The organism is Mesorhizobium sp. B1-1-5 (genome assembly GCF_006443065.1).
Taxonomy (GTDB): Bacteria; Pseudomonadota; Alphaproteobacteria; order Rhizobiales; family Rhizobiaceae; genus Mesorhizobium.
In genome coordinates this window covers 1-93,218 of record NZ_VFWS01000010.1, presented here as the reverse complement: position 1 = coordinate 93,218, position 93,218 = coordinate 1, and the positions used below count along the sequence as shown (strand labels likewise).

82 protein-coding genes, 1 tRNA gene, 1 pseudogene and 1 riboswitch are annotated in these 93,218 nt (G+C 64.1%); of the genes and pseudogenes, 38 read left to right on the top strand and 46 right to left on the bottom strand.

Annotated elements, in window-relative coordinates; genetic code table 11:
- Positions 1 to 134: 134 nt before the first annotated feature.
- Both FJ980_RS06405 and mscL read right to left on the bottom strand, forming a co-directional pair.
- Positions 135 to 1,301: a pyridoxal phosphate-dependent aminotransferase gene (locus tag FJ980_RS06405; RefSeq protein ID WP_140542081.1), complete on the bottom strand. Its 1,167-nt coding sequence runs from the start codon at positions 1,299 to 1,301 to the stop codon at positions 135 to 137.
- Positions 1,302 to 1,410: 109 nt separating this feature from the next.
- Entirely contained in the window at positions 1,411 to 1,833 is a 423-nt protein-coding gene (gene mscL / locus FJ980_RS06400) for a large conductance mechanosensitive channel protein MscL (protein ID WP_140542080.1), read from the bottom strand.
- 236 nt (positions 1,834 to 2,069) lie between these two features.
- On the opposite strand from mscL, the gene FJ980_RS06395 reads away from it, so the two are divergent.
- Positions 2,070 to 5,552, top strand: coding sequence for a PAS-domain containing protein (locus FJ980_RS06395; protein WP_181181120.1), 3,483 nt, complete (start codon positions 2,070 to 2,072; stop codon positions 5,550 to 5,552).
- Between the two features lie 16 nt (positions 5,553 to 5,568).
- Here the strand turns inward: FJ980_RS06395 and FJ980_RS06390 are convergent, their stop codons facing one another.
- Entirely contained in the window at positions 5,569 to 6,204 is a 636-nt protein-coding gene (locus tag FJ980_RS06390) for a TetR family transcriptional regulator (protein WP_140542078.1), read from the bottom strand.
- A gap of 83 nt (positions 6,205 to 6,287) precedes the next feature.
- Here FJ980_RS06390 and FJ980_RS06385 point away from each other — a divergent pair, with 83 nt between their 5' ends.
- Entirely contained in the window at positions 6,288 to 6,944 is a 657-nt protein-coding gene (locus FJ980_RS06385; protein ID WP_140542077.1) for an O-methyltransferase, read from the top strand.
- A 117-nt stretch (positions 6,945 to 7,061) separates the two neighbouring features.
- On the top strand, positions 7,062 to 8,315 hold the full coding sequence (locus tag FJ980_RS06380) for an MFS transporter (protein WP_246676325.1): 1,254 nt from the start codon (positions 7,062 to 7,064) through the stop codon (positions 8,313 to 8,315).
- Between the two features lie 40 nt (positions 8,316 to 8,355).
- Here the strand turns inward: FJ980_RS06380 and FJ980_RS06375 are convergent, their stop codons facing one another.
- Positions 8,356 to 9,258 (bottom strand): LysR substrate-binding domain-containing protein, encoded by a 903-nt coding sequence (locus FJ980_RS06375; protein ID WP_140542076.1) that lies wholly within the window; start codon positions 9,256 to 9,258, stop codon positions 8,356 to 8,358.
- Positions 9,259 to 9,400: 142 nt separating this feature from the next.
- Here FJ980_RS06375 and FJ980_RS06370 point away from each other — a divergent pair, with 142 nt between their 5' ends.
- Entirely contained in the window at positions 9,401 to 10,912 is a 1,512-nt protein-coding gene (locus tag FJ980_RS06370) for an MFS transporter (RefSeq protein ID WP_140542075.1), read from the top strand.
- A gap of 12 nt (positions 10,913 to 10,924) precedes the next feature.
- Here the strand turns inward: FJ980_RS06370 and FJ980_RS06365 are convergent, their stop codons facing one another.
- On the bottom strand, positions 10,925 to 11,584 hold the full coding sequence (locus FJ980_RS06365) for a response regulator transcription factor (RefSeq protein WP_095766186.1): 660 nt from the start codon (positions 11,582 to 11,584) through the stop codon (positions 10,925 to 10,927).
- A 127-nt stretch (positions 11,585 to 11,711) separates the two neighbouring features.
- Complete coding sequence (locus tag FJ980_RS06360; protein ID WP_095765880.1) at positions 11,712 to 12,143, bottom strand: hypothetical protein; 432 nt, start codon at positions 12,141 to 12,143, stop codon at positions 11,712 to 11,714.
- Positions 12,144 to 12,255: 112 nt separating this feature from the next.
- On the opposite strand from FJ980_RS06360, the gene FJ980_RS06355 reads away from it, so the two are divergent.
- Entirely contained in the window at positions 12,256 to 12,603 is a 348-nt protein-coding gene (locus tag FJ980_RS06355; RefSeq protein ID WP_181181119.1) for a DUF952 domain-containing protein, read from the top strand.
- Positions 12,600 to 13,691: a quinone-dependent dihydroorotate dehydrogenase gene (locus tag FJ980_RS06350; protein WP_140542073.1), complete on the top strand. Its 1,092-nt coding sequence runs from the start codon at positions 12,600 to 12,602 to the stop codon at positions 13,689 to 13,691. The genes FJ980_RS06355 and FJ980_RS06350 overlap by 4 nt, the downstream gene beginning before the upstream one ends.
- On the opposite strand, the gene FJ980_RS06345 is transcribed toward FJ980_RS06350, so the two are convergent.
- Entirely contained in the window at positions 13,684 to 15,024 is a 1,341-nt protein-coding gene (locus tag FJ980_RS06345; protein WP_181181121.1) for an MATE family efflux transporter, read from the bottom strand. The two genes, FJ980_RS06350 and FJ980_RS06345, sit on opposite strands and share 8 nt — an antisense overlap.
- A 118-nt stretch (positions 15,025 to 15,142) precedes the next feature.
- Here FJ980_RS06345 and FJ980_RS06340 point away from each other — a divergent pair, with 118 nt between their 5' ends.
- Positions 15,143 to 16,045: a histone deacetylase gene (locus tag FJ980_RS06340; protein WP_140542072.1), complete on the top strand. Its 903-nt coding sequence runs from the start codon at positions 15,143 to 15,145 to the stop codon at positions 16,043 to 16,045.
- A 12-nt stretch (positions 16,046 to 16,057) separates the two neighbouring features.
- On the opposite strand, the gene FJ980_RS06335 is transcribed toward FJ980_RS06340, so the two are convergent.
- Positions 16,058 to 16,327: a DUF6460 domain-containing protein gene (locus tag FJ980_RS06335; RefSeq protein WP_181181118.1), complete on the bottom strand. Its 270-nt coding sequence runs from the start codon at positions 16,325 to 16,327 to the stop codon at positions 16,058 to 16,060.
- Between the two features lie 385 nt (positions 16,328 to 16,712).
- Between FJ980_RS06335 and FJ980_RS06330 the strand changes: the two genes are divergently transcribed.
- From FJ980_RS06330 to FJ980_RS06300, 7 genes are all read left to right on the top strand, one after another.
- The gene (locus FJ980_RS06330; protein ID WP_140542070.1) at positions 16,713 to 17,327 is read left to right on the top strand and encodes an outer membrane protein; all 615 of its coding nucleotides are present in this window, start codon (positions 16,713 to 16,715) and stop codon (positions 17,325 to 17,327) included.
- A 262-nt stretch (positions 17,328 to 17,589) separates the two neighbouring features.
- Positions 17,590 to 17,973, top strand: coding sequence for a hypothetical protein (locus FJ980_RS06325; RefSeq protein WP_181181117.1), 384 nt, complete (start codon positions 17,590 to 17,592; stop codon positions 17,971 to 17,973).
- 100 nt (positions 17,974 to 18,073) lie between these two features.
- Complete coding sequence (locus FJ980_RS06320; RefSeq protein WP_140542068.1) at positions 18,074 to 18,748, top strand: response regulator transcription factor; 675 nt, start codon at positions 18,074 to 18,076, stop codon at positions 18,746 to 18,748.
- Positions 18,745 to 20,178: a HAMP domain-containing sensor histidine kinase gene (locus FJ980_RS06315; protein ID WP_140542067.1), complete on the top strand. Its 1,434-nt coding sequence runs from the start codon at positions 18,745 to 18,747 to the stop codon at positions 20,176 to 20,178. The genes FJ980_RS06320 and FJ980_RS06315 overlap by 4 nt, the downstream gene beginning before the upstream one ends.
- Positions 20,179 to 20,256: 78 nt before the next feature.
- Positions 20,257 to 20,330 (top strand) — tRNA-Gly (locus tag FJ980_RS06310).
- Between the two features lie 70 nt (positions 20,331 to 20,400).
- Positions 20,401 to 21,285, top strand: a complete 885-nt coding sequence (locus FJ980_RS06305; protein WP_140542066.1) for a hypothetical protein — start codon at positions 20,401 to 20,403, stop codon at positions 21,283 to 21,285.
- An 81-nt stretch (positions 21,286 to 21,366) separates the two neighbouring features.
- On the top strand, positions 21,367 to 22,110 hold the full coding sequence (locus FJ980_RS06300; protein ID WP_140542065.1) for a methyltransferase domain-containing protein: 744 nt from the start codon (positions 21,367 to 21,369) through the stop codon (positions 22,108 to 22,110).
- 149 nt (positions 22,111 to 22,259) lie between these two features.
- Here FJ980_RS06300 and FJ980_RS06295 read toward each other — a convergent pair whose 3' ends face one another.
- Positions 22,260 to 22,595, bottom strand: coding sequence for a protamine-2 (modular protein) (locus tag FJ980_RS06295; RefSeq protein ID WP_140542064.1), 336 nt, complete (start codon positions 22,593 to 22,595; stop codon positions 22,260 to 22,262).
- 102 nt (positions 22,596 to 22,697) lie between these two features.
- Positions 22,698 to 23,687: a LysR family transcriptional regulator gene (locus tag FJ980_RS06290; RefSeq protein WP_140542063.1), complete on the bottom strand. Its 990-nt coding sequence runs from the start codon at positions 23,685 to 23,687 to the stop codon at positions 22,698 to 22,700.
- Between the two features lie 293 nt (positions 23,688 to 23,980).
- Here FJ980_RS06290 and chvE point away from each other — a divergent pair, with 293 nt between their 5' ends.
- From chvE to araD1, 4 genes are all read left to right on the top strand, one after another.
- Complete coding sequence (chvE, locus tag FJ980_RS06285; RefSeq protein ID WP_095765887.1) at positions 23,981 to 25,051, top strand: multiple monosaccharide ABC transporter substrate-binding protein; 1,071 nt, start codon at positions 23,981 to 23,983, stop codon at positions 25,049 to 25,051.
- A gap of 186 nt (positions 25,052 to 25,237) precedes the next feature.
- Positions 25,238 to 26,770, top strand: a complete 1,533-nt coding sequence (gene mmsA, locus FJ980_RS06280) for a multiple monosaccharide ABC transporter ATP-binding protein (RefSeq protein ID WP_140542088.1) — start codon at positions 25,238 to 25,240, stop codon at positions 26,768 to 26,770.
- The gene (gene mmsB / locus FJ980_RS06275; protein WP_140542062.1) at positions 26,767 to 28,062 is read left to right on the top strand and encodes a multiple monosaccharide ABC transporter permease; all 1,296 of its coding nucleotides are present in this window, start codon (positions 26,767 to 26,769) and stop codon (positions 28,060 to 28,062) included. Before mmsA ends, mmsB begins: the two co-directional genes overlap by 4 nt.
- A gap of 203 nt (positions 28,063 to 28,265) precedes the next feature.
- On the top strand, positions 28,266 to 29,258 hold the full coding sequence (gene araD1 / locus FJ980_RS06270) for an AraD1 family protein (RefSeq protein ID WP_140542061.1): 993 nt from the start codon (positions 28,266 to 28,268) through the stop codon (positions 29,256 to 29,258).
- A gap of 38 nt (positions 29,259 to 29,296) precedes the next feature.
- Here the strand turns inward: araD1 and FJ980_RS06265 are convergent, their stop codons facing one another.
- A complete protein-coding gene (locus FJ980_RS06265; protein WP_140542060.1) occupies positions 29,297 to 30,391 on the bottom strand; it encodes a 2'-deoxycytidine 5'-triphosphate deaminase in 1,095 nt (364 codons plus the stop codon).
- A gap of 116 nt (positions 30,392 to 30,507) precedes the next feature.
- Positions 30,508 to 30,585: riboswitch (SAM riboswitch) on the top strand.
- Between the two features lie 56 nt (positions 30,586 to 30,641).
- Between FJ980_RS06265 and FJ980_RS06260 the strand changes: the two genes are divergently transcribed.
- A complete protein-coding gene (locus FJ980_RS06260) occupies positions 30,642 to 31,832 on the top strand; it encodes an O-succinylhomoserine sulfhydrylase (protein WP_140542059.1) in 1,191 nt (396 codons plus the stop codon).
- 81 nt (positions 31,833 to 31,913) lie between these two features.
- Here FJ980_RS06260 and FJ980_RS06255 read toward each other — a convergent pair whose 3' ends face one another.
- Positions 31,914 to 33,059 (bottom strand): ceramide glucosyltransferase, encoded by a 1,146-nt coding sequence (locus tag FJ980_RS06255; RefSeq protein ID WP_140542058.1) that lies wholly within the window; start codon positions 33,057 to 33,059, stop codon positions 31,914 to 31,916.
- Between the two features lie 341 nt (positions 33,060 to 33,400).
- Between FJ980_RS06255 and apaG the strand changes: the two genes are divergently transcribed.
- On the top strand, positions 33,401 to 33,793 hold the full coding sequence (gene apaG, locus FJ980_RS06250; protein ID WP_095765893.1) for a Co2+/Mg2+ efflux protein ApaG: 393 nt from the start codon (positions 33,401 to 33,403) through the stop codon (positions 33,791 to 33,793).
- Between the two features lie 192 nt (positions 33,794 to 33,985).
- On the opposite strand, the gene FJ980_RS06245 is transcribed toward apaG, so the two are convergent.
- The 3 genes from FJ980_RS06245 to FJ980_RS06235 all read right to left on the bottom strand — a co-directional run bounded on the left by FJ980_RS06245 (position 33,986) and on the right by FJ980_RS06235 (position 37,266).
- Positions 33,986 to 35,014 (bottom strand): Hsp33 family molecular chaperone, encoded by a 1,029-nt coding sequence (locus FJ980_RS06245; RefSeq protein ID WP_140542057.1) that lies wholly within the window; start codon positions 35,012 to 35,014, stop codon positions 33,986 to 33,988.
- Positions 35,015 to 35,138: 124 nt separating this feature from the next.
- Positions 35,139 to 36,050, bottom strand: a complete 912-nt coding sequence (gene argF, locus FJ980_RS06240; RefSeq protein WP_140542056.1) for an ornithine carbamoyltransferase — start codon at positions 36,048 to 36,050, stop codon at positions 35,139 to 35,141.
- 16 nt (positions 36,051 to 36,066) lie between these two features.
- Entirely contained in the window at positions 36,067 to 37,266 is a 1,200-nt protein-coding gene (locus FJ980_RS06235; RefSeq protein WP_140542055.1) for an aspartate aminotransferase family protein, read from the bottom strand.
- A 357-nt stretch (positions 37,267 to 37,623) separates the two neighbouring features.
- Here FJ980_RS06235 and FJ980_RS06230 point away from each other — a divergent pair, with 357 nt between their 5' ends.
- The gene (locus FJ980_RS06230) at positions 37,624 to 38,142 is read left to right on the top strand and encodes a GcrA family cell cycle regulator (protein WP_095765897.1); all 519 of its coding nucleotides are present in this window, start codon (positions 37,624 to 37,626) and stop codon (positions 38,140 to 38,142) included.
- A gap of 135 nt (positions 38,143 to 38,277) precedes the next feature.
- On the opposite strand, the gene FJ980_RS06225 is transcribed toward FJ980_RS06230, so the two are convergent.
- From FJ980_RS06225 to FJ980_RS06215, 3 genes are all read right to left on the bottom strand, one after another.
- Positions 38,278 to 39,282, bottom strand: coding sequence for a magnesium and cobalt transport protein CorA (locus FJ980_RS06225; RefSeq protein ID WP_140542054.1), 1,005 nt, complete (start codon positions 39,280 to 39,282; stop codon positions 38,278 to 38,280).
- An 86-nt stretch (positions 39,283 to 39,368) separates the two neighbouring features.
- Entirely contained in the window at positions 39,369 to 40,091 is a 723-nt protein-coding gene (phoU, locus tag FJ980_RS06220) for a phosphate signaling complex protein PhoU (protein ID WP_140542053.1), read from the bottom strand.
- Between the two features lie 108 nt (positions 40,092 to 40,199).
- On the bottom strand, positions 40,200 to 41,465 hold the full coding sequence (locus FJ980_RS06215) for an ATP-binding protein (RefSeq protein WP_140542052.1): 1,266 nt from the start codon (positions 41,463 to 41,465) through the stop codon (positions 40,200 to 40,202).
- 202 nt (positions 41,466 to 41,667) lie between these two features.
- Here FJ980_RS06215 and ppk2 point away from each other — a divergent pair, with 202 nt between their 5' ends.
- Positions 41,668 to 42,573 (top strand): polyphosphate kinase 2, encoded by a 906-nt coding sequence (gene ppk2, locus FJ980_RS06210; RefSeq protein WP_140542051.1) that lies wholly within the window; start codon positions 41,668 to 41,670, stop codon positions 42,571 to 42,573.
- Positions 42,574 to 42,692: 119 nt separating this feature from the next.
- Here the strand turns inward: ppk2 and FJ980_RS06205 are convergent, their stop codons facing one another.
- The 3 genes from FJ980_RS06205 to FJ980_RS06195 all read right to left on the bottom strand — a co-directional run bounded on the left by FJ980_RS06205 (position 42,693) and on the right by FJ980_RS06195 (position 44,922).
- The gene (locus tag FJ980_RS06205) at positions 42,693 to 43,442 is read right to left on the bottom strand and encodes an enoyl-CoA hydratase-related protein (protein ID WP_140542050.1); all 750 of its coding nucleotides are present in this window, start codon (positions 43,440 to 43,442) and stop codon (positions 42,693 to 42,695) included.
- An 11-nt stretch (positions 43,443 to 43,453) separates the two neighbouring features.
- A complete protein-coding gene (locus FJ980_RS06200; protein WP_140542049.1) occupies positions 43,454 to 44,092 on the bottom strand; it encodes a GNAT family N-acetyltransferase in 639 nt (212 codons plus the stop codon).
- 98 nt (positions 44,093 to 44,190) lie between these two features.
- The gene (locus tag FJ980_RS06195; RefSeq protein WP_140542048.1) at positions 44,191 to 44,922 is read right to left on the bottom strand and encodes a LuxR family transcriptional regulator; all 732 of its coding nucleotides are present in this window, start codon (positions 44,920 to 44,922) and stop codon (positions 44,191 to 44,193) included.
- Between the two features lie 281 nt (positions 44,923 to 45,203).
- On the opposite strand from FJ980_RS06195, the gene FJ980_RS06190 reads away from it, so the two are divergent.
- Entirely contained in the window at positions 45,204 to 46,025 is an 822-nt protein-coding gene (locus FJ980_RS06190; protein WP_140542087.1) for a transporter substrate-binding domain-containing protein, read from the top strand.
- 78 nt (positions 46,026 to 46,103) lie between these two features.
- On the opposite strand, the gene FJ980_RS06185 is transcribed toward FJ980_RS06190, so the two are convergent.
- A complete protein-coding gene (locus FJ980_RS06185) occupies positions 46,104 to 46,517 on the bottom strand; it encodes a tellurite resistance TerB family protein (protein WP_140542047.1) in 414 nt (137 codons plus the stop codon).
- A gap of 213 nt (positions 46,518 to 46,730) precedes the next feature.
- On the opposite strand from FJ980_RS06185, the gene FJ980_RS06180 reads away from it, so the two are divergent.
- On the top strand, positions 46,731 to 48,380 hold the full coding sequence (locus FJ980_RS06180; protein WP_140542046.1) for a lysine--tRNA ligase: 1,650 nt from the start codon (positions 46,731 to 46,733) through the stop codon (positions 48,378 to 48,380).
- Here FJ980_RS06180 and FJ980_RS06175 read toward each other — a convergent pair.
- The gene (locus tag FJ980_RS06175; RefSeq protein WP_140542086.1) at positions 48,343 to 49,200 is read right to left on the bottom strand and encodes a thermonuclease family protein; all 858 of its coding nucleotides are present in this window, start codon (positions 49,198 to 49,200) and stop codon (positions 48,343 to 48,345) included. The two genes, FJ980_RS06180 and FJ980_RS06175, sit on opposite strands and share 38 nt — an antisense overlap.
- A gap of 8 nt (positions 49,201 to 49,208) precedes the next feature.
- Complete coding sequence (locus FJ980_RS06170) at positions 49,209 to 49,850, bottom strand: helix-turn-helix transcriptional regulator (RefSeq protein WP_140542045.1); 642 nt, start codon at positions 49,848 to 49,850, stop codon at positions 49,209 to 49,211.
- 298 nt (positions 49,851 to 50,148) lie between these two features.
- Here FJ980_RS06170 and FJ980_RS06165 point away from each other — a divergent pair, with 298 nt between their 5' ends.
- Positions 50,149 to 51,798 (top strand): ankyrin repeat domain-containing protein, encoded by a 1,650-nt coding sequence (locus FJ980_RS06165; RefSeq protein ID WP_140542044.1) that lies wholly within the window; start codon positions 50,149 to 50,151, stop codon positions 51,796 to 51,798.
- A 65-nt stretch (positions 51,799 to 51,863) separates the two neighbouring features.
- Here the strand turns inward: FJ980_RS06165 and FJ980_RS06160 are convergent.
- The 5 genes and pseudogenes from FJ980_RS06160 to FJ980_RS06140 all read right to left on the bottom strand — a co-directional run.
- Positions 51,864 to 52,022, bottom strand: a pseudogene (locus tag FJ980_RS06160) (thioesterase); the annotation flags it as partial.
- A 10-nt stretch (positions 52,023 to 52,032) separates the two neighbouring features.
- Complete coding sequence (locus tag FJ980_RS06155; protein WP_140542043.1) at positions 52,033 to 54,252, bottom strand: 3-hydroxyacyl-CoA dehydrogenase NAD-binding domain-containing protein; 2,220 nt, start codon at positions 54,250 to 54,252, stop codon at positions 52,033 to 52,035.
- Between the two features lie 14 nt (positions 54,253 to 54,266).
- Positions 54,267 to 55,475, bottom strand: coding sequence for an acetyl-CoA C-acetyltransferase (locus FJ980_RS06150; RefSeq protein ID WP_140542042.1), 1,209 nt, complete (start codon positions 55,473 to 55,475; stop codon positions 54,267 to 54,269).
- 33 nt (positions 55,476 to 55,508) lie between these two features.
- Complete coding sequence (locus tag FJ980_RS06145) at positions 55,509 to 56,681, bottom strand: acyl-CoA dehydrogenase family protein (protein ID WP_140542041.1); 1,173 nt, start codon at positions 56,679 to 56,681, stop codon at positions 55,509 to 55,511.
- Positions 56,682 to 56,733: 52 nt separating this feature from the next.
- Positions 56,734 to 58,530: an acyl-CoA dehydrogenase gene (locus FJ980_RS06140; protein WP_140542040.1), complete on the bottom strand. Its 1,797-nt coding sequence runs from the start codon at positions 58,528 to 58,530 to the stop codon at positions 56,734 to 56,736.
- Positions 58,531 to 58,544: 14 nt separating this feature from the next.
- Between FJ980_RS06140 and FJ980_RS06135 the strand changes: the two genes are divergently transcribed.
- Positions 58,545 to 59,291 (top strand): hypothetical protein, encoded by a 747-nt coding sequence (locus FJ980_RS06135; protein WP_140542039.1) that lies wholly within the window; start codon positions 58,545 to 58,547, stop codon positions 59,289 to 59,291.
- Between the two features lie 69 nt (positions 59,292 to 59,360).
- On the opposite strand, the gene FJ980_RS06130 is transcribed toward FJ980_RS06135, so the two are convergent.
- The gene (locus FJ980_RS06130; protein WP_140542085.1) at positions 59,361 to 59,822 is read right to left on the bottom strand and encodes a MerR family DNA-binding transcriptional regulator; all 462 of its coding nucleotides are present in this window, start codon (positions 59,820 to 59,822) and stop codon (positions 59,361 to 59,363) included.
- A gap of 450 nt (positions 59,823 to 60,272) precedes the next feature.
- Between FJ980_RS06130 and FJ980_RS06125 the strand changes: the two genes are divergently transcribed.
- From FJ980_RS06125 to FJ980_RS06110, 4 genes are all read left to right on the top strand, one after another.
- Positions 60,273 to 64,352 (top strand): SEL1-like repeat protein, encoded by a 4,080-nt coding sequence (locus tag FJ980_RS06125; RefSeq protein ID WP_140542038.1) that lies wholly within the window; start codon positions 60,273 to 60,275, stop codon positions 64,350 to 64,352.
- A gap of 192 nt (positions 64,353 to 64,544) precedes the next feature.
- Positions 64,545 to 65,468 carry a sulfite exporter TauE/SafE family protein gene (locus tag FJ980_RS06120; RefSeq protein WP_140542037.1) on the top strand — a complete coding sequence of 308 codons (924 nt, stop codon included), beginning with the start codon at positions 64,545 to 64,547 and terminating at the stop codon, positions 65,466 to 65,468.
- Positions 65,468 to 66,256 carry a TIGR02186 family protein gene (locus FJ980_RS06115; RefSeq protein WP_140542036.1) on the top strand — a complete coding sequence of 263 codons (789 nt, stop codon included), beginning with the start codon at positions 65,468 to 65,470 and terminating at the stop codon, positions 66,254 to 66,256. Before FJ980_RS06120 ends, FJ980_RS06115 begins: the two co-directional genes overlap by 1 nt.
- 200 nt (positions 66,257 to 66,456) lie before the next feature.
- A complete protein-coding gene (locus tag FJ980_RS06110) occupies positions 66,457 to 67,713 on the top strand; it encodes an Hsp70 family protein (protein ID WP_140542035.1) in 1,257 nt (418 codons plus the stop codon).
- 330 nt (positions 67,714 to 68,043) lie between these two features.
- On the opposite strand, the gene FJ980_RS06105 is transcribed toward FJ980_RS06110, so the two are convergent.
- Entirely contained in the window at positions 68,044 to 68,931 is an 888-nt protein-coding gene (locus FJ980_RS06105; protein WP_140542034.1) for a LysR substrate-binding domain-containing protein, read from the bottom strand.
- Between the two features lie 123 nt (positions 68,932 to 69,054).
- On the opposite strand from FJ980_RS06105, the gene FJ980_RS34600 reads away from it, so the two are divergent.
- Genes FJ980_RS34600 through FJ980_RS06090 form a run of 4 tightly spaced genes read left to right on the top strand, consistent with a single transcriptional unit; the run spans position 69,055 to position 73,812 of the window.
- Positions 69,055 to 69,213, top strand: coding sequence for a hypothetical protein (locus FJ980_RS34600; protein WP_181164860.1), 159 nt, complete (start codon positions 69,055 to 69,057; stop codon positions 69,211 to 69,213).
- A complete protein-coding gene (locus FJ980_RS06100) occupies positions 69,210 to 72,140 on the top strand; it encodes a molybdopterin oxidoreductase family protein (RefSeq protein ID WP_140542033.1) in 2,931 nt (976 codons plus the stop codon). Before FJ980_RS34600 ends, FJ980_RS06100 begins: the two co-directional genes overlap by 4 nt.
- Positions 72,137 to 72,871, top strand: coding sequence for a 4Fe-4S dicluster domain-containing protein (locus FJ980_RS06095; protein ID WP_140542032.1), 735 nt, complete (start codon positions 72,137 to 72,139; stop codon positions 72,869 to 72,871). Before FJ980_RS06100 ends, FJ980_RS06095 begins: the two co-directional genes overlap by 4 nt.
- A 2-nt stretch (positions 72,872 to 72,873) precedes the next feature.
- Entirely contained in the window at positions 72,874 to 73,812 is a 939-nt protein-coding gene (locus tag FJ980_RS06090; RefSeq protein ID WP_140542031.1) for a DmsC/YnfH family molybdoenzyme membrane anchor subunit, read from the top strand.
- A 3-nt stretch (positions 73,813 to 73,815) separates the two neighbouring features.
- Here FJ980_RS06090 and pdeM read toward each other — a convergent pair whose 3' ends face one another.
- The 5 genes from pdeM to FJ980_RS06065 form a co-directional block, all read right to left on the bottom strand.
- On the bottom strand, positions 73,816 to 74,532 hold the full coding sequence (pdeM, locus tag FJ980_RS06085) for a ligase-associated DNA damage response endonuclease PdeM (protein WP_140542030.1): 717 nt from the start codon (positions 74,530 to 74,532) through the stop codon (positions 73,816 to 73,818).
- A gap of 18 nt (positions 74,533 to 74,550) precedes the next feature.
- Entirely contained in the window at positions 74,551 to 77,082 is a 2,532-nt protein-coding gene (locus FJ980_RS06080) for a ligase-associated DNA damage response DEXH box helicase (protein ID WP_140542084.1), read from the bottom strand.
- 270 nt (positions 77,083 to 77,352) lie between these two features.
- Positions 77,353 to 78,213, bottom strand: coding sequence for an NlpC/P60 family protein (locus FJ980_RS06075; protein WP_181181116.1), 861 nt, complete (start codon positions 78,211 to 78,213; stop codon positions 77,353 to 77,355).
- 49 nt (positions 78,214 to 78,262) lie between these two features.
- A complete protein-coding gene (locus FJ980_RS06070) occupies positions 78,263 to 78,613 on the bottom strand; it encodes a MarR family winged helix-turn-helix transcriptional regulator (protein ID WP_040985896.1) in 351 nt (116 codons plus the stop codon).
- Positions 78,614 to 78,680: 67 nt separating this feature from the next.
- Positions 78,681 to 80,045 (bottom strand): leucyl aminopeptidase family protein, encoded by a 1,365-nt coding sequence (locus tag FJ980_RS06065; protein WP_140542029.1) that lies wholly within the window; start codon positions 80,043 to 80,045, stop codon positions 78,681 to 78,683.
- Positions 80,046 to 80,170: 125 nt separating this feature from the next.
- Between FJ980_RS06065 and FJ980_RS06060 the strand changes: the two genes are divergently transcribed.
- Positions 80,171 to 80,998, top strand: coding sequence for a tetratricopeptide repeat protein (locus tag FJ980_RS06060; protein ID WP_140542028.1), 828 nt, complete (start codon positions 80,171 to 80,173; stop codon positions 80,996 to 80,998).
- A 151-nt stretch (positions 80,999 to 81,149) separates the two neighbouring features.
- Here FJ980_RS06060 and FJ980_RS06055 read toward each other — a convergent pair whose 3' ends face one another.
- The 9 genes from FJ980_RS06055 to FJ980_RS06015 all read right to left on the bottom strand — a co-directional run bounded on the left by FJ980_RS06055 (position 81,150) and on the right by FJ980_RS06015 (position 90,349).
- A complete protein-coding gene (locus FJ980_RS06055) occupies positions 81,150 to 82,166 on the bottom strand; it encodes a type II secretion system F family protein (protein WP_140542027.1) in 1,017 nt (338 codons plus the stop codon).
- Between the two features lie 13 nt (positions 82,167 to 82,179).
- Positions 82,180 to 83,193, bottom strand: coding sequence for a type II secretion system F family protein (locus FJ980_RS06050; RefSeq protein WP_140542026.1), 1,014 nt, complete (start codon positions 83,191 to 83,193; stop codon positions 82,180 to 82,182).
- Between the two features lie 155 nt (positions 83,194 to 83,348).
- The gene (locus FJ980_RS06045; protein ID WP_140542025.1) at positions 83,349 to 84,845 is read right to left on the bottom strand and encodes a CpaF family protein; all 1,497 of its coding nucleotides are present in this window, start codon (positions 84,843 to 84,845) and stop codon (positions 83,349 to 83,351) included.
- Between the two features lie 30 nt (positions 84,846 to 84,875).
- Positions 84,876 to 86,165 (bottom strand): CpaE family protein, encoded by a 1,290-nt coding sequence (locus tag FJ980_RS06040; protein WP_140542024.1) that lies wholly within the window; start codon positions 86,163 to 86,165, stop codon positions 84,876 to 84,878.
- Positions 86,166 to 86,204: 39 nt separating this feature from the next.
- Positions 86,205 to 86,936 carry a CpaD family pilus assembly protein gene (locus tag FJ980_RS06035; RefSeq protein ID WP_140542023.1) on the bottom strand — a complete coding sequence of 244 codons (732 nt, stop codon included), beginning with the start codon at positions 86,934 to 86,936 and terminating at the stop codon, positions 86,205 to 86,207.
- Between the two features lie 14 nt (positions 86,937 to 86,950).
- On the bottom strand, positions 86,951 to 88,459 hold the full coding sequence (locus FJ980_RS06030) for a type II and III secretion system protein family protein (RefSeq protein ID WP_140542022.1): 1,509 nt from the start codon (positions 88,457 to 88,459) through the stop codon (positions 86,951 to 86,953).
- On the bottom strand, positions 88,456 to 89,268 hold the full coding sequence (cpaB, locus tag FJ980_RS06025; RefSeq protein WP_140542021.1) for a Flp pilus assembly protein CpaB: 813 nt from the start codon (positions 89,266 to 89,268) through the stop codon (positions 88,456 to 88,458). Before cpaB ends, FJ980_RS06030 begins: the two co-directional genes overlap by 4 nt.
- 223 nt (positions 89,269 to 89,491) lie before the next feature.
- Positions 89,492 to 90,010 carry a prepilin peptidase gene (locus tag FJ980_RS06020; protein ID WP_140542020.1) on the bottom strand — a complete coding sequence of 173 codons (519 nt, stop codon included), beginning with the start codon at positions 90,008 to 90,010 and terminating at the stop codon, positions 89,492 to 89,494.
- A 159-nt stretch (positions 90,011 to 90,169) separates the two neighbouring features.
- Complete coding sequence (locus FJ980_RS06015; RefSeq protein WP_095765933.1) at positions 90,170 to 90,349, bottom strand: Flp family type IVb pilin; 180 nt, start codon at positions 90,347 to 90,349, stop codon at positions 90,170 to 90,172.
- Positions 90,350 to 90,694: 345 nt separating this feature from the next.
- On the opposite strand from FJ980_RS06015, the gene FJ980_RS06010 reads away from it, so the two are divergent.
- The 3 genes from FJ980_RS06010 (at position 90,695) to FJ980_RS06000 (ending at position 92,506) form a co-directional block, all read left to right on the top strand.
- Positions 90,695 to 91,117, top strand: a complete 423-nt coding sequence (locus FJ980_RS06010) for a pilus assembly protein N-terminal domain-containing protein (RefSeq protein WP_140542019.1) — start codon at positions 90,695 to 90,697, stop codon at positions 91,115 to 91,117.
- Positions 91,118 to 91,287: 170 nt separating this feature from the next.
- Positions 91,288 to 91,851, top strand: a complete 564-nt coding sequence (locus tag FJ980_RS06005; RefSeq protein WP_140542082.1) for a TadE/TadG family type IV pilus assembly protein — start codon at positions 91,288 to 91,290, stop codon at positions 91,849 to 91,851.
- A gap of 37 nt (positions 91,852 to 91,888) precedes the next feature.
- On the top strand, positions 91,889 to 92,506 hold the full coding sequence (locus FJ980_RS06000) for a TadE/TadG family type IV pilus assembly protein (RefSeq protein WP_140542018.1): 618 nt from the start codon (positions 91,889 to 91,891) through the stop codon (positions 92,504 to 92,506).
- Positions 92,507 to 92,509: 3 nt separating this feature from the next.
- On the opposite strand, the gene FJ980_RS05995 is transcribed toward FJ980_RS06000, so the two are convergent.
- A partial coding sequence (locus tag FJ980_RS05995) for a PhnD/SsuA/transferrin family substrate-binding protein (protein WP_140542017.1) occupies positions 92,510 to 93,218 on the bottom strand: 709 nt, incomplete at its 5' end.

Here is a 93,218-nt window from a genome sequence, read left to right as displayed (position 1 = left end):
TTGCAGGATGCGCTGGTCGAGACCTGGGATGCGCTGGGCATTCCCTATGCCGGCTCCGGCCGTCCCGCCGTCGCCAAGAGCGACCGGATCATTCCGCTGCTGGTGCCGAAGTCAGGCGGCTGAAGCCGCCTTTCTCACACCGTCTTCATCCACCTCGCCAGGCGATGCGCCGCTTCCTCGAGCTGATCGAGGCGGCGGTGGAAGCATAGCCTGAGAAAAGCCTCGCCGCCGGGGCCGAAGGCGGTGCCAGGCGCCAGGCCGACATTGGCATTGTCGACGATATCGAAGGCGGCGGCTCGGGAATCGGTGATGCCGTCGACCCTGAAGAACAGATAGAACGCGCCCTGCGGCACGGTGAAACGCGCCTTGCCGGTCGCGCCGAGTATGGCGCAGACGAGGTCGCGAGCGGCGCGTGCACGCTCCACTTGTTCGGTGATGAAGCCGTCGCCCTCGTCGAGGGCAGCAACCGCGCCGCGCTGCATGAACTGGGCGACGCCGGAGGTCGAGTACTGGATCAGGTTTTCGAACACCTGCTGCAAGGCTGGATGGGTCTTGATCCAGCCGACACGCCAACCGGTCATCGCCCAGTTCTTGGAGAAACTGTTGACGAACAGGATACGGTCGTCGGCCGTGGCGACGTCGAGGAAGGACGGCGCGCGGCCATGGCCGTAGTGGAACAGCGAATAGATCTCGTCGGCGATGATCCACAGGCCTTCTTGGCGGGCGAGATCGAGGATTGCCTGCAGCGTCTGCCTGTCGGCGGTCCAGCCGGTCGGGTTGGACGGCGTGTTGATGAACAACAGCTTCGTGCGCGGCGTGATCGCGGAGGCGATCTTGTCGACATCGCAGGACCAGCCATTGCCGGACTGGTCGAGGGTGACCGGCACCGGAACGGCGCCCGCCACGCCGGCGGCCGCGGCGAAATTCGGCCAGGCCGGCGAGAGATAGATCACCTCGTCACCGCTGCCGGCCATAGCATCGATGGCCAGTTGGATGGCGTGCATGCCGGATCCGGTGACGATGAACTCCTCCTCGGCGAAGGTCTTGCCAAAATGCCTGGCGTAGTAGCGGGCGAGCGCCTGCCTGAGCTCGGGAATGCCTTTCTGCCAGGTGTAGAACGTCTCGCCATCGGCCAGCCCCTTGGCGGCGGCATCGCTGATGAAGGAAGGCGTCGGCAGATCGCCCTCGCCGGCCCAGAGCGGGATCAGCCCTTCGCGCAGGCGGCCATGATTGACGACGGCGACAATGCCGCTTTCGGGCGCGGCGCGGGCTTCCGCGCGCAAGGTCTGGATCAGGGTCATAAGAATCCGTCCGGTTTTTCGCGACTGCTAGCCTCTTTTACGACGGCCGCAAACAGAAAACCCCGGCCGAAAGCGGCCGGGGTTTTGGTCCAGGGCGCCCGTTGAGGAGTTATCTTTTCGCCAGCAGGTCGCGGATTTCGGTCAGCAACTGTACGTCGGCGGGCGGCGGTGCCGCGGCAGCAGCCGGCTTCTCGCGCTCCAGCCGTCTGCGCAGATTGTTCACCGCCTTGACCATCAGGAAGATGATGAAGGCAAGAATCAGGAAGTTCAGCACGACGGTGATGAAGCTGCCATAGGCGAAGACGGCGCCTTCTTTCTTGGCATCGGCCAGCGTGGCCGAATGGACGTTCGATGACAACCCGAAGAAGTAGTTGTTGAAGTCCAGCCCGCCGAAAATCGCGCCGACGATCGGCATGATGATGTCGTTGACGAGCGAGTCGACGATCTTGCCGAAAGCGGCGCCGATGATGACGCCGACGGCCAAGTCCATCACATTGCCCTTGGAAATGAATTCCTGGAATTCTTTCAGCATTCGGCCCTCCTTGCCATGACCGGCCGTGCTGCCGCCCCGGCTCTCCGGCACCGATCCGAAGCCACAATAACAAAAACCCCCGGTTGAAAAACCGGAAAAAGCGCGAAGACACCGGTTTGTGCTTACCTGCCTCGCCAGCCGCATATGCGCCAAAAGCCGCGATGGACTTGGGCTCCAAGCTGTGGTTGCGTCTTAACGACCGGATGAGGAAACCGGCCAGGGAGGAAGTGCGGACCGTGCAAGGCTGGTTCGTCGTCATCATCGCGATCGCCTATGTGACGCTGCTTTTCGCCATCGCCAGCGTCGGCGACCGGCGCTCGGTGGCAGCCGGGCTCGGCCGGGCGCGGCCTTTCATCTACGCGCTCAGCCTCGCCATCTACTGCACTTCCTGGACTTTCTTCGGCTCGGTCGGCCTTTCCTCCGAGCGCGGCCTCGAATTCCTCGGCATCTATACCGGTCCGGTGCTGGTCTTCGTGTTCGGCTTCCCGCTGCTCAATCGCATGATCAGGCTGGCCAAAAGCGAGAAGATCACCTCGATCGCGGACTTCCTCGGCGCCCGCTACGGCAAGAGCTTCACCGTCGCGGCGATCGCGACGTTGATCGCAACCATCGGCGCGGTGCCCTATATCGCGCTGCAGCTCAAGGCGATCTCGGGTTCCGTCAGCCTGATGGTCGAGCACTATACGGGCTCGCCGCCCTCTTTCGATCCGTTCGTCAGCGATATCTCGCTGGTGGTGGCGATGTTGCTGGCGCTGTTCGCGGTGCTGTTCGGCACACGCCATGCCGACGCCACGGAACATCAGGACGGGTTGGTTCTGGCTGTCGCGGTCGAGACCGTGGTCAAGCTCGCCGCCTTTCTCGCCATCGGCCTGATGGTGATGTTCCTGATCTTCGGCGGGCCCGGCGACATGTTCGCCAGGCTTGCCGGAAACAGCCAGGTGCGCCAGGCGATGAGCTACAGCACCTCTTTGGCCACCTGGCTGGTGCTGACCGGCTTGAGCGGATTTGCCGTGCTGATGCTGCCGCGGCAGTTTTACGTCACCATCGTCGAGAACCGCAGCGAGGCGGAGCTGCGCACCGCGACCTGGGTGTTCCCGCTCTATCTCGTGGCCATCAACCTCTTCGTGCTGCCGATCGCCTTTGCCGGCCTGTCGCTGGTCGGCGACAAGACCAGCAGCGACCTCTATGTCTTGTCGCTGCCGCTGCTCAGCGGGCATGATCTGCTGGCCATGGCCGCCTTCATCGGCGGCCTGTCGGCGGCGACCGCGATGGTGATCGTCGAGAGCGTCGCGCTGTCGATCATGATCTCCAACGATCTCGTCATCCCGCTGTTCGTGCGCCGCGTGCTCAAGACGAGTTCTTCGGAGAACGAGGACTGGTCGACGCTGATCCTCAATGTGCGCCGCGCCTCGATCTTCATCATGCTGTTCATAGCCTTCCTCTATTATCGCGAGAGCACCAATAGCGCGCGGCTGTCATCGATCGGCCTGATGTCGTTTGCCGCGATTGCCCAATTCGCGCCGGCGCTGGTCGGCGGGCTGATCTGGCGCCGCGCCAACGGCCGGGGCGCAGCCCTCGGCATGGTCGCCGGCATCGCCGTCTGGGGTTACACGCTGCTCCTGCCTTCACTCGGCCCCGAATCCGATATCGTCGTCCACGGCCTGTTCGGTTTCGAGGCGCTGAGGCCGCAGGCGCTGTTCGGCACCGTCGGCGAGCCGCTGAACCATGGCGTGCTGTGGAGCCTCTCGGTCAACACGCTGTTTTTCGTCCTCGGCTCCCTCTCCCGCGCGTCCGTGCCGCTGGAGCGCATCCAGGCGGCAATCTTCGTGCCGCGCGAGGCCGGCCCGATGCCTAGCCTGCGCCGCTTCCGCACCGCCGTCACCGTCAACGACCTGAAGGATACGATTTCACGCTATCTCGGCGTCGAGCGCACGGAGCGCTCGTTCCAATCCTTCGAGAGGGACGCGAAAGTCTCCCTGCACGGCACCGAACAGGCCAGCATGGATGTCATCCGCTTCTCTGAGCAATTGCTGGCGAGCGCCGTCGGCTCGTCCTCGGCGCGGCTGATCCTGTCGCTGCTCTTTCGCCGCAACGATCGCGATTCCAAGGATGCCTTCAAGCTGCTGGACGACGCCACCGAGGCGCTGCAGCACAATCGCGACCTGCTGCAGATCGCGCTCGACCAGATGGAGCAAGGCATCACCGTCTTCGATCGCGATTTCCGGCTGATCTGCTGGAACCGGCAATACCGGTTGCTGTTCGACCTGCCGGACGAGATGGGCCAGGTCGGCGTCTCGCTCGACCGGATCCTTCGCCATCTCGCCGAGCGCGGCGATATTCCGTCCGACCAACGCGTGACGATGCTCAACCGGCTGACCAGTTTCGCCGGCCCGTGGCAGATGGAGCTGAAGACCAGCGGCCGCATCCTGGAGCTGCGCTCCAACCCGATGCCCGACGGCGGCATCGTCGCCACCTATGCCGACATTTCCGGCCGCGTCGAGCAGGACCTGGCGCTGAAGCGGGCCAATGAATCGCTGGAGCAACGGGTCAAGACCCGCACCGTCGAACTCACCCGCGTCAACGAGGAACTGGCGCAGGCGCAGATGCTGGCCGAGGAAGCCAACCTCGGCAAGACGCGCTTCCTCGCCGCCGCCGGCCACGACATCCTGCAGCCGCTCAACGCCGCCCGCCTCTATTGCTCGTCGCTGATCGAGAAGGCAGGCAAGGGACCGGCCGGGAAGGCCGCCGTCAACATCGAATCCTCGCTGGAATCGGTCGAGACCATCCTCGGCGCGGTGCTCGACATCTCGCGGCTCGATGCCGGCGCGATGAAGCCGGACGATACCGCTTTCAACCTGGGCGGACTGCTCGGTCAGATCGGCAACGATTTTCGTCCGCTTGCCGCTGAAAAGAAGCTCGAACTCACGATTATTCCATCCTCGCTCGGCGTCATGACCGACCGGAACCTGTTGCGCCGGCTGATCCAGAACCTCGTTTCCAACGCCATCAAATACACGCGCCAGGGCCGCATCCTGGTTGGGGTTCGGCGACGCGGCGAGCTGGCCGAGATCCAGGTGATCGACACCGGCATCGGCATTGCCGGCGACAAGCTCAGCACGGTCTTCCACGAGTTCACGCGCCTCGACGAGGGCGTACGCGAGGCCGAGGGGCTCGGCCTTGGCCTTTCGATCGTCGACCGCATCGCCAGGGTGCTGAGGCTCGAGATCCGCATCTACTCCAACCCCGGCAAGGGCACGCGCTTTTCCGTGATCCTGCCGGTCGCGGAGGTCGCCGCGCCGCCGCGCGAGGCCGGCAAGGCGCCGACCCGCTCCGCCTCGACGCTTGCCGGGCTCAATGTGCTGTGCATCGACAATGACGCGCGCATCCTCGACGGCATGCGGCTGCTGCTCGAAGGCTGGGGATGCCGCGTCGAGACGGCTTCGGGATCAGGCGTTCTCCTGGAGCCCGGCGCGCCGAAGCCGGACCTCGTGCTGGCAGACTATCATCTCGACGGCGGCACCGGGCTTGATGCGGTCGCCACGCTGCGCGCCGCCTACGGACAGGACCTGCCCTGCGTGCTGGTCACCGCCGACCGCTCCAGCGAGGTGCGCGCGGCCGCCGGCCGGCTCGACATTCCGGTCGTCAACAAGCCGCTGAAGCCGGCAGTGCTGCGCTCGATGATGGCGCGCGTCAGGCCACTGGCGCCGGCCGCCGAATAGAGACAAAGCGCTGCTATCAGCCGCGATGCCCGAGGCTTCGGAGGTAGGCGCAGAACATGTCGGCGAGCGCATCGGAATAGGCTTCGATCTCATCGGCCGTTCGCTCCCGTTCCGAGAAATCCGCTCCCACGGCGCTCAGCGTCTTGATGATCAGGTCGCCGGCCAGAGCGCGGCCGGTATCCGGCGCGTCAGGAAGCGTCTCGCGCATGAAGGTCTCGACAGTCCGGCTCGCCGCCGCCCTCGCCTCCTCAGCCTCCGGCGCATCCCGATAGAGCGGCGCGGCGTCGTTCAGGGCGCCGCGCACCGCCGCCTCCTCGCATTCGGAGCGGATGAAGGCATGAACCAGCGTCCTTATCCGTTCGATGGGCGATAATTCGGCGTTTTCGAGAACGCCACACAAAAGCTCTGTCGTCTGGCGCCACTCGTCGCTCTGCAGCCTGAACAGCAGCGCCGCCTTGTTCGGGAAATATTGGTAGAGCGAGCCGACGCTGACGCCCGCCCTTTCGGCGACGCGCGTGGTGGTAAAACGCTGGGCGCCTTCAACAGCCAAAACCTGAGTAGCCGCCTGCAGAATCGCCGCGACCAGTTCCGTGGCGCGCGCCTGTTTTGGCTGTTTTCGGGTGGAAATTGAAGGGCTTGAGCGTTGGATCATGGTCGCGCGCCGAAATGCGAATTGGAAACCTGAAGGATTATTCGTATTTTTGAAGCGACACAAGAACCCCGCCGGAGACAGCCATGACCACCTTGACCGCAACCCCTTTGGCACCGCTCCTCGCCCGCCTGTTCAAGGAAGCCGACGCGGCGACCAGCCCGGCGATCGCACGGTACTCGCGCGAGGAACGGACGCGCCTGCTCCACAGCAAGATCGAGTATCGAGAATTCTACGGCAGCCTGAAGGATCTTTGGCTCGCGGTCTCGCCGGAGACCGGCACGCTGCTCTACATGTTAGCGCGCAGCACCGGCGCACGCATCATCGTCGAATTCGGCACCTCGTTCGGCATCTCGACGCTCTATCTCGCCGCGGCGCTGCGCGACAATGGCGGCGGCCGGCTGATCACGACGGAATTCGAGCCGTCGAAGGTAACCCGGGCCAAGGCCAATCTGACGGAAGGCGGCCTCATCGACTTAATCGAGATCCGCGAGGGCGACGCGCTGGAAACGCTCGCCACCGACCTGCCCGACCGGATAGACCTCCTGCTGCTCGACGGCGCCAAGGCGCTCTATCCGGAGATATTGAGTCTGGTCGAAAGCCGGCTCAGGCCGGGCGCGCTGGTCATCGCCGACAATGCCGACTTCTCGCCCGAATATCTGGAGCGGGTGCGCGCGCCGGCCGGCGGCTATATGTCGACGCCATTCGGCGACGACGTGGAGCTGTCGATGCGGCTCAGCTAAGGCCTGCTCGAAACTACCTCATGCTGCTTCTGAGGCAGCCGTAGGCGTTTACGTCAACCAACGCGCAATCCCGGCCTCCGGCCCCGGCCTTCGGGCCTTTGACGCGTAGGTGACATCATGACCTTCCTCCCATCGTCCTGGCGCGGGATGCCGCGCCCGGCCCTGCTCGGCCTCTTCCTGTTCTTCTGTGCCGGTTTCGCCGACGGCGCGCTGGTGCCCTTCTTTCCACTCTGGGCGAGCGGCGAGGCGGACATCCCGATCGGCGCGATCGGCCTTTTGTTTGCCTGCTATGCCGGCGGCGAATTGATCGCCGCGCCGATGATCGGCGGCATCGCCGACCGGATCGGCCGGCGGCCGGTGCTGATCCTGTCTTCGCTCGGCGTCGGTTGCGGCTTCATCGCGCTGTTCTTCGCCCATGGCGTCGCCGCCACTGCGGCCGTGCTGCTTTTGACCGGCATATGCGAGTCGGTGCTTCACCCGACCATCCTCACGGCAATCGCCGATGTGACGGAGCCGTCGGCGCATCCGCGCTGGTTCGGCATGGCCCGAGTCAGCTCAGGCGCCGGACAGATCCTCGGCCCGGCCTGCGGCGCGCTGCTGGCGCTCGTTTCGCTTGGCAGCGTGTTCCTGGCCGGCGGCGGTATGCTGCTCTTCGGCGGCATCGTCATGCTTGCCGCATTCGCCGAGACGCGCGGCCATGTCGCAGCCGACCATGGGGAAACGGAGGAAGAGGAAGGCCTGTCGGCGCTGCTGCCGGCCTTCCGCGACGGCCGCCTGGCAAAGCTGCTTGCCTGGGTCATGCTGTTCGAGATTTCCGGCAACTGGATCGAAGCGGTCATCCCGCTCTATGCGCAGGATGCCGGCACGCTCACCCCGTCCGGTGTCGGCGCGCTGTTTGCCTATGCGGCCGCCCTGACGGTCGGTTTGCAGATGCTGGTCAGCCGCTTTGCCGAGACGCGATCGGCACTTTGGCTGGCAGCCGGCGCCGGCATCTCGACCATCGCCGCCTTTGCCCTGCTGGCGACCTCGCCGGCGATACTTTCGCTGGTCGCGGCGGTCAGCCTCTGCTCGGTGGGACAGATGCTGGTCGGGCCGCTCGTGCCGACCGCCGTCAACGCGCTCGCACCATCGCCGCGACGCGCTTCCTATATGGCCGCCTCGTCTGTGGCGGTCGACCTCAAGGACTCGCTCGGACCGTCGATCGGCACGGCGCTCTATGCGCTCGCGCCGCGCCTGCCCTGGATCGCCGGCATTCCGCTGGTGGCGATCGCCTCGCTGGGCCTCGGCGCCGCGATCGGGCGGGCGCGAAACTCCGCGGACACCGCCGACGACGATGCGATGCCGGGCTCGGCCGTCGAAAACTATCGCTGAGCCTTCAGCACTGCGGCCAAGACCGCACCGGCCGGCAGCTTCAGATGGAGCTGTCGGCCATTTGCGAATTGCGGAACCGAGGCCTCGCGCCATTGGCCGCTGGACGGTGCTCGCGAAATGCCATGGCAAGGGTGCGCAGCGCCTCGCGCGATTGCGGATCGGAGAGCGTGGAAAGCAGCAGGATTTCGGTCGCCGGCAGCGGCGGCAAGCCGAATTTGCGGCTGACCTCGATCGTGCCCGGCGGGGCGAGCCGACAGGAGAAGACCGCCGTGGCAAGGCCGGCCGAGACGGCTTCCGCAACCGCAAAGGAACCGCAGCCCAGGAAAACCTGCGTCCACGGGATGCCGACCGCGTCGAGCGCACCGGTGACGATGTCGCGGATGCTGCAGGACGGCGAGGAGGCGGCAAGCCGCAGCGGCTCGCCGGCGCGGTAGACGAAATCCGGTGTCGCGTACCAGCCGAATTGCTCCGGCGCCAGCACCTCGCCGTCGCGGCGGTCATCCTCGCGACGCACGATCGCAGCGTCGAGCTCGCCGCGATCGAAGGCGGCCAGCAGGTCGCGCGTATCGTCGAGCCGCACCTCGATGGTCAAAGCCGGATCATGTGCATTGAGTCGCGCCAGCAGGGTCGGCACTTCGGCGCCGCCGACATGGGTGGCGATCCCTAGCCGGAAATGGCGGCGGACGGCGGTGAGGCTGGCGACGGCGCGGTCATGCGCGGCAAGCAGCTCGCGCGCGGGCTCCAGGAACACAGTGCCGCGCGCCGACAGCCGCACCAGCCTCGGCGTTCGCTCGATCAGTTTTTCGCCGATCCGATCCTCCAGCCGCTTCAGCTTGACGCTGATCGCGCCTTGCGTGCTGCCGAGGGCCTCGGCCGCGCGCGTGAAGCTGCGCAAGTCGGCGACGGTGACGAAGGCTTTCACCGCATCTACGTCCAGCGTCATGTCAGCTATCCCATTTTGTTGTCACTGAAATATCCAACCATGTAATTTTAAAATGATCAAGCCTGCGCTAACTTGGGTTGAGCGCGCAGCGGCGAACGGCCATCCGGTTGCGCCCTGCCCAAGAAACTCAAGAGGTTTGACCATGGCACCTGTCCTCACCCGCCGGGGCATCGTCGTTTTGTTTGCCGCATGTCTTGCCTGCCTGATGTTCGGGCTGGAGATATCGAGCGTCCCAACCGTCCTGCCGACGCTGGAACAGGTGCTCGACGCGGACTTCAAGCAACTGCAATGGGTGATGAACGCCTATACCATCGCCGTCACCACGGTGCTGATGGCGGTCGGCACTATGGCCGACCGCTATGGACGCAAGCGCGTCTTCCTGGTCTCGATCGCCGCCTTCGGTCTCACCTCGCTGATCTGCGGTCTGGCCGGCAATGTCTCGACGCTGATCGTCGCGCGCTTCCTGCAGGGATTGAGCGGCGGCGCGATGCTGATCTGCCAGCTTGCTGTGCTGTCGCATGAATTCCAGGAAGGCCGAGAGCGCGCCGTGGCCTGGGGCTGGTGGGGCGTCATCTTCGGCATCGGCCTCGGCTTCGGCCCGATCGTCGGTGGCGGCATCGTCGCCGTGTCGAGCTGGCAGTGGGTGTTCCTCATCCACGTGGCGGTCGCGATCGTCGCATTCGCGCTTGCGCTCACCGGCGTCCATGAATCGAAGGACCCGCAAGCAGGCAGGTTGGATCTCGCCGGCATCCTGACCTTGTCGCCTGCCGTCTTCTGCCTCGTCTTCTACATCACGCAAGGACCGGAGCTTGGCTTCGCCAGCCTGGCCGCCCTGGCGATCCTTGGCCTGTCGATCGCAAGCTTCGCGGCGTTCTTTATCGCCGAAAGGATCAGCAAGCGGCCGATGTTCGACTTTTCGGTCTTTCGTATCCGCCCGTTTTCCGGCGCGATCGTCGGCTCGGCGGCAATGAACATCAGCTACTGGCCGTTCATGATCTATCTGCCGATCTGGTTCCATGCCGGATTGGGCCTCGACAGCTTCGCCACCGGCCTTGCCTTGCTCGCCTACACGCTGCCGACGCTGGTGATGCCGCCTTTGGCAGAGCGGCTGTCGCTGCGCTACCGGCCCGGCGTCATCATTCCGGCAGGGCTCGCGATCATCGGCATTGGCTTCCTCCTGATGAGGTGGGGCAGCGCCGCGGCTCACGCCAACTGGCTGACCATGCTGCCCGGCTGCCTGATCGCGGGCACTGGCCTCGGCATCACCAACACGCCGGTGACCAACACCACCACCGGCTCGGTTTCGCGTGATCGCGTCGGGATGGCATCCGGCATAGACATGAGCGCGCGCATGATCTCGCTTGCCGTGAACATCGCGGTGATGGGCTTTATCCTGGCGAGCGGCGCGCTCGCGCATCTCATGGCAGCGCTGCCCGATCTCGATAGCGCAAGGCTCTATTTATTCGCCGAGGCGATCGCGGCCGGCAATCCGGTGCCGGGGTTGCCGGACAAGGTCGCGCATGACGCGCTGGCACACGGCTTTGGCTGGGTGATGCTCTATGGCGGTGTCGGCGTCTGGGTCATGGCGGCAATCGGCTTTGCCATCTTCAAGGCACGACCGGCGCAGCAGGAGGCGGTTCAGCGCCCGGACTGAACCGGATGCTGGTCAGCCGACCGGCTGCAGCGGGTCGCCGCCGATCTTCGACAGCTGGATGACCGCCTGGGTGCGGCTGTCGACGCCGAGCTTCTGCAGGATGGCCGAGACATGCGCCTTGATGGTGGCCTCGGAGACGCCGAGCTCATAGGCGATCTGCTTGTTGAGCAGGCCCTCCGCCAGCATGCCGAGCACCCGCGTCTGCTGCGGCGTCAGCGCCTGCAGGCGCTTGATCAGGTCGGAGATTTCCGGGTCGCGCTCGACGCCCAGCTCGATCCCGGCCGGCGCGGCAATATCGCCGGCAAGCACCGCCTGCACGGCGCCGCGGATCTCGTCCATGCTGGCCGATTTGGAAATAAAGCCGGAAGCGCCGAGATCGAGCGCACGGCGGATGGTGACGGGATCGTCATGCGCCGATACCACCACCAGCGGCACCGCCGGATGGATACCGCGCAGCGAGATCAGGCCGGAGAGGCCGCTGGCGCCCGGCATCGACAGGTCGAGCAGCACCATATCGATGTCTTCATTGGCAAGCACCAGCGCCTTGGCGCTTTCGAAATCGCCGGCTTCGTGGATGGCGGCAACGTCGCCGATGCCGGCAAGCGCCTCCTTCAGCGCGCCGCGAAAAAGCGGATGGTCGTCGGCAATGACGAAAGTGTGGCCCGACGGCAAATATTCCTCCCCCGATCCCATCATCATTGTGTGCTTCTTGCGGGGACCGGAATGATTATGCGGCGGCGCGGCGCGTTTTCAAGCGGCAAAGGCCGCGCGCGGGGTTTTCCCCAGGGCGGCTTTGCAATCAGGTCTTCTGCTGGTTCAGCTTGCCGTCGCCGTCTTCCTTGTCCAGGTCCTTGACGATGTCCTTGAAGGTCCGGAAGAAGCGCTCCATGTAGCCCATCGTCTTGTTGAAATCCTCTTCGCTGGGCAGTTGCGATTCCAGCCGGGCGGACAACGAATTCTCGAGCTTGGCGACACGCGCGTCGAGCGCCTTGACCGAATTGTCCAGCCGGTCGATCTCGTCCTGGTAGGCGGCCCGCTCGTCGGCGGCCATCTTGCAGACGAGCTGGCCCGAGCGCTCCTCGCAGACAGACATGGCGCCGGTTCTTGTGTCCATGCGGACATAGCCGTTGGCCGATTTCTCCAAACGGTAGTGGTCGGTTTCTTCGGAATAGGCGGATGCGGCAACCAGCGAGCAAAGCGCCGCGGGGATCACGATGTGCTGCAGACGCATGTTGTTCCTCCATGAGCCAGTGAAGGCGGGCTATCACAGGTTTGCGCCGGAAATGGGGAAGAGTCGAGCTTCGAGCCTTCCCCGCACCTTCGGTTCGGACTATAGCGCGACAATGTCTCAGATTATCTACAAGATCGCGCCCGAGGTGCTTTGGCGCAAAACCGAGAGGAACGGGCGCTTCACCGGTGCGCCGATCGACATCGCCGACGGCTTCATCCATCTCTCCACCGCCGGCCAGGTTCGCGAGACGGCGGCCAAGCATTTCGCCGGGCAGACGGACCTGCTGCTGATCGCGATAGACGCGGCAAGGCTGGGTGATGCGCTGAAATACGAGGTCTCGCGCGGTGGCGCCCTGTTCCCGCATCTCTATGCCGAGCTCGACCTCGATGCCGTTCTCTGGGTAAAGCCGTTGCCGCTCGGCGCGGGCGGCCACGAGTTCCCGGCGCTGGAGGGCGAATGAGCGTGCTCGACCGGATCGGCCAGAAGCTGCTTTTCTCCTTTGATCCGGAAACCGCGCATGGCCTGTCGATCGCGGCGCTGCGCTGCGGGCTGCCGGTCGGCGCGACGGCGCCGCGGCGCCCGACGCATGACGCACGGCTCAAGGTCAGCCTTTGCGGCCTCGACTTCCCCAATCCGCTCGGCATGGCCGCCGGCTACGACAAGAACGCCGAAGTGCCGGACGCGCTGCTTGGGCTTGGCTTCGGCTTTGCCGAGGTCGGCACCATCACGCCGCTGCCGCAACCGGGCAATCCGAAGCCCCGCATCTTCCGGCTGACCGCGGACGAGGCGGTGATCAACCGGCTGGGCTTCAACAATGAAGGCCATGCCGCCGCAGAGAAGCGTCTTGCCGCGCGCAAGGGCCGGCCGGGTATCGTCGGCGTCAACATCGGTGCCAACAAGGACAGCGCCGATCGCATCGCCGACTATGAGCGCGGCGTCGCCCGCTTCGCGCCCTATGCGAGTTATCTGACGGTCAACATCTCCTCGCCCAACACGCCGGGCCTGCGCAACATGCAGGCGCGCGAGCAGCTCGGCGAGCTGTTGTCACGGGTGATGGAAGCGCGTGCCGCGGCCCCCGCGCAGCCGCCGGTCTTCCTCAAGATCGCGCCGGACCTCGTCGATGCGGAACTCGAAGACATCGCCGCCGAAGTCGCTGAGAAGAAGATCGACGGCGTCATCGTCTCCAACACGACGCTGGCGCGGCCAGGATTGCGAAGCGGCGGCGTGGCGAATGAAACCGGCGGTCTTTCAGGGAAACCGCTGTTCGAGCGTTCGACCGCGGTTCTGGCCCGGATGCGCAAGTTGCTCGGGCCCAACATGGCCATCATCGGCGTGGGCGGCGTCGACTCCACCGAAACGGCGCTGGAGAAAATCCGCGCCGGCGCGGATCTCGTCCAGCTCTACACCGGCATGATCTATGCCGGACCGGCGCTGCCCGGGCGCATCATTGCCGGCATGGCGCGGTTCGTGGAACGCGAGCGGCTTGGCTCGATCAGGGATCTGCGCGACTCGGCTTGCGATCGCTGGGCTTCAAAACCGATCAGCTGAACGCCGTTCGCATTCTCAGCCGCAGGACCGTCAGCAAGCTCAGCCCCCTCACCAGCAGGAAAACGTGCAGCGATGCCCACAGGCCGCTGTTGCCGAATGCCGGCGCCAGAGTGATGAGCGCAGCGCTGAAGATGAGGAACGACAACAGCATCATGTTGCGCATGTCGCGCGACCAGGTGGCGCCGATGAAGACGCCGTCCATCTGGAAGGCGAGAACGCCGCTCAGCGCCGTGAAGGCCGCCCAGGGCAGATAGGTGTCGGCGACCGCGCGAACATCCATCGAGGTCGTCACCAGCGCCACCAGACTGGCGCCGGCGGTCAGCAGGGTGAGCGTGGCGATACCGGCCAGGCCAAAGCCCCAGATCAGCGCCAGCCGTACCGCCTGCCGGAACGGGGCAGGCGCATGCGCGCCGATGGCGCGGCCGGCGAGCTGCTCGGCGGCGGTGGCGAAGCCGTCGAGGAAATAGCCGGCGATGAGGAAGAAGTTCATCAGCACGGCGTTGGCGGCGAGCGCCACCGTGCCGAACTGCGCGCCCTGCCTGGTGAACAGCGCGAAGGCGGCAAGCAGCGAGAAGGAGCGGATCATGATGTCGCGGTTGAGCGACAGCATGCGCCGGTAGGCCGGCAGGTCGAGGATGCGGCGGCACGACGGCCGTTCCAGCTTGCGAAAGCGGGCGAGCACGATCGCAAGGCCGAGCAGCATGGCCAGGAACTCGCCGGTGACCGTCGCCCAGGCGACGGCGGCAACGCCCCAGCCGAGCTCGAGGCCGAGCAGGAAGCAGAGCGCGATGTTGATGCCGTTGAGCACCGCCTGCAGCATCAGCCCGAGACCGCCTTCGCCGCGCCCCAGCACGTAGCCCAGTATGGCGTAGTTGATCAGCGAGAAGGGCGCTGCCAGCAGCCTGATGCGGATATAGACCGACATCGCTTCGCTGACACGCGGCTCGGCGCCCATGAACCATTGGCCGGCGACGGCAAAGAGCGGCGCAAGGGCGGCAAGGATGACGCCCGCGACGACCGCGATCAGCACGGCGCGCCACAGCACCGCCTGCTCCTCCAGCGCATCGCCGCGCCCGAAGGCCTGGGCGACGAGGCCGGTGGTGCCCGAACGCAGGAAGTTGAAGGTGGTGAAGACGACGTCGAACACCAGCGAGCCCGCCGCAAGGCCGCCGAGCAGGGCAGCATCGCCGAACTGGCCGACCACCGCGGTATCGACGATGCCGAGCAGCGGCGTCGTCAGATAGGCAAGCGTCATCGGCACCGCGATCGCCAGCACTGAGCGGTTGGTGACGACGAAAGACCTGGCGTTGGCTTGAGTCGCGTCCAAGGGAATTGCTGCCTGTCCGATTGCGGCTTGATCGAGGACCCGATGTGCCCCAGTTTGCCGGCATCACGCAACCATATCCGCCGGACTGCCAACCGAATTGCAAACCTGGCGCAGCCCCCAATTCATGCCGCTGCAGATCGTCCATCACCCCGACTATGACGCAGGCTTCGCCGTCAACCATCGCTTTCCGATGAGCAAATATCCGCTGCTGATGGAGGCCTTGCGCTTACGCGGTCTAGCCGTGCCCGGCGCGCTTTCGCTGCCGGAACCGCCACCGGCTGCACTGCTGAAGCTGGCGCACGCCGCCGACTATGTCGACCAGGCGATCGCCTGCCAGGTGCCGGCGAAAATAGAGCGCGAGATCGGCTTTCCGATCGGCCCGCGCGTGTCATTGCGGGCGCAGCTCGCCACCGCGGGTACGGTGCTGGCCGCCAGGCTGGCGCTGAAATACGGCATTGCCTGCAACGCCGCCGGCGGCAGCCATCATGCCAGGCGCGCGCACGGCGCCGGCTTCTGCACCTTCAACGATGTCGCCGTCGCCTCGCTGGCGCTGCTGGCGGAAGGCGTCGTCGAAAACGTCCTGGTCGTCGATCTCGACGTGCATCAGGGCGACGGCACGGCCGACATTCTCAAGGATGAGCCTCGCGCCTTCACCTTTTCCATGCATGGCGAGCGCAACTACCCGGCGCGCAAGATCGCGTCCGACCTCGACGTGGCCTTGCCGGACGGCACCGGCGACGGCGCCTATCTTGAACGACTCGCCGCCATCCTGCCGGTCCTATCCGGGCAGAGGCATTGGGACATCGTCTTCTACAATGCGGGCGTGGATGTCCATGCGCAGGACAGGCTCGGCCGGCTGGCGCTGACCGACGACGGTCTCGGCGCCCGCGAGGACATGGTCATCGGCCATTTCCGCAGACAGGGCGTGCCGCTGTGCGGCGTCATCGGCGGCGGCTACTCGACCGACGTGCCGGTGCTGGCCGCGCGCCACGCCATCCTGTTCGAGGTGGCGTCGCGATATGCGTGAGGCCGCGCTGAGCTATTTCCTGTAGCTGGCGATCCTGAGCAGGATGAACACCGGCACGACGATCGCGGCGCCGAGCAGGATATAGCCCAGGAAGCGGTCGATGGCGTGGAAGCCAAGATTCCACAAATCGACGAAGAACTGGCGGATGCCGTAAAAGACGTCCATCGGTGACCAGCCGAAGGCATGCATGACGAGGCCGACGAGGAAGGAGACCACGAGCAGTTTCAGGAACACCCTGAGCGGCGTGTCGCCAAGAAAGCGCGTCAGTGTGGACAAGGCCATTCTCCGGTTCGAGTCGCCCGATTCGGCGGCGTGGCCCAGAAATACGCATTCGCTTGTCCGCCATCAAGCGGCCCGGCTGCCGACCTGCACCGCCTCGAAACCCTAATTTTGCGTAAACAGAAACGCTGCAAATTGCTGAAAACAAATAGAAAAATCTTCATCTTGCCGGTCCGCGCAATGTGCCTGCAATTTTCGCCTGACAGATAGGGCCGGTCTTTCGAGCAATGTGTCGCAACGGAAGTTCGGACCGCAAGGCGCCTGCCTTGCGGCACGGCTTTATTTTGCCCGCGAGAGACAAGCGAACCGGAGCGGCCATCCCAGGAGCCGGCTTCACAGGTCAATCCGCGCATGGTGTTGCCCTGCGCATATGCGTTTGGAGTGGAACGTGTCTTATCGAACCAAAATCGCCCTTACCGCGGCTTTTGCCGCCTGTCTCAGCGCGACGGCAATGGCCGCCGACCTCTCGCCCGCCTACAACGATCCGCCCGCCTTTCAATGGAGCGGCGCCTATGTCGGTGTCCATGGCGGAACGGCCTTCACCAAGATGCCAAATCCGTTCGCCGGCCGGAATGGCTGGAGCGGCGGCGTGCAGGCCGGCTATAATATCCAGTCAGGCCCGGCCGTTTTCGGCGCCGAGCTCGAAGGTTCGTATCTCGGCGGCGCCGAACACACGGTCCAAGGCGGCAAGATCAAGGAGAAATGGCGCGCCGCCGCGAAGGCCAAGGCCGGTCTCGCCTTCGACCAGACGCTGGTTTTCGGCACCGCCGGTGTCGCCATGACCACATTCGACAAGGCAGGCGGCGTGCGCGACACCGACAGCCGCAAGCTCGGCTATCTTGTGGGTGCAGGCGTCGAGCAAGCCTTTGTCGGCGGCCTCTCCGCCAAGGTCGAATATGACTATATCCGCACGCCCGATGTGGAAACGAGATCGGCGATCGGTAAAGCGAAGACAAGTATAGGCAGCCAGGAACTGAAGGCCGGCATCAACTACCGCTTCTAGAGCAATTCCAGGAAAAGTGTGTGCGGTTTTCCGTTCGGAATTGCGCAAAAACAAAGAGCTAGAGCGGTTCGCCGTTTCCATGAAACGGTGAAACGCTCTAGCGCCTGGAATGCCGGAGAGCAGTTTTCCGTGGCGGCCCGACCCCGCCGATCTCCACCGCGGGAAACTGCCTTTCTCCGCCTTGATGACTGTCCGCGTAATGTCGATGCAATTTTCAAGGCCTAGCTGGCAAATGCCTATCCCAGGGAATCGGACCATGTTCATGTCAACCAGAGGCCACAGCCTGGCCCTGAAAAGCTTGTTTGCGGCGGCGCTTGTCTGCCTGTCCGCCTGCGCTTCCGACGTCATGAAGAACTATGTCGGGCAGCCTCTCGAATCCGTCGTCCTCGACTACGGCCCGCCGACCGCGGTCGTCGAACTCGGCCAGGGCGAGCGCGCCTATCAGTGGCGCAAGATCTCCACCAATGTGGTCTCCGGCTCATCGAGCGGCGAGGTGCGCCGCACCAAGCACGGCAGCGAATATGAGGTGACCGAAACGCCCGGCTATGTCGAGCGCCAGGAGTGTTTCTACACATTCTACGCCCGCTCGTCCGGCGGTCGCTGGTTCATCACCAACTTCCGCAAGCCGAAGCTGGAATGCGAATGAGACCATCACAAGCGGCGGACTGGCTCTTGCCGCGTAGCGGTCGAAGCTTTACCGGGCCGACCAGGACGGCTGCACGCTGTTCCACCGGCGGAGATGAAGAATGCGTATCCTGCTGATCGAGGACGAGCCGGAAATGGCGTCGGTGCTGAAGACCGCGCTGGAGCGGCAGGATTTCGTCGTCGACCGGACCGCGACGCTGGCCGATGCCGAGATCATGGCGAAGATCGGGACGCACGACGCGATCGTGCTCGACCGCCGCCTGCCCGATGGCGAGGGCCTCGACCTCATCCCGCGCCTGCGCGCCATGAATGTCGACACCCCGGTGATCGCGCTGACCGCCATGGCCGGCATCGACGACCGCGTCGCCGGGCTGAATGCCGGCGCCGACGACTATATGGTGAAGCCCTTCGCCACCGAGGAACTGGTGGCGCGGCTGCGTGCGCTGCACCGGCGGCAATTCACCTTGCGCGCCGAGCGTATCGAGGTCGGCCGCCTCGCCTACGACTTCCGCGATCGCGAGGCGCTGGTAGACGACAAGGCGCTCGAACTGCCCCGGCGCGAACGCCTGGTGCTGGAAACGCTGATCAGGCGACCGGGCCGGGCGATCATGCGCCGGGCTTTGGAGGAGGCGGTCTACGCGCTGGATGACGAGATCGGTTCAAATGCCCTCGACGCGCATATCTCCAGGCTGCGCCGCAAGCTGGAAGACGTCGCCGCCGGCGTGGAGATCCGCGCCATCCGCAATATCGGCTACCTGCTCAGGGCCTTGCCGTGAGGCAGCGGCGGCCACGTTCGCTGCAATGGGTGCTGGTGCGGCGGCTGATCCTGCTGCAGGCGGCCATGCTGGCCATCTTCATCGCGCTCTGCGCCGCAGCGCTCTGGATCGCCAACCCGACGCCGCTGGTCGACAACGAGGCCGCCGTCGCGGCGCTGAAGGGTGCCGTCGACCGCGACGCCAACGGTCGGCTGGTGGTGCGCGAGACGGCAGAACTCGAGCAATTCCGCGAGAGCTTTCCGCATGTCTGGTATGTCATCCGCGACAAGACCGGGCAGAGCCTTCGCTCCGGCGCCGTGCCGGATATTTATGCCGGCACACCTGGCCTTCTGCTGGACTCGGTCGAGCGTGCCACCCTCAACCTCAATCGCGATGATCTGCGGCCCGAAGCCTATGTCGAGAACATTACGACCAAGGCGGGGCCGGTGCAGATCATCACCGCGACGCGCTCGTCGCGGGAACAGACCGACGGGCTGGAAGTGAACATCTCGGCGAACGTGGACGTCGCGCGCAATCCCGACGGCAGCCGCAACTGGCAGCGCGCTTTGCCGGCGCTGTCGCTGATCGTCCTGATCCTGGTCCTGCCGATCATCCTGGTCATGGGGCTGACCACGCTGGTGACGACGCCCGCCGTGGTGCGCAGATCCTTCGCCGGCCTGGTCGACACGGCAGATCAGGCCGCCCGCATCGACATCAACACGCGCGGCACGCAGTTGTCTGTGCAGCGCGTGCCGCAGGAGATCGCGCCGCTGGTCCAGGCCTTCAACCAGACGCTGGCGCGCCTGGCCCACGGCTACGACCAGCACAACCGCTTCCTGACCGATGCCGCACATGAATTGCGCACGCCGATCGCTATCCTGCGTACGCGAGCCGAGCTCCTGACCAAGGAACCGCAGAGCGAACGCCTGCTGCAGGATATCGAGAGGCTGTCGCATCTTGCCCAGCAATTGCTCGACCATCAGATGCTGGAGCGCCCTGGCGACGAGCGCCGGATTGTCAACCTGACCGAGCTCGGCCGCCGGGTCGCCGCCGACCTCGCGCCGCTGGCGATAGAGGCCGGTTACGACCTTGCCTTCGAGCCGCCGGCCGGCGTAATCCATGTCGAGGTGAACGGCTCGCAGATAGAGCGCGCCCTGGCGAACCTGGTGCGCAACGCCATCGACCATGGCGGCGGCTCCGGCGTCATCACTGTCGCGATCGACGAAAGCGGCGGCATCGAGGTGCGCGACGAAGGTCCGGGCATTCCCGCGGCAGAGCGGGAGAATGTGTTCCAGCCCTTCTACCGCCTGCAGCCGCGGTCGCGCGGGGCGGGCCTCGGGCTCAACCTCGCCCGCCAGATCGCCGAGCTGCATGGCGGCACGGTCAGGATCCTGGACGGTTCAGGGCGGGGTGCGCGGGTGCGTGTCGAACTGCCGGCATCAGGGTGTTGATCGCCCGTCGCGCAGAGGCATCAGGACTGCTTTGCCGATTGCTTGCAGCCCGGGCCTCATGTTAACGAGGTGCCCGACGCGGGTATGATGTAATGGTAGCTTGTCAGCTTCCCAAGCTGAACGCGCGGGTTCGATTCCCGCTACCCGCTCCATCTTGCGGCGATAATTCTGAGCCGCTTGGGAGCAGCTTGCGGTTGTTGCGCGGAAGTATAAAAGCGAAGCATGCCGCGCGCCCTGTCGAAATATAATGTCCGCGAATGGTTCAGATGTCGACCGTTGGTCGACCGCAAGAATCATGCCCGCTACCAAATTCGAGAGCGCATGGCGCTGGCCAGGCACGCGGGCCCAGTGCCGCTTCCTCGCATCCATGGCCGAAAAGTCCTGATTACGATCAGCTTCAACGACCACCAGGTGATCGAGTGGCAGACCAAGTTGATCGCGCGAAATGTGCCCGAGGCACTCCAGGTTGTTGCCGACAACTCAACCAACCCGGCCGCAAGGGACGCCATTCGCGACATCTGTGCAGCGGCCGGTGTTGCTTTTGTGGCAGCGCCGGCCAACCCCTGGACAAGTCGAGAGCAGGACGGGGGCAAATCGCACGGCTATGCCCTGAATTGGGCCTGGAGGAACATCGTTCTCGCGAACCGGCCTTCCATGGTCGGTTTTCTGGATCACGATATTTTCCCCACGGCAATGACAAACCCTTTCCGCATGCTGGATCGAGCCGCCGTCGCGGGATTGGTTCGAAAAACGCCAGATGAGCGCTGGTACCTGTGGCCAGGCTTTGCTTTTTTCAACTTAGGTCGATTGCCGACAGATCGGCTCAACTTCGGCAGGGATTGGCTCGACGGGTTCGATACCGGGGGGCTGAATTGGCACTGTCTGTACCGGGCACTCAGCAATGAAGATCTGTGTGCCGCCGACTATGAACGGATCGCGGTCGCTGCCAGCGTAGCGATGGACGAGGCGCTTTTCGAGCGAATTGACAGCTGGCTTCATGAAAGCCGCTTCACGACCGACATTGACATGGCGCCAGCGCGCCGTCAGCAGTTGCTTGAGCTCAAGCGACGCAGCATCCTGGATACCTTGATGGCACTCCCCGCATAATTCGGCTGCTCCAGGTGGTCAGGGGAACTGTACTGGTCGATCAGGTCACGTTATCGACCAATCAGCGCGGGTCAGATTTCAATGCACGAGACGTCATTCGTAAAAGCCGAGATATTTTTGCAAACCTATGGAGACGAGTTCGCTCAAACTGGCGTGCGCGTGCTGGAAATCGGCTCAAAATCCTACGATGCCCAAAATACTTATCGGCCGCTATTCCCCCATCCCAGGTTTGCTTACACTGGCCTCGATATCGAGCCGGGCAACAACGTGGACATCGTTCCGGCGAACACCTTCGTCTGGTCCGAAATCGCAGATTGCTCTTTCGATCTTTGCCTGTCGGCATCTACCTTTGAGCACAACCCGTTCTTTTGGGTCACATTCGCAGAAATCGCGCGCGTGACGAAGCCAGGCGGTCTGGCGCTCATCATCGCGCCGGGGGCAGGCCACGTGCACCGATACCCGTATGACTGCTGGCGGTTCTATCCGGATTCGTGGGGCGCTCTTTGCTCCATGACCGGCATGGAACTAGTGGAAAGCTACTTTGAGACCGACAAGATTGCAGCCGCAAACCCTGAAAACTTTTGGCGTGACAGCGCCGTAGTGGCTCGCAAGCCAAAGCTTTCAGGGGTAGATCTGCACGCGTTTCATTCCCGCCTCCAGAAGATCGCGTCACTTTTCGTTGACGAGAGGCCACCGTCGCAGATTGCTCCCGAGCGGCATGGCAAATGGGTGGAGGCCTATGAGCACTTCATGCAGCGGAAATACCCCATGACGCTCAGCCGAATGATCAACAAGGCTATCAGACGACCGAGCAAGATTTACTAACGCGTCTGTTTGTACCCCCTGCTGATCGGGCAAAGCCGAGACCCGTCGCAAAGCGGAGCCGGCAGCATCTGAGGCCCTGGGCTAACTCCCAGCGATGGGTCTTGCGCTGCAGCGCAAGACCCATCCGGAGGAGCGTTGGATTGGCGACGCTAGAGCCGGAAGCCGATCCAGACGCGGCGGCGCCAGCAGCGGACATGGCGCCGGCCATGGCGCCAGTAGCGCCGGCAGACCCTTCTCCAAACGTGGCGCCGGCGGCGGCGGTAGTACCGATCACGGTAATACCGACGGCGGTAGTACTGGGCTGGCTGCAGCAGATCGGCCTGGTCATCCTCCTCGTAGATGGCCGGATCCGGCTTGTCCAATTCATCCAGAATTCCGTTGCCTTTGGGGATGCCGGCAACGGCCTTGCTGGGTCCGGCCAGGCTTGCAAGCGCTGCCGCCCCCGCAACGCCAAGCATTCCGGTGAGAAACAACCGACGTTCCATAAAAACCTCCCGAGCTGTTGGGCACGGCAGCCCTTCCTCACCCGTAACGGGCTTCAGGGAGCGGCCGATCGGTTTGAACGTGCAAGTAGCATTCTCGTTCCATTAGCCCACCTCGCGCAAAATGAAGTCGTGCAGCATCTTGGCGGCGGGCGAGAGCGCGCGGTTCCTGACCGTGATCAGGCTGTAAGGCCGGACCTCGATGTCGAACTCGGTCTGCACGACATCGATGGCGCCGGCCAGCCCATCGCCGCCCTGGATGAACTTGGCGACCTGGATCGAGACCGGCGCGATGGCGTCGGACTGCGCCACCATCACCAAGGTGAGCAGCAGCGAAGAGGTGTTGAGGATGCGGTCGGGCAGCGGAATGTCGCGGTTCAAGAAGTTGCTTTCCATCGCCTGGCGCAGCGGCGAGCCGCCGGACTGGAACACCCAGTCATAGGCCGCGGTGTCTTCCAGCCGCACCATCCTGCCGCTCGCCAGCGGGTGGCCGCGGCGCACGATGAGGCAGGCCTTCTCGACGCCGATGACACGCGATTCGAAAAGCCGCGGATTGAGATCGTCCGGGATGCGGGCGATGATGAAGTCGTGGCGCGAGGCGATCAGCTCGCGGGCGAGCACGTTCGAGGTCTCGACCTGCATGGTGATCTCGATACGCGGATAGATGCGGCGGATCTCGCGGATCGCCGGCACGGCCAGCTCGATCGCGGGCGCCGTCACGGCGCCGAGAAATACGGAGCCGCCCTTGCCGGACTTGAGCTCGGAAATCTCACGATCGACCTCCCGCATCTCGAGCAGGATTGAGCGGGCGCGCCGGGCGAGCGCCTGGCCGTAAGGGGTCAGCGTCACGCCGCGCGGCAGCCGCTCGCACAACTTCACGTCGAGCACCGCTTCCATCTCGGCGATCATGCGCGAAGCGGCCGGCTGGGAGATGTTCATGACCTGGGCGGCGGCGCTCACCCGCCCGTGATCGTCCAAGGCGGCAATCATGCGCATGTGGCGGAGACTGAGGCCGCTGCGCAGCAACGTCTCGCCATCCCCCGGCAATTTCTCGTAACCACCTGAAATCGCATCGGGATCGCGCAACGCCGCCATGGTTTTCGGTCTCCTATGCGGGTTTCTATCGATCGCTTAAGCCATACCAGTCATGATATAGCAACCAACAAAGATCGCATTTGACAGTTATGTCAAAGCGACCCACCCTCCGCGCGTTCCGATGCGCAGGGATCGGCGACGAGCGAAATCGTATCGATTGAAACTGCGCCGCGGGGCCGATTGGGAGGATACCGGAGATCGATAAAGCCGACAGTGGCGCGCCAGCGCACCTGCTCGACTGCGCGGCCCGCGAAGCCCCGAGGTGTCGCGTCCATCAACCAGGGAGAGTAATCGTGAAGATCATCAAGACGCTGGCCGCCATCGCGGCCCTTGGCATTGCCGCCACGACCTATTCGGCGCACGCCGCCGACAAGGGTCTCGTCGGCGTGCTGATGCCGACCAAGACCTCGCAGCGCTGGATCAACGACGGCGACGCCGTCAAGTCCCAGCTCGAAGCGCTCGGCTACACCGTCGACCTGCAATATGCGCAGGACGACATCCCGAACCAGCTCAGCCAGCTGGAAAACGAAATCACCAAAGGCCCGAAGGCGCTGATCATCGCTTCGATCGACGGCACCACCATGGCCGACGCGCTGCAGAAGGCCAATGATGCCGGCGTCGTCACCATCGCCTATGACCGCCTGATCAAAAAGACCCCGAATGTCGACTACTACACCACCTTCGACAATTTCGGCGTCGGCGTGATCCAGGCGAACTCGCTGGTCAAGGGCCTCAAGGAGCGCTTCCCGAACACCAAGCCGTGGAACGTGGAGCTGTTCGGCGGCTCGCCGGACGACAACAACGCCTTCTTCTTCTACAACGGCGCCATGTCGGTCCTGCAGCCGCTGATCGATGACGGCTCGATCAAGATCAAGTCCGGCCAGATGGGCATGGACAAGGTCGGCACCCTGCGCTGGCTCGCCGCCACCGCCCAGGCGCGCATGGACAACCTGCTCTCGGCCAACTACTCGGACGGCAGCCGCGTCGACGGCGTTCTGTCTCCCTATGACGGCCTGTCGCGCGGCATCACCGCCTCGCTGCGCGCCGTCGGCTACGGCACGGAAGCCCAGCCTTGGCCGATCGTGACCGGCCAGGACGCCGAGACCGCCTCGGTCAAGCTGATCATCTCGGGCGAGCAGTACTCGACCGTGTTCAAGGATACCCGCGAGCTGGCCAAGGCCACCGTGCAGCTGGTCGACAAGGTGCTCTCCGGCGGCAAGCCGGACGGCCTCGACACCAAGACCTACAACAACGACGTCAAGGTCGTTCCCTCGATCCTGTTGACGCCGCATGAGGTCGACAAGTCGAACTACAAGGAACTGGTCGTCGACTCCGGCTATATCAAGGCTGAAGAGCTGAAGTAATCCGATCTCAAAAGAAGGGGTCCTGCGCGACCGCAGGGCCCCTTTTCGTTCGCAAGCGACCCCGGTATTGTTTTTGCCGGCTACCGCAGCGCCATATGCCGCCACGGCATGAGCGAACTGCGGCATGTTGATTTCGCGCAAGACGCTTTCCGCGAGTGGAAGGCCTGCGCCAGGGAGCAGATCCTGATGGCCTCGACGATTTTGGAGATGCGCGACATCACCAAGACGTTCCCCGGCGTGAAGGCGTTGTCGAACGTCAATCTCAGCGTCGAGGAAGGTGAGATCCACGCCGTCGTCGGCGAGAACGGCGCCGGCAAGTCGACACTGATGAAGGTGCTGTCGGGCGTCTATCCGTCCGGCACCTATGAGGGCCAGATCATCTTCCGCGGCCAGGAATGCAATTTCAAAGGCATTCACGACAGCGAGCATATCGGTATCGTCATCATCCACCAGGAGCTTGCCCTGGTGCCGATGCTGTCGATCGCGGAAAACATCTTCTTGGGCAACGAGCACGCCACCTACGGCGTCATCGACTGGGACGCCAACGAGACGCGTACCGGCGCCCTGCTGAAGAAGGTCGGGCTCAAGGAAGACCCCAAGACGCTCATCACCAATATCGGCGTCGGCAAGCAGCAGCTGGTCGAGATCGCCAAGGCGCTGAGCAAGGAAGTAAAGCTCCTGATCCTCGACGAGCCGACGGCCTCGCTCAGCGAGAAGGACAGCCAGGCGCTGCTCGACCTTCTGCTCGAGTTCAAGCGCCAGGGCATGACCTCGATCCTGATCTCGCACAAGCTCAACGAGGTGAACCGCGTCGCCGACAAGGTGACGGTGATCCGCGACGGACGCACCATCGAGACCTTGCCGAGGAAGGACATCTCGGAAGACCGCATCATCACCTCGATGGTCGGCCGCTCGCTCGACGACCGCTACCCGCCGCGCGAGCCGAAGATCGGCGACGTCATCTTCGAGGTGAAGGACTGGTCGGTCTACCACCCGATCCATGCCGACCGGCAGGTGATCAAGAACATCAACCTCAATGTGCGCAGGGGCGAAGTTGTCGGCATCGCCGGGCTGATGGGCGCCGGCCGGACCGAATTCGCGATGAGCCTTTTCGGGCGCTCCTACGGCCGGCACATCACCGGAGAGGTGTCGCTGCGTGGCAAGCCTATCGACCTCTCATCAGTGAGCAAGGCGGTGGCAAGCGGCATCGCCTATGTCACCGAGGACCGCAAGACCTACGGCCTCAATCTGATCGACCACATCAAGCACAACGTGACCTTGGCCAACCTGTCCGGCGTTTCCAGCCGCGGCGTCATCGACGACATGCGCGAGATGAGCGTCGCCAACGACTACCGCAAGAAGACCAACATCCGCGCCTCCAGCGTCTACCAGCTGACCGGCAACCTCTCGGGCGGCAACCAGCAGAAGGTCGTGCTGTCGAAATGGCTGTTCGCCGATCCGGAGGTTTTGATCCTCGACGAGCCGACCCGCGGCATTGACGTCGGCGCGAAGTACGAAATCTATACGATCATCGCGCGCCTTGCCGCCGAGGGCAAAGCGATCATCGTCATCTCGTCGGAAATGCCCGAGCTGCTCGGTATCTCCGACCGTATCTATGTGATGAACGAAGGGCGTATAGTCGGCGAAATGGCTGCAAGCGACGCAAGCCAGGAAAAAATCATGCGCGCCATCGTTCGCGGAGAAGGAAAAGCATCATGAGCACAGAAAGCGCTCCCGCGCCGCAAAGCGGCCTCGCCGAGGACGTCAAGCAGCAGGGCCCGCGCGTCGCCGTCTCGGCGCTGACGACGAACCTGCGCGAATACGGCCTGATCATCGCGCTGATCGTCATCATGCTGTTCTTCCAGTACACGACGTCGGGAACGCTGTTCAAACCGGTGAATCTCAGCAACCTGGTGCAGCAGAACTCGTTCATCATCGTGATGGCGCTCGGCATGCTCCTGGTGATCGTCTCCGGCTATATCGACCTCAGCGTCGGCTCGGTCGCCGGCTTCATCGGCGCGCTGGCGGCGATGATGATGGTGATCTGGCCGCTCGGGATATTCTCGAATCCGCTGGTGGTCTCGATCGTCTGCCTGTTCGTCGGCGCCCTGATCGGCGCGGCGCAAGGCTACTGGATCGCCTATCACAAGATACCGAGCTTCATCGTGACATTGGCGGGCATGCTGATCTTCCGCGGCATCTGCCAGGCGCTGCTCGGGGGCGGCTCCTCGGTCGGCCCGTTGCCCGACAGCTTCAAGGCGCTGAGCTCCGGCTTCATCCCGGATGTGATCGGCCCGCTGACGCTGGTCCCGCCGACGGTCAATGCCGCCGGCAAGACGATCGTCGGCAGCGGACTGACGCTGCATATGACGACGGTCGTGCTCGGCCTCGTCGCGGTGCTCGCCTACGCCTATTTCGGCTTCAGGACGCGGCGCAAGCGCGAGCGGCATGGCTATGAGGCGGAGCCCTTCCCGCTGTTCGTCGTCAAGACGCTGGTTGGCGGCGCGCTGGCGCTGTTCCTGGTCTTCCAGTTCGCCAGCTACAGGGGCCTGCCGGTCGTGCTGCTGGTGATGGGCGTGCTGATCTCACTGTTCGTCTTCGTCACCAAGCGCATGACCATCGGCCGCCGCATCTACGCCATGGGCGGCAACGCCAAGGCCGCACAGCTTTCGGGCATCAACACCGAAAGGCTGACCCTGATGGTCTTCATCAATATGGGCGTGCTGTCGGCACTGGGCGGCCTGATCATCGCGGCGCGCCTCGGCCAGGCCGTGCCGGCGGCGGGTCTCGGCAGCGAGCTCGACGTCATTGCGGCCGTCTTCATCGGCGGCGCCTCGGCAATGGGCGGCGTCGGACAGGTGATCGGCGCCGTCGTCGGCGGCTTCATCATGGGCGTGATGAACAACGGCATGTCGATCATGGGCGTCAATGTCGACTGGCAGCAGGTGGTGAAAGGCCTGGTGCTGCTCGGCGCCGTCATCTTCGACGTCTACAACAAGAACAAGGCCTGAAGACCTGAAGCGGACTTAAGAAGGCATACGGGTTTCAGATCGCGAAGCTGCCGGCAACCCGTCGGCGCCAAGAAGTCCAGGCAAGGACCGGGCTCGCGAGCGCAATCCGGACGAAGAATTTCAACCGTGGCGCGGATTTCTCCGCGCCGCGCCGGTCAAGGTTTGCCCGCGGGCAGCCAGGCAAGATGAGAGAGGGTTCAAACATGCTGATCTCCCAGATTCTCGACGACGCCGAGACGATCCGCGTCGTCGCCCGCAATGGCGGCGGCAAGACCAGGGTCATCAACGGCGCGCGCAGCGTCTATTCGCTGGCGATGGAGGCCGCGCGGACGGGCACGGGCCTCGAAGCATTGATCGAGCGCAAGGGCTATGGCGAGACGGTCGATCTCGACGCCGCCTACAAGAGGGGCAGGCTGGTCTCGCCGATCAACCATCCGGATCCCGCGCATCTGCATCTCACCGGCACGGGGCTGACGCATCTCGGTTCCGCGGCGACGCGCGATTCCATGCACAAGAAGCTCAGTGACGGCGAAGAACAGCTCACCGATTCTATGAAGATGTTCCGCATGGGGCTCGAAGGCGGCAAGCCCGCCAAGGGACAGGTCGGCGTGCAGCCGGAATGGTTCTACAAGGGCAACGGCACGATGGCGGTGGCCCCCGGCGCTCCCCTGATGTCGCCTGCCTTCGCGCAGGACGGCGGCGAGGAGCCGGAGATCGCGGGCATCTATGTCATCGGCGATGACGGCGCGCCGTTCCGCGTCGGCTTCACGCTGTCGAACGAGTTTTCCGATCACGTGACCGAGCGGGTGAACTATCTGTTCCTCGCCCATTCCAAGCTGCGCAACGCCTCGTTTGGCCCCGAAATCCTGATCGGCGACCTGCCGGCCGACATCCGCGGCGCATCGCGCATCTGGCGCGACGGCAAGCTGCTCTGGGAAAAGCCGTTCCTGTCGGGCGAAGCGAACATGTCGCACACCATCGCCAATCTCGAGCACCACCATTTCAAATATTCGGCCTTCCGCCAGCCGGGCGATGTGCATGTGCATATGTTCGGCACCGCGACATTGTCCTTCGCCGATGGTATCAGGACCGAGGCTGGCGATACTTTCGAAATCGAGGCGCAGGATTTCGGCCTGCCGCTGCGCAATCCGCTGGAGATCGAAAAGCCGGTCAAGGTGGCGGTGAAGGCGCTGTGAGGTAGGGTGATCTCCCCACGAGGGGGAGATCAGCAGCTTCAGCGCGCTGCGCGAAAATGCTTGGAGAGCTTCAGGCCCTGCGCCTGATAGTTCGAGCCGAGTTCGGTGCCGTAAAGCGCCTGCGGGCGCTTCAGCATATGCTCGTAGACGAGACGGCCGACGATCTGGCCGTGGTCGAGGATAAAAGGCACCTCGTGGCTGCGCACTTCGAGCACGGCGCGGCTGCCGCTGCCGCCGGCGGCGGAGTGGCCGAAGCCCGGATCGAAGAAGCCGGCATAATGGACGCGGAACTCGCCGACCAGCGGATCGAAGGGTGTCATCTCGGCGGCATAGAGCGGCGGCACATGCACAGCTTCTCGGCTGACCAGGATATAGAATTCGTCCGGATCGAGCACCAGTTCGCCGGCGCCGCTCTTGTAGATCGGCTCCCAGAAATCGACGACATCCTGCGCGGCACGCTTGTCGACGTCGACCAGGCCGGTGTGGTGCTTGCCGCGGTAGCCGACGAGGCCGTCCTTGTCGCCGTCAAGATCGATGGAGAGCGCGATGCCGCCGCCTGAAATATTGGGCGGCTCGGTGGCGACCAGCATCTCGGCGCGGTGAAGGTCGCGCAGCTCGCTTTCCGAGAGCACCGCGTTGCCGGTGCGGAAGCGGATCTGCGACAGCCGCGAGCCGGCGCGCACGACGATCGGGAAGGTGCGCGGGCTGACTTCGAGATAGAGCGGCCCGCGATAGCCGGCGGCGATCTTGTCGAACTCGTGGCCACGATCGGTCATGACGCGTGTGAAGATGTCGAGGCGGCCGGTCGAGCTCTTCGGATTGGCCGAGGCGGATACGTTCGCCGGCAGCGCCAGGCTCTCGAGCAGCGGCACGATATAGACGCAGCCGGTTTCCAGCACCGCGCCCTCGGCAAGGCTGATCTCGTGCAGCTTCAGCCGCTCGAGCTTGTCGACGACCCGATGATCCGGACCCGGCAGGAACGAGGCACGCACGCGAAACGCTTTGTCGCCGAGCCTGAGATCGAGGCTGGCCGGCTGGATCTGGTCGGCGTCCAGCGCGCGCGGCGACTTCAGCGCCTTCGCCTCGAACAGCGCTGCGATGTCCTGATCCGGAAGAATGCCTGTTTGCCGCAAAGGCTGGCTCCGTTCACAAGGCCGGGCTAGGATCTAAGCAGGCTCTTGCCGCCCGGCTGGTACAAACCTCTTAATGAAGCCGGCAATTGACGCAAGCGCGGCGCGGGTCTAAAGGGTCGTTATCCCGTGGTGATTTGGCCGGTCGGCTTGCAGCCACGTTAAACAAGTCGCTAAAGGACCGTCGAGCCGCAAGGCTATATGGACCGGTTGCGACTTCGCGGCCGGTTTTTTTGTGTCTGAAAGCAGGGCTATGAGCACCAAGAAGCGCAACTGGAAACCTCAGACGGCACTCGTGCATGGCGGAACGTTGCGTTCCGGCTTCGGCGAGACATCGGAGGCGATGTATCTCACCCAAGGCTATGTCTACGAGACCGCGCAAGCGGCGGAAGCCCGCTTCAAGGGTGAGGAGCCGGGCTTCATCTATTCGCGCTACGCCAACCCGACCGTCGACATGTTCGAAAAGCGCATGTGCGCGCTGGAAGGCGCCGAGGATGCCCGCGCCACCGCTTCCGGCATGGCCGCGGTAACCGCCGCGCTGCTCTGCAGCGCCAAGGCCGGAGATCATATCGTCGCGGCGCGCGCCCTGTTCGGCTCCTGTCGCTGGGTGGTCGAGACGCTGGCGCCGCGCTACAGCATCGAGGCGACGCTGGTCGACGGCACCGACATCGCCAATTGGGAAAAGGCGATAAGGCCGAACACCAAGCTATTCTTCCTGGAAAGCCCGACCAACCCGACGCTGGAGGTGGTCGATATCGCCGCGGTCGCCAAGCTCGCCAATTCGATCGGCGCCAGGCTGATCGTCGACAATGTCTTCGCCACGCCGCTGCAGCAGAAGCCCTTGCTGCTCGGCGCCCATATCGTCGTCTATTCGGCGACCAAGCACATAGACGGCCAGGGCCGCTGCCTCGGCGGCGTCATCCTGTCGGACAAGAAGTGGATCGACGAGAACCTGCACGACTATTTCCGCCACACCGGTCCCAGCCTGTCGCCCTTCAACGCCTGGACGCTGCTCAAAGGCCTGGAGACGCTGCCGCTGCGCGTGCGCCAGCAGACCGAGAGCGCCGGCAAGATCGCCGACTTCCTTGCCGGCCGACCGGAGATCGCCCGTGTCATCTATCCGGGTCGCGCCGATCATCCGCAAGCGGATATCGTCAAGAAGCAGATGTCGGGAGGCTCGACGCTGATCTGCCTCGACGTCAAGGGCGGCAAGCAGGCGGCCTTTGCCTTCCAGAACGCGCTCGACATCGTGCTGATCTCGAACAATCTCGGTGACGCCAAGAGCCTGATCACCCATCCGGCGACGACGACACACAAGAACCTGAGCGACGAGGCCCGCGCCGAGCTCGGCATCGGTCCAGGCACGCTGAGGCTCTCCGTCGGCCTGGAGGACACCGATGATCTGCTGGAAGACGTCGAACAGGCGCTGAAGGCAGCAAAATAGAAGGCTGAGAACGCCGCGGCCGGAACCTTCAGAGCCGCAATTCCGGACGGAAAACCGTTTCACACTTTTCCTGGAATTGCTCTAGGCGAGCTCCTCCAGCTCGGTCATCGCCTTGGTGCGGATGGTCATGGCGTTGCCGCGCCATTCGACGGCGCCGCCGAACCAGGCGCGCGCCCAGATGGCCGGCAGCAGGGCATCGCGCACGATCATCGCGGTGACGCTGCGCGGCGACAGGTACCAGCCCTTCGCAAAGGCTAGCAGCCATTCCGGCAGGTAGGCGATCGCCAGCACGCCCAAGGCCGTCGTGGGCAGGCTGACGCCGGCGCTTGCCGCCGCAATCAGCGCCAGCAGCAGCGGCACCGCAGCACCAGTCAGGATCTCCGGTGCGAAGAACAGCGGAAAGGTCACCCGGCGCAGCCGCGCCCAGCGCGCTTGGCGCGACCAGATCTCGGCGAAGCTGCGCAGTCCAAGCGGCTGCTCGAATGGCGAGGCGACGAGGTTGACGTTGAGCCCCAGGCCGTTGACCAGCTTGGTGGCCGCTGCGTCCTCGGCGATCTCGGCGGCCAAGGCCTGGATGCCGCCATTGGCGTCGAGCATCGGCTTGTTCCACAGCATGCTCTTGCCCTGGGCGAAGCCAAGGCCAAGCGCCTCCCCGGCATATTGCCAGCGCGCCTGCAGCGTGTTGAGGAAGGCACATTCGACCTCGGCCCAAAACCCGTCCGGCCGCGAGCCGATCGGCGTCGAACAGACGAGGCCGGTATCCGGCCGCCATGCCGCCATCAGGTGCTGGACATAGTCTCTCGGCATCAGCACGTTGGAATCGGCGAGGATCACCCAATCGTGTCCCGCCGCCTGCCAGCCCTTGACGCAGTTGTTGAGCTTGGGATTGGCGCTGACGCGATCGTCGCCGATCAGCAGCCGCGCAGGAATTTTGGGGTGGCGCGCGATCGCCGCGTCGATCAGCTTGACCACCGGGTCTTCGGCATGCGCGACGCAGAAGATCAGCTCGTAGCGCGGCCAATCGAGCGAAAAGGCGCGCTGCAAGGTCTCCGGCGTGAACGGCTCGACGCCACGCGACGGCACGATGATGGAGACCGGTGGCCGCGCACTGGAGGGCGGCGCCATGACATGCCGCCGCTTCAGCCGCGACGAGGCGAGCAGGATGCTGGCGAGATTGAAGGAAAGAAGCGCTGACGAAGCCAGGCCGGCTGCGATAGTCAGTTCCATCGAGATCTGGTCACTCCCGATGGAGAGTTTCACCGTTTCACGCAAACGGCGACCCACTCCATCTCCTTGTTTTCACGCGATTCCGGACGGAAGGCTACGGCGAAGGCGCCGAGCCTAACCGCTCGCGCTTTTCCTGGAATTGCTTTAGGCCGCACGCGACCGTTTCAACTGTTACAGAGCGTCCGAGTCGCCCGGCATGTTTGTGCACACCAACATTGTCATGTGTCACTTAAATGACATTGTTTTTCGGCACCTGCGCTTACAAGGCTGACAGGATGGTCGGCGCTGCGTATCAAGAGCGGAGCGTGACATATGTTCCGCGGCGGCAACCGGAGTGGCCCATGTATCGCGCAGTGACGCGCAACATCGAAGTGCTGGTCAGGCCCTTCTATCTGGAGGACCGCTCCGATCCGTCCGAGAACCGCTATGTCTGGGGTTATCAGGTGACGATCGACAACCGCTCCGACGAGTTCGTGCAGCTTGTGTCGCGCTACTGGCACATCACCGACGGCCAGGGCCGGGTCGAGGAGGTGCGCGGCGCCGGCGTCGTCGGCGACCAGCCGGAACTCAATCCCGGCGACAGCTACCAGTACACCTCGGGCTGCCCGCTCTCGACGCCATCAGGCATCATGGTCGGCCATTACACGATGCGCAACGGCCGCGGCGAGACGTTCGATATCGCCATTCCGGCTTTCTCGCTCGATATGCCGGGGACAAGGCGCACGGTGAATTAGCGTTTTTCTGCCGTCTCTATACGGGGAGAAATGCCCGGCAGGGCAATGAGGGGCGGCGCCGGGCTTCCGAGATTTTCCTTGAGGCGGACAACAGCTTCGCTACGGCGGACGCTATCACGGCCAACGTTGGCGCCGCCCCTCATCCGCCCTTTGGGCACCTTCTCCCCGTGGAACGGGGAGAAGGAAGAGCGCTTACTTCGCGAATTCAGCCGGGTCGAAGTCGTATTGGGTCGAGCAGAACTCGCAGGCGACATGGATGCCGCCCTCTTCGGTCGAGTCCTTGATCTCCTCAGCCGAAAAGCCTTCGAGAATGCCGCGGATCTTGTCGCGCGAGCAGGAGCACTGGTCGGCGACAGGGACGCCGCGGAAAACGCGCACGCCGTGTTCGTGGAACAGCCGGTAGAGCAATCGCTCGGCGCCCACCGTCGGGTCGATCAACTCGGTCGGCTCGATCGTGCCGAGCAGCGCCAGCAACTCCTGCCAGGAATTGTCGGCCGGCTGGTCCGCGACGTCACGCGGATCGCCGTCGCCGCCGGAAATATCGGGAACGCGCATGCGCTCCGGCGATTGCGGCAGGAATTGCGCCAGAATGCCACCGGCGCGCCACTGCTCGCGCGCGCCGGCCGGGCCGGGCGTGACCAGCTTGGCGACCGACATCTTGATATCGGTCGGGATCTGCTCCGACTGCCGGAAATAGGTGCGCGCGGCGTCCTCGAGCGAGGTGCCGTCGAGCTGGACGATGCCTTGGTAGCGCTGCGTATGCGGGCCCTGGTCGATCGTCAAGGCCAAGACGCCGTCGCCGAGCAGCGTCTGCTGCGAGGTCTCGCCGGCGGCGGTCAGCGCCTGCAGCCGGTCGGCATCGAAGCGCGCATAGGCGCGCAGCGCATGCGGCGTGGTGAAATCGGCCACCAGCATGTCGACCGGACCGTCGGTGCGGGTCTGCAGGATGAACTTGCCTTCGAACTTCAACGAGGTGCCGAGCAGCACGGTGAGCACGCAGGCTTCCGCCAGCAGGCGGGCGACGGGCTCAGGGTAATCGTGGCGGCTCAGAATAGCGTCGAGCATCGGCCCGAGCTGCACGGTGCGGCCGCGCACATCGAGCGGCGCGACCTCATAAGGCACGACATGATCGTCGCCGGCGAAGCCGAATTCACCGAGTTGGGGTTTATGCTCAGCCAAGGTCTGGGTTTCCAACATGACAATACTCCGGGGCGCAGCCATGCCGCCCGGTGAGCCGCATGCGTCGAAGCGCGTTCAATTTACGTGATGGCCCGCAAATAGGCATCACATGTCCCCAGATCAAGTTGAGCCCGATCGGGCCGGAAGCGGTCAGGTCCAGCCCTTCTCACGCGCCCAGACACCAGGCCAGCACAGCCTTCTGGGCGTGCAGCCGGTTCTCGGCCTCGTCGAAGACCACCGAATGCGGCCCGTCGATCACCTCATCGGTGACCTCCTCGCCGCGATGCGCCGGCAGGCAGTGCATGAACAATGCATCGGGCTTGGCCTTTGCCATCAGCGCCGCATTGACCTGATAGGGCAGGAAGACGTTGTGGCCGCGGGCGCGATGCTCCTGGCCCATGGAGACCCAGCTGTCGGTGACGACGCAGTCGGCCTTGTCGACGGCTTCCTCGGCAGACCTGGAAAACCGAACCTTGCCGCCATTGGCCTTCGACCAGTCGACATATTTCCCGAAAGGCTCGCTGCCTTCCGGCACCGCGACATTGAGGTTGAAGCTAAAGCGCGCCGAGGCCTCCAGGAGCGAATGCAGCACATTGTTGCCGTCGCCGGTCCAGGCGAAAGTCTTGCCGGACACCGGACCGCGATGCTCCTCAAAGGTCATGATGTCGGCCATGAGCTGGCAGGGATGCGTGTCGTCGGTCAGCCCGTTGATGACCGGAACGGTGGCGTTCTCGGTGAGCTCCAGCAGCCGGTCGTGCGAGGTGGTGCGGATCATGATGGCGTCGACATAGCGCGACAGCACTTTCGCCGTGTCGGCGATCGTCTCCGAACGGCCGAGCTGCATCTCGGTGCCGGTCAGCATGATGGTCTCGCCGCCGAGCTGGCGCATGCCGACATCGAAGGACACGCGCGTGCGCGTCGACGGCTTATCGAAGATCATGGCCAGCACCTTGCCATCGAGCGGTTTTGAACGCTCACCCGCCTTGAGCCTGGTCTTTCGCGCCACCGCGTCGTCCAGCATGATGCGCAGGTCGCCCGCGGAAACGGCGGACAGATCGGTGAAGTGGCGAACACTCATCGGCAGGTTCCAGAAATTATTTGGCGGCTTCGGCGGCAATCGCGTCGGTCAGGCGCTTGGCGCCGCCGCGAATGCGCTCCAGCGCCTCGCCGATCTCCTCGTCGGTGACGGTGAGCGGCGGCAGGAGGCGGATGACGTTGTCGCCCGCCGGCACGGCAAGCAGGTGCTGGTCGCGCAGCGCCATGTTCACCTTGGCGTTGGGCATGGCGCATTTCAGGCCGAGCATAAGGCCGGTTCCCCTGATTCCCTCGATGACGTCGGGGAATTCATCGGCCACCGCCGCAAGGCCCTGCTTCAGAAGCAGCGCCTTGCGCTGCACGTCCTCGAGGAAGCCGTCGGCCAGCACCACGTCGAGCACGGCGTTGCCGACGGCCATCGCCAGCGGATTGCCGCCGAAGGTGGTGCCGTGCACGCCGGCCGTCATGCCGGTCGCCGCCTCGTCGGTGGCAAGGCAGGCGCCCATCGGGAAGCCGCCGCCGATGCCCTTGGCGATCGCCATCAGATCGGGGGTGACGCCTGACCATTCATGCGCGAACAGCTTGCCGGTGCGACCGATGCCGCACTGGACCTCGTCGAAGATCAAAAGCAGGCCGTGCTTGTCGCAGAGTTGCCGCAGCCGCTTCAGCGATTGCGTCGGCACCGGGCGTATGCCGCCCTCGCCTTGCACCGGCTCGATCAGGATCGCTGCGGTCTCCGGCGTGATCGCCTTCTCAGCGGCGTCGATGTCGTCGAAAGCCACCTGGTCGAATCCCTCGACCTTCGGGCCGAAGCCTTCGAGATATTTATACTGGCCGCCGGCGGCGATCGTCGCCAGCGTGCGGCCGTGAAAGGCACCCTCGAAGGTGATGATGCGGAAACGCTCGGGATGGGCCTTGACGAATTGATAGCGCCTGGCCGTCTTGATGGCGCATTCCAGCGCCTCGGCACCGGAATTGGTGAAGAACACCTTGTCTGCAAAGGTCGCCTCAGCCAGCCGCTCGCCCAGCCGGCGCTGTTCCGGGATCTCATAGAGGTTGGAGACGTGCCACAGCTTGGCAGCCTGCTCGGTGAGCGCCGCGACCAGATGCGGATGGCTGTGGCCCAGCGAATTCACCGCGATGCCGCCGGCGAAGTCGAGATATCGCTCGCCCTTGTCGGTGACCAGCCAGGTCCCCTCACCGCGGTCGAAAGCCAGGGGTGCGCGAGCAAAGGTCTCGTAAAGCGCCGAACCGCTCATTATATGCGTCTCCGGAACCGGAAATCAAAAAAGCCGCCAATGCGGCGGCCTTTGCGGCTTATCATGGTTTTCGGCCATGAAGTCAACGAAAACGTCGCGCACAAGCGCGTGGCAAGCCCCTGACGCCACGCCGGCTCATAAGTAGGCCGGCAAGTTGGGGAAAACCGAAAAAACCGAATCATGTTGCCCTGGGGACTCTTGTCACCGAGTCAGCGCATAAGGTATTTGTAGTCGAGAAATAACTAGATTTCGTGCGGCGGACCTAATCACCCGGTATATGTGGTGTTGTTTGCCCGGCGAGAGCCGGGGGCGGGAAAGGATTCTGACTGCCGCACGCCTCAGCAGGAGCGCGGTCTCATGAACTGGACTGACGAGCGAGTCGAACTTCTCAGGAAATTGTGGTCGGAGGGTCTGAGCGCCAGCCAGATCGCCGCACAGCTCGGCGGGGTGAGCCGCAACGCCGTCATCGGCAAGGTGCATCGCCTGAAGCTGTCGGGCCGCGGCCGCGCAACGGCCGCTCCGGCGCGCCAGAAGAAGGCGACGCAAGGCGCCTCGATGCAGAAATCGGTGACCCGCGCCGCAAGTGCCACGCGTCACGTGACCACCACCATCGGCGCCACCGCGCTGCAGGTGCAGTTCGACGCCGAGCCGGTCGCGCGCCACTATATCCGACCGGTCGAGAACGTGGTCGTGCCTATCTCGCGGCATCTGCAGCTCGTCGAGCTGACCGAACGCACCTGCAAATGGCCGAACGGCGATCCGCTGTCGGAAGACTTCAACTTCTGCGGCAACGACGCCGCCGAAACGGGACCCTACTGCAAGTATCATTCCCGGGTGGCGTTTCAGCCGGCCGGGGAGCGGCGCAGGGCACGCTGAGCGAATAGCGAATAGCGAATAGCGAATAGCGAATAGCGAATAGAACTGGATTGAGTTTCGCGAAAAGGGCAACTTATTTCCCCTACTCGCTACTCCCTATTCGCTACTCGCTCCCTACTCCCCTACTCCCTCCCTTCACAGCCATCCATTCTTCTTGAACCGCCAGTACAGGAACGCGCAGATGAGCGCGATCGCCACCAAGACGGCCGGATAGCCGTATTCCATCTTCAGTTCCGGCATGTCGGAGAAGTTCATGCCGTAGATGCCGGCGAAGGCCGTGGGCACCGCCAGGATGGCGGCCCATGAGGCGAGCTTCTTGGATATTGCGGTTTCCTGGCTCTGCCCGACCAGCAGACTGGCTTCGAAAGCGAAGGCCAGAACCTCGCGCAGGGAGTCGATTTTTTCCTGCACGGTGCGGATGTGGTCGGTCACGTCGCGAAACAGCGGATGCATGGCGGCATGTATCTGCGGCAGGTCGGCGCTGGTCAGCCGACGGCAGACCTCGACCAGCGGCAGCGCCGCATTGCGCAGCCGCAGCAGATCGCGGCGCAGCATGTAAAGCCGCTCGATATCGGAACCGGTCATCGGCTTCAGAAGCACCTTGTCCTCGATCGCCTCGACCTCGTCCTCGATCTGCTCCAGCACCGGCATGTAGTTGTCGACGATGAAGTCGAGGATGGCGTAGAGGACGAAATCCTCGCCTTTGGCGAGCGAATGCGGGCAGCTCTCCCAGTGCTGGCGCACGGCGGCGTAAGAGGTCGACGGGCCGTGCCGGACGCTGACGATGTAGCCGGCGCCGACGAACAGATGCGTCTCGCCGAAAGTGACACGGCCGTCGATCAATTGCGCGGTGCGGGCAACGATGAAAAGCGCGTCGCCATATTGCTCGATCTTCGGGCGCGCATGCGGATGCTCGGCATCCTCGATCGCCAAATCATGCAGGTGGAATTGCGCCTGCACCCGGAGCAGCAGGTTGCGATCAGGCTCGAGCAGGCCGATCCAGACGACATGGCCGGGTTTTGCCGCCCATTCGCCGGCCTGTTCGATGGCGATGTCGGCAATGCGCTTGCCGCCCGAATAGACGCTGGATGCAATGATGCCCGACGTTGGGGCCGGGGTCAGGTTTCGAACTTGTTCCATCGCAAACCTCCCGAGACGCGACTGACAAAATCGCTGTCCCTGGAGGAGCTTATCCTAAATCAGGAAGCCATTCGAGAGGCGGCGGTTCACTTAGCCGGCACCGTGCCGGAAAGCACGACCTTGTCGGTCCTGTCGCCCTTCGGCCGGTCGGTCGGCATCTGGTCGCCTGTGACGATGTAATAGATCGTCTCGGCGATATTGGTCGCGTGGTCACCGATGCGCTCGATGTTCTTGGCGCAGAACAGAAGATGCGTGCAGGGTGTGATGTTGCGCGGATCTTCCATCATGTAGGTCAAGAGCTCGCGGAACAGCGAGGTGTACATGGCGTCGATCTGGTCGTCCCGGTCGCGCACGAGGCCAATCCTCTCGACCGAGCGCGAGGCGTAGACGTCGAGCACTTCCTTGAGCTGCGTCAGCGCCAGATTGGCAAGCGCCTCGATACCGCGGAAAAGGCTATTCGGCTGGCGGCCGTCCACCGAGGCCACGCGCTTGGCGACGTTCTTGCCCAAGTCGCCGACACGCTCGATATCGGCCGAGATACGGATCGCGCCGACGATCTCGCGAAGATCCGTCGCCATCGGCTGGCGCCTGGCGATTATGATGATGGCCTTGTCGTCGACCTCGCGCTGTCCTTCGTCGAGGACGAGATCGTCCTGGATGACCTTCTGCGCGAGGCCATGGTCGACATTAACCAGGGCCGCGACCGCCTGTTCGACCATGCGCTCGGCATGGCCGCCCATTGCGGCGATGCGCTTCGACAGGAACTTCAGCTCTTCATCATAGGCACTGGCGATATGAACGGACTGCATGGATATGCCTTCCCGGTTTGTGCCGGCTGGTGCGTTCCCTCAATCCGTCGCTGATACGTGAACCGCATGACAGAAAGAAGAAAATCCCGGTTGGTAACCGATATACGATCAGCGAGCCGGCAAATGAACCGTGAACGCCGCGCCCTTGCCGACTTCCGACTTGATCGACAATCTTGCGTTGTGACGGGTCAATATATGCTTGACGATCGAAAGGCCAAGCCCGGTGCCTTTCTGGGCGCGGCTGTTTTCGAGGTCGACGCGGTAGAAGCGCTCGGTGATGCGCGGGATGTGTTCTTCGGCAATGCCCGGACCATAATCCCTTATCGTGACGTCGAAGCCCGGCTGCTGGCCATCCTCGCCTCCGGCGATCGATACGGTGACACGCCCGCCTGCCTGGCCGTATTTGCAGGCATTCTCCAGGAGATTCTCGAAAACCTGGAATAGTTCGTCGCGATCGCCGGGAACGACGAGCGGTGCGTTGGCGAACTCCCGCTCGATGACGACGCCGTTCTCACCGGCCAGCGGCCCGAGCGAATCGATGACGCTGTCGATCGTCTGGCGAAGATCGACCTCGGTGCCGGGACCCAGATAGGGCTTCATCTCCAACCGCGACAGCGAGAGCAGATCGTCAATCAGGCGGGCCATGCGGCCGGTCTGGTTCTGCATGATCTGCAGGAACTGGTCGCGCGCCGCCGGATCGTTGCGGGCCGGCCCGCGCAGCGTCTCGATGAAGCCGGCGATCGAGGCAAGCGGCGTGCGCAGCTCATGGCTGGCATTGGCGATGAAGTCGGCTCGCATGCGATCGATACGACGCGTCTCGCTTTGATCCTTGAACACCAGCACGTAAAGGCCGGTGGCATGGCCGACCGTGGACGCGCTGACCCGATATGTGCGTTCCACCGGCAGCTTTTCGGTGTAGTCGACCGCATCGGAAGCGACTTCCCCGGCAAGGATGCTGTCGAGCAGCGCCTGCATCTCCGGGGCGCGGAACTTGAGCGACAGCGACATGCCGGGCGCCAGTCCGCCGAAGGCGGCGAAGGCGGCGGCGTTGGCGTGAACGATGGTGGCGGAATGGTCGAAGATGATCAGCGGGTCGGCGACCGCGGCGGCCAGATATTCGCCGGAGAGCCTCTGCAGCCCGCTGGCCTCGATCGCTGCCCCCGCATCGGCCGGCTGGCGTTCGGCTTCCGCGGGCAGCATCGCCGCGGCCGCCAGCGCGACCAGGGCCAGCACGAGCACATAGTCGGATGCGCCGGCGAAAAAATAAACGGCAAGGACCGCGAAAACGCCTGCGCCAAGCAGCCAGCGGTTGCGCGCCAGCCGCCCTGCCAAGGCTCGCCCCTTGTTGTCTTGTCCCGCGCCCGTCTCTGCCATAGGCCCGCGCCACCCCGCATCCCGTTCGACCGGTCAGCCGGCTCGCTGGGCCGGCCTGACGCATGGGACCCTGGAAATCAGGATCGATTTTCGCGAAGGTTCATGCGCAAGATCAAAATGCTGCAGCGTCTTTGCGCCCGAGTGCGCGCTGCGCTGCACAGGCTCCATAGCATGAGTCCGCAAACTGGAAAGGTTCGTCCGGATGAAAAATGCCAAGGAAACGGCTGAAGCGGTGCCCGCCACGGCGCCGATCAAGATCAAGATCGGCGGCAAGGAGCGAGCGTTCGACATCGACAATCCGGTGCTGCCTGACTGGATCGAGGACAACAAGCTTACCGCCGGCGGTTATCCTTACGACAAGAAGATGAAAAGCGAGGACTACGAAAAGGAGCTCGAAGAGCTGCAGATCGAACTGGTCAAGGCGCAGGCCTGGCTGCAGGCCACCGGCAAGCGGGTGATGGCGCTTTTCGAGGGCAGAGACGCGGCCGGCAAGGGCGGCACGATCTTCGTGCTGCGGCAATATATGAACCCGCGTACGGCCCGCAACGTCGCGCTGCCCAAGCCGACGCCGACCGAGGCGGGGCAATGGTATTACCAGCGCTATGTCGACCATTTCCCGACTTCGGGCGAGTTCGTCACCTTCGACCGCTCCTGGTACAACCGCGCCGGCGTCGAGCCGGTCATGGGGTTCTGCACGCCGGAGCAGCACGAGAAATTCCTGGACGAGACGCCGCATTTCGAGCGGATGATCTGCAACGAAGGCATCCATTTCTTCAAATTCTGGCTGAATATCGGCCGCGAAACGCAGCTCGAACGGTTCCATGACCGCCGCTGGTCGCCGCTGAAGAACTGGAAGTTCTCGCCGATCGACATTGCCGGCGTCAGCAAATGGGACGACTACACCAGGGCGCGCGACCAGATGATCGAGCGCACGCATAAGGAGTTCTCGCCCTGGATCGTCGTGCGGGCCAATGACAAGCGACGCGCCCGGCTCGCGGTGATCCAGCGTATCCTGCTTTCCCTGCCCTATGACGGAAGGGACCTCGACGCCGTCGGCAAACCCGACAAGAAGATCATCGGCGAGGGGCCGGAATTCGTGAAAGACTAGTTGTTGTTCTTCGTCTGGAACCGCTGGCCTGCCCTACCCGCGTGGTAACGCGGTTCCGGACGAGTTACAGCGCCGCGCGCCTTTCGGCTTGCGCGGCGCTGAGGTTTCATGCCGGGCGCTCAGGCGGCCAGGCGAGCAATCCGCTGCAGCCGCTTCAGCGTGGTGTCATCCTGAAGCGCCTGCTGGAACAGCGTGATCTCGTGGTCGATGCGGTCGCACAACACATCCGTATCTCCCTTGAGCAGGCTGCGCGTCTGCAGCAATGCCGCAACAGGCTTCTTGGCCAGCTGTTTGGCCCTTGCCAGCGTTGCTTCCTCGGCGCTGCCATGCGTCACGATCTCGCCGACCAGGCCCAGTGCCTTGGCGTCCTCGACGCCCAACGTATCGCCCAGGCAGAAGAAGCGGAACGCACCGGCATAGCCGAGCTTCTGGGGCGCCAAAATGCTGGTCGCCGCGTCCGGCACCAGGCCGAAATCGACGAACGGCACCCTGAAGGTGCTGCCCCTGGAAGCGATCACCATGTCGCAATGGAACAGGATGGTGCAGCCGACGCCGACAGCATCGCCGTCGACGCAGGCAAGGACCGGCTTGGGGAAGGTCGCCAACATGCGGAACATGTCGGTGACGGCGGCGATCAACTCTCGGTGCTTGGTGGCGTCGAGGAACTCCGAGAAGTCGCCGCCAAGGCAGAAGCAGCCGGCAAGGCCGCGCAGCATGACGACGCGGACCTCGTCGTTGACCGCCGCATCGCGCAAGGTCCTGGCAAGGCTCGCATAGGCGTGTCTGTCGAGCACTGGCCGGCCGTCATGCGAGGACACGGTGACGACCAGCGTATGGCCGCGCAGTTCCGGTTCGGGATGGAAACTCATGACCGCCTCCATCACGAAGCCTGCTTGAGGCCGAGCAGACCGGGATAACCCCGGTTCAGCACCGGCAGGTGGTGGTTGCGGCGGGCCCGCACGACATCGAGCGTATGCTCGGTGAAGGTGAGCAGCGTCGCCACGACCTGCTGGTTGCCATAGGTGCGCTGGTAACCGAGCGGCGTCGCCAGGAAGTACAGTTGCAGGGCGCGCAGCACCCACATCGGCTCGAACTCGATGATGACCTGGTTGACGTTGCGCTTCAGGCCCCATTCGACGAAGCCGGCGATCAGCTCGGTGCCGACGGTCGAGACGCCGCGTTTGCCGTCGCGAAAACCCGGAGCCACCGCGTAGCGGGTCAGTTCCCAGACATTCGGCCCCGAGGGGGACGGTCCTTCGCAGAGATCCGACAGAACGTCCGTCAGAAGATGCGGCCGTGTGGTCGGCAGCATGCGCTGGTAACCAGCCAGTTCGCCGTTGCGGATGACGAGGTGGTGTTCGGCCTCGTCATGATCGAACTGGTCGATCTCGAGCTGGTCCGGACGGTCGAGATCGGTCCAACCCATCTCCTCGACGAAGATCTTGTAGCGCAAGCGATGGACCGCTTCCCAAAGGTCGGGGCGTTCCATCAGTTCCTGAGTGGTAAGGGCAAAAAGCATTAGCCGTCTCCTGGGCTTAAGAGGAAGATACGGCCGTGACGTCCCTTAAAATATTACGCGAATGCGCAGGCAAGAATTTCCAGGTCGGCACGGCCGACCTAGCTAATATAGCCGCGCCTAATCGCCTCCGCGACTGCCTGCACCCGGTTGGCTGCGCCGAGTTTGCTCTTGGCGTTAAGAAGGTGTTTCTCGGAAGTGTGTTCCGAGATGCCGAGGATTTGCGAGATCTCCCATTCGGACTTGCCGACGGCGGCCCATTGCAGGCACTCCCGCTCACGCGCCGTCAATTCTATGTGATCGATGACGTTGTCGGCCTTGGTGTGCAGTTGCATGGCGCGGCCTATCGCATAGGTCGACGCGAGCGATACCATTCCGAATTCCGCATCCGACAATTCAACGGATTCGCCGCCCAGCGAGACCATGACGATCTGGCCGTCGAGCGTGACCAGCGGAAACGCCAGGCCGTCGCGCAGCTTGAACTCGCGGGCGTCGCCCATGACTTCGTCGCTGTTCTTGTCGATCAGGGCGGTCTTGGAAGCGTCCCGCCATTGGAACGGCGCCTGAAGCTGCTTCATGTGGCTGACGACCGGGTCGTGGTCGACATAGTTACGCGCCACATAGCGCTCAAGCCAATCGCCGGGCCAATCGCAAAGCATCACGTGCTGTTTCTGGCGGCCGCGCGGCGTGCCCGGCTGCGGCACGGTTCCCGCCATCAAGGCGGTCAGGCCGAAGCTCGAGGTGATGCCGAGCAGCCTCTCGCAGACCGCGGCCGCGGTGCCAGCATGCTGCAACTGGTCTATGTATTCCAGAGTTCTGTCGAACAGGCCCATCGCAACATCTACCCCATGTTGCTTCTGCTTTTTCATTACCGACGGTAGATGCCCGAACCCCCCTTCGCCATCAACCCCCGCGTCGCAATCTCCTCAGCAAAACCGGCAGCTTCCCCCTTCCGGCACGCAAGGTCACTTGCAAACGTGCTAAAGCATACGCCTAATTTGGCTGCTTGAAATCAAAAACCGTTGTGCCTGCCCCCCTTTTCATACGAAAAGCCAAGGAACGGGGACAGGTGCGGAGCCATATCGTGATCTTGCGGTGCATATTTCTGGCCCTGATGTCGGTGCTGAGCGGGGTGCTGCCCTTTTCCGGTGCGACTCAGGCGGCGGAGCCGCAGGTGCCGGTATTGTGGGACGCCAAGGAGCGGCTGCCGAAGCCCGATCTCTCCGCGCTGCCGCGGCTCAGATTTCTCACCACCACTGATTTTCCGCCGTTCAACTTCCTCGACGGCGCCGGCCGCCTGTCGGGTTTCCACGTCGATCTGGCGCGGGCGATCTGCGCGGAACTGGGCGTCGCCGAAAAATGCCAGGTCCAGGCTTTGCCGTGGAACGAACTGGACGATGCTCTGCAGAAAGGCGAAGGCGAGGCGATCATCGCCGGCATTGCCGCGACGCCGGACAGCCGCGAGAAATACGCCTTCTCGCGCTCCTACATGCAATTCCCGGCGCGCTTCATCATGCCCAAGGCGAAGGCCTTCGCCGAGCCGATCCTCGACAAGCTGCGCAGCAAGCGGGTCGGCGTCGTCGCCGGCTCGGCGCATGAGAAAATGCTGCGCGGCTATTTCAACACCGTGCAGGTGGTGACCTTCGACACACCGGAAGACCTCTATGCCGACCTCAAGGCCGGCAAGGTCGACGCCGCTTTCGGCGATGGCATGCGCTTTGCTTTCTGGCTGGGCGGCTCGGACGCAGCCGGCTGCTGCCGCTTCGCCGGCGGTCCGTATCTGGCGCCGGAATATCTGGGCTCGGGCATGGCGATCGCCACCCGCAAGAACGACACTGCGCTTGCCGCCGCCTTCGACTACGCGCTGCAGGAAATCTCGATCAAAGGCACCTTCGCCGAGTTCTACCTGCGCTATTTCCCGGTGAGTTTTTTCTAGCCGGTTATCCAGCAATTCCGAACAGAAGGCTGCGGCGAAGTCGCCGAGCCTAACCGCTCGCACTTTTCCTGGATTGCTTCATGTCAGCGTGCGCAAGCGCGCCTTGGCCGCGCGGGCGATCGCGGCGACGGTCAGCGTGTCGAGGTCGAGCTTGAGGCGGATGAGCTGCAGGACGCGCACTTCCTCCATACGCATTTCGAGATCGACGGCGGCAACCTCGAAAGCAGCCGCATAAGCGGTGTCGCGCAGCCGCTCCGGCAGCGCCTCGGCGACGCGCGCCAGCACGCCTTCCAGCCCGTCCTTCTCATGCAGCGCCTTCTGACACGCCTGTGCCACTGCAACCAGCCTGTCCTGGTTGAAGTCGACGAACACCGGCCAGGAGCGGACGACGTCGCCGATCCGTGCCAGCTCGACATCCGTCATATCGCGATCGGAGGCCGATGTGATGACCATCAGGTGGATCAGGGCTTCGTGCGGCGTCAATGAAGGCATTCAAAACTCCTAAAGGCGCGCATGTCATCTCTCCAAAACCGTGACACACTTTTGGGTGACATGCACTGCATGAATGGGCCTCGAACGTAAGAGCGCTATCGTGGCGTCGCAAGGAAAACCGCCGCAAATCGTTGACGCTCCAGCCTGTCACGCCTAGAGACCGGTCGACAAATCCTTATCCACCGCGAAGACGGCCATGACTGGAACTTTGACATGACGGGATCAAACATCATCGATCTCACTCCCGAGATGCTTGCCGCAGCGGCCGAGAGCAAGGCCTGGCCGTTCGAGGAAGCGAAGAAAGTCATCGCCCGCTACAAGGGCAAGGACTTTCCCGAGACCGTCCTGTTCGAGACCGGCTATGGCCCGTCCGGCTTGCCGCATATCGGCACCTTCGGCGAGGTGGCGCGCACGACCATGGTGCGGCATGCCTTCCGCGTGCTGACGCAAGACAAGATCAAGACCAAGCTTCTGTGCTTCTCCGACGACATGGACGGTATGCGCAAGATCCCGGAGAGCGTGCCGGACCGCGCCGCGCTTGAGCCCTATCTGCATATGCCGCTTACCTCGGTGCCCAATCCGTTCGGCGGCGACTATGCGAGCTTCGCCGACCACAACAATGCGATGCTGTGCCGCTTCCTCGACACGTTCGGCTTCGACTACGAATTCGCCAGCGCAACGCAGTACTACAAGGCCGGCCGTTTCGACGAGGTGCTGCGGCGCGCCGCCGAACGCTATGACGAGATCATGGGCGTGATGCTGCCGACGCTCGGGCCGGAGCGCCGGGCGACCTACAGCCCGTTCCTGCCAATCTCGCCGAAGAGCGGCCGCGTGCTCTACGTGCCGATGATAAATGTCGACGCCAAGGCCGGCACCGTCACCTTCGACGACGAAGGCACCGAGACGACCCTGCCTGTCACCAGCGGCCATGTGAAGCTGCAGTGGAAGCCGGATTTCGGCATGCGCTGGGCGGCGCTCGGCGTCGATTTCGAGATGTTCGGCAAGGACCACCAGACCAATGCGGTGATCTATGACCGCATCTGCAACATCCTCGGCGGGCGCGCGCCGGAGCATTTCGTCTACGAGCTGTTCCTCGACGAGGAAGGCCAGAAGATCTCGAAGTCGAAGGGCAACGGCCTGACCATCGACGAATGGCTGACCTACGCACCGACGGAGAGCCTCGGCCTCTACATGTACCAGCGGCCGCGGCAGGCGAAGAAGCTCTATTTCGACGTCATCCCGAAGGCTGTCGACGAGTACTACGCTTTTCTTGGCGCCTATCCGCGCCAGGACTGGAAGGAGCGGCTCGGCAATCCGGTCTGGCACATGCATGACGGCAACCCGCCGGCCATCGACCTGCCGGTGCCCTTCGCGCTGCTGCTCAACCTGGTCAGCGCCTCCAACGCGCATGACAAGGCGGTGCTGTGGGGCTTCATCTCGCGGCATGCACCGGGCGTGACGCCGAAGACGCATCCGGAGCTCGACCGGCTGACCGGCTACGCGATCCGCTATTTCGACGACTTCGTGAAGCCTACCAAGGTCTACCGCGCCGCCGACGAGGTGGAGCGCGAGGCGCTGGCCAAGCTTTCCGGCGCGCTCGGCGCGCTGCCGCAAGGCGCCGACGGCGAGGCGATCCAGAATGCCGCGCTCAATGTCGCGCGCAAGATCGAGCGCTACCAGGATCATTCCAAGCAGAGTCCGGAAGGCGGACCCGGCGTGTCGGTCGTCTTCTTCCAGATGATCTACCAGGTGCTGATCGGCCAGGAGCGCGGACCGCGCTTCGGTTCCTTCGCGGCGCTTTACGGCATCGCCGAGACGCGCGCGCTCATTGAGCGGGCGCTAGCTGGTCAACTGGCGGCGTAACGGCGCCGCCATCGGCCGGCAGGATCGAATCCGGCGCCACCGGCGCCGGCCCTGACGCGGCCGGCAGCGCCGGCAGGCCGTCAAGCTTTGGCGCCGGGCCGAAAATACCCTTCTTTGCGGCGCGGGCCTTGTTCCCGGCCTCGATATAGGGGCCGCCTTGCGCCGCGCGCGCCCAGCCATTCTCGACCAGCCACTGGCCTATGTCCTGATTGCCGATATGGCATTCGGCGGTAATGATGTCGCGACCGCCGTCCGGCGGCACCGTGCAGGCGACCGCACGGCCACGCAGGAAGGCGCGGAAGGCTGTTCTGGCGCGCGTGCCGCAGGCCCAGCTCTTGCCCGTGTCGCTGCAGGTTTCGTCGGCTTTGACGACGTCCACGCCGGACACGGCGACCGCGTAGCCCTTCGACTCGATGAGCCCGGCGGCGGTGGCGACCGGCTGGAACAATTTTGTGCCGTTCCAGTCGCCTGGCATCTTCGTTTTGGGCGGCTTGGGCGGCCCGGCCAGCGCCAGATCACTGAGTGGCGCGCGCGGTTCCACCCGTTCGAGTTCGCTATCCGAGAGAGCGGGCGGCGCCACGACGTCGGGATCGATGGCCCTCGAATGAACAGGTGGCTGCGGAGCGGCGGGCGCGGGAATGGCCGAGGTCGCGGGCTCGTCCGGCTGCGACTCAGAGCTCGGATCCGCAAGCGCGTCCGGATCGATCCGATCCACCGTGATCGTGCTCTCACTGCCTTTGATTGCACGCCCGCCGGTTACGACGAGCGCCGCCATCACGGGAATTGCCAGAACCGCCAGGGCTGTCTGAAGAATCCGCATAAGCTGGCCTACTGGCTCGCCCAGACGATGCGCGCCACCCATTCGATGTCGCGCGTCGGGATGTCGCGGTCCGGGTGAGCGGGGTTGAGCGAAACCAGCACGATCGATTTCACCGTTTGCCGATCGAGCACCTTGGCCATCACCTCGCCGGCGGTGGTCTTGACGACGACACGGTCGCCCTTGCGCGTCGGCGCGCCCGGTTCGACGATCAGCACGTCGCCATTGCGGTAGAGCGGCAGCATGGAATCGCCCTGTACCTGCAGCGCGTAGGACGTCTCGGTCGCCCGCGCCGGCAGCTCGACCAGATCCCAGCCCTGTCCCGCCGGATAGCCGGCATCGTCGAAGAAGCCTCCGGCGCCGGCCTGGGCAAAACCAAGCAACGGGACGGCGCTGCGCTGTTGGGCTATGGAGACGCCGCCGCGCCCTTCGACCAGTCCGGTGAATTCCTCGAGCGACGCGCCGGTGGCCTCGATGATCTTGGCCAGCGATTCCGTCGAGGGCCAGCGCGGCCTGCCGTCGGACGACAGGCGCTTCGACTTGTTGAAGGCCGTCGAATCGAGACCCGCGCGCCGGGCTAGACCGGAAGCCGAGAGCGAATAGCGCTCGGCGAGAGCGTCGATGGCGGCCCATACGCGGTCGTGTGAGAGCACGCGCGCTCTCCTTCAAACAGGAAAAAATGCCTCAAGCCTGTCTAGCGCGCGACCACACCATTGTCCACCGGTAGCGGCGGACCGGGATGGAAAGTGATACGCTGTCGCGCAAACGGGCAAGGTCGATATCGGGCGTCCGATTGACCTCGGCGGCCGGATCAATTTATGGTCGACCTGCGGTGCAAGCCGCCTCCGGGTCCGCGGGAAGGGTTGAACCCACTTGCCTCGATGAGCTGACAGCCAAACCTTTGTGCAGCCGGATTTGCGGGCCTTCGGCGAAGAATGCACGGAGGTTTTCATGAACCAACTCCCCAACCGTCCCAATCTCGACCTGTTGAAGAAACAGGCCAAGGACCTGCTCGCGGCCTACCGTCGCGGTGAGCCGGACGCGCTCGCCCGCTTTCGCGAAAGCTTGCCTTTGGCGCTGGGCAAGGATGATCCGGCAATCGCCGCGCTCGGCCTTCGCCTGCATGACGCCCAGTCGTGCCTGGCGCGCGAATATGGCTTCCCATCCTGGCGCGACCTCGGCAGCTTCGTCGCCGCGCAGCGTGCCTATGGCGCCGACCGCGCCTCCTCGTTCCGTAATTGGGCTGGACTGGTCTATGCCGGGGACATCAGCGGCAGCACCGACCGCGCGAGCCCGGCGGCCGCAGCACGCATGGTCGAGGAACATCCCGGCCTCACACGGGGCGACGCATATCTGGCCTGCGCGGTTGGCGACGAAGCAGTCCTGCGGGAGGCGATGAAGCGGGACGCGGGCTGGGTCAACCGCCCCGGCGGCCCGCTGAACCTGCCGCCGCTGGTGGCCGTGACCCATTCGAGCCTGGTGCGGATGCCACGCTTTCGCGACGCGCTTCACGCCGCCGCGAGATTGCTCATCGCGGCCGGCGCCGATCCTAATCAGGCGACCGGCAGCCGTTGGCCGCCGGCCTCGCTGGAGAAGCCTTCGGATAAATATAAGCTCTCGGCGCTGTACGGCGCGGCCGGCCAGAACCACGATCCGGAGATGACGAAGCTGTTGCTCGACGCGGGCGCCAATCCGAATGACGGGGAGTCGCTCTACCACTCGCTCGAGAACCCCGCCTGCACGCGGCTTCTGCTTGAGGCCGGCGCCCGCGTCACGGGTTCGAACGCGCTTTATCGCGTCCTGGATCTCGACAGCCTGGAGGCGCTGGAATTGCTGCTCGCCGCGCCGGATGCCGATCCAAACGAATCGGCGGGGAGTCAGCCGACCTCCGATTGGGGCAGGCCGCTTCTGTGGGCGATCCGGCGCCGCCGTTCGCCGGCGCATATCGAAGCGCTGCTCGCGGCCGGCGCCGACCCGTCGGCGCGAACACCCGAAGGCCTGAGCGCCTATCAGCTTGCGCTGCGGTTCGGCTTGCCGGATGTCGCCGCGCGGCTGCGGCAATCAGGTGACGAAGGTCCACTTCTGGACGACGAGCAATTCATCGCCGCCTGCGCGACCGGTGACGAGACGGCGGCGCGGACAATCAAGGCCCGGCGGCCCGACCTGCCGGATTCGCTGTCCGACCAGCAATTGCGGCTCTTGCCCGAACTCGCCGCACAGGGCTGCCGCGACGCGGTGAAGGCGATGGTCAGGCTCGGCTGGCCGATCGCCCGGCGCGGCGGCGACTGGGACGCCTCGGCGCTGAACCATGCCGTCTTTCGCGGCGACGCGGAACTCACCCGCTTCCTGCTCGAGCATGGCGCGGACTGGACAGAGCGGCACGGCTTCGGCCGCGATGTGCGCGGAACGCTCGGATGGGCCTCGGTCAATGAGCCGGAAAGCGATGGCGACTGGGTGGGTTGCGCCGAGACGCTTGTCGCGCACGGAATGCCGACCGGGCAGCCGGATACTCAAGGGAGGCGGCAGGTCGTCGCCTTTGACGACGATCTGATGATCTTTTCGGATGAGGTGGCCGATTTCCTGCTCGGCCGGTCGGCCTGAGCCGAGGCCGATCAGGCCGGCCTTGGCCAGTCGCGCAAATTCCGGTGTGAGACCATGAAGTCCCGCTCGGCCAGCATCATGTAGCGGGCGTTGTTGAGATGCAGGTTGAAGTCGATGTCGGTCGGCAGGCAGCGAAAAGCCAGCCGGCTTTCCTCGCCGACCCTGTAGGGGCCACGGCTCAACGCCGTGGCCATGGTGCGGGCCATTCGCCTCCAGACATACACCTTGGGTTGATCAGGCTGCCTCTCTGACTTCACCCTTCTGATAGGGGTCGAAGCGCTGATAGAAGGTCTCGCCCTTCTCGGCCATGTCGAGCAGGAGTTTTGGCGCCTTGAACTCGGCGCCATATTTCTTCTGCAGCCCCTTGGCGATCTTGACGAAACGCTTGGCGCCGATGCCGTCGATGTAGGACAGCGCGCCACCGGTGAAGGGCGCGAAGCCGAAGGCGAGGATCGAGCCGACGTCCGCCTCGCGCGGATCGGTGACGATGCCTTCTTCCATCACCCGCGCCGCTTCCAGCGCGATGGTCACCAAGAGGCGCTGCTTCAGCTCCTCATAGTCGACCTTCTCGGGCTTCAGCTGCGGATAGAGATCCTTCAGACCCGGCCACAGCTTCTTCTTCGCCGGCTTGGCCGGATAATCGTAGAAACCCTTGCCGTTCTTGCGGCCGAAGCGGCCATGCGTGTCGACCATGGTGTTGATCAGCGCCATTTGCCCGGGATCGACGGCCTTCTCGCCCAGATCCCTGATGGTCTGCTTCATGATCTTCTGAGCAAGGTCGACGGCGGTCTCGTCGGTCAGCGCCAGCGGGCCGACCGGCATGCCGGCAGCCTTGGCGGCGTTCTCGATCATCGGTGCAGGCACACCTTCGATCAGCATCTTATAGGCTTCCGACATATAGCGCAGCACGCAGCGGTTGACGTAGAAGCCGCGCGTGTCGTTGACCACGATCGGCGTCTTCTTGATGGCGCGCACGAAGTCGAAGGCGACGGCCAGGGCCTTGTCGCCCGTCTTCTTGCCGAGGATGATCTCGACCAGCATCATCTTGTCGACCGGCGAGAAGAAGTGGATGCCGATGAAGTTCTTCGGCCGCACCGAATTCTTCGCCAGCGCGGTAATCGGGATGGTGGACGTGTTGGAAGCGAAGATCGCCGACGATTTCAGCACCGCTTCGGCCTTCTCCGTGGCTTCCTTCTTGACGCTCGAATCCTCGAAGACCGCTTCGACGACGAGATCGCAGCCGGCAAGGTCGGCATAGTCCGCCGTCGGCGTGATCAGCGACAGGAGCTTGTCCTTGTCTTCGGGTTTGGCGCGGCCCTTCTTGACCTGATCGGCCATCAGGCTGTCGGAATGCGCCTTGCCCTTCTCGGCCGACGGCAGATCGCGGTCGAGCAGCACAACCGGAATGCCGGCTCGTGCGGTGACATAGGCGATGCCGGCGCCCATGAAGCCGGCGCCGAGAATGCCTATCTTCTTGAACTTGGTCTCCGGCACGCCGGCCGGACGGCGTGCGCCCTTGTTCAGTTCCTGCAGCGAGACGAACAGCGAGCGGATCATGGCCGCTGCTTCCTTCGACTGCATGATCTCTGTGAAATAGCGCTGCTCGATCCTGAGCGCCGTGTCGAACGGCACCAGCAGGCCTTCATAGACGCATTTCAGGATCGCGGCCGCGGCTGGATAATTGCCGTAGGTTTCGCGACGCAGGATAGCGATCGCCGGTGGCCAGAGATTGGCGCCGGCCGCCGAATAGATCGGACCGCCCGGCAGCTTGAAACCCTTCTCGTCCCAGGGCGCCACCGGCTTCAGGCCGTTCCGGATCATCGCCTTGGCGGTCTCGACCAGTTTCGAAGGCTCTGCGATCTCGTGGATCAGGCCCATCGCCTTCGCCTTTTGCGGCGTCAGGTTCTGCCCGGTGGTCAGCATCTGCAGCGCCTGCTGCTGGTCGGTCAGCCGCGGCACGCGCTGGGTGCCGCCGGCACCGGGAAAGATACCGATCTTCACTTCGGGCAGGGCCATCTTCACCTTGTCGGAATCGGCGGCAACGCGGCCATGGCAGGCAAGCGACATCTCGAAAGCGCCGCCCATGCAGGTGCCGTTGATCGCCGACACAAATGGCTTGCCGCAGGTCTCGATCTTGCGGAACAGGCCGGTCATGTAGCCGGCATTGTCGAACAGCGCCTTGGTCGCCTTCTCGAGATCCTCCTCCTTGTCGACGGCAAAGGTCGCCAGCATCTTCTGCAGCATGGCGATGTCGGCGCCGCCGGAGAAGCTGTCCTTGCCCGAGGTGATGACCGCGCCCTTGATGGCGGCATCGCCGGCCACATGGTCGACGATGGCGTTCAGCTCGCGCATCACCTCCTCGGTGAAGACGTTCATCGAGCGGTCCGGCATGTCCCAGGTGATCAGCGCGATGCCGTCGGCGTCCACGTCGAGGGTGAAGTTGGTGTAGCTCATCTCTTCTCTCCCCGTCAGACGCGTTCGATGATGGTTGCGGTGCCCATGCCGGCGCCGATGCAGAGCGTGACCAGCGCGGTGTTGAGGTCGCGGCGCTCCAGCTCGTCCAGCACCGTGCCCAGGATCATCGCGCCGGTGGCGCCGAGCGGATGGCCCATGGCGATCGCCCCGCCATTGACGTTGATCTGGTCATGCGGGATGTCGAAGGCCTGCATGTAGCGCAGCACGACCGAGGCGAAGGCCTCGTTGAGCTCGAACAGGTCGATGTCCGACTGCTTCATCTTGGCGCGCTTCAGGAGCTTCTCGGTGACGTCGACCGGACCGGTCAGCATCAGCACCGGTTCCGAGCCGATATTGGCGAAGGCGCGGATGCGCGCGCGTGGCTTGAGACCCATCGCCTTGCCGGCTTTCTTGGAGCCGAGCAGCACGGCGGCGGCGCCGTCGACGATGCCGGAGGAATTGCCGGCATGGTGGACGTGGTTCACTTCCTCGACTTCCGGATGTTTCTGCACGGCAACCGCGTCGAAGCCGCCCATCTCGCCGGGCATGACGAAGGACGGATTGAGCGAGGCCAGCGACTGCATGTCGGTCGTGGGCCGCATGTGCTCGTCATGGTCGAGAATGGTGAGGCCGTTCTGGTCCTTGATCGGGATCACCGAATTCTTGAAACGGCCCTCGCCCCAGGCCTTGGCGGCGCGCTTCTGGCTCTCGACCGCATAGGCGTCGACGTCGTCGCGGGAAAAACGGTATTTGGTGGCGATCAGGTCGGCCGAGATGCCCTGCGGCACGAACCAGCCGGGCAGGCCGACGGAGGGGTCCATGAACCAGGCGCCGCCCGACATGCCCATGCCGACGCGCGACATGGATTCGACGCCGCCGGCAATGACGATCTCATCCGCCCCTTGCGCGATCTTGGCGGCGCCGAAATTTATGGCGTCGAGACCCGAGGCGCAGAAGCGCGATATCTGCATGCCGGGCGCCGAGGTCGCGTAGCCGGCCTCGAAGGCGGCGGCACGCGGAATGACGGAGCCCGCCTCGCCGACCGGATCGACACAGCCGAAGATGATGTCGTCGACATTGCCGGTGTCGAGTCCGTTGCGGTCGCGCAGCGCCTCGAGCGTCCTGGCGGCAAGCCTGACCGCCGGCACCTCGTGCAGCGAGCCATCCTTCTTGCCCTTGCCGCGCGGCGTGCGCACGGCGTCATAGACGTAAGCCTCAGTCATTTTCGTGCTCCTTGGCTTTGCCGGCCGCCGCGCTCAGAGAGAGCGCCCGATCAGCAATTTCATGATTTCGTTGGTGCCGCCGTAGATGCGCTGGACGCGGGCGTCGCGGTACATGCGGGCGATCGGATATTCATTCATGTAGCCATAGCCGCCGTGCAGTTGAAGGCATTCGTCGACGACTTTGCCCTGCAGATCGCTGAGCCAGTATTTGGCCATCGAGGCGGTCACCGGGTCGAGACCGCCATCGATATGGCGGGCGACGCAGTCATTGTAGAAGACGCGGCCGATCGTGGCCTCGGTCTTCAATTCGGCCAGCTTGAACTGGGTGTTCTGGAAATCGATGACCGCCTTGCCGAAGGCCCTGCGTTCCTTGACGTAGTCGATGGTCAGCGCCAGCGCCCGCTCGATCATGGCGATCGCCCCGGTGCCGATCTGCAGCCGCTCCTGCGGCAATTGCTGCATCAGCTGGACGAAGCCCTTGCCTTCCTCGTGGCCCAGCAGGTTTGAGGTCGGCACGCGCACGTCGTTGAAGAACAGCTCGGACGTGTCGTTCGACTTCAGCCCGATCTTGTCGAGGTTGCGGCCGCGCTCGAAGCCCTCGACCTCCTCGGTCTCGACGACGATCAGCGACGTGCCCTTGGCGCCCTTGTCCGGATCTGTCTTGGTGACGACGATGATCAGGTTGGCGAGCTGGCCATTGGTGATGAAGGTTTTCGAGCCGCTGATCTTGTAATGGTTGCCGTCCTTCTCGGCGCGGGTCTTGACGCCCTGGAGGTCGGAGCCGGCGCCGGGCTCGGTCATGGCGATGGCGCCGATCAGCTCGCCGGTCGCGAGCTTGGGCAACCATTTCTGTTTCTGCTCTTCGGAACCGTAATGCAGGATGTAGGGTGCTACGATCGAATTATGCAGGCCGATGCCGAAGCCGTCGACGCCGACATGGCCGATCGCCTCGATGATGGCGCTCTCATGCGCGAAGGTGCCGCCCGAGCCGCCGTATTGCTCCGGCATGGAAGCGCAGAGCAAGCCGGCCGCTCCCGCCTTCAGCCAGCTCTCGCGGTCGAACATCTCGTTCTTCTCGAACTCGTCGTAACGCGGCGCGATCTCCTCGGCCATGAAGCGCGAGGCCATATCGTAGAGCATGCCGACCTCGTCCGCCGCCCAGGCGGGCTTTGGAAGACCAAGAATTTCGGCTGGATTTGTCGCCACGATTTCCTCCGCGTTCCGACACTTGTGGGCCGGCGGTGCCGGCCCGCCAAACCTAGAACGCTTCCGCCGGCAGCGCCATCAGCGTGTCCGCGCCACTCGATATGCGGGCGAGACGCGCCGCCGTTTCCGGCATGACGCGCTCCATGAAGAAGCGCGCGGTCGTGAGCTTGGCGTCGTAGAACGCGCCAGCGCCGTTGGCGCCGTCCGCGAGCTTCGCCTCAGCGGATTTCGCCATCTGCGCCCACATGTAGCCCAGCGCCACCAGGCCGAAGAGATGCATGTAGTCGCTCGAGGCCGCACCGGCATTGTCGGGCTTGGCCATGGCGTTCTGCACCAGCCACATGGTGGCCGCCTGCAGGTCGTTGAGGCCCTTTTTCAGCGCCTTGGTGAGGGGCGCCATCTTCTCGTCGGCGCGGTTTTCCTCGCAGAACTCGCCGACTTCCTTGAAGAAGGCCTGCACGGCGCGACCGCCATTCTGCGCCAGCTTGCGACCGACGAGGTCGAGCGCCTGGATGCCGTTGGCGCCTTCATAGATCATGGCGATGCGGGCGTCGCGCACGAATTGGCTCATGCCGTGTTCTTCGATGTAGCCGTGGCCGCCGAACACCTGCTGCGCCATGACCGCGTGGTCGAAACCCTTGTCGGTGAGCACGCCCTTGACCACCGGGGTCATCAGGCCGGTGTAGTCGTCGGCCGCCTGGCGGTCCTTGTCGTCGCCGGAGCGATGCGCGACGTCGGACTTGATCGCCGTCCACAGCGCCAGCGCGCGGCCAGCCTCGTTGAAGGCCTTCATGGTCATCAGCGAGCGGCGGATGTCGGGATGGACGATGATCGGGTCAGCCTTCTTGTCCGGCGCCTTGACGCCCGACAGCGAGCGGCCCTGCAGGCGGTCCTTGGCGTAGGAGACGGCGTTCTGATAGGCGATCTCGGAGACCGAAAGCCCTTGCAGGCCGACGCCGAGACGGGCCTCGTTCATCATCGTGAACATGGCTTTCAAGCCGCCGTTCAATTCGCCGAGCAGAGTGCCTTCCGCCTCGTCATAGTTCATGACGCAGGTCGAGTTGCCGTGGATGCCCATCTTCTCCTCGATCGAGCCGCAGGAGACGGTGTTCCTCTCACCGGGATTGCCCGAGCCATCGAGCCTGAATTTCGGCACGATGAACAGCGAGATGCCTTTCACGCCGTCCGGCGCGCCCTCGGCGCGGGCAAGCACCAGGTGGACGATGTTGTTCGCCATGTCGTGCTCGCCGGCGGAGATGAAGATCTTCTGGCCGGAAATCCTGTAGGTGCCGTCGCCGTTGGGAACGGCCTTGGTGCGCAGCAGGCCGAGGTCGGTGCCGCAATGCGGCTCGGTCAGGTTCATGGTGCCGGTCCAGGTGCCCTCGATCAGCCTAGGCAGCCATGTCGCCTTCTGCTCGTCGGTGCCGTGGGTGACGATGGCCGCGATCGCGCCTTGCGTCAGGCCGGGATACATCATCAGCGCCATGTTGGCGGAAACCATATATTCGGAAACAGCCTGGTGCACCGTGTAGGGCAGGCCCTGGCCGCCGAACTCGACGGGTGCCGCAAGCCCCATCCAGCCGCCTTCTCGATACTGGTCGTAGGCCTCCTTGAAGCCCTTCGGCGTCGTTACCCAGCCGTCGTCATGGCGCACGCAGCCTTCCATGTCGCCGACGCGGTTCAGCGGATGCATGACGTTTTCGGCCAGCTTGGCGCCCTCGGCAAGGATCGCCTCGAGCACGTCGGGCGTCGCATCCGAGAAGCCCGGAAGATTGGAATAGCGCTGATAGCCCAGCACATCGTTGAGCACGAACAGCGTGTCCTGGATCGGCGCCCTGTAAATCGTCATGCCTTCCTCCGCCCATGGTCCTGGCCGACCGGCAAGTCCCATCCGCATCCTGGATGGGAGGCCGGGCCAATATCGATGTCCCGATAACAAATATTGACGTTTGCGTAAACGTCAACTTGGTCGCGGCCGCAAAAAATTTTGGTGAGCGCAGGGAGAAATTTCGTCAAACTCTCCTTGCCCGCATTTCCATGGCAGGGCAGTTTCCCATAATGAACCCAGCCGCATTCATCATCACCATCCAGACTCATTATCTGGACCAGTTCCGGTCATTCGTGAAGGAACAGCAGCAAAGTTGCTCCCGCGGAACGGCGGAGGTCAAGTTCCAGCTCGCCGATCAGGACGAGCTGTTTCGGCAGCTCTGCTGCATCGACTTCATCAAGAACGACGGACAGATCGAACCCGTCGAGCTTCAGCCCGACATTGTGAGGTTCGAGCCGTTTTCAGGCCGGATTGGAAGTGCGGAGCTGCTGGTGGAGCAGCTCCAGTGGAACGATGTCGTGATCCGTCACACGCTCGCGTCTCCCCCGCACGATGAGCTGGATACATGGTTCCAGCATTGGTTCGATCCGGACGATGATCGTCACCGGGACGATGCGGAGCTTGGAAACATCATCCATTCGCTCTGGGTTCGGCCGAGGGAACTGACCGTGGATTTTGGGACAGCCTCGCCGGACGCATTCTGGAGCCTGCTTGCAATTCTTGAACGCGCCGGCACGACCGGCTTGCGCATCAAAGCGTCGACGGTGCAGCAGCTGTCCTGAGCAAGCCCAAGAAAAAAGCCGCGTGGCAACAGCCACGCGGCTTTTTGGGGAGATTGAATGCTCGCGCAATCAGCCGGCGGCGCTGGCCTGCGGCGCGGTGCGCTCAGTCAGCATGTGGCGCACCTGTGTCATCGAGGCGCTGAGCTCGTTGATCGCGTCGTCGATCAGCGCACGCTGCTTCTGCAGGCGGGCGAGTTGCTTCTCCGACTTGTCGAGGGCCAGCCGCAACTGCCTGGTGTTGGTGCCGGTCGGATCGTAGAGATCCATCATCTGCTTGACGTCGCGCAGCGAGAACCCGACCTTGCGGCCGAGCAGGATCAGCTTCAGGCGAGCCTTGTCGCGGCGCGTATAGAGACGGGTCGAGCCGTCGCGATGCGGATTGAGAAGGCCCTTGTCTTCATAGAAACGCAGCGTGCGCAGCGTCACACCGTATTTCTTGGCCATCTCGCCGATGCGGACGAATTCCTCGCCGGCTTCGACCGGGATGTCATTGGTATTGGCCGCGGCTTCGCCGGGCGAAACAAGTTTCATGGTCACTGGCTTTCCCCTGGTGGCGTCGCGGTCGCGGACCAAGCGTCGCCTGAGTGGAAGCGGGGGCGTGCTTCCAATCGTGGTTGCAACAAGTCAATCGCAAGAGGCACGGCTTCGCACCTTTTACGTTTACGTCAATTCTATATCGACAGCCGCAGGGTGACGCAAGGGCGTTGTCGAAACGGAGCTTTATGCCGCACCCGCCAGGCGGCTCACGATTATGCGCGGCTTCTTAAGCTTGGTTAACGCCTTGTTTACCACGTTGGGCGAAATGTGCGCATGTCGGTCACCCGTGTTTATCCTGTAGAGAATTTTTCACGGTTTTCGAAGCGTGGGTGAAAACCCGGGAAGCCCGTCTTCCTCCGCAGCAAAACCGCTCGGCTCGCTTCGTTTCCGGCAGGCTAATGGGAGACCGGCCTCCGGCCGGCCATTCTGAACACGGGCGCATCGATGAACAGCAAGCGGTCCTATCTCGATACACTCAATGCCGGCAGGCAACGCCGGCCGCACGCCTCGCTCGAAGAACTGAACCGCTCGCTCGAAACGCTGGAGCAGCGGCTGGACCGCACGCGCGCCGACATGCCCGATCGCCCCGACCTGCGGCGGCCGCCGGTCGAGCCGCGTTATCCAAGCACGCAGCCTTACGGCCAGCCGCGCTGGTACGAAGACACCTATGCCGCGCAAAGACCCCTGGACCGGCCGCAGCAGAACCCGGCGGCGCAGAATCCTGGCTCACAGTATCAGCGGCCGCAACCGCGCGCGCCGCAAAATCCGGCGCCCGCCGCGCCCGCCTTCGACCAGGGCTATCAGGCGATCGCGCGTGACATAGACCGGGTGCGCGGCCAGGAAGACAGCGTCGCCATGGTCGGCAAGATCGCCGTCGAATTGCGCGGGCTGCGCGAGGAATTGCGCCACCAGATGACCGCCGGCCTGCAGCGCGAATTCGAAGCGTTTCGCCAGGACATCGACCGCGCTATGCAGCGCGGCGCCAACGGCCTGCCGGATAAGAGCAGCGCCGAGCTCGGCCTCGAATTCGAGCGACTTTCGGGCGCCATCCAGACACTGGCCGAAAAGAGCGACGACCGCAGCGTCAACCTGCTGCGGCTGGAACTGGAACAGGTGAAGGGCGCGCTGGACACGCTGGCACGCGAGGAAAGCGTGCAGAAGGTGGACCGCCGCTGGGACGATTTCGACCGCCGCTGGAGCGCCTTCGAAGACCGCGTCGACGCCGATCAGCGCAAGCGCGCGGAAGGCCCGAGCCTTTCGGTACTGACCGACCGGCTCGAACAGATCAGCAGCGCCGTCAACAACCTGCCGGAATCGCTTTCGCTGCGCTCGCTGGAGGAAAAGGTGCGCACGCTTGCCGGCGCGGTCGACCGTTTCGCCGGCCAACAGACCATGCGCGGCGGCGAGACGCTGGCCATGATCGACGAGCGGCTGGACGAGATTTCCCGCGCCATCGTCGCCTCGACCGTGGCCGCGCAGGCCAATGCCTTCGACCCCGAGACCTTCGGCCGGATCGAGAAGCGCATCGCCTCCCTGGCAGTGCAGATCGAAGAGGTCGCGCAGTCGCGGCCCGGCGCGGAAGTCATCGATCACCTCAACCTTCTCAGCAGCCGTGTGGATCAGTTGGCCGGCAGGGCGGACTTGCCCGAGCAGGCCATGGAGCGGCTCGGCAAGCAGATCGCCTTGATCACCGACAAGATGGACCGCGCGCAGGCCATGCCCGACGCCGATCATATCTTCCACGGCCTGGAACAGCGCTTCGAGGCGCTGTCCATGCTAATCGAGCGCCGCCAGGGCGATGCGATGGAACAGGGCAATATCCTGTTTCGCGATCTCGAGCGTCGGCTGGACGAGGTCGCCGACAGGCTCGATCAGCGCATGCGCCAGGACGAGAGCGCCGGCATCATGGAGGTGATCGACGCCCGCTTCACCGCTTTGGCCAAGCGCATCGAGACACGCACGCCGGATCCCGCCAACGACGCGGCGATCCGCGGGCTGGAGAGCCGGCTCGAGGACATTTCCAGCCGGCTGGAATCGTCCGCGCAGCAGGTCGCGGGCATCGATCCGGCGCTGATCCGCAGCCTGGAGGCGCAGGTCGCCGGCCTGTCGGCGCATCTTTCCAAGCCCGGCACGCCGCTGCCCGAATTCGAGGACATCAGCCCGCGCCTCAATGAGATCGAGAAGTCGCTGGCGGGCACGCGCGATTCCATCCTGACCGTGGCGCGCGAGGCGGCCGAGAGCGCCGTCAGATCGCTTGCCGACTCGACGTCCAGCACGGCCCAGAGCAACGCGACCGCCGTTGCCGGCCTCGCCCAGGATCTGAAGACGCTCGAAGCGCTCACCCGCCGCTCCGACGAGCGCAACTCGCGCACATTCGAGGCGATCCACGATACGCTGCTCAAGATCGTCGACAGGCTCGGCTCGCTCGAATCGGACGAGACCAGCGAAGCGGTCAGCGAACTGGTCGATCCGCAGCCGGCCGGCAAGCGCGGCGGCCGCGGCGGCAAGATCGCGGTGCAGGACGCGCCTTCGATGGACATCGACCAGCCGCTGCCGCTCACGGGAGACATGGCCGGTCTCGAAGGCCGCGCGGCGGCGATCATGCGCGATGAGCCAGACGCGCCGCGCACGCCGGCCGAGGCCGCGGCCGCAGCGGCCATGGCGGCGCTTGGACCGGATGCGATTGGCGACAAGAGCGAGACGGCGGGCCGCAAGAGATCGATGTTCGGTGGCCTGGCGCGCGCCTTCAAAGGCAAGAAGGATGCGGATACAGCGCCGCTGGCGGGTTCGGCGCGGGTTGCCGACGTGCCAAGCGTCGATATCGATGAGCCGCTCGACCCCAAGGCCGCCAACCGGCCATTGGAGCCCGGTTCCGGCGCGCCGGACCTCAACGCCATCATGAAACGCGTGCGCGACGAGCGCGGCGGCCAGCCGGTCAAGCGCAACGAGGGCGATGCCGCGAAGTCCGATTTCATCGCCGCGGCCCGCCGTGCGGCCCAGGCCGCCGCCGCGGAAGCCGACACGCTGAAGCGGCAATCGACCATGACCGGCCCGGTGAAGGCGCTGAGGATAGGCGACCTGCTCAAGGCGCGGCGCAAGCCCATCCTGATGGCGGCCGCCGCGATCATGATGGCGCTGGCCGGCCTGCAGTTGGGCAAGGCCTTTTTGTCCGATCCCGTCGAAACGGCCAACAACCAGCCTGCGCCGATCGTCTCCACGCAGGCGGTCGACACGGCTTCGCTCAATGCCATCGCCAGCCCGCAAGCCGACACGCAAAAGGCCGGCGCGGAAACCGCACAGGACGAAAGCGGCCCGGCCCGGCCCGTCAGGCAGGCCGAGCCCGTCAAGGACGCGGAACCGGCCGCTTCCATCCCTTCAAGTCCCGAAAATGCCGCCGCCATGCCCGCCGAACCGGCGCCCGCGCCAGTGGCGCTTGCTGCGCCTGCCGAGCCGGTGCCGGCTCCCATGGCTTCGACAACGCCGCCCGAACCCGCAGCCGCAGCCGCAACCACCGCGACGGACACGGATGGCGACATGCAGCCGATGGCCAAGAACCCGATGACGGCCAGTCCGGCAGCCGAGGGCGCCGCCGCCAGCACTCCGACGGCAACCTCCGCCGATACGACGGGCGCCGTGCCGACGGCCGGGAACCAGGCCGCCGCGGCCAAATTCGATATTCCTTCCGAAATCGGTCCGGTGGCGCTGCACGACGCGGCCGCCGGCGGCGACGCCAAGGCGCTGTTCGAGATCGGCTCGCGCTATGCGGAATCGCGCGGCGTGAAGGAAGACATGAAGGCGGCCGCCAAATGGTATGAGCAGTCGTCCGAGCTCGGCTTCGCGCCGGCCGAATACCGCATCGGCAATTTCTACGAAAAAGGCATCGGCGTCGCGCGCGACATCAAGAAGGCCAAGACCTACTACCAGCTCGCCGCCGAACAGGGCAATGCCAGCGCCATGCACAATCTGGCGGTGCTGTTCGCCATGGCGGCGGACGGCGTGACCGACAATGAATCGGCGACGCACTGGTTCCAGGAAGCCGCCGACCTCGGCGTCAAGGACAGCCAGTTCAACCTCGGCATCCTGGCCGCCAAGGGCGTCGGCATGAAGCAGAACCTGGAAGAATCCTACAAGTGGTTCGCGCTCGTCGCCAAGACCGGCGACAAGGACGCCGCCGCCAAGCGCGACGAGATCGCCAATGCGCTCAGGCCCGAACAGCTTGAGCGGGCGCGCGCCGCCACGGAATTGTGGAAGGCCAAGCCGCTCAGCGCGGCCGCCAACTCGGCCGACGTTCCGGAGTCCTGGCAGGACAGCACGCCGCAGACGACCGCCGGCATCGACATGAAGAAGGCGGTGAAGAACATCCAGCTGATCCTCAACAAGAACGGCTACGATGCCGGCGGCGCCGACGGCGTGATGGGCGGCAAGACCAAAAACGCCATCATGGCCTTCCAGACCGACAACAAGATGAAGCCGACGGGCGAGATTGACGCGCCGCTCGTCAAGGCGCTCTTGGCGCACAAATAACGGCGGACGCGTCGCATATGCGACGCCCTGCCACACATTTGCCTGTTAACTGATTGAGATGGTTTTTGTTTCGGCGCGGCGGCGGGGGTTGATCCCGCCGCCGCGCAGGCGCAAGAAGAAATTGGCTTTTCGGTGCTTTACTGTCCGGGGACGGCACTATACGCCGACAGACAAACTGATCGAGACAGACGGGTGGGCATCTATCTCCCGATCGCGGAAATTTCCGTCAACGTCTTCGTGCTGCTCGCGATGGGCGCCGCGGTGGGTTTCCTGTCGGGCATGTTCGGGGTCGGCGGCGGCTTCCTGATCACGCCGCTTCTGATCTTCTACAACATCCCGCCGGCGATCGCCGTCGCCACCGGCGCAAACCAGGTCATCGCCTCCTCTTTCTCCGGCGCGCTATCGCATTTCAAGCGCGGCACGCTCGACTTCAAGCTGGGCGGCGTGCTTTTGGCCGGCGGCATCGTCGGCTCGACGGCCGGTATCTTCGTGTTCGCGCTGTTGCGCCGGCTCGGCCAGCTGGACCTGTTCATCTCGCTGCTCTACGTCGTGCTGCTCGGCACGGTCGGCGGGCTGATGCTGGTCGAAAGCGTCAACGCGCTGCGCGCCAGCCGCAGCGGCGCCGCACCCGTGCTCAAGAAATCCGGGCAGCACAACTGGATCCACCGGCTGCCGTTCAAGATGCGCTTCCGCGCCTCGAAGCTGTTCGTCAGCGTCATCCCGGTGCTCGGGCTCGGTGTCGGGATCGGCTTCCTGTCGTCGATCATGGGCGTCGGCGGCGGCTTCATCATGGTGCCGGCGCTGATCTACCTGCTCAAGGTGCCGACCAATGTCGTTATCGGCACCTCGCTGTTCCAGATCATCTTCACCTCGGCCTATACGACGCTGGTGCATGCCACGACCAACCAGACGGTCGACGTGATCCTGGCCTTCCTGCTGATGGCCGGCGGCGTCGCCGGCGCGCAATACGGCGCCAAGGCCGGCCAGCGGCTGCGCGGCGAACAGCTGCGCGCGCTCTTGGCGATGCTGGTGCTGGCCGTCGCCATACGCCTCGCCGTCGATCTCTTCGTGACGCCGCCCAATCTCTATTCGCTTACTGCCGCGGGCCTCAACTGATGGCGGCACGACGAGCATTTGCAGCCGTCTCGTTGTCGATGCTCTTTGCCCTTTCCCCGGCGACGGCGCAGACGCCGCCCGCCGAAAGCATCCAGATCGGCCTGTCGACCGACGCCATTTCCATCACGGCGGGCTTCTCCGGCGCCGACCTCACAATCTTCGGATCGCTGGAAAATCCCGACCCCCTGGTCGCACGCCAAGGACGCTACGACGTGATCGTCGTGCTCGAAGGGCCGCCGAGGCCGGTCGTGGTCCGGCGCAAGGACCGCGTGCTCGGCGTCTGGATCAATCTGGACTCCGAGACATTCGAGAACGTGCCGGTCTCTTATTCCGTGGCGACGACGCGGCCGCTGCAGGACATCGCCGAGCCCGCCAAATACAAGCAGCTCTCGCTAGGCGCGCAGAACCTCTACATGAAACCCGCCGACGAGACCGACAGCCCGGCAACCATCGAGGAATTCACCGCGGCACTTCGCGATCGCAAGGCGGCGACCGGCCTCTACAGCGAGAATGTCGGCGGCGTGCAGTTCCTATCGCAGAACCTGTTTCGCGCCACCGTGCGGCTGGCACCCAATGTTCCGGTCGGCACGCACAAGGCACGCGCCTTCCTGTTCAAGAGCGGCATGTTCGTCAAGGAAAGCTCGGCCCAGCTCGAAATCCGCAAATCCGGCTTCGAGCAATCGGTCTTCCGCGTCGCGCATGACTATTCCTTCCTCTATGGCGTGTTCGCCATATCGCTCGCCATGCTGACCGGCTGGCTGGGCCGGCTCATCTTCCGCAAGGATTGATGCCCGCGGGAACAATGGGAAGACCCATTTTCCCGTGAAACAGGGTTTCCCTTTTCCTGGTTTTGCGATACATCGCCGCCTCCCAGCCCTAGGGACAGCACACACATCTCGATTTTCGGCAGAGCGGTTTGGCTTTCCAGACGACGGCGCGTCTCGCGTCGTTGACAATCCCTGCCCCAAGGCAACGACAGGAGGCTGCGATGCGATCGGCATTCGGCGGCATCGATTTCGGCACGTCCAATTCCACCGTTGGCGTGATCCGCGACGGCCAGGCGCGGCTGGTGGCGCTGGAAGGCGAGCAACCCACCTTGCCGAGCGCCGTGTTCTTCAATTTCGAGGACGGCTACACCTATTTCGGCCGCCGTGCGATCAGCGACTATACCGACAGCATCGAAGGGCGTCTGATGCGTTCGCTGAAGAGCGTTCTCGGCAGCTCGCTCGCCAACGAAAAGACGCGCATCAAGGCGCGCCAGATCGGCTTCATCGACATCGTCGGCCTGTTCATCGATCATCTCAAGAAACGGCTGGAAGAGGACACAGGCGGTCCGGTCGACAACGTCGTGCTGGGCAGGCCCGTGCAGTTCGTCGACGACGACGCGGCCGCCGATGCGAAGGCGCAGGGCGAACTGGAGAAGGCAGCGCGCGCGCAGGGTTTCAAGCACATCGCCTTCCAGTTCGAGCCGATCGCGGCGGCGCTCGATTACGAGCAGAAGGTTTCCCGCGAGGAGCTGGCGCTGATCGTCGACATGGGCGGCGGCACCTCCGATTTCTCGATCGTACGAGTCTCGCCGGAGCGCGCCCGATCGACCAACCGCAAGGCCGACATCCTCGCCAACCGGGGCATCCATATCGGCGGCACCGATTTCGACCGGCTGCTCAGCATCGCCCATGTCATGCCCGAGCTCGGTTACCTGACACGGACCCAGGACCACAAGCGCAACCTGCCCGCGGCCTACTTTATCGACCTTGCGACCTGGCAGCGCATCAACCTCGTCTACACGGCCAAGGCCATGAACGACTTGCGACAGATCCGCTACGAAGCCGAGCGGGCCGACCTCGTCGACCGCTTCATCCACGTTGTCGAGCATCGCTATGGCCATGCGATGGCTGGCCTTGTCGAAAGGGCCAAGATCGCGCTCACGGACCAATCTTCAGCCGAGGTGAAGGTGTCGCTGCCCGGCGCGCGTTTCGCGGCCGAGATCACGCGCGCCGGCCTCGAGGAGACGATCGGCGGCGACATCGAACGCGTGGCGGCAACGGTCCGACAGACGATCGCCGACGCCGGCGTTGCCGCCTCGGCCATCACCGCCGTGTTCCTCACCGGCGGTTCGACCGCCATCCCGCTGGCGAAACGGCAGATCCTGGCGCTGGTGCCGCAGGCCGCCGTTATCGAAGGCGACATGTTCGGCTCGGTCGGCCTGGGACTCGCGCTCGACGCGCAGCGGAAATATGCGTGAGTGTTTTGCCGCAAGGTAGCTGTGGGGGTTTCCATCGGTAGCGACGGCATGCCCGGAAGGTTGGCCGAGACGCCCGTGACGTCGTCATCCACGGGCGGAGCAAGGAGCGAAGCGACGCGGCGCAGACCCAAGGATCCATTCCGTGACTTTGAAGCATTGCTCCGGTGCAGAATTCTGCTCCGCTGCATTCCACGTCGAAGGTCACGGAATGGATCCTCGGGTCTACGCTCCGCTTCGCCCGTGGATGACGAAGTTCGGAGGCTTTCGGCTAATCGCGAGCGTTCGCAATGATCAGCATCCAAACGACATAGTTCGGGGTGCCGCCTGGGCTCAACTGGCCTTTCCACCAAGATGCGCCTTCAGCGCCATCTGCGCGAGGCTTGCCTGGCGGTCGCGGTGGGTGATCATGGCGAAGTCGCGCGTCGGCAATTCGACCGGCACGGCCCTGAGGCTGCCCTCCGCCAGGGAGCGCGCGACCACCAGCTCCGAGATGATCGTCGCCCCCGCGCCGGCCTCGACGGCCTGGCGCACCGCCTCGTTGCTGGGCAGGACGAGGAAAATCTGCAGCTCCGCCGGCGGGACCCCCTGGCTAAGCGCGAAATCCTCCAGCGCCTCGCGCGTGCCCGACCCGCCTTCCCGGATGATCCAGCGCAATGCCCTGATGTCGAGGTTTCCCGCCCGCGTCGTCGGAATTTCGGAATGCGAGCGCGCCACCACCAGCATCGGGCGATCCTCGTCCACCGTAGCGCGGCGCAGGATGTCGGACTCGGTGCGGCCCTCGACGAGGCCGAAATCCGCACGGCCGTCCAGCACGTTGGTCTCGACCTGCCGGGTGTTGCCGATCGTCACGCTGAGCTTCACGGCAGGATAGGCCTCGTGGAAGGACGCCAGGCGGCGCGGCAGCCAGTAGCTGGCGATGGTCTGGCTGGCCGCGATCGACAGGCTGCCGGCGACGGTCTGCGAGACATCCTCCAGAACGCCGCGGGCTGCGGCGGCGCGATCCAGAACCGCCTTCGCCTCCGGCAGGAAGCGGTGGCCGGTCTGTGCCAGCTCGATGTTGCGGCCGACCCGGTTGAACAGGCGAACGCCGTGTTGGCTTTCGAGCGCCCGGATGGCTGCCGACGCCGCCGACTGCGAGATGCCGAGCCGCTCGGCGGCCTTGGTCATATGGCCGTGCTCGGCGACGGCGACGAAGATGCGCAACTGATCGAGAGTCATGGCTAACTAAGAAGCAAAGTCGATCGGAATTACAAGAGCTGCTTGTTAGACGCATCAATGGCTTTGTTCTAAGTTTTTATCGGAAGTTGGAAAAAGTTAGCTGCATTTCCGCCAAGGGTTGAAATGATCGAGCGCTTCAAATCCTTGTTCGCGCATTGGAACCGTCGTCTGAAGCGGCAGCTCGCCGGCGAGCGCTATCACCCCGAACTCCATTATATGCGCGGCCCGGGTCCCAAGACGAAGGCCAAGACGGCGAGCGGCAAGAGCGTTCGCGGAGCATGAATCCCGGCGCGCCGCGCGGCGCCAATTCCGCCCCTTCGCAGCGGCCGCTGGCCGACAGCCGAGCGCCGGACGAGGGCGACGGCGTCGAGACCTCGCCAAGCATCTCCGACCGCATCGCCAAGACCACTTGCTACATGTGCGCCTGCCGCTGCGGCATCGACGTCCACATCAAGGACGGCAAGGTCCGCTACATCAACGGCAACAAGGACCACCCGGTCAACCGGGGCGTGATCTGCGGCAAGGGCAGCGCCGGCATCATGCAGCATTACAGCCCGGCGCGGCTGAAGAAGCCGTTGCTGCGCACAGGTCCGCGCGGCTCCGGCGAGTTCCGCGAGATCGAGTGGGAGGAAGCGCTGACCATCGCCACCGAAAGGCTGTCGGCGATCCGCCGCACCGATCCGAGGAAGCTTGCCTTCTTCACCGGGCGCGACCAGTCGCAATCGCTGACCGGCTGGTGGGCGTCGAAGTTCGGCACGCCCAATTTCGCCGCGCATGGCGGCTTCTGCTCGGTCAACATGGCGGCCGGCGGGCTCTATACGATCGGCGGCTCGTTCTGGGAGTTCGGCGAGCCAGACTGGGACAACACGAAATACTTCATGCTGTTCGGCGTCGCCGAGGACCACGATTCCAACCCGATCAAGATCGGTCTCGGCAAGCTCAAGGCGCGCGGCGCCAAGGTGGTTTCGATCAACCCCTGCCGCACCGGGTACAACGCGATCGCCGACGACTGGATCGGCATCCGGCCGGGCACGGACGGCCTGTTCGTGCTGGCGCTTGTCCATGAATTGCTCAAGGCCGGACGCGTCGATCTCGACTATCTGCTGCGCTACTCCAACGCGCCGGTGCTGGTCGTGCAGGAACCGGGGACCGCCGATGACGGGCTGTTCGTGCGAGACGGCGACGGCAACCCGCTGGCTTGGGACAGAGTGGCCAAGCAACCGGTCAACGCAACCGACCCCGAAGCCAAGCCGGCGCTGACCGGCAGCTATGAGATCGGCGGACAGCGCTGCGTGCCTGTCTTCCAGCTCATCGCCGAACGCTATCTTGACGAGACCTATTCGCCGGACGCGGTAGCTGAGCGCTGCGGTGTCGACGCCGACACGATCCGGCGCATCGCGGCGGAACTGGCGCATGTCGCCTTCGAACAGACGATCGAGCTGCCGGTCGCCTGGACCGACTGGGCGGGCCGCCGGCACGAGACGATCACGGGCCGCCCCGTCTCGATGCATGCCATGCGAGGTATCTCGGCCCATTCCAACGGCTTTCACACCTGCCGCGCCATCCATCTGCTGCAGGTTCTGCTGGGCACCGTCGATGTTCCAGGCGGTTTCCGTTTCAAGCCGCCCTACCCGCGCCCGGCGCCGCCGGAGCCGAAGCCATGCGGAAAAAACGTTCGGCCGATGACGCCGCTGGACGGCATGCCGCTCGGCTTCGTCTGCAGCCCGGACGATCTTCTCGTCGACGAGGCCGGCCGGCCGACCCGCATCGACAAAGCCTATTCCTGGGAAGCGCCCCTGGCCGCGCACGGGCTTATGCACTCGGTGATCCGCAATGCCTGGGCCGGCGATCCTTATCCGATCGACACGCTGATGATGTACATGTCGAACATGGCGTGGAACTCGTCGATGAATACGATCGAGACCATTCGTATGCTGACCGACAAGGACGAGGCGGGCGCCTACAAGATCCCGTTCATCATCTATTCCGACGCCTATTATTCCGAAACGGTGGCTTTCGCCGACCTGGTGCTGCCCGACACCACCTATCTCGAGCGGCACGACTGCATCAGCCTGCTCGACCGGCCGATCAGCCATGCCGACGGTCCGGGCGACGCCATCCGCCATCCCGTGGTGCAGCCGGACCGCGACGTGCGGCCGTTCCAGTCTGTGCTGATCGAGCTCGGCGCGCGGCTTGGTCTGCCGGGCTTCGTCGACGAGGACGGCTCAGCCAAATACCGCGACTATGCCGACTACATCGTCAACCACGAGCGCACGCCCGGCATCGGCCCTTTAGCCGGCTGGCGCGGCGAGAATGACGGCTCGATCGGCAGGGGCGACGTCAACCCCAACCAGCTGCAGCGCTACATCGACAATGGCGGCTTCTGGCACCACGATTTTTCCGACGACCAGCGCTATTACAAAATGGGCAACCGCGCCTATCTCGATTTCGCGGTCGAGATGGGTTTCATTTCCAAGGCCGAGCCTATCGTCTTCCAGCTCTACTCGGAGCCGATGCAGCGGTTCAGGCTTGCCGGGCGCGGCCATGGCAAGGTGCAGCCGCCGGACGCCGAGCGCGGCCGCATCGAGGCCTATATGGACCCGCTGCCCTTCTGGTACGCGCCCTTCGAGGACAGCACGGTCGACCTGCAAAAATATCCGCTGCATGCGCTGACGCAGCGGCCGATGCACATGTACCATTCCTGGGGATCGCAGAATGCGTGGCTGCGGCAGATCACCAGCCAAAACCGGCTGTTCGTGCATAGGCAGACCGCCACCGAGCTTGGCCTTTCCGACGACGACTGGGTGTGGATCGAAAGCGTCAACGGAAGGGTGAAAGGCCAGATTAAACTGGTCGACGGCGTGAACCCGGACACGGTGTGGACCTGGAACGCGATCGGCAAGCGGCGCGGCAGCTGGGGCCTGAAGGACGATGCGGCGGAAAGCAATCGCGGTTTCCTGCTCAACCATATCATCGGCGACCAGACGGCGGCCGATGCCAACGGCAAGCGCTATTCGAATTCGGATCCGGTCACCGGCCAGGCGGCGTGGTTCGACGTTCGCGTGCGCATCGCCAAATGCGCGCCTGAGGAAGCCGGTTTCACAGAGCCGCAATTCGAGCGTTTCGCCCAGCCGCCGCATTTCGAGCCTTCGCCTGACGTGCTTCGCTTCGGCGCCGCGTTTCGCATGAAGAGGGAAGCCGCCGAATGACCTGTCTTCCCGCTCGAACCGAGAAAAAACTCGGCCTCGTCATCGACCTCGACACTTGCGTCGGCTGCCAAGCCTGCGTGACCGCCTGCAAGGAGTGGAACACCGGCGGCCACATGGCGCCGCTGACCGATATCGATCCCTATGGCGGACATGTCGACGGCGTCTGGTTCAACCGGGTGCATAGTTACGAGCATACGACGGAGCTGGGCGGCCGCACGGTGAATTTCCCGCGCTCCTGCCTGCATTGCGAGCAGCCGGCCTGCGTCACCGTCTGCCCGACCGGCGCCTCCTACAAACGCGCTTCGGACGGCATCGTGCTGGTCGACGAGGACAAGTGCATCGGCTGCAAATTGTGCAGCTGGGCCTGTCCTTATGGCGCGCGCGAATTCGACACCGATGTCGGCGTGATGAAGAAATGCACGCTGTGCGTCGACCGCATCTACAACGACAATCTGGCAGTGGAAGACCGCGTGCCGGCCTGTGTCGCCGCCTGCCCGACCAGCGCCCGGCATTTCGGCGATCTCGGCGATCCGGCCTCGGCGATCTCGCAGCTTGTCGAGGAGCGTGGCGGCGTCGCGCTGATGCCGGAGCTCGGCTACCAGCCGACCAACAGATATCTGCCGCCGCGCGCCCGCAGCCAACGCGCGGCGAAGGTGGACGCGCCGGCGCTGGAGCCGATCCGGGCCGAGGGCGGTTTTCTCGGCTGGATCGACCGCATGCTTTCGAACTGACCATGCATCCCGCCTTCTCGGTCGTCTTCTTCACCACTGCCACAGGCGCCGGCTACGGCCTGCTGGCACTGCTCGGCCTGCTTGGCGGATTTGGCGTGATCCCGGCCGATTTCTGGCTTGGCCTTGTCGGCATGGGGCTGGCGCTCGGCCTGATCGCGGCCGGCCTGTTGTCCTCGACCGGCCATCTTGGCCACCCTGAGCGAGCTTGGCGCGCTTTTTCGCAATGGCGCAGTTCGTGGCTGTCGCGCGAAGGCGTGGCCTCGGTCGCCACCTTCATTCCGGCCGCGCTGTTCGGCATCGGCTGGGTGTTGCTCGGCAGGAGCGGCGGCTGGGTGGCGGTCGCCGGGGTGCTGGCGGCGGCAGGCGCGGTCATGACAATCTGCACGACCGGCATGATCTATGCTTCGTTGAAGCCGATCGCGCAGTGGCACAGCCGCTATACTTTGCCGGCCTATCTCATCTTCGCGGCGATGACCGGAAGCGTTCTCGCCAACGCCTTGCTCCAAGGGTTCAAGCTGGGTTCAACGGCGATGCCGATCTGGGCTCTGCTTGCCACGCTCGCCGGCTGGGGCTGGAAGCTTGCGACCTGGCGATACAATGATCGGCTGGAGATCCCGACCACCGCCAACACTGCGACCGGGCTCGCAGGTGGCACAGTGCGGTCGATCGAGTGGCCGCACACGGAAGAAAACTATCTGTTGAAGGAAATGGGATTCCGCATCGCGCGCAAGCATAGCGCCAAGCTGCGGCGGATCACGCAGGTGCTGGCCTTTGCCGTGCCCGCCATCCTGCTGGCTGCCGTGTTCTTCCTGCCATGGCCGTTGGGCGCGGTCGCATCCGTGCTTGCAGCCGTCGCCCAGCTTGTCGGCATGCTGGTCGAGCGCTGGCTGTTCTTCGCCGAGGCGAAGCATACGGTCACCCTCTATTACGGCAGGGAGTAAGTTTCAGCCCGGCCTCAGCATCGAGCCGGAAATGGCGAAGATGCGCTCGGCACCGAGCATGTAAGCCATCAGCGTTTCCAGGCGGAACAGGCCGGCATAGGCGCGGTCGAGAACGTTGAGCGAGCCGGTGTAGGCGCCGAAGGCCGGCATGATCATGCGGCCGCCGTCGCCGGCAAAGCAGCGCCGCCTGACCGAGCGGCCGCGCTGGACGATGCGCGCGCAAGGGTGGAGATGGCCGGCGATCTCGCCTTCGACCCGCAGCTTCGACGGCTCGTGGCGGACGAGCAGCGAGCCGATGGCGAGTTCCCGCACGGTCTCGCCCGGCAGGTCGGCTGGCGCATCCGGGTCGTGGTTGCCGGCGACCCAGAACCAGTCGCGGCCGGCCATCATCGCCTCCAGCCTTTCGCGGAAGCTCTGATGCATGCGCTCGGCACCGCCGCCGTCGTGGAAGGAATCGCCCAGGCTGACGACGATCCGCGGCTGGTAGTCGGCGATGACCGCCTGAAGCCGCAGCAACGTTGCGCCGGTATCGTAGGGCGGGATCAGCGCGCCGCGCCTAGCGAAGGATGAGCCTTTTTCGAGGTGCAGGTCGGAGACCGCGAGCAGCCGCAGATCGGGGAAATAAAGCACGCCGCGCCGGTCGCAGACCGCGCGCTCGCCGGCGATGCCGACCAGGTCGGCCTCGGCGATCAGCGTTGCGCGCGACAGCGAAAAATTCATCCCCTCCCAGGCCTTCTTTCAGTCTGTCATTTCGGGCCCCATGGCCTCTTCGACGAGGGTGGCGGCATCCATCAGCAGCGTTTCGTCCGCCTCGCCATTCACCGGCATCTTGCCGATTTCGAGCATGATCGGCACGGCGAGCGGCGATATCTGTTCGAGATTCTTATGCATGATTCGACCGCGGATGCGCGAGAGCATCTCGGCAAGTCTGCTGACATCGAGCAACCCGGTCGCGGCATCCGTGCGGGTAGCCTGCAGCAGAATATGGTCGGGTTCATGGCTGCGCAGCACGTCATAGATCAGGTCGGTCGAGACGGTCACCTGGCGGCCGCTTTTCTCTTTGCCGGGATGGCGTTTTTCGATCAGCCCGGAAATCAGCGCGCAGTTGCGGAAGGTGCGCTTAAGCAGCCAGCTGTCGGCAAACCAGGCTTCGAGGTCATCGCCCAGCATGTCTTGATCGAACAGCGTGGCCAGCGACGGTTTTCTGTTCTTGAACATCCAGCCCATGTCTGCCAGCGACCAGATGGCCAGCGCATAATCGGTGGCGACGAAGCCGACCGGCTTGGCTCCCGCCCGATCCAGCCGGCGGGTGAGCAGCATGCCGAGTGTCTGATGCGCAAGCCTGCCCTCAAACGGATAGGCCACGAGGTAATAGCGGTTGCCGCGTGGAAAAGTCTCGATCAGCAGGTCGTCGCGTTTCGGCAAAACGGACTTGTCCGCCTGAAATCTTAACCAGTCAGCGACCTGCTCAGGCAGTTTCTTCCAACGTTGCGGGTCGTCGAGCATGGCCCGCACCTGCTCGGCGAGATAGGTCGAAAGCGGGAATTTGCCGCCGCCATAATAGGGCACCTTTGCATCGCTGCCCGGTGCGTTCGAGACGAAGCACTCGTTCTCGCGAATGCCTTCGAAGCGCAAGATCTTGCCACCGAACATGAAGGTATCGCCGTGGGTCAAAGTCTCTAGAAACGCTTCCTCGATCTTTCCCAGCACCCTGCCGCCGCGCGAGGCCGCCCCTCTGCTGCCGGCCTGGACGTAACGAACGTTGAGCGCCGGCACTTCGATGATGGTGCCGACATTGAGCCTGTATTGCTGGGCGACGGCCGGATTTGAAACCCGCCACAAGCCTTCCTTGGTCTGCCGGATGCGGGCATAGCGCTCATAATTTCTCAGCGCGTAGCCGCCGGTGGCGACGAAGTCGATGACCCGGTCGAATGTCGGCCTGTCCAGGCTGGCATAAGGCGCTGCCGTCCTTACTTCATCGAACAGCGTATCGGCATGGAACGGCGCCCCGCAGGCGTAGCCCAGCACATGCTGGGCCAGCACGTCGAGCCCGCCATTGACCAGCGGCGGCGTGTCCTGGGCGCCGAGATAATTGGCATCCAGCGCCGCCCGGCATTCCAGCACCTCGAAGCGGTTCGCTGGGATCAGGATCGCTTTCGACGGCTCGTCCATCCGGTGGTTGGCGCGACCGATGCGCTGCGCCAGGCGGCTCGCTCCTTTCGGCGCACCAACATGCACAACCAGATCCACATCGCCCCAGTCGATGCCGAGATCGAGCGTCGAGGTGGCAACGATGGCTCGCAACGCGTTTTCGCCCATCGCCTTCTCGACGCGGCGGCGCTGGGCGACATCCAGCGATCCGTGATGGAGCGCTATCGGCAAAGTGTCTTCATTGACGCGCCATAGCTCCTGGAACAGCAGCTCGGCCTGGCTGCGGGTGTTGACGAACAGCAGCGTGGTCTTGTGGCGCTTGATCTCCCGGTAGATCTCAGGCGTCGCGTAGCGGGCGGAGTGACCGGCCCAGGGCACCCGCTCTTCCGAGTCGAGGATCGATATCTCGGGCTTCGCGCCGCCCGTGACGACGATGAGCTCGGACATGGCGCCTGGAGAAGCCTGGCTGACCAGCCAGCGGCGCAACTCGTCGGGCTCGGCCACCGTGGCCGACAGGCCTATGGTCTGCAACCCGGGGACAAAAGCGCGCAAGCGCGCCAGGCCGAGCGCCAGAAGATGGCCGCGCTTCGAGGTGACCAGCGAATGGAGCTCGTCGAGCACGACATAACGCAGATCCTCGAAGAAGCGCTTGGCGTCGTTCGAAGCGACCAGCAAAGCGAGCTGTTCTGGCGTGGTCAGCAATATATCGGGCGGCGCCAGTTTCTGCCGCTGGCGCTTGTGCGAAGGCGTGTCGCCGGTGCGCGTCTCGATGGTGACAGGCAAGCCGATCTCCTCGACCGGCTTGCCGAGATTGCGCTCGATGTCGACGGCCAAAGCCTTGAGCGGCGAGATGTAGAGTGTGTGGATGCCGCGGCGGGCTTCGCCCGGCTTTCGCTTCGGACGGTTGGCCAGCTCGGTCAGCGACGGCAGGAAGCCGGCCAGCGTCTTGCCGGCGCCGGTCGGCGCGACCAGCAGCACCGACTGGCCGCTTTGAGCCTTCGCCAGCAGCTCGAGTTGATGGACGCGCGGCGACCAGCCCTTCTCGCCGAACCATCTGACGAATGGCTCAGGCAGCAGGATGGCGGCATTCTGCTCGGCAAGGCGCGGCTGCTCGGTCACGCGCAAGACGTAGCGCGGCGGCAAGCAATCGCCAAGGAAAATCGGAACAAAAGGGGATCAGCGCTCTTTTTCTTCTCCCCTTGTGGGAGAAGGTGGATCGGCGCGCTAGCGCCGAGACGGATGAGGGGTGTTCCAGCGGAGTGAGACGCGGGGGGCTTGGGACGACGATGAAGCTTGACGCCAAGCTACCCCTCACCCGGATTGCCATCCGATTTGTGAAGGACAAATCGGGGCAATCCGACCTCTCCCACAGGGGGAGAGGTGAAGGCGCTACGGCCTCCGAAACCCCGTCGGGCCGCCATAAAGATAGCCGATGCGGTCGACCGCTTCCTTCAGCCCTTCGCGCGAGACCAGCATGGTGTGGCCGTTGGCGTGGATCATGTCTCTTTCGTCGGTCATGATCGCGACGTGGCCTTTCCAGAAGACGAGATCGCCGCGCCGGAGACCTGAATAGTCCGGACCCGGCTCGAACGGCGTGCCGATCGACGCCGCTTGCATATCGGAGTCGCGCAGGACATCCTTGCCCGTCATGCGCATTGCCAGTTGCACGAGACCGGAACAGTCGATGCCGAAGCCCGAGACCCCGCCCCAGAGATAAGGCGTGCCGAGGAAGCTCTCGGCGACCGTGACGTAGTCCTCCGCCAGCTCGGCAATCGATCGCAAATGGCGGGCGATGATCGCCTGGCCGGAGGGCAGCAGCGCGTAATTCGTGCCGCGCGTCTCGACCGAGCCGGTTGCCGTCACTGTCGATCCCATCGACAGCTGCCCGCTGATCGGGAAGCGCAAATCGGGGCCCGGATAAAGGAAGGTGCGCGGCACGGAAACGATATGCGTGGGCGCATGTTCGCGCGCGCCAAGCAGATTGTCGGCCACATAGCCGACATAGCCGTCGCGCTCGGCCTGCACCCAGGCCCAGCCTTCCGCCTCCTCGAAGACGAGCACGTCGTCGCCGAACAGCGCCTGCGTGTTAACGCCGGCGTCGGGGCGCGGCGCCTTGCGCAGGTCGGCGACCGACGCCGTGATCCGCGCCGGGCGGCCGGTGACGAAGCGGTCGGCGGCGACCTCGCCCTTCAGCCTCGCATCGGCAAGGTCGGAGCGGAAGGCATGAAGGCGGGCATCCCTGGCGGTCAAAATCGATGATCCAGTCAAATCAGCAATGAACTCAGATGGGGGCAATGAGTCAGATGGGCAGTTCGTGCGCCCTGGCGACGATACCATCGCCGAAGCGCTCGACAAAGAGCGCGCCTTCCACCGTGCGCCGGATCAGCACGTTGCGCTTGTCGAGCTCGTCGCGGTGGCGCGAGACCAGCTTCAGCGCGCCCATCGTGTCCAGCGCCCGGGTGATGACCGGTTTGGTGACGTTGAGCTTGGCGGCCAGCCCGCGCACCGTATGGGGCGGCGGATCGAGATAGATGGTGAACAGGATAGCCGTCTGGCGCATGGTGAGATCGGGCTCGCCGTCGCGCACCTGGGCCAGCATCACCTGCTGCCACAGTCGCAAGGCCTGGCTCGGGCGCATCGAGATCGACATCGCCCAAGCATGCCGGCAAATTGTTTCGGTTCCGTTTCAGTGACGATCTGCCGCTTGGTCTTCCGGCTCAGACAAATCGCTGCGTAATTATCCGCTCCAGCGCACGAATGCCTTGGGCTTCGCCGCCGGTCAGGCCGTAGGGTCGGTCGGCCGGGTTCCAGGCGAAGATGTCGAAATGCGCCCAGCTGTCGGTCTTCTCGACGAAGCGCTTGAGGAAAAGCGCGGCGGTGATCGATCCGGCAAAGCCGTCCGTCGTCACATTGTTGATGTCGGCGATCTTCGAGGAAAGCTTTGCATCGTAGGGTCGCCACAAAGGCATGCGCCACAGTGGATCCTCGACCGCGACCGACGCCGCGCCCAGGTCGGCGGCAAGCGTCTCGTCGTTGGTGTAGAAGGGCGGCAGATCGGGCCCCAGCGCGGCGCGGGCGGCTCCGGTCAGCGTCGCCATGTCGACCAGCAAAGCGGGCTGCTCCTCGTCGGCCAGCGCCAGCGCGTCGGCCAGGATCAGCCTGCCTTCGGCGTCCGTGTTGCCGATCTCGACTGTGATGCCCTTGCGGCTCCTGAGCACGTCGCCGGGCCGGAAGGCATTGCCGGCGATCGAATTCTCGACGGCAGGGATCAGCACGCGCAGCCGGACATTCAGTCTCGCCGCCATGATCATGGCGGCGAGGCCCAGCACGTTGGCGGCGCCGCCCATGTCCTTCTTCATCAAAAGCATGCCCGACGACGGCTTGATGTCGAGGCCGCCGGTGTCGAAGCAGACGCCCTTGCCGACCAGCGTCACCTTCGGCGCGTCGCTACGTCCCCAGCTCATGTCGATCAGCCGCGGCGCGCCGGTGGAGGCCCGGCCGACGGCGTGGATCATCGGGAAATTCCGCATCAGGAGGTCGTCGCCATGGATCACCGAGATATCGGCGCCGTGGGCGGTCGCCAGTTTTCGGGCGGCTTCTTCCAGTTCGACCGGACCGAGGTCGCTGGTCGGCGTGTTGACGAGGTCGCGTGTCAGGAACACGCTGTCGGCGACACTGCGGACATGCGCCGCGTCGGCGCCCTCCGGAAGCGCGAAGCGCAAAGCCTTGCCGGGCTTCTTGCCGTAGCGAGTAAAGACATAGCCGCCGAGGACAAGCGCGAGCGCCGCGAGATCGGGTTGCGCCGGGCGCGACGCGAAATGCCAGTCGCCCTCCGGCAACGCCCTTGCGAGCGCGCCGAGGGCAAGAACGCTTTCGCCATCGCCTGTCCCGAACAGCGCGCCGGCAAGCTCGCCACCCTCGCCCGGCAGGACCAGCGTGCGCCCTGCCTCGCCGGAAAAACCGTTGGCTCTTGCCCAGGCGACGGCGGAGGGCGGCAGTGCCGCGACTTCAAGGGCGTCCTTCGCCACAAGATAGACAGGCAAGGCGGCTTCCGGCTTCTGCTCAACGAGTTCGACAGGCATGCGATGATCTCCGGCCGAACCGTTCGAGTCGGCGCTTCTTAACGGTCCGTTAGGGTTAACAGAATATTTCTGCCGGAGGGAAGACGGCCAGCCAATGGCCGCACAGGAATGGAGACCGGGCGCCGATGCCGACCGAAGCGTTGAACCTTACAGCCAAGCGTCTGATCACCACGGCTTTCATGGCGGCGCTGGCGGCTAGCGTGGCAGGTTGCGGCAGCACCAGCAAGTTCACCACTGGCTCCATCTCCCGCTCCGACAGCAGGCCGCTGGAAACGATGTCGTCCAGCGAATTGCGTACCGCCACGTCCAGGCTCGGCCAGTCCTATGCCCGCAATCCGGGCGACAAGCGCGTCGCGATGAATTTCGCGGCGGCGCTGCAGATGGACGGCGATGCCGACCAGTCGCTGGCGGTGATGCGCAAGCTGGCGATCGCCTATCCCAAGGATCGCGAGGTGCTTGCGGCCTATGGCAAGGCGCTTGCCGCCAACGGCCAGTTCGAACCGGCCCTCGATGCCGTGCGGCGCGCGCAGACCCCCGAATATCCGGACTGGAAGCTGGTGTCGGCGGAAGCGGCCATTCTCGACCAGATGGGACAGAAAGACGAAGCGCGGCAAGACTATCGCAAGGCGCTGGAACTGAAGCCGAACGAACCTTCGGTGCTGTCCAATCTCGGCATGTCCTATGTGCTCGAAGGCGACCTGCGCACGGCGGAAACCTATATGCGCTCCGCCGCGCAGCAGCCCGGCGCCGACAGCAGGGTGCGACAGAACCTCGCGCTGGTCGTCGGCCTGCAGGGCCGCTTCGACGAAGCCGAGAAGATCGCCTCGCAGGAACTGTCGCCCGAACAGGCGCAGGCCAACGTCGCCTATCTGCGCCAGATGCTTGCCCAGCAGAACGCCTGGAGCCAATTGAAGGATCAGGACAAGGACAAGGCGAAGGTCGCCACGAACTGACCGCGGACGGCATTGCCAAATCGACCACCGTTGAAATCAAAAAAGCCGCGCGGATCCCGCGCGGCTTTTCGATTTGAAGCGAACGGCCCTATCTCTTTGTTTTTACGCAATTCCGGACGGAAACCCGCTCGACACTTTTCCTGGAATTGCTTTACTGGCTCGAGGAGCTGTGCTGGTCGCCGAAGATGCCGCGCTGGCTGACCTGGATGCCGGCCGGTCCCAGAATGATGGCGAACAGAACCGGCAGGAAGAACAGGATCATCGGCACGGTAAGCTTCGGCGGAAGTGCCGCGGCCTTCTTCTCGGCGGCGTTCATGCGCATGTCGCGGCTTTCCGAGGCGAGCACGCGTAACGCGTGCGCCACCGGCGTGCCGTAGCGTTCGGCCTGGACCAGGGCCTGGGACACCGACTTCACCGATTCCAGGCCGGTGCGGCTTGCCAGGTTCTCGTAGGCGTTCTTGCGGTCCTGCAGATAGGACAGCTCCGCATTGGTGAGCACGAATTCCTCGGCAAGCGCCACCGACTGCGTGCCGATCTCGTCGGCAACCCTACGCAGGGCCGCTTCCACCGACATGCCGGATTCCACGCAGATCAGCATCAGGTCGAGCGCGTCCGGCCACGCCAGCTGGATCGACTGCTTGCGCTTGGTCGCGCGGTTGTTGACGTAGAGGATCGGCGCATAGAAGCCGCCATAGGCGACAACGACACAGACGAACAGCTTGATGAAGGCCGGCTGCTGCGGCAGGCCGCCAAGCACGAACAGATAGATGGCCGCCAAGGCAAAACCGACGAATGGCAGGACCAGGCGGAAAAAGAGGAAGCGCGTCAGCGGGTTCTGGCCGCGGAAGCCCGCGACCTTGAGCTTCTGGATCGTGCTTTCATCGGCAAGCGCGCGCCTGAGATCCAGGCGGTCGACGATGTTGCGCATGCCGATGGACTGTTCCTCGCGCAGGCCCTTGCGGCGGCGGTCGGCCTCGTTGGCCAGCCGCGCACGCTGCTCGGCGCGCATTTTGTCGCGTTCGAGCGCCACGCTTTTCATGCGCGACTTGAGCGACGTGCCGCCGAACGCCGGCAGGAGCGTGAAGACGGTCGCGAACACGGCGATGCCGACCAGCATCGCGATCAGAAAAGAAGGGTCGGTGAGTGTTTTGACGACCTGCTCTGTCACCGGATCCGCGCCCCTACACTTCGAAGTTCATCATCTTGCGCATCACCAGGATGCCGATCGACATCCACACACCCGAGCAGCCGAGGATCAGGTTGCCGACGTTGGTGGTGAACAGCGGCATGATGTAGTTCGGGCTCGACAGATAGACGAGGAAGGCGACGACGAACGGCAAGGCGCCGATGATGACGGCCGATGCCTTGGCTTCCATCGACAGCGCCTGGACCTTGGCCTTCATCTTCTTGCGGTCGCGCAGGACGCGCGAAAGGTTGCCCAGCGCCTCGGACAGGTTGCCGCCGGCCTGCGACTGAATCTGGATGACGATGCCGAAGAAGCCGGCTTCACTGCACGGCATCGTCTCGGGCATGCGCATGGCGGCGTCGGGCACCGACATGCCCATCTGCTGGGAATCGACGATGCGGCGGAATTCGGACCGGACCGGTTCGGGCGATTCGTTGGCGATCAGGCGGATCGCATCATTGAGCGGCAGGCCGGACTTGACCGCGCGCACGATGATGTCGAGCGCGTTCGGAAATTCTTCCAGGAAAGCCTTGGTGCGACGTGTGCGACGAAACGACACGAACCAGCGCGGCAGGCCGAGGCCGCCCACCAGCAGGGCACCGGGCAGTGCCCATAGAGGCGCGCCGAGGAAAAAGAGAACGGCCGTCAGGATGATCCCGCACACAGCGGAATAGATATAGAAACGCTCGATCGGAACCTGCATGCCGGCTTGGCGGATCTGAACCTTCAGCGGCGGTTTCTTGACGTTGCGATCATTGGTCTTCTGCTTCTCGTCGAGCTGCTTCAGCGTGTCCTGAACGTTTTTTCGCCGCTTGACCGCTTCCGCGGCGCGGTCGCGCGTCGCTTTCACCACCGACCGGTCCGTTTCGGCTGTCTTGATGGTCTGAAGCCGCTTGCCAGCCTGCTTCTCGTTGTCGATGCGCGTGAACAGGAAAGCATAGGCCACCGCGCCGGCGCTGAAGCCGGCAAGCACGATGAAAGCCAGTACGGTGGTGTCAATTCCGAACATCGACCGGGGTCCCTAGGGCATTTCGCCGTTCCAAGGAAACGGCGAAATGCCCTGTCTCTTTGTCTTGACGCAATTGCGGACGGAAAGTTACGGCGAAGTCGCCGAACCCGACCGCATCACACTTTTCCTGGAATTGCTTCCAACCTCCAGATGCATCAGTCAGCGCGTTTCTCCATCGCCTCGAGCGCATTGGCGAGGCGCTGCTCCTCGCCATAATAGCGGGCGCGGTCCCAGAATTGCGGACGGCCGATGCCTGTCGACACATGCTCGCCGACCAGCCGGCCGCCGGCGTCTTCACCCTTGATGTTGTAGAGCACAAGATCCTGGGTGATGATGACGTCGCCTTCCATGCCGACCACCTCGGTGATGTGGGTGATGCGGCGTGAGCCGTCGCGCAGGCGAGCCGCCTGGATGATCACGTCGATCGAGCCGACGACGATCTCGCGCACCGTCCGCTGCGGCAGGGAATAACCGCCCATGGCAATCATCGATTCGATACGATTGAGGCATTCGCGCGGGCTGTTCGAGTGGATCGTCCCCATCGAGCCGTCGTGACCGGTATTCATCGCCTGCAGCAGGTCGAACACCTCCGGTCCGCGCACTTCGCCGACGATGATCCGCTCCGGCCGCATGCGCAGGCAGTTCTTGACCAGGTCGCGCATGGTCACCTCGCCTTCGCCCTCCAGATTGGGCGGCCGGGTTTCGAGACGGACCACATGCGGCTGCTGCAGCTGTAGTTCCGCCGAATCCTCGCAAGTGATGACGCGCTCCTCGCGGTCGATATAGTTGGTCAGACAGTTGAGCAGCGTCGTCTTGCCGGAGCCCGTGCCGCCCGAGATGACGACGTTGCAGCGGACGCGGCCTATGATCTTGAGGATTTCCGCGCCTTGCGGCGAGATGGCGCCGAACTTGACCAGCTGGTCCAGCGTCAGCTTGTCCTTCTTGAACTTGCGGATGGTGAGCGCGGTGCCGTCGATCGACAGCGGCGGCGCGATGACGTTGACGCGCGAGCCGTCGGGCAGGCGTGCGTCGCAGATCGGGCTCGATTCGTCGACGCGGCGGCCAACCTGGCTGACGATGCGCTGGCAGATATTGAGCAGCTGCTGGTTGTCGCGGAAACGGACGCCGGTCTGTTCGACCTTGCCATTGACTTCGATGTAGACGTTCTTGGAGCCATTGACCATGATGTCGGCTATGTCGTCGCGGGCAAGCAACGGCTCCAGCGGTCCATAACCCAGAACGTCGTTGCAGATGTCCTCGAGCAGTTCTTCCTGCTCGGAGATCGACATCGCGAAATTCTTGATCGCGATGATGTCGTTGACGATGTCGCGGATTTCCTCGCGCGCGCTCTCGGGATCGAGCTTGGCGAGCTGCGAAAGGTCGATTGTGTCGATGAGCGCGGAAAAAACCTGGCTCTTGGTGTCGTAATAGGTCTCGGAGCGCTCGCGCTGGATCCGTCTTGGCGGCTCCGGCGCCATGGGCGGCGCCTCGACGGGCCGGCGCGCCGGCGGCGTGGCCGGCGTGCCGGACGGCGGCGCGGCCGGTCGTTCGGCCGTCATCGTCCCGGTTGGAGCGGCGGCGGGAGCGGATGCCGGCGGACGGAATTCGGGCGTTGCCCGGCTGCCGTCGTCTTTGCCTCTTTTACCAAACATGATCGACTACCCGATGCCGCTCAATCAGCGTCACTTCTTGTTGCGCGAGAGCTTGCCGAGGATCGAGCCCAGGCCTGCTTTCTTCCTTGTCTTGATTTCGCTGCGTCCGGTCAGCACATGCGCTATTTCATTGATGGTGGTCACGACGGGGCTCTTGGCGTCCATCTCGGAGAGCATGCGGCCGTTGTTGGCGGCATTGCCGAACAGCAGCGGTTCGAAGTTGATCACCGCCATCGGCGTGATGCCGAGCGGTTCGGCGAAATCGGACGCCGCGATCTCGGGCCGTTTCGGCACTCCCGCCTGGTTGATGATCAGCTTCGGCGGCGGATCGTTCGGACGCAGCCGCTTCAGCATGTCCACCATGTTCTTGGTGTTGCGAAGATTTGCGAGCTCGGGCGTGGCCGTGATGACGATCTCGTCCGCCTTGATCAGCGTGCTCTTGGTCCACCCGCTCCAGACGTGAGGGACATCGAGGACAAGCAGAGGCGCGCTGCGCTGCGCTGTCTCTATGATCTGCGCGAAGGCCTCGGAGTCGAAATCGTAGACGCGCTCGAGCGTGGAGGGAGCTGCGAGCAACGACAGATGCTCGGCGCATTGCGCAAGCAGACGGTCAAGATAGACCTCGTCCACCCGCTCCGGTGAAAACACCGCCTCGGCGATGCCTTGCGCCGGATCCTGATCGAAATTGATGTTGGCGGTGCCGAAGGCGAGATCGAGATCGGCGATGACGACCTCGGACTTGAACAGGGAAGACATCGCCCAGGCGACATTGTGAGCGATGGTCGAGGAGCCGACGCCGCCCTTGGCGCCGATGAACGCGATCGAGCGGCCGATCGGCTCCGAATCCGGATCGACGAAGATCGACGACACGACGCTGACGATGTCTGTCATCGAGACCGGCGCGATGACATATTCGGAAATGCCCGAACGGATCAGCTCGCGGTAGAGCCCGACATCGTTGTAGTGGCCGATAACCACCACCTTGGAGGACGGATCACAATATTCCGAGAGCTGGCCGAGCTGTTCGAGCAGCTGCTGCGGTTCGCTGCGCGATTCCAGCAGGATCAGGTTCGGTGTCGGCGCGGACTGGTAGAACTCGATCGCGGTCGGGATGCCGCCCATATGGACCTTGAGATGGGCCTTGGCCATCCGGCGATCCTCGCCGGCGCGCTCGACGGGGTTGGCGACCCCCTCGGTCTCGCAGAAGGCCTGGATCGAAATACGCGGCACGGGGCGCAGCGCCTGCATGGCGGCGATGTCCTGCTGCGAAAGGTCGCCGGTTTCCGCGGGCGTGTCGTAGGCAAGATTGCTCATCGTCATGCTCTTTCCGTGACTGCTTTCTTCGTCGTCCGGCGCAGCTTAGTAGGTTACTTCCGAATTGCCGAGGAACTCGTCCGAGATGCCCCTCTCGCGGTACTTGTCGATCACCGCGCCGCGATTTTCGGCATCTATGTCGGACTGTTTGCGCGGCCCGATCAGATCATTGGGATTGGCCAGCTGTGCTGCGAGATTGTTCTGATAGGAGCAGCCGAAGTCGGCGTAGTGCTTGTTCTGCGACGTCTCCAGCATGTCCTCGGGCCAACGCCCGCATTTGTCGGTCTGGGCCCTCACCGCGACGAAGGCGACGCGCACCGGCGCTGACGCCTCCGGCACCGCCGACTGATAGGATGTCATGACGATACGGTTGCGCTTGACGCCTGCCGCCATGGCGAGCCTAGCAAAATCGCGACCCGCGGCCCGGGCGGCAAGCTCATTGGCGGACCCGGCCGGCATCGCGATCGTCAGCGCCGGCGCGGCGCTCTTGTCGTAGCCGTCGAGAAAACCGAGCAGCGTATCGCGCTGCGCACCGGTCATGCCGCGATCACCGGCGCCGACCGGCAGGTCGATCTTCTGGTTCTTCTCGGCAATGACGATCGGATGAGTCGTGCGGTAGTCGTCCGGTATCGACCCGACGGTTACGCTGTCGCGGTTGGCGCAACCTGCGAGCGACGCGGCAAGCATGACCGCCAATGCCGGGACCACCTGCCGACGGATCCTTGCGATACCGGATGCTGTCCGGACCGTCATGACCTTCGATGCTGACTTGGACATATCCGCATTCCCACTCATTTGTAGATGAAGCCCACGACGCCGTGGTAGCGGCCGGCTGGCCTGTCGGTCTGCATGGTGCCGTAGACGCGGTTGACGCGGCCGAGGAACATGCCGGCGCCGTCGCTCGCAGGATTGAAATTGTCATCAGGCTTCGCCAGATCGTTGCGTGCCACAGGCTTGACTAGGTAAGGCGTGATGATGATGACGAGCTCGCTTTCGTTGCGCACGAAGTCACGGCTACGAAACAGAGCGCCGAGGACCGGTATCTTTGTCAGGCCAGGCATGCCGTTGAGGGCCTGGCGCACATCGTCACGAACAAGTCCGGCGATCATCATCGATCCCCCGGAAGGCAGCTCCACGGTCGTATCCGCCAAGCGCTTGCGCAGCGATATGATGTTGGTATCGCCAAATGCAACGGAGCCTTCCGTCGTCGGCTCTGACACCGCAGTTCTCACTTTCAGGCTGATACGGCCAGCCGACAGGACCACCGGCTGGAATTCCAGTCCGATGCCATAGTCGACCTTCGATGACGTCCAGGTTCTGTCGGCATTCTGATTGTCTGTCGATTTGTTGCTGGTGACGGAGGTCACTATATTGTATTCGCCGCCGACCTTGAACGTCGCCTTCTCCCCGGAGACCGCCGTTAACGTTGGCTCCGCCAGTGTCTTCATGGCACCAGACTGCTCCATGGCGTTGATGGTGCCTTGCAATGATGAAGTGGCGAAGCTCAAGCCTGAGGAGGACAGTGGCTTGCCCAGACCCGGGAAAGTATCGCTGATCGCACCATAGCTGATGCCATTGCTGCCACCCCGGCCAACCATGTTGACGCCGAGCTGCTTCATCACCGAGCGGCTGACTTCGGCGACGGTCACCTTGAGCGTCACCTGGTCGTCGCCGATGATCTGCAAGAGGTTGACGATCTTGGAGGTCCGGCGCTCCTGGTCGGGGTTGTTGATGTCGACGCCGCCATTGACCGAGCCGCCGGCGGCGGTCTGCGAATATTGACCCGTCGTCGCTTCGCCGCCGGACACGAAGATGGTTGCAAGGTCGACGGCCCGCTTGGCATCGAGGGGCGTGTCGACCATGCCCGTCAGGACGACGTTATCATTGAGAAGCTCGACGTTGATCTGCGAGGATGGGATGAAGCGCTTGAGATAGTCTTCCAGCCCTGCGACGTCGCGCTCGACGGCCAGATCCAGGCTGACGATCTGCTCGCCATTGGGGCCGAAGACGAAAATGTTGGTCTCGCCGACCGCCTTGCCGAACAGGTAGATGCGCCGCGCGGTGCGCGTCACGGCATCGGCAACCGCCGGATTGGCGACGAGGATATCATAGGCGTCGCTCGGCAAGTCGATGACCACGGATTTGTTGAGGCCAAGCTTGACGCGCTGCGTGGCGACGGAAGCCGACACGCCGGCTCCCGCGGCTTTGGCTTCGACCAGCCCCGGGGCGCCGGTGCCGAGCACGAAAAAACCGATCGCCGCGGCGGCCAGGAAGGGCAGCAGTTTACCGTTCAGCCTCATTTCCTTGCTCCCACCTCGGAAACCTCGCCGGACTTAATCAGCCGCACGGTTCCGCGTCGGCCGTTGCCGTTGACCAGATAGTCGGCTTCGTCCGTCGTCTTTTCATGGATGTCGGTTATCGGGCGCAGCGCCAGCGTCAGGCGGTCGGCCATCTGCTGCGCCACTGTGATGATCTCCGCCTGCTGCGGCGTCAGCTCCAGCGTCGCGGTCTGGCCGACCCTGGTCTTCTTGCCTTCCTCGTCTTCCTGGATGGTCTGGTCGATGGCCAGCACGCGGATGTTCTTGAGGATCGTCTCCGTGTTGAAGCCGCTGCCGCCGTTGCCGGTGTCGGCGCGGCGCGTCATGATGACGTCGACGAAGTCGTTGGGCAGGATGAAGCCGCCCGCGGACGTATCGGCCGATATCGCGGTCGCGACGGCGCGCATGCCGGAAGGCAGGATCGACGACATGAAGCTCTGCCCCTCGCCGACCAGCTTGGAGCGCCGCAACGGCTCGCCGGTATACATGGCAACGCGGGCGACCGAGCCCTTGAGCTTTTCGATCGCGTCAGGCTCGGCGGCGCGCGTGATGAAATTGGCGTTGACGCCATCGGCCGGCCATTCTTCCCAGCCGATGTTGGTGCCGAGCTGGCTGCCCATCGACACGTCACCGGAAAGCACCAGCACATCCTGCAATGCGATCGCCGGCTGCTTGGGCGCATCGACAATGACCTGAGGCGGCGGCGCGACGACCATGTTCTTCGCCACGTAGCCCGCGCCACCCGCCGCGACCGCAGCCACGCCCAGAATAATCAATCGGGATGCTGGCATTCGTCCGAAACCCTTCGCCTCATGGCAAACCACCTCGCCAGGCCGGACTTTGCAGCTGCAATCGTCAAAACAAGGTTAATGTAATGCTTACGATCGTGATTAATTTAAGGTTTACTCAAATTGGATTGAACGGCCCGCCGTTAACAGAAAAAGCGGCCGGGGCCGCCTTCCGATCTGATGAAAGGCGGCCGCCTGGGGACCGCCGACATCGAGATCGCCGGGCCTATGTCGTGAGCCTCTCCAGCGCCCAGACCATCAGCGGCGAATCCGGGAAAGTGATCAGTCCACCCGCGCCAAGCGCGATGCCATATGGGATGCCAGCGCTCTCATCCGCGAAATGGCGCAGAAATCGGCTGTGGCCGGTGTACGTGACGAGCGGCGATTTCCGGTAGGCAAGGATTGCGAGGGTAAGCAGGCCGCCGATGAAAGCCGACGTCACCAGATAGCCGATCAGGTTGATGTTGAGGCCCATCCACAGAGCGGTCGCGGCCAGAAGCTTGGCGTCGCCGCCGCCCATGCCGCCGAGCGCAAAAAGGCCGAAGGTCGTGGCAAGCACAAGGGCGCCGGCGGCGAAGTGCCAGCCATAGGTTGCCCAGTCCATGCCGGCGAGCGGCGCAACAAGCGCGAATGTCGCCACCAACAGCACGGGAACGCGGTTGGCGATCGTCATCGACAGCGTGTCCGAGATCGCAGCGAACAGCATGCAGAAAGGAAAGACGACGAAGATCACGGCTTCAAGCATGGATGCGGCGTGCCTGTGGCATGTTTTCAGCGGCATCCTAGGCGCGCTGGATTAACGATCGATGAGGCCGGACGATCAAAATCGGCCGACTGCATGAAAAAAGGGCCACCAGCTGGCGGCCCTTTTCCTTCTGCCCAAAAGGCGCAGTACGCAGCCTTATTACGGAGCCGTGGCGCCGTTGAGGGTAGCGGCGATGTTGGCGAACTTGGCGTTCAGCGCGCCGCCGAGCTGGGTAGCGCCAACCATGATGGCAAGCGCGATGAGAGCGGCGATCAGACCGTATTCGATGGCGGTCGCGCCGGATTCGTCCTTCACGAAACGTGCGATAAGATTAGACATTCGAGAGCTCCTACTCCACGTGTTACAGCACTTCCGTCAACTTCTCTTCCGGGTTGATCGGATGCTGCAAATCTAGGGAGAAGCCGTTTCGATCGGCTTAATAAACAGCCTTACCGATTCCTTTCCGGTGACGAACGCACTGTGTGGTTAACCGTGGCCTAAACATCGCCAGCCGGCCCGGATCCCTGGAAACCGGCGCTTGTGCAATATTCCTAAAACAGTAAGCACCATCGACGAATGACGCACCAGGCGAGCCGGTCTTTAATCATGGCGGGCCCGGCTTAACCGTTGGTTCACCAATCTCGTTCATGTTCCGTTGAAGAATCTGCCTGCCGGAGCGCTTCAATGACGTTGTCGAGATCGCTATTTCCAGTCGCCGCGCTGCTGGCAACTGCCGCCTTGGTCATGCCGGCCAGGGCCGGCGCCGGCATAGAAGTCACCATGAACCAGGCCAAGATCGTCAAATTGTCACGCGGGGCCGATACGGTCGTCATCGGCAATCCGGCAATCGCCGACGCCTCCGTGCAGGACGCCTCGACCATCGTTCTCACCGGTAAGGGCTTCGGCGTCACCAATCTGGTCGTGCTCGATTCGGAAGGCAGCCCGATCATCGACGAACAGGTGACCGTCGTGCGACAAGCCGCCTCCTCGGTGCGCATCTACCGACGCGCCGACGTCCAGACCATGTCCTGCACGCCCTATTGCGAGAGCGCCTTCAAGAGCGAGGCCGAGAAAACTTCCGAAGCCGAAATGAGCGCCGGGCACTGAGCCCTGCGAGGGCGAACCTATGGGCATTAAAGACAGCTTAAAGCGTGCCCGACGAATTTAACGATCATCAAAACCGGAACTCAATGGGTTATCGCTAACCTTGCCGCCGGTACCGCAAAGGGGATCGGCAGGAACGCAATATGAGCAAGGATGCCACATCCGGCAACGGCATGGACAACAAGGCGCGGGTCCGAGTCCGCCCCGGCTTCTTCAGCGACAGGCGCGGCAGCACGGCGATGGAATTCGCGATGCTGGCCATCCCGTTCGCGCTTCTCGTCTTCGCCATCCTCGAGAGCTGCATTTCGTTCGCAGGCCAGGAGGTGATGGCCAACGTCACCGACGATGTCGCCCGCCAGCTGCGGACCGGGCAGTTGCAGCAGTCGAACGTCACAGAAGCCTCGATCAAGCAGCTGATCTGCAGCAGACTTGAGATCATGGTGGCCAAGGACTGCCCGGGATTGCTGGTCGATTTGCGCGAATATCCGAGTTTCGCCGACGCCGCCACGGCGGGCTTCAAGATCGTGGATGGAGATATCGTGCTTACACAGGGGACGAACTCGACGACCCCAACCGTCTCGCCCGGATTGGCAGAGACCATCAACATGCTGCGCGTGTTCTACAAATGGCCGGTGATGACCGATTTCCTGGCCCAGTCGATGGCAAATCTGAAGGACAAGAAAACGCTGCATTTCGCATCGGTGACCTGGCAGAACGAACCGTTCGACGACAATTGAGACTGCTCGACGGCTAAGCCGCGGCGTGGAGGACGATATGCATAGTGCGGGGGCACTCCGGGGGATTTCGGCGAAGGTGGCGCGGTTTTGCCGCGATCGCCGCGGCGTCGCGGCGATCGAGTTCGCGTTCATCGTGCCGGTGCTCCTGATCATGTACTTCATAACGATGGAGGCCTCGCAGGCCATCGAGACCGGCAAGAAGGTCAGCCGCATCGGCAGCATGGTCGCGGACCTCGTCACGCAGCAGCAGGCCGTCGTGAAGGCTAACCTCGATGCAATGATGAAGATCGGCATATCGACGCTTCGGCCCTACAATCGCTCGGATCCGACGATCATCATCACCGGCATACAGATATCCGACGAGGCGTCGCCGACAGTGAGGGTGGCGTGGTCGCGCAAGCTGGTGGGCAACACCTACAGCGTCGATGCCAATCCCGGCGACACCACGACCGTCCCCTCGACGCTGATAATCCGCAACACTTTCCTGGTCCGCGTGGAAAGCGACCTCGGCTATGTGCCCGTCATCGCCTGGAGCGAGAACAACAACCAGCAGAAGGCGCTTGGATTGTTGTCGACCTTTAGCCACATAAAGATGAGCGAGACCTATTATCTCCGGCCTCGCAGGAGCCCAAAGATCCCCTGCAGCGATTGCTGACGGTCAGTCCCGGCCGTCGGATGCGTGCCGCACAATGGCCGTGGCCATAGCGTAATCCTTGGACGCCGCCGGCACAAAGCCACCGGAATGCGCCGCCTCCAGCAGGTCGTATATGTCGGGCGTCTGGGACCTGAGATTGGTCAGGAAGACCGTCAGCCGGCGCTTTGCCTCGGGATCGAGATCATTGCGGACGGCGTGCGGGCCGAAGCGCAAGAGGCCCGAGGTCCACAACACCCGAAGCGACGCCTCGGGGACGCCGGCAGCCTCCAGCCGCGCGACGGTGCCCTCGGAACGGCTGGACCGGCCGCCGGTATCGGCCGGTTCCCAGCCGAACATGGCGTCCGCTTCGCTGCCGACGAGCATCGTCTCGGCCGCAGTGGCTGAAGCGGCGCGCGCCAGAAAGGGCGAATCCCGCGTGATGTTGACGCCTTCGGCCGGCAGCGCCGCCAGCGGCAGCAGCGCGCCGCCGAAATTTTCGGCCGGCGCTATCGCGATCCGGTGCGAAGCCATGGCGGCAAGGTCCGGAAGCCGGCCGTCGCGCGTCACAAGGACGGAACGGATGCCGACGGCGCCGTCCGCATCGACCGGCGCCACCAGAGGCTCGACACAGCCGCAGCGTTCCGAGGCCGTGGCATAGGCGAGAGCGGAATAGATCGCATATTGCACGCGCCCGCTCGCCTGCGCCTCGATCAGCGCCGCGTAGTCGCGCGCA

Bases quoted from the DNA above. Each gene is read 5' to 3' on its own strand.
- apaG (WP_095765893.1), top strand. From the start codon at position 33,401: ATGTATCGCGCAGTGACGCGCAACATCGAAGTGCTGGTCAGGCCCTTC.
- FJ980_RS06350 (WP_140542073.1), top strand. From the start codon at position 12,600: ATGAGCGTGCTCGACCGGATCGGCCAGAAGCTGCTTTTCTCCTTTGAT.
- FJ980_RS06065 (WP_140542029.1), bottom strand. From the start codon at position 80,045: ATGCCTGTCGAACTCGTTGAGCAGAAGCCGGAAGCCGCCTTGCCTGTC.
- FJ980_RS06245 (WP_140542057.1), bottom strand. From the start codon at position 35,014: ATGGCTGCGCCCCGGAGTATTGTCATGTTGGAAACCCAGACCTTGGCT.
- FJ980_RS06300 (WP_140542065.1), top strand. From the start codon at position 21,367: ATGCACGAGACGTCATTCGTAAAAGCCGAGATATTTTTGCAAACCTAT.
- FJ980_RS06005 (WP_140542082.1), top strand. From the start codon at position 91,288: ATGGACAACAAGGCGCGGGTCCGAGTCCGCCCCGGCTTCTTCAGCGAC.
- FJ980_RS06040 (WP_140542024.1), bottom strand. From the start codon at position 86,165: ATGACGATGAGCAATCTTGCCTACGACACGCCCGCGGAAACCGGCGAC.
- FJ980_RS06070 (WP_040985896.1), bottom strand. From the start codon at position 78,613: ATGTCGATCTCGATGCGCCCGAGCCAGGCCTTGCGACTGTGGCAGCAG.
- FJ980_RS34600 (WP_181164860.1), top strand. From the start codon at position 69,055: ATGATCGAGCGCTTCAAATCCTTGTTCGCGCATTGGAACCGTCGTCTG.
- FJ980_RS06115 (WP_140542036.1), top strand. From the start codon at position 65,468: ATGGCGGCACGACGAGCATTTGCAGCCGTCTCGTTGTCGATGCTCTTT.
- pdeM (WP_140542030.1), bottom strand. From the start codon at position 74,532: ATGAATTTTTCGCTGTCGCGCGCAACGCTGATCGCCGAGGCCGACCTG.
- phoU (WP_140542053.1), bottom strand. From the start codon at position 40,091: ATGCAGTCCGTTCATATCGCCAGTGCCTATGATGAAGAGCTGAAGTTC.
- FJ980_RS06225 (WP_140542054.1), bottom strand. From the start codon at position 39,282: ATGGAACAAGTTCGAAACCTGACCCCGGCCCCAACGTCGGGCATCATT.
- FJ980_RS06090 (WP_140542031.1), top strand. From the start codon at position 72,874: ATGCATCCCGCCTTCTCGGTCGTCTTCTTCACCACTGCCACAGGCGCC.
- FJ980_RS06000 (WP_140542018.1), top strand. From the start codon at position 91,889: ATGCATAGTGCGGGGGCACTCCGGGGGATTTCGGCGAAGGTGGCGCGG.
- FJ980_RS06335 (WP_181181118.1), bottom strand. From the start codon at position 16,327: ATGGCCTTGTCCACACTGACGCGCTTTCTTGGCGACACGCCGCTCAGG.
- FJ980_RS06200 (WP_140542049.1), bottom strand. From the start codon at position 44,092: ATGCTTTTTGCCCTTACCACTCAGGAACTGATGGAACGCCCCGACCTT.
- FJ980_RS06030 (WP_140542022.1), bottom strand. From the start codon at position 88,459: ATGAGGCTGAACGGTAAACTGCTGCCCTTCCTGGCCGCCGCGGCGATC.
- FJ980_RS06185 (WP_140542047.1), bottom strand. From the start codon at position 46,517: ATGCCTTCATTGACGCCGCACGAAGCCCTGATCCACCTGATGGTCATC.
- FJ980_RS06405 (WP_140542081.1), bottom strand. From the start codon at position 1,301: ATGACCCTGATCCAGACCTTGCGCGCGGAAGCCCGCGCCGCGCCCGAA.
- FJ980_RS06195 (WP_140542048.1), bottom strand. From the start codon at position 44,922: ATGGGCCTGTTCGACAGAACTCTGGAATACATAGACCAGTTGCAGCAT.
- FJ980_RS06100 (WP_140542033.1), top strand. From the start codon at position 69,210: ATGAATCCCGGCGCGCCGCGCGGCGCCAATTCCGCCCCTTCGCAGCGG.
- FJ980_RS06380 (WP_246676325.1), top strand. From the start codon at position 7,062: ATGACCTTCCTCCCATCGTCCTGGCGCGGGATGCCGCGCCCGGCCCTG.
- FJ980_RS06135 (WP_140542039.1), top strand. From the start codon at position 58,545: ATGGTCCTGGCCGACCGGCAAGTCCCATCCGCATCCTGGATGGGAGGC.
- FJ980_RS06190 (WP_140542087.1), top strand. From the start codon at position 45,204: ATGTCGGTGCTGAGCGGGGTGCTGCCCTTTTCCGGTGCGACTCAGGCG.
- FJ980_RS06035 (WP_140542023.1), bottom strand. From the start codon at position 86,936: ATGTCCAAGTCAGCATCGAAGGTCATGACGGTCCGGACAGCATCCGGT.
- araD1 (WP_140542061.1), top strand. From the start codon at position 28,266: ATGCTGATCTCCCAGATTCTCGACGACGCCGAGACGATCCGCGTCGTC.
- FJ980_RS06320 (WP_140542068.1), top strand. From the start codon at position 18,074: ATGCGTATCCTGCTGATCGAGGACGAGCCGGAAATGGCGTCGGTGCTG.
- FJ980_RS06290 (WP_140542063.1), bottom strand. From the start codon at position 23,687: ATGGCGGCGTTGCGCGATCCCGATGCGATTTCAGGTGGTTACGAGAAA.
- FJ980_RS06215 (WP_140542052.1), bottom strand. From the start codon at position 41,465: ATGGCAGAGACGGGCGCGGGACAAGACAACAAGGGGCGAGCCTTGGCA.
- FJ980_RS06060 (WP_140542028.1), top strand. From the start codon at position 80,171: ATGCCGACCGAAGCGTTGAACCTTACAGCCAAGCGTCTGATCACCACG.
- FJ980_RS06370 (WP_140542075.1), top strand. From the start codon at position 9,401: ATGGCACCTGTCCTCACCCGCCGGGGCATCGTCGTTTTGTTTGCCGCA.
- FJ980_RS06130 (WP_140542085.1), bottom strand. From the start codon at position 59,822: ATGAAACTTGTTTCGCCCGGCGAAGCCGCGGCCAATACCAATGACATC.
- FJ980_RS06305 (WP_140542066.1), top strand. From the start codon at position 20,401: ATGCCGCGCGCCCTGTCGAAATATAATGTCCGCGAATGGTTCAGATGT.
- FJ980_RS06295 (WP_140542064.1), bottom strand. From the start codon at position 22,595: ATGGAACGTCGGTTGTTTCTCACCGGAATGCTTGGCGTTGCGGGGGCG.
- FJ980_RS06255 (WP_140542058.1), bottom strand. From the start codon at position 33,059: ATGGAACTGACTATCGCAGCCGGCCTGGCTTCGTCAGCGCTTCTTTCC.
- FJ980_RS06390 (WP_140542078.1), bottom strand. From the start codon at position 6,204: ATGATCCAACGCTCAAGCCCTTCAATTTCCACCCGAAAACAGCCAAAA.
- FJ980_RS06230 (WP_095765897.1), top strand. From the start codon at position 37,624: ATGAACTGGACTGACGAGCGAGTCGAACTTCTCAGGAAATTGTGGTCG.
- FJ980_RS06015 (WP_095765933.1), bottom strand. From the start codon at position 90,349: ATGTCTAATCTTATCGCACGTTTCGTGAAGGACGAATCCGGCGCGACC.
- FJ980_RS06260 (WP_140542059.1), top strand. From the start codon at position 30,642: ATGAGCACCAAGAAGCGCAACTGGAAACCTCAGACGGCACTCGTGCAT.
- FJ980_RS06205 (WP_140542050.1), bottom strand. From the start codon at position 43,442: ATGAGTTTCCATCCCGAACCGGAACTGCGCGGCCATACGCTGGTCGTC.
- FJ980_RS06235 (WP_140542055.1), bottom strand. From the start codon at position 37,266: ATGAGCGGTTCGGCGCTTTACGAGACCTTTGCTCGCGCACCCCTGGCT.
- FJ980_RS06050 (WP_140542026.1), bottom strand. From the start codon at position 83,193: ATGTTCGGAATTGACACCACCGTACTGGCTTTCATCGTGCTTGCCGGC.
- FJ980_RS06165 (WP_140542044.1), top strand. From the start codon at position 50,149: ATGAACCAACTCCCCAACCGTCCCAATCTCGACCTGTTGAAGAAACAG.
- FJ980_RS06110 (WP_140542035.1), top strand. From the start codon at position 66,457: ATGCGATCGGCATTCGGCGGCATCGATTTCGGCACGTCCAATTCCACC.
- FJ980_RS06180 (WP_140542046.1), top strand. From the start codon at position 46,731: ATGACGGGATCAAACATCATCGATCTCACTCCCGAGATGCTTGCCGCA.
- FJ980_RS06360 (WP_095765880.1), bottom strand. From the start codon at position 12,143: ATGCGTCTGCAGCACATCGTGATCCCCGCGGCGCTTTGCTCGCTGGTT.
- ppk2 (WP_140542051.1), top strand. From the start codon at position 41,668: ATGAAAAATGCCAAGGAAACGGCTGAAGCGGTGCCCGCCACGGCGCCG.
- FJ980_RS06045 (WP_140542025.1), bottom strand. From the start codon at position 84,845: ATGTTTGGTAAAAGAGGCAAAGACGACGGCAGCCGGGCAACGCCCGAA.
- mmsB (WP_140542062.1), top strand. From the start codon at position 26,767: ATGAGCACAGAAAGCGCTCCCGCGCCGCAAAGCGGCCTCGCCGAGGAC.
- FJ980_RS06385 (WP_140542077.1), top strand. From the start codon at position 6,288: ATGACCACCTTGACCGCAACCCCTTTGGCACCGCTCCTCGCCCGCCTG.
- FJ980_RS06010 (WP_140542019.1), top strand. From the start codon at position 90,695: ATGACGTTGTCGAGATCGCTATTTCCAGTCGCCGCGCTGCTGGCAACT.
- FJ980_RS06020 (WP_140542020.1), bottom strand. From the start codon at position 90,010: ATGCTTGAAGCCGTGATCTTCGTCGTCTTTCCTTTCTGCATGCTGTTC.
- FJ980_RS06095 (WP_140542032.1), top strand. From the start codon at position 72,137: ATGACCTGTCTTCCCGCTCGAACCGAGAAAAAACTCGGCCTCGTCATC.
- FJ980_RS06105 (WP_140542034.1), bottom strand. From the start codon at position 68,931: ATGACTCTCGATCAGTTGCGCATCTTCGTCGCCGTCGCCGAGCACGGC.
- FJ980_RS06325 (WP_181181117.1), top strand. From the start codon at position 17,590: ATGTCAACCAGAGGCCACAGCCTGGCCCTGAAAAGCTTGTTTGCGGCG.
- mmsA (WP_140542088.1), top strand. From the start codon at position 25,238: ATGGCCTCGACGATTTTGGAGATGCGCGACATCACCAAGACGTTCCCC.
- FJ980_RS06375 (WP_140542076.1), bottom strand. From the start codon at position 9,258: ATGACGCTGGACGTAGATGCGGTGAAAGCCTTCGTCACCGTCGCCGAC.
- cpaB (WP_140542021.1), bottom strand. From the start codon at position 89,268: ATGCCAGCATCCCGATTGATTATTCTGGGCGTGGCTGCGGTCGCGGCG.
- FJ980_RS06125 (WP_140542038.1), top strand. From the start codon at position 60,273: ATGAACAGCAAGCGGTCCTATCTCGATACACTCAATGCCGGCAGGCAA.
- FJ980_RS06155 (WP_140542043.1), bottom strand. From the start codon at position 54,252: ATGAGCTACACCAACTTCACCCTCGACGTGGACGCCGACGGCATCGCG.
- FJ980_RS06340 (WP_140542072.1), top strand. From the start codon at position 15,143: ATGCCGCTGCAGATCGTCCATCACCCCGACTATGACGCAGGCTTCGCC.
- mscL (WP_140542080.1), bottom strand. From the start codon at position 1,833: ATGCTGAAAGAATTCCAGGAATTCATTTCCAAGGGCAATGTGATGGAC.
- FJ980_RS06140 (WP_140542040.1), bottom strand. From the start codon at position 58,530: ATGACGATTTACAGGGCGCCGATCCAGGACACGCTGTTCGTGCTCAAC.
- FJ980_RS06355 (WP_181181119.1), top strand. From the start codon at position 12,256: ATGTCTCAGATTATCTACAAGATCGCGCCCGAGGTGCTTTGGCGCAAA.
- FJ980_RS06175 (WP_140542086.1), bottom strand. From the start codon at position 49,200: ATGCGGATTCTTCAGACAGCCCTGGCGGTTCTGGCAATTCCCGTGATG.
- argF (WP_140542056.1), bottom strand. From the start codon at position 36,050: ATGAGTGTTCGCCACTTCACCGATCTGTCCGCCGTTTCCGCGGGCGAC.
- FJ980_RS06150 (WP_140542042.1), bottom strand. From the start codon at position 55,475: ATGACTGAGGCTTACGTCTATGACGCCGTGCGCACGCCGCGCGGCAAG.